The sequence below is a fragment of the Streptomyces exfoliatus genome, assembly GCF_000725545.1.
Classification (GTDB): Bacteria; Actinomycetota; Actinomycetes; order Streptomycetales; family Streptomycetaceae; genus Streptomyces; species Streptomyces exfoliatus.
This window is the reverse complement of record NZ_JNZP01000006.1, coordinates 56,283-171,195: the sequence shown is the minus strand read 5'-3', so window position 1 is coordinate 171,195 and position 114,913 is coordinate 56,283. Positions and strand designations below refer to the sequence as shown.

Below are 114,913 nucleotides of genomic sequence, written 5' to 3'. Positions count from 1 at the left end.
CGACGGTGACCGGCCGGTCACCGAAAAGGGTCAGGGTGCCGCCGTCGGCGCCCTTCGTCAACCCTCGGCCGATGACCCCGTCAGGTCGGGCCAACACCACTGACAGCGAGTCAAATCCGGTCTCTGGCCTAATAGTTGCGGCAAGAAAAGAAAGTGGACCGGTCGCATCCAGAGCCCTCTATAGTGATCGCCGATCAACGGCAGGGACGCCCGCCGGGGGACTGACCACCCCCTCCATCGACCGAGGACCCATGACATCCACACCACGTACCACCCCCTGATGGCCGGACACGGCTTCCGCCCCGTCTACCACCCCGCGGGCCACGACCACGCCCTGCGCAACGCCGTCCAGGACTTACGCACCGGCCGCTGGGTGGCCATGGAACGGCTGCTCGGTGAGACGGCGGACTGGGACAACTGGACCCGGCGCACCCAGGTCCTCGCCACCGTCGCCGCCGGCACCGACGTCGTCCACACCTGGCGCGCCGAGCAGCCCGGGAGCCCCGCCGCCGCCGTCATGCACAGCCGCGTCGCCGTCGAACGGGCCGTACGCGCCCACCGGTCCGGCCACGCCCGGACCCGCGAACTCTGGCAGGAGTCCTGGACCGCCTGCCGGGAGGCCGCCGACCTGGCCCCCGACGACCCCGTGCCCTGGGTGGGCCTGATCGCCCTCGCCGCCCTCGACGGACGTCAGCGCATGGCCGAGCACCGGCTCTCCCCGCCCGCCCCCATGCTGCCGCCCGGCCCCTGGGGCCTGCTCGCCGAGGCGGAGAAGCGCGACCCGCACAACCGCGAGGCGCACCACCGCATGCTGCAGTTCGTCTACGCCCGGCGCCCCGGCCCGCTCTCCGAGGCCGTCAACTACTCCCACTGGGCGGCGTCCACGGCCCCCGTCGGATCCGCCCTGCACGTCCTCCCGCTCTACGTCCGCGTGGAGCGCTACCGGCGCGAGCGCGGCCACGAGCGCGCCCTCGACCTGCACTGGGTCGCCGAGGACGCGGTACGAGAGGCCCGGCGGGCCCTCGACACCTGGTTCCTCTACTGCGCCACCGACGAGGCCTCCCTGCTCGACCTCAACCACCTGGCGCACGCCCTCTTCGGCGCCCTCCGCTTCACCGACGCGGCCCGGGTCTTCGAGGCGCTCGGCCCGTACTACACGACGCTTCCGTGGGCGTACCGGACCCCCCATCCGGACGACCGGACCCACGCCGAGGACGTCTTCCTGCGCGCCCGCGCCCGCTGTCTCGGCGACTGACCGGGGGCCCTCACACCGACCGCCCCCGCACCGGCCGCACCGCCGCATCGCCCACGCCCTTGTGCCGCACCGCATCCGCTCACCCCCGTCCCCGGAGGAACCCATGTCCCGTACCGCCGCTCCCGACGACGCGATACGCAAGCCACCCCCCGCCCAGGACGAGGAGGCGCGGCTGAGAGAGCTCGGCTACCAGCCCGTCCTCGCCCGCCGCATGGGCGGCTTCGGCAACTTCGCGATCAGCTTCTCGGTCATCTCCGTCCTCTCCGGATGCATGACCCTCTACGGCTTCGGCATGGGCACCGGCGGTCCCGCCGTCATGCTGTGGGGCTGGGCCGGCGTCGGCCTGTTCGTGCTGTGCGTGGGCCTCGCCCTCGCCGAGGTCACCAGCGCCTATCCGACCTCCGGCGCCCTCTACTACATGGCGGACCGGCTCGGCGGGCGCCGCTGGGGCTGGTACACCGGCTGGCTGAACCTGCTCGGTCTGCTCGGCGCCATCGCCGGCATCGACTACGGCGCCGCCCTCTTCACCGGCGCCTTCCTCAACCTCCAGTGGGGCTTCGAACCCACCGCGGGCTCCACTTTCCTGATCTTCCTCGCGATCCTGCTGTTCCACGCCGTCCTGAACCTCTTCGGCGTCCGCCTGGTCAGTGTGCTCAACTCGATCAGCGTCTGGTGGCACCTGACGGGCGTGGCGGTCATCGTCGGCGCCCTCGCCCTCGTCCCCGACCGGCACCAGTCCGCCGGGTTCGTGTTCACCGAGTTCGTGAACGACACCGGCTGGGCCAACCCCTTCTACGTCGCCGCGATCGGCCTGCTCCTCGCGCAGTACACCTTCTCCGGCTACGACGCCTCGGCCCACCTCTCCGAGGAGACCTCCAACGCCTCCGTCTCAGCCGCCAAGGGCATCGTGCGGGCCATCTGGGTCTCCTGGATCGCCGGATTCGCCCTGCTCGCCGGGCTGAGCTTCGCCATCCAGGACTACGCCGCCACGCAGAACAGCGCCACCGGCGTCCCGCCCGCCCAGATCTTCCTGGACGCGCTCGGCACCGGCGGCGCCACCGCCCTGCTGCTCGTGGTGATCGTCGCCCAGCTCTTCTGCGGCAACGCCGAGGTGGCCGCCGCCAGCCGCATGGTCTTCGCGTTCAGCCGCGACAACGCCCTGCCCGGCTCCGCGATCTGGCGCAAGGTCAGCGGCCGGACCCAGACCCCGGTCCCGGCCGTCTGGCTCGCCGTGGCGGTGGCCGCGCTGCTCGCCGTCCCCTCGCTGTACTCCGCCACCGCCTACGGCGCCGTCACCGCGATCAACGTCATCGGCATCACGCCCGCCTACGCCATCCCGATCTACCTGCGGCTGCGGGCCGGGGACCGGTTCGCCCCCGGTCCGTGGAGCCTGGGCCGCTGGAGCAAGCCGATCGGCTGGACCGCCGTCGTGTGGGTGGCGGTCGTCACCGTGCTGTTCTGCCTGCCGCAGAAGTCCCCGGTCACGGTCGACACCATGAACTACGCCGTGATCGCGCTCGCCGTCGTCCTCGTGCTCGCCAGCGTGTGGTGGTACGTCGCCCGCCGCTCGTACGGGACGCCGACGGCGTACGGCACCGCCCGGGAGGAGGCGGAGATCGCGGAGGGAATCGTCTGACGAAGGGGCCGGCTCCCGTGCCGACTCCTGAACCGGCCCCCGGCATCACTCTCAGGCGCTGAACTCGTAGGTCCAGGCCGCCGACCGGGCCGAGAAGTCGATGTCCGTGATCTCCAGGGCGTGGCCGTGCTGGTCGCTCACCACCCGGTGGACGACCAGCCGGGCGGCGTCGCCGGCCGCCGTCGTGGCGGGCCCCGGCGGTACGCCGACCGACTCCCGGTGGGTGATCCTCAGTCCCGCCTGGTGCATCCAGTGGTAGAGCAGCCGCAGGTCCGGCTGCTGACGGCAGTCCCGGCCCCGCCGGTAGCGGGCCAGCTGGGGGATCTCGACGAGCGCGGCCCGGGAGAACCAGGACACCGCCCGCTGGAGCGCCGCGCCGTGCGGCCCGAGCACGACGTGCCGGTGGACGAGCGTCGGCTCGCCCGGGGCGACCATGAGACGCGGTGCCAGCGGGGTGGGCGGCGGGTCCCAGGTGAGCGAGGCCCGCACCAGGGCCCCCGCCGCGCGCGGTCCGCCGGGGAACGTCGGCCGACAGGCGGATAGGGCGGGGACGGCGGGCTCGCCCTCGCCTCCGGATCCGGCGGCGGCGAAGGTGCCGCGCCGGTCGGTGACCACGAGCCGCTCCTCCCGCAGGAGCTGCAGCGCGCTGCGGACGGTCTGGCGGTTCACGTGGTACCGCTGGGACAGGGATCGTTCCGAGGGGAGCCGGCTACCGGGGGAGATGCGCCGGTGGGCGAGATCCTCGCGCAGCGCGGCGGCGACCCGGAGATAGAGCGGCGCGTCCGCCGCCGCCTCGTAATCGGGCTCGGCCATGATCAGACCCTCTCTTCGCTCAGCGTGACCGCACGGGTCGTGTGCGTGATCAATTCCTATCATTGGTCTAAACCATTTTGCTAGAGCGCTCCCGCAGAGTGGCCGAAACGAGCGTCGCCCCTTGTAATGAGGTACCAGGTGACGGGGACGAGACCGCGGCGGCGGGAGAGACGGGTGAGGCCGGATGACAACACCGTCGGAACGCGCCGCACGGGGCAAGCAGGCCCGCAAGCGCGTCCCCCGCTCCTCCCACGGCCGCTGGATACCCAGCTCACAGCGCCCCCACCCGATCGACGTCCTCGAACGGCAGTCCCGGGACCGGCTTCCCGACCTCGTACCCCTGCGGTACGGCCGGATGTCCGCCTCCCCCTTCGCCTTCTTCCGCGGCGCCGCGGCCGTCATGGCCGCCGACCTCGCCGCCCAGCACCACACCGACCTCACCGTCCAGCTCTGCGGTGACGCGCACCTGCTCAACTTCGGGGTGCACGCCTCACCCGAACGGACGCTCCTCTTCGACGTGAACGATTTCGACGAGACGCTCCCCGGCCCCTTCGAATGGGACGTCAAGCGGCTCGCCGCCAGCGTCGCAATCGCCGCCCTCCAGAACGGCAGCGCCAAGCCCAAGGCCCACCGGGCGGCCCTCGTCGCCACCGAGTCGTACCGCACGAACATGCGCCGCCTCGCGGGCCTCGGAGAACTCACCGTCTGGTACGAACGCATCGCCGCCGACGACCTCGTCCCCCTCGTCCGCCGCGACGACCGCGCCCGCTTCACGAACAGGCTCGCCGCCGCCCGCCGCCGCACCAGCCTCCAGGCCCTGAGCAAGCTCACCGAGGCCGACGAGACCGGAGCCCGGCACATCGTCGACGACCCGCCGCTCCTCCAGAGGACCGCGGACATCGACCGCGTCACCCTCGGCAAGATCTTCAACGACTACCGCAGCTCGCTCGCCGAGGAACGCCGGATCCTCCTCGACCGCTACCGCTTCCTCGACGCGGCCCGCACGGCCGGGGGCGTGGGCAGCATCGGCACGCGCTGCTTCCTCCTGCTCCTCGAAGGCCGGGACGAGGGCGACCCGCTCATCCTCCAGATCAAGGAGGCCGGCCGCTCCGTCCTCGAGCCGTACCTGCCGCCGAGCGCGTACGCCCACCAGGGCCGCCGCGTCGTCTGCGGCCAGCGCCTCATCCAGGCCGCGAGCGACATCTTCCTCGGCTGGATGACCGGACCCGAGGAACGCCACTTCTACTGGCGCCAGCTGCGCGACATGAAGGGCTCGGCCGAGGTGGAGACCATGTCCCCGGCCACGCTGCGGGACTACGCGCGGCTCTGCGGCCGGGCCCTGGCCCGCGCCCACGCCCGCTCGGGCGACCGCGTCGCCATCGCGGCCTACCTCGGCGGTTCGGACGTCTTCGACCGCGCGATCGCCGACTTCGCCCTCGCCTACGCGGGCCAGAACGCCGACGACTACGCGGCCCTGGGCGCCGCGGTGGCCGCCGGCGTGGTGGCGGCGGCGCCGGGCGCCTGAGCGCGCGCCTCCGTGCTTCGAGGCCCCCGGCCGTCGCCCGAGGGCCCCTGCGCCTACGCGTCCCGGAGCAGCGGCGGCTCCGCCGGTGTCTCCGCGACCGGTCCGAAGAGCACCGCCCGCGCCACCGAGGGGGCGAAGAGCCCCGTCAGTGGGGCCGTCAGCGTGAGCGCCGCCCGGAACGGCGCCCCCACGACCGGATCGCCCGCGGCCCGCGCCTGCACCCGGCTCAGATACCAGCCGACCGCCTTGTCCATCGGACCCGGCCGCGCCGCGTCACCCGTGGCGCCGGGCATCTTCTTGTCCGCGCCCGCCGAGATGTCCCAGGCCTGCCGGGAGGCGTCGAACAGCGCGCGCTGCACCTGCCGCGTGGTCGGGGTGCGCCTCGGATCGGCGAGCGCCCGGCGCAACGCGACCGCGCTGATCGCGGCCACCGCCATGCCCTGCCCGTAGATGGGGTTGAACGCGCACAGGGCGTCGCCGGTGGCGAGGAACCCTGCCGGGCGGCGGCCCGGACGGTCGTACCTCCGCCGGACGTTGGCGGTCTTGCGGAAGCCGTACACCGGGGACTCCGGCTCCGCGCGCGCCAGCCACTCGGTGAGCACCGGGTGCGGCAGCCGCTTCGCGTACTCCTCGAACGCGCCCTCTTCCGTGGGCGGTTCGTCGCCGCGCAGCCCCGAGAGGGTCACCAGGTGGCGCCCGTCCCCGAGAGGCAGGACGACACCGCCGTACACCTGCCCGGGGTTGGGCACGATGTAGTAGCCGGTCGCGTCGGTCCCCGGGTTCCCGGCCGGGGCGCGGTACACCCGGGTGCCGTACGCGAGACCCGTGTCGAGGGTCTCCTCGTGCGGGGCCTCCGCGCCGATGTCCGCCAGCCAGTCGGCGGCCTTCGTGGACCGCCCGGAGGCGTCCACGACCAGATCGGCCGCGAGCGTACGCGGCTCCTTGTCGGCCCCCGCGCCCCGCTCGCGCAGCCGTACGCCCCGGACGCGCGACGAGTCGCCGGTCAGGCCCACCGTCTCGGTGCCCTCGATCAGCTCCACGCGGGGGTCGGCGAGCACCCGCTGCCGCACCAGCCACTCCAGCTGGGGGCGGGGCCCGGAGTAGAAGTGAGCGGTCGCGGGCGTACGGCGGAACCACTGGCCGTTCTGCCACTGGATCATGTCCTCGGGAACGCCCACCTTCGGCGCGCCGAGGCCGCTCAGCTCGTCCATGAACCCCGGAAGCAGCTCGTCGAGGGCCCGCTGCCCGCCCGCGACCAGCACGTGCAGGTGCCGGCCCTGCGGGACGCCCGGCCGGGCGTCCGGCCCCTCGGGCAGCCGGTCGCGCTCGACGACCGTCACCTTCTCCGCGTGCTCGGCCAGCACCCGAGCGGTCAGCAGCCCCGCGAGACTTCCCCCGATGACCACCGCGTGACGTGTCGCGCGGCGCCCCAAGTCGTCGGCCATACCCGCCCTTTCGTGTAGTCGAACTCCGACGCTCAGTATCCACACCGGCACGGGCCGCGTCGCGCCGCGTCACCCCCGCACCCCTCGCCGCCGTACGGTTTCGGCCGTCGAGGCCGGAAGGTGAATGGATCCGGAGGATCCGGGCAGGCGCTGGGACCGAGACTGTCCTGAAGCGGAGGAGAGGGGAGAAAGGAGAGAACGTGATGGCAGTCTCCCGGCATCATGACCTCAAGGGTCCGGGGGCCGCCGCCCGAGCACGCCAGGAGGTGCGCCGCCTCGCCGGTGACGCCCTGCTCGCCGGACGTCCCCTGCGCCCGACCACCGAGAACGACGCGCTGCTCGTCGTGAGCGAGCTGGTCACCAACGCCATCCGGTACGCCGACGGCGAGTGCACCCTCGACCTCGCCCTGGAGGGGGACGGCATCGGCATCGACGTCCACGACCACAACCCCGACCCGCCACGCCCGAAGCAACCCGACCCGGGACGGGAAGGCGGCTTCGGCTGGGGCATCGTCACGCGCCTGGTCGGCAACGTCACCATACGGAGCGAGCCGGACGGCAAGACGGTCCACGCGCACGTGGACACCTAGGGCCTGTTGTTCGGATCGTGCCGGCCTCACCTGCCGGATCGGCCAGGGCCCGACTCCCGGATCAGGCCGGGCAGGCCCCGCGCCCGGATCACTCCGTGCCCAGCTCCGCCAGCGCGTTCGTCAGCCACTCGACCCAGAAGCGCTCCATGTCGATCCCGCCCCGCAGGACGAGATGCCGCAGCCGGTCCGGCTCCGTGTGGCGGCGCTCCGGCGGGAAGTCCCGCGCCTCGATCTCCAGGTACTCCGCCAGCTGTTTCCGGTGCAGGTCGAGGTGGCGGGACAGCTCGGCGCGCAGTCCCGTCGCGCCGACCACCGCCGCCGCCCGCATCCGCAGCAGCAGGGCGGCCCGGAGCGGTTTCGGGTCCTCCTGCCTGGCCACCCACATGCCGAGCTCGGCACGGCCCGCCGGCAGCACCTCGTACTCCTTGCGCTGCCCCCGCGCCGGAACCGGGGCGGGCAGGGCACGGATGTGCCCCGCCTGCTCCAGTCTTCCCAGCTCGCGATAGATCTGCTGGTGCGTGGCCGACCAGAAGTAGCCGATCGACTTGTCGAAGCGGCGCGTCAGTTCGAGGCCGGAGGACGGCTTCTCGAGCAGCGCGGTCAGGATCGCGTGCGGGAGTGACATGCACGCATCCTAGAAGTGGCCGGCCGCGGTGATCACAGCGTGGCCGCGAGCCGGGTGCCCTGGTCGATGGCCCGCTTGGCGTCCAGCTCGGCGGCGACGTCCGCACCGCCGATCAGGTGCGTGACGCGGCCGGCGGCCACCAGCTCCTCGTAGAGGTCCCGGCGCGGGTCCTGGCCCGCGCAGAGCACGACCGTGTCGACGGGAAGCACCTGCGACTCGCCGTCGATCGTGACGTGCAGGCCCTCGTCGTCGATCAGGTCGTACGACACGCCCGCCACCATGGCCACGCCCCGGTGCTTGAGCTCGGTGCGGTGGATCCAGCCCGTCGTCTTGCCGAGACCGGCGCCGACCTTGGTGGTCTTGCGCTGGAGCAGGTGCACCTGGCGCGGCGGCGCGTTCCGTTCGGGAGCGCGCAGGCCGCCCCGGTTCTCGTACGTGGTGTCCACGCCCCACTGGCGGAAGTACGTCTCGGGGTCCTGGCTCGCGCCCTCGCCGCCGTCCGTGAGGAACTCGGCGACGTCGAAGCCGATGCCGCCGGCGCCGATGATGGCGACCCGCTCGCCGACGGGGGCGCCGTCGCGCAGCACGTCCAGGTAGCTGAGGACGCTCGGGTGGTCGACGCCCGGGATGGCGGGGGTGCGGGGGGAGACGCCGGTGGCGACGACGACCTCGTCGTAGCCTTCGAGGTCGTCCGCCGCGACCCGGGTGTTCAGGCGCACCTCGACACCGTGCTCGGCGAGCTGGACGCGGAAGTAGCGCAGCGTCTCGTCGAACTCGTCCTTGCCCGGCACCCGCTTGGCGATGTTCAGCTGGCCGCCGATCTCGGCGGCGGCGTCGAAGAGCGTGACCGAGTGACCGCGCTCGGCCGCGGAGACCGCGCAGGACAGACCGGCCGGGCCGGCGCCGACCACGGCGATCCGCTTGGCGAGGCGGGTGGGGGAGAGGACCAGTTCGGTCTCGTGGCAGGCGCGCGGGTTGACCAGGCAGGAGGTGATCTTGAGGTTGAAGGTGTGGTCCAGGCAGGCCTGGTTGCAGCCGATGCAGGTGTTGATGGTGTCGGCGCGGCCCGCGGTGGCCTTGGCGACGAACGCCGGGTCGGCGAGGAAGGGGCGGGCGAGCGACACCAGGTCGGCGCGGCCGTCGGCGAGGATCTCCTCGGCGACCTCGGGCGTGTTGATGCGGTTGCTGGTGACGAGCGGCACGGAGACCGACCCCATCAGCTTCTTCGTGACCCAGGTGTAGGCGCCGCGCGGCACGGAGGTGGCGATGGTGGGGATACGCGCCTCGTGCCAGCCGATGCCGGTGTTGATGATGGTGGCGCCCGCGGCCTCGATCTCCTTGGCCAGCTGGACGACCTCCTCCAGGGTGGAGCCGCCGGGGACGAGGTCCAGCATGGAGAGGCGGTAGACGAGGATGAAGTCCTCGCCCACGCGCTCGCGGATCCGGCGGACGATCTCCAGCGGGAAGCGGACGCGGTTCTCGTAGGAGCCGCCCCAGCGGTCGGTGCGCTGGTTGGTGGCGGCGGCGATGAACTCGTTGATGAGGTAGCCTTCGGAGCCCATCACCTCGACGCCGTCGTACCCGGCCTCCTTGGCGAGCTCGGCGCAGCGGGCGTAGTCCTCGACGGTCTGCTCGACCTCGGCGTCGGTCAGCTCGTTCGGTACGAAGGGGCTGATCGGGGCTTTGATGGCGCTGGGCGCGACGAGGGCCGGGTGGTACGCGTACCGGCCGAAGTGCAGGATCTGCATCGCGATCCGGCCGCCCTCGGCGTGCACGGCGTCGGTGATGAGCCGGTGCTCGGCGACCTCGTCGGCGGTGGTGAGCTTGGCCCCGCCGTCCCAGGGGCGGCCGGCGTCGTTGGGTGCGATGCCCCCGGTGACGATGAGGCCGACGCCACCGCGGGCCCGCTCGGCGTAGAACGCGGCCATGCGCTCGAAGCCGTGCTCGGTCTCTTCGAGGCCGACGTGCATCGACCCCATGATCACCCGGTTGGGAAGGGTGGTGAACCCCAGGTCGAGCGGGCTCAGCAGATGCGGGTACGGGGTCATGGGGGCGCCTCCTCGCGCAGGAACGTCGACCTCAGTTGTAGGGGACCTCCTTCCTCTTCTGCAACTAGTTGCAGAAGAACGGGGACGTGATTTCTACTACTCGGTAACCACCGGGGCCGCCGCGGCCCCCAGCCATGCGTCGAGATCCTCCGGCGTCCGCGGCTCAGGCACCCCCGCGCCCAGCAGGCCCCGCGCCCGCAGCAGCCGCGCCACGGCCGTGCCCCAGGGCCGCCGCAGCCGGGCCGCGTCGAGCAGCGCGTCGTCCGCGAGCAGCTCGGCGACAGGACCGGTGCGCAGCCCCGCGGGGGAGAGGACCGCCGCCTCGTCCGCCCACCGCAGCGCCAGATCCACGTCGTGCGTCGCCATCAGCACCGTCGTACCGGCCTCCCGAAGCCGCCGTAGTGCGTCGAGCAGCCGTTCCTGCCCGTGCGGATCGAGACCGGCCGTCGGCTCGTCCATCATCAGGACCCGCGGCCGCATCGCCACGGCTCCGGCGATGGCGGCCCGCTTGCGCTGCCCGTACGACAGCAGATGCGTCGGCCGGTCCGCGAGCGCCGTGATGTCGAGCGCCTCCAGGGCCTCCGCCACCCGGAGCCGTACCTCCTCCTCCGGCAGCCCCAGGTTCGTCGGACCGAACGACACGTCCTGGCCGACCGAAGCCGCGAACAGCTGGTCGTCCGGGTCCTGCACCACCAGCTGCACGGTGGTCCGCAACCGGGCCAGTCCCTTCCGGTCGTACGCCACCTCCGCCCCGTCCAGGAGCAGCGACCCGCTCCCGCACCGCAGACCGCCGCTGAGCAGCCGGAGCAGCGTCGTCTTGCCGCCGCCGTTGCGGCCGAGCAGCGCCACGGCGCGGCCCTCCGCCACCGCGAAGTCCACGCCCGACAGGACCGCGGGCCCGTCCTCGTAGGCGAAGCCCGCGCCCACCAGTTGCACGACGGGCACCGGAGGGGAGGGGACCTTCGTGGGCATCACGGGAGCAGCCTTTCCAGTACGAGGGTGAGGGCGACGAGCCCCGCGAGCAGGACGCCCGTCGCGGCGAGGAACCGCCGGGAGAGCGCGCACGCGGGCACGAGCACCCGCAGCGTGCCGTCGTACCCGCGCCCGGCGAGCCCCGACTGCAGGCGCTGCGCCCGGTCGAAGGCCCGTACGAACGTGGTCGCGCCGAGGCCGGCGAGGGAGCGCCAGGTCGCGGCCCGGGTGGTGTGCCCGAGCCGGGCCGCCTGCGCCTGCCGGATCTTCGCCAGCGAGTCGAGCAGCAGGAAGATGATCCGGTACATCACGAGCGCCACGTCCACCACCGGAGCCGGCACCCCGGCGCGGACGAGGCGGGGCAGGACGTCGGAGACCGGCGTGGTGAACGCGAACAGCAGCACCCCGAGCGAGGCCGAGGAGGTCCGCAGGAGCAGCTCGACCGCCTGCGCCGGACCTTCCGGCGCCGGCGCGACGAACCCGCGGTCGCCGCCGACCGCGAAGAGCAGCGGAATCGCGCCCGTGACGCAGAATCCGAGCGGGATGCGGAACGCCCGCCACAGGGCCCGGCCCGGCACACCGGCCGGGCCGAGCAGGATGGCGAGCGTGGTCGCCGCGACGAGCGGGGCGCCCGGCCACGGCGGCAGGGAGACCGCGCACAGGGTCAGACCGAAGCCGAGCAGCGCCTTCTCGGCGGGATGGCGGCGGCGCCAGCGGCTGCTGTGCGCCGCCGCGTCGATCGGCAGCATCGGCGCCTACGCGCCCGGCTCGTCGACGCTCGCGGAGCGCGTAGCGCCCGAGCCGGTACCGCCCCCGTCCGCCGAGGCCTTCGCCTCGACAGCCTCGGCGGTCTTCGCCCCGACCACCTTCGCCTGGGTCTCCTTCGCCAGGGCCGCTCCCTGCCTGCGGCCCCGCCGCAGCCCGAAGTAGTACGCCAGGAATCCGGCGCCCAACGCGGCCTGCAGGGAGAACAGCCCCGACTCGATCTCCCCGGACGGCGGCTCGTACAGGGGGCTGAACCACGGCTCGTAGTCCGGGTGGAGCTCCGTGATCGCCGTCTCCGCCTCCCCGTCCGCCCCGGTGAACGGCTCCTCCTTGTGGTCCCCGAGCCCGAGCGCGAGCGGCAGGACCGCGAGCGCCGCGACGACGAGCAGCAGGAGGGCGTTGATCTTCGTGTTCCGGCTCATCACGCCGTCGCCTCCTCGCGTCGCTCCGCCGTGCGTCCGCCGAGGACACCGAGCCGGATCAGATCGCCCTTGCTGGACTGGGTGAGCAGCCGCATCACGAGCACGGTGAGCAGGCCCTCGCTCACGGCGAGCGGGAGCTGCGTCACGGCGAAGATCCCGCCGAACTTGGCGAGCGCCCCGAGCACACCGCCGGCCGGGTCCGGGAAGGCGAGAGCCAGCTGCACGCTGGTCACGCAGTACGTGGACAGGTCGGCGACGAACGCGCCGAAGAAGACGGCGACCATCAGCGGCGCACCGGTCCTGCGCAGCAGCAGATACGTCCCGTACCCCGCCCACGGGCCGACGATCGCCATCGAGAAGGCGTTCGCGCCGAGGGTGGTCAGCCCGCCGTGGGCCAGCAGGAGGGCCTGGAACAGCAGGGTGATCGTCCCGAGGACCGCCATGATCGGCGGCCGGAACAGGATCGCGCCCAGACCCGTTCCGGTCGGGTGCGAGCAACTACCCGTCACCGATGGCAGCTTGAGCGCCGACAGGACGAAGGTGAAGGCGCCGGAAGCGCCGAGCAGAAGGGTGGACTCGGGATTGGACCGTACCTCGCGGGTCAGCGCGCGGACCCCGTGGACGATGAACGGCGCGGACGCGACGCCCCAGGCGGCCGCGTGCACAGGGGGCAGATACCCCTCGGCTATATGCATGGTTGGGAGACCCTCTCCAGCACCTCGTGGATGGACAACGCACCTTGGCCGGTCTCCTGGCTGACGGTCATACGTCCGACTCCGCCTTCCCACACCCCGACGGTCTCCCGTCGCGGTCCAGTGGCTTCCCCGAGGGTGCTTCCCGCGGGGGTGGAGCCGGACATCCCGATCACAGTGGCGAGGGCCGCACCGGTACTGCACCGGTTTCCCGTACACCAAGGCCCTGCGACCCTAGTGCGTTGACCAGGTACATCACAACACGGTCGCCACGCGGTGCGGCCTCTCGCTCACTCCACGCAGTCAGTCCTTGCGGTAGGCGTACGCCTCCGAGGCCGCCGCCGCCACGGCGTCGAGGTCCCCGCCCGCGCTCGCCGTGACCAGCGCGGCGACCGCGCCCTCGACGAACGGCGCGTCCACCAGACGGGAGTTCCGGGGCAGCTCGTCACCCTCGGCGAGCAGCGCCTTCACGGTGAGCACCGCGCTCCCCAGATCGACCAGGATCGCCACACCGGCGCCCCGGTCCGCGGCCTCGGCCGCCGAGCGGATCAGCTCGGAACTCGTCCCGAGGCCGCCGTCCGGGGTCCCGCCGGCAGGGAGGACCGGCGCCAGGTCACCGCCGCCGGCGAGCCCACGGGCGAGGTCGCCCACGGCGGCCGCGACGGCGGCACTGTGGGAGACGAGCACGATGCCGACGCGGGTCCCGGGACTCACGACGCCCCCTCGGTACGGGCGACCTCGTCGAGCGCGGCGAACAGCAGCGCCGAGGAGGTCGCCCCCGGGTCCTGGTGCCCCACCGACCGCTCGCCCAGATAGCTGGCCCTGCCCTTGCGCGCCCGCAGGGGTACGGTCGCGAGCGCGCCCTGCTCGGCGGCGGCGCGGGCCGCCCCGAACGACGCCCGCAGCCCCTCCACGGCCGGAAGGAGCGCGTCCAGCATCGTCTTGTCGCCCACCTGGGCACCTCCCAGCTGCGACACGGCGACGACACCGGAACCGAGCGCCTCCGCCAACTGCTCCCGGCTGACCCGGCCCCCGTCGCCGAGCGTCTTTCCGGTACGGCGCAGCAGCGTCCCGTACAACGGTCCCGACGCGCCGCCCACGGTGGAGATCAGCTGCCTTCCGGCGGCGGTGAGCACCGCGCCGGGCGTCGCGGGCGATTCCTCGGCCAGGACCTCGGTGACGGCGGCGAACCCCCGCTTCAGGTTGGCGCCGTGGTCGGCGTCCCCGATGGCCGAGTCCAGCTCGGTGAGCCGGTCCGCCTCACGGTCGACGACCTCGGCGACCGCGGCCAGCCACCGCACCAGGAAGTCCACCCCGAAGGTCTCCGTCATACCGGTCCCCTCTCCCATGCCCCGTCTCACCGGCCCCAGCGCAGCGCGGGCGTCTCCACGGGTGCGTCCCACAGGCGAAGGAGCTCCTCGTCCACCTCGCACAGGGTCACCGAGCAGCCCGCCATGTCGAGCGAGGTCACGTAGTTCCCGACGAGCGTACGGGCCACCGGCACCCGCCGTTCGCCGAGTACGCGCTGCACCTCGGCGTTGAAGCCGTACAGCTCCAGGAGCGGCGTCGCGCCCATCCCGTTCACCAGCGCGATCACCGGCCCGGACGGGCGGAGGTCCTCGACGACGGCGTCGACGGCGAAGTCCGCGATCTCCCCCGACGTCATCATCGGCCGCCGCTCCCGCCCGGGTTCGCCATGGATGCCGATGCCCAACTCCAGCTCGCCCGCGGGGAGATCGAACGTGGGGCTGCCCTTCGCGGGGGTGGTGCAGGCGCTCAGGGCCACGCCGAAGGATCGGCAGCGCTCGTTGACCCGGCGGGCGATCGCCTCCACCCGCTCGAGCGGCGCGCCCTCCTCGGCGGCGGCGCCCGCGATCTTCTCCACGAAGAGCGTGCCGCCGGTCCCGCGCCGGCCGGCCGTGTACAGACTGTCCGTGACGGCGACGTCGTCGTCGACGAGGACCTTGGCGACCTGGATGCCCTCGTCCTCTGCGAGCTCCGCGGCCATCTCGAAGTTCAGCACGTCACCGGTGTAGTTCTTGACGACGAACAACACCCCGGCGCCACTGTCGACGGCGGCGGCGGCCCGCACCATCTGATCGGGCACGGGCGACGTGAACACCTCGCCGGGACACGCGGCCGCCAGCATCCCGGGCCCCACGAACCCCCCGTGCAAGGGCTCGTGCCCGGACCCACCGCCGGAGACCAGCGCCACCTTCCCCGCCACGGGAGCGTCCCGCCGCACCACGACCCGCCGCTCCACGTCCACGGTGAGCCCGGGATGAGCGGCGGCCATCCCCCGCAGGGCGTCGGCGACGACGGTCTCGGGAACGTTGATGAGCATCCTCATGGGTACCTCCTGGTGAGACTGGCAGGCAAGCCGCTGGGCAGGGTCTTTGCAGGTCAGAGCATGTGAGGAGAGATGATGATCTGGTCGGTTCATGGCGGCGTGGGGCGGTTCTGCGCGGTACTGACGCTGACTCGATGCCCAAACATCCTTGCCAGGACAGAACGCTCCCTAACCCGCGACCACTGCTCCGCCCGCCACCTGGCCACAGCCTGCTCGTCGCGCTCGACGGCCCGGTGCGCGGGAACCTGCGGTGACCTGCCCAAGGTCAGGGCCGGCCTGCCGCCGTCCCGCCAGGCGGCGTGCCAGGCGTACGCCGACTTCCGTGACACCCGTAACTGCGCGCCACCTCCGGCGGCCGCAGCCCCTGCTCGAACATCTCCGCGGCCTCGAAGCGCAGTGCCTCACGCTTCGCCCGCCCCGCAGCGGTCGGACCGCCGCCATCCGTACTTCATGACGATGACGTAGCACCGCCAACATCCGCTGTCACCCCACCCTTTCAACCTCAGCGACAAGGGGTGTGAACCGGGCAGGCGCGGTCCCCGGTCGTGGTGATCGGCGAACTCGACACTCCGTGATCGCTGGAGGCTGTGCCTGCGCGTGCGTCTACCGAACCATCACGAATGCGGCACCGGGCCCATGCCACTACGTCGGGCCAAGCGCGAGAACGACGGAGCCCCGCACCGCTGACTGCGTGCGGCGTCGCCCTGAGCACGTACGCGGCCTCGTACCGCCGCATCCCTTGTTCGAACAGGTCCGCGGCTGCTGCGGCTCAACTCGTCCCAGATTTACGCGAGTTCGGGATTCCGCAGTCCAGGGCCCATCAAAGCGACGCCAAAGATCAGCAGTCATCCCGTATGCCCCTGATCGCATGACAGGTCGGCTTTATGGATCTTGAATTGGTCACCCCGGAGTGTAGGGTGGATCCACATGGATTTCAGCAGGCCCGGGGGGCTCGTGCGGCCTGTATCGCAACTCATGCGAGTGTTGACGCTCGCCGTGCGGCTATCGCTCAGATGCGCACGATCCCCCTCGGCTTGGGTGAAATCAAAGGAAGCCGTCTGCCTGTCTTTGAGGTTGACCCAATGTGGGCGGCACCTATTCACATGACTAGGAGGGGGACTGAGTAGTGCGCAGCCTGGCACGACAGAACTCGCCAGCGTGTGGCAGTTGTTGGGTCAGGGGTCGCTGCCCGGCTCGGTATCTCAACCGTCGAGACTCAGCCGGCGGTCTTCATCGGCGACGAGGCGTTCACCGTGATCGGTGTGATCGGTGATGTGGAACGCAAGGCACATCTTCTCCTGTCTGTTGTCGTCCCGCGCTCAACGGCACAGCACATATGGGGTACTCCCAAGACGGTGCCAAGATGCTGGTGTCGACCCGTCTGGGAGCAGCGACCCAGGTGGCCCAGGAATCCCCGATGGCGCTCGACCCCGCTCATCCCCAGTACTTCGAGGCCGTCCCCCCGCCGGATCCGAGGAGCCTGCGGGGCAAGGTCACGGGGGACCTCGACCAGCTCTTTCTCCTCCTTGCGGCGATCTGCCTTTTCATTGGAACCGTCGGTATCGCCAACACCACACTCGTGGCAGTGCTGGAACGCACGAGTGAGATCGGGCTGCGGCGTGCGCCGGGAGCACGCGGTCGGCAGATCACCACTCAGTTCCTCACGGAATCCGCGACCTTGGGGGCCCTGGGGGGCCTCGTTGGTACCTCCCTTGGCACGCTGACTGTCGTTGGAGTCGCGATCGCCCGGGACTGGACGCCCGTCATCCATTCCATGACGGTGACAACCGCGCCCGCCATCGGCCTGACGACTGGTCTGCCGGCCGGCCTGTAGCCGGCTTGGAGGGCTTCCCGCATCACGCCGGTGGAGGCGCTGCCCCGCTGAGCGTAAGGAGCGCGGCCGGCATGCGCCACGCACGTGGACCCCCTCACGTCACGTAGAGAAGGAAAACCCATGCACGTCCTCAGGCGAACGACCGTCGCCGCCACTGTCATGCTCGCGGCAATCACGCTCGGTGCCTGCTCCTCGTCCGGATCGGCCTCCGACGCGGCGAAGGGCAAGGCCCCGATCGACCAGGCCAACTGGCCTGCGGAGGTGCCCACTTCCGAACTGGTCAAGGGCCTGGAGCTGCCGCTTGAGGCCTACCTGCCTTCCTACGCGGATCAGGTCGCCGTCGACACCGCGCTGCGCACCCTGCAGACGCGGTGCATGTCTGAGTACGGGCTGACCGTCGATCTGCCGCGTCCCGGCGCGAACCCGCCGCCCCACAGCAACGCCGTCTCGATCGAGCGGCGTTACGGCCTCAGCGACCGCGCACAGGCACAGAGGTACGGGTACGGGCTGCCGAAGGAGCTGACCCGGAGCCTCGAATCCGTCGAGCAGGGGCTGTCGGACATAGAGGTGGAGGTCCTGACCGGGCGGAAGAAGCCCGAGTTCGCCCCGCCCGAGGGCGCCAAGGGCAGCCAGGGCCATTTCGGCGGGATCCCGCAGCCCGCGCGCGCCGAGCACAACGGAAAGAAGCTGCACGAGGGCGGCTGCGCCGGCTGGTCGAAGCGACGGCTCAAGGTGAACGAGGAGGATGCGGGCTTCGTCTCCAGGCTCGCCTCGACAAGCCTCTCCGAGTCCCGGCCGCTGAAGCCGGTCCAGAAGACTCTCAAGAGCTGGTCGGCCTGCATGAAGGACAAGGGCCGCGAGGCCGCCGATCCGTACCGGGCGATGGAGCAGGGCTACGCCGACGGCGACGGCACCACCAAGAACGCGATCGAGCTCGCGCTGGACGACATCGACTGCAAGGAGCAGACCCGTCTGATCGAGGTCTGGTTCCAGGAGGAGTCGGCCGTCCAGAGGCGGCTGATCGAGGAGAACAAGGGCCGGCTTGCCGCTGTCAAGAAGCGCATGGGCGAGGTCCTTGCGGCCGCGAAGGCCGTCAAGTAACCAGAGAAGGAACACAGTTGAGACAGATACGTATCCGTCTGCGCGTGCCGGTCACCCTTGTGGTGGCCACCGCGCTGGCGGTACCCCTGAGCCTGCCCGCGCAGGCCGAGGCACCAAAGCCGCCCAAGGGCGCGGCGCAAGGGTGGAGCGACACCACCCAGCAGCAGAAGAAGCTCTCCCTCAAGCCCTCCGCGATCCCCGCGAAGGACCGCGCCGGCCTGCTCGGCAAGGGCTACGAGAAGTCCGCGGACACCGCGGTCACCGCGACCGGTGACGGCACCGGCTTCCACCTCCTTGCGGGCAAGGAGAAGGACGGCTACCAACTCCGTACGGTGGCCAGCCTGTTCGAGGACGGTTTCGCCTCGGACACCTGGATCGGCAACCACTGCGTCACCGAGTCCGGCACGTACGCGGCCGTCTCGTACGCGCCGCGGATGTTCACCAACAAGCCCGAGCTGATGGTGCGCGGTGCCTTCACCGCGGTGGTCGACCTGACCTCGGGCGAGGTCACCAAACTGCCGTTCCAGTCGTCGCTCGCCTACTTCTCGCCCGGCTGCGGCCAGGGCGATCAGGCGGTGTTCACCCAGCTCACCCACGACGGTGACGACAAGCAGCAGACCCGTCTGATCACCGTCGACGCGGCCACCGGCAAGGAGTCGAAGCCGGTCACGCTCGCCGGCCAGATCACCTCGGCGATCCCCACCAACGCGGGCATCGTCGCCGCCCACGGCAACAAGCTGGTACGGATCAACGGCACGGCAGAGAAGACCCTGGCGTCCACCACCACGGTGCCGTTCCAGATCACCGCCGACGCCGACGGCGGTATCACCTTCATCGACCGCGAGTTGGACAAGAAAGCGTCCGTCAAGCCGGCCGCCTGGGCCAAGCACCTGGACCGTACGAAGGTGAGGCAGGGCAAGAAGACCGACCCCGTCACCGTCGCCTCCGGCGGGCTGCACGCCTGGGACCTGACCCGCTCGGCACGCGGCGAGGTGTTCGTCACCGGTGACGCCACGTCCAAGGCCCTGCCCAAGCGGGTGCACAACCCCGGCAAGCTCCCCCAGGGCGCGGCGATCTCCAGCCACGCCCAGGCGGCCCTGACCACCACCTGGTCCGATGGGAGGACCACCCTGGTCAACCCGGAGGACGCCGCCAAGCCGCGCCCCGCCCGTACGGCCCTGCGCATGCTGGACTCGGGCAAGTCCGTAACCCTCGACCTGCGCCCCGGCGCGCACCGCGTGGGCGACGAGGCACAGGGGCACGCCCTGTCCCCCGCTCTCACCACCGGAGGCTCGGTCGACTCCGGCCCGGACACGGGCAAGGAGAGCACGGACGGCCTGTCCACGCAGACCGTCCGGACCCAGGCCCTCACCGCGCAGGCCGACAACCCGAGCGAGAGCACCGGGGAACGCTACTGCGCGGTGGCCCGCAACGACGTGAAGAAGCAGGCGTTCCAGCCCACACCGCGCCAGGTCGAATGGGCCGTGGACCAGGCCGTCGTCGGTGAGCTGAACTTCTACCGCGACAGCAACTGGAAGAACACCGGAATCGCCGGCGGTTACCAGCCCCAGGGCCTGTTCCCGCCGACCGTTCTCGCGGGTGACCCCAACGGCAAGCTCGACAACGAGGACCCCGACGTCACCGACAAGTGGCACATTCCCGCACAGGTGATGCTGGGCATCACCGCGCAGGAATCCAACATGTGGCAGGCCACCCGCTTCGCCGTGCCCGGTGTCACCGCCAACTCGCTGATCGGAAACTACTACGGCGTCGACTACGCCGCCTCCGGGGAGCAGCTCGACCCGTGGCGCATCAACTGGGCCGACGCCGACTGCGGTTACGGCATCACCCAGGCCACCGACGGCATGCGCCTGGCGGGCAAGACCAAGCCGGGCGAGACCGCCCTGTCCACGGTCGCCCAGGAAGCGGTCGCGCTGGACTACACCGCGAACGTGGCGGCCGGCGTGCGGATCCTGTCGGAGAAGTGGAACCAGACGTACAACGCCGGGATGAAGATCAACGGCGGCCACCCCAAGTGGATCGAGAACTGGTTCTTCGCCCTGTGGGCGTACAACTCCGGCTTCTACAACACCGCGGACTCCCAGGGACACTGGGGCGTCGGCTGGACCAACAACCCGGCCAACCCCCTGTGGAAGGCCAACCGCGTGCCGTTCCTCCAGCACGCCACCGACTCCTCCAAGGACGACTACAGCCACGCCGCGCACCCGCAGGACTGGCCGTACCAGGAGAAGGTGATCGGCTGGGCGGCGCGCCCGATCTCAGCAATGTTCGCTCCCGGCAACTTCCAGGCGGGCTATAAGGGCGCATGGTGGACCACCAACGCGGACCGCGCGAGCGCCAAGCCTCCGGTCGACCTGTTCTGCAACGCGTCGAACAACTGCAACCCGGCCAAGATCGGCGACAACGACTCCAACGACCAGGGCCGGGGTGCCTGCACCCTGGACGCGGGCGACAGCAAGACCAACCCGCACTGGCTGCACTGCTGGTGGAACCAGCCGGTCACCGAAGCGCAGTGGAAGAACTGCACCACGGGGGCCAAGTGCGGCAACGGTGTGCACCGCTTCCCGACGTCCTACGGCGAGCAGCCGGATGCCGGCTCCTACCCGCCGAACTGCGCCACCACGGCTCTGCCCGCCGGCGCCCTGGTGGTCGACGATCTGGCGGACGGGACCATACCCGCCGGCGTGGACGCCAAGCGGGGATGCGGGGCGGTGAAATCCAGCGGCACATTTAACTTCACGTATGTCCCGTGGGACACCCAGATGGATCTCACCAACGACGGTACGGACAACCCGACCACCGTCACCACGTATCCGGGGAAGATCGACACGCATCAGATCGGTGCGGGCTACGGAAACCACTTCTGGTTCACGCACACCCGCTCCCCAGAGTCGAACCCGGCCAACGCCGAGCGTCTGAAGGTGACCGGCACGTGGAAGCTGAACGCTCCGCTGACCAACACCACGCGCCAGGCGAAGATCTTCGCGCACATCCCCGACCACGGGGCGCAGACCTCCAACGCCGTGTACCGGATCCAGACGCCCGAAGGGGAAGAGGAGGCGACGATCTCGCAGACGGCGAACCAGGCCAACAAGTGGGTGGACCTGGGCGCCTATGAATTCGGTGACCAGATCCCCGAGGTGCGGCTGGACAACTTCAACGGCGGCAACGGTTCTGCCGACATCGCCTTCGACGCGCTGGCGTTCGTACCGGGTACGTACGAAGGTCAGGCGCTGACCGGCAGTATGACAGCCGACCCGACCGCTCCGGATCCTGCGCCGGTCGAGCCGGAGGAGGACATCACCAACGGCACCTTCTCCGCGGCCCGCAGCTCCTCGGCGAAGACCGCCACGGTGGCGCCGAGGGCGATGGCCGCCACGAGCACCGCGACATGCTCGACGACCAACCACTCCCTCACCCGCAAGCGCACCACCGCCTGTATCCACAGCGACTACGGGATGACGGAGTACGCGAACACCGTTCCGGTCGGAAGCGCGGCTTTCGACCTCTACATGACGTACTACCTCGACCCGAAGAGTGGCGAGTTCTCACAGGTCGCCGATATCCGGCTGAAGTCGATGGACGGTTCGGTGAACACCGCCACGTTCGACTTCGAGGCCAAGTGCCGCGGTTACTGCGACGTCACCAGCGTCGACTGGAACGGGTCGAAGACCTTCGCCAGGGGCGACACGCTCCTGCGGACCGTCACCACGCGGTTCAAGTGGTCGCCCAGCGGCGCCACCAAGAACTCGATCATGCCGTACCTGTCTCTCGGCGGTAAAGTCAACAGCACTTATGTCGTGAATCCGTCCGAATTCGAGAGCGCAAAGCTGAACATCCGCTGCGACACCGAGGTGTCCAGCGCGGGTACCGGCTGCGTGTTCTCCGGCTACAAGCCGACGTACGTCATGAACTCCAAGAAGTTCCCCGGGGCCGCGGCACACATCGACATGATGTGGCGCAAGACCAACATCAAGTGGGGTCAGCGCAGCAGCGGCAAGTCGCTCACCTACCTGGGCAACAAGATGTCCGTCGACGGCTCCGGCAAGATCCAGTCGGATCGCAACCGTCAGCTCATCTGCGGCAGGAAGTGGAAGGCCTACAGCGGCACCGGTCTGTTCAGTGACAAGTGGTCCCTTGACGCAGGGGAGCCGCGCACCGACTCGAAGAGCTGTGACGAGTTCGTGTTCGCCAACGCCGCCCAGAGCGCCGGAAACTCGGCGGGCCCCAACCCCGTCGGTTACAGCGGCGCGGAGTGCATCCAGACCTATGTCGCGCGCAACCCCGACGACACCATGACGCTCCGCCTGCGCCCGAGTGCCACGCCACCGACGTGGAACGAGCCGTGTGGCCGGTCTTCGATGTCGAACTGGCAGAACACCCAGTCGATGCGGCCGTTCGGCGACTTCATCAAGGAACAGCGCTTGATGGAGGACGACGGCTACTGGGTCGACCTCGACGGATTCACCGCACCCACTCCGTAACCGGACCATGAGAAGTGCCCCCCGGCCGATCTTCGGTTCCGGGGGGCACTTGTGTTTCACGGGGTCGCGGCCTCACAACCAGACAAGTCGCCCATCTGCGACGGAACAGGCCGGATAGTCCCCCGCGCCGATCCTCGTCAGCATCTCCGCCACGGAGTCGAAGTAGTGGGCCAATGACACGTACTCGCCGGTGAGCGTGGGCTCACCCACGAACCACCTGCCGATACGTCCGTCCTTCGCATCGATGAACCGCCCCGTCCAGCCGTCCTGATCCGACAGGAACGGGATCCACTCCTCGCGCCATTCGCCCCCACCGGCCAAGGGGTGGTTCGCGTAGAGCTTCTCCATCGCCCGGATGCCCAGAAAGAAGCTCCCCTCGTCCGGGAACCCGTCGTAACCGCAGCAGGCGACGTCGTCGTCCACCTCGTCCTCGGGAAGATCCAGGTTGTTCTGCAGCAGCCACGCCCGCAGGTCCTGAGGCAACGAGACACCCATGCGCCCCTCGGCGGCCGCGAGTACCGGCTCCGAGGCCGGGCCGGGCAGGTCCGCGTGATCGGCCGGAGCATGCTCCCGGAGGAGATCCATTACGCGGGACCAGCTCTCCACCACACTCATTCCCCGCTGCCCCTCTCTGCACGGATTCGCTATGCCACTCAACGGGCTCACCTACTGTAGCCGGATGGCACGGCGGGCCGGTCGAAGCGCCCTCGGGCTGCTGGAGCCTAGGCTCTCCGCGGTTTGCGCCGCTTGCTCCAGCCGCGGCTGCGCATCGGCTGTCCCGTGGCGATCGGCTGCGACCACACTCGTACGATGGCTATTTCGTTGCTCACACGCAAGGTTGGCGCGGCCCTTGCCGTGGCGGTCGCGCTCACGGTCACGGCTGCCGGGTCCGTTCACGGTGCGCCGACCGAGACGGCCGACTCGGTGATGCAGGACGGACTCGATGCGGCGGTCGCTGCCGGGCGCCACGGCGCTGCTCCGCAAGGACGGGGCGAGCCGGTACCTGACAGCGGGTGTCGACGACCGGGCCACCCGGACACCCATGGATCCGAAGGCGCAGGTGCGCATCGGGGGCAACACCAAGCCGTTCATCGGCGCCTTCACCATGATGTTGGCCGATCAGGGCTCGCTGTCGCTCGACGACACCGTGGACCGGTGGCTGCCGGGCGTGGTGACCGGGAACGGCAACGACGGCAAGAAGATCAAGATCCGCCAGCTGCTGAACCACACCTCAGGCGTCCCCGAATGCCTCGACAGGGTCACCGTCGACGCGTACAACAACCCGACAAAGCTCGGTGACGGGCAACGAGCCGGCTGTCGAGGTGCAGACCCGCCTCATCGACCGGCTGGGCCTCACCGGCACGAGTTACCCCACGTCGGATCCGAAGCTGTACGGCAACCACGTCCGGGGATACGCCGTTCCCCTCTACTACTGGGGCGAGCGCCCCTACGTCGACGTCACCACCCTGAACGTCCAGTTCTCCGGTGCGGCGGGCGCGATGGTGTCCACCCTCGACGACCTGGCGGCTCTCCACGAAGCGCTGCTCGACGGCACCCTGCTCTCCCCGGCGATGACGGATCAGCTCAAGACCCTCGTCCCCTACCCCGACCAGGCCAACTTGTCCTTCGGGCTCGCCCACGAAGTGGTGAACGGCCCGGGCGCCTGCGGCAAGGTCTGGACGAAGGGCGGCGCCGTCTACGGTTACTACACCGCCGTCCTCACCCGTGAGGACGGCGCCCAGGCCGCCGTCGCGACCAACCAGTACAACATGGCCTGCCCTGCGGGGGCCGGAGTGGCGAACCTGACCAACGCTGCCATCGACGCCCTCTGCGCCCTCTGACGGTCTCCCCGTACGCCTGACCCCACATGGGCCCCGACCTTGCGAGGACCCCCGGTCCCCGCCGCTCAGCATGCCGACCGGGCGTCCTTGTGGACGGGCGGACCGTCGACGTCGAAGGTGAGGGTGCCGCCGTCCGGGTCGTACGAGACGCGCGGGCCGAAGCCGCGGCCGAGCCGGCTCAGGGTCTCCTGAAGCCACCGGCAGTCTTCCACCGACGCCCTGTGAAGCCGCATGCGCCGGCTCTGGAGGGGCGCGATGCGCAGTGCGCGGAGCCTGCCGGTGTCGGGCTCGAGCGAGGGGAGGTAGAGCAGTCGCAGGTCGTCCCGGTACTTGTCGTATCCGGTGATGCCCTCGTAGTCGTTGACCAGGTCGCCGCAGCCGTAGGCGATGAGCCTGCCCCGGTACAGCTCCAGCGGCCGGGGATGGTGCGAGGAATGCCCGTGGACCACGTCCGCGCCGCCGTCGACGAGCGCGTGCGCGAAGCGGACCTGGTCGTGGGGGACGGTGTAGCCCCAGTTGGAACCCCAGTGGACCGAGACGACGACGATGTCGCCCGGTCGTCGCGTCTGCCGGATCCGGGCGACCACCGCGGCTGCCGCGGTCTCCGAGGCCTCGGACACGTAGTCGATCCCGCTTCGGTCGGCCGTGGCGGCCCAGCTCGGCGGGATTCCGCTGGACGGCATGCCGAAGGAGTGGACCAGGATCCGGCGACGGCCGCCCTCGACGGGGATGCTCGCCGGCCGCCGGGCGCCGTCCGCGTCGCGTCCTGCCCCCGCTGAGGCGAATCCGGCGCCCTCCAGTGCGTCGAGGGTCTCCGCGAGCCCGCGGCGGCCGAAGTCGAGGACGTGGTTGTTCGCCAGGACGCACACGTCGGGACGGGCGGCGGCCAGGCAGGGCAGGTTGGCGGGATGCATGCGGTAGTGGACCGCCTTGTCCGGTGCGAAGTCGTCGCTCCGCGTGATGCTGGTCTCCAGGTTGAGCACCACGGCGTCGGGCGCGGCCTGGTCGAGGATCCTCAGTGTGTCGCCCCAGGGCCAGGAGAAGTCGACCGGGCGGGGAATCGGGCCGTTCGCGGCCTCCGCCAGCTCGACGTAGGAGCGGGCGTCACGAAGGTACGTCTCCGCCAGCGCGGGGTCACCGGGGTGGGGAAGTATCTGGTCGACCCCCCGTCCGAGCATCACGTCGCCGGCGAGGCACAGCGTGATCAGATCACCCTGCATCCGTCCAGGCTAGAACTCTGCCACCGGGATGTCACGGGAACGTGATCGGGAGTGGTGCCGAACGCTTCGAAGGCCCCCGCTGCCCACTGAATCATGCCAAGGACGCATCGCGAGCACTGCGGCGCCGACGCAGCCGGCGTGATCGCCGAGCGAAGCTGTGACGAGAGCGGGTCGACGTCGGAGGGCTCGCCGCCCTGATCCTCACCGTCAACCCCGACCTCGTCGTGATCGGAGGCGGCCTGTCGCGGGCCGACGACGCCGTGGCCTCCCCGGTCCGCGACCACCGCGCTGCGAAACGCGTGGCACGCGGCGATCGAGGCCGTTCTCCGCCCCCCCCGGTCGGCGCCGTTCACCGCACGGTGGGACTGCGTCACACACGACGGCTGCGAGGGCCACCCGTACGACGGCCTCGACATGACCCCCGGTCGAACGCCGGATCGGAATCCCTCCGCGCGACCGCGCGGAGTACGCCCGTCTGGCTGTCGCTCTGTGCCGCCCGGCCATCGCCGCCGTCCCGTCACGCTTCACACGTGACTCGGATGCCGCGCGTTCGTCGGCGTTTCGTATGTCCCTATTCTGGCAGGCTGCTGCTTCATATGTCCTATATGGCGCTATAACGTCCCCAGGGGGTACGCGTGAACGCGGTGAAGCGGAGCCGGACGACGAGGGCCGCGGCGGGAGTCTCGGCCATGGTGCTCCTGCTGCTCACGGGGTGTGATGTGCCGGGGGTCTACCGGCCTGCCCGCCCCGCGAGCGGTGGTCCGTTCACCTTCTATGTGAGTCCGGACGGCGACGACGAGAACGACGGCATGTCGCCGGAGAAGCCCTGGCGGACCCTGGACCACGCGAACACGGCGAAGTTCCGGCCCGGTGACAGGCTCCGGCTCAAGGGTGGCGAGCGGTTCCGGGGCACTGTCACCCTGGAGGAGGGCGAGGCCGGCAGCGCGGCGCGGCCGGTGGTGATCGAGTCGTACGGCCCGGGCCGGGCCACGATTGCGCCCCGAGGTACCTCCGGCATCACCGTGCACGACACCGCCGGTGTGGAGATCAGGAACATCGCACTGGTCGGCGACCGCATGGCACTGCGCGAAGGGGTCGGGATTGCCTTCCGTGCCACCCGCCCCGGGAAGCGGAGGCTCGCCCACGTCAGGATCGCGAACGTGGAGGCGCGGGGCTTCCAGAACGGGATCAGCGTCGGTGCGGACGGCGACGCGGTCACGGGCTACAGTGACGTGCGCATCAGTGACGTCTCCGTGCACCACAACCTGGAGGCCGGACTCGCCTTCTACGGACCGGAGTTCGAGGCGGACAACCCGGTCTACGCGCATTCCGGGCTGCGGATCGAGCGGGTCACGGCGGCCTCCAACACCGGCGACCCGGCCAGCCACAAGCGCAACACCGGAAGCGGCATCACCCTCGGCAGCGTCCGGGACGCGAAGGTGCTGCGCTCGGTGGCTCACGACAACGGCGCACGCTCCTCGCCCGACGCCGATGAGGGTCCCGAGGGCATCTGGGTGTACGACTCCACCGCCGTGGTGCTGGAGAACAACCGCTCCTATCGGAACCGGACCGGATCCCGGGTGGACGGCGGCGGCTTCGGCCTCGACAACAACGTGTCCCACTCGGTCATGCAGTACAACCTCGCCTACGGCAACGACGGGCCGGGGTTCCTCGTCTACTCCGGACAGGCAACCGGCGCCCACCGGGACAACGTCGTCCGTTTCAACATGAGCTGGGACGACGCGCGGAAGCTCCCCGAGTACGGCGGCATCGTCGCCTACGGCTCCCGGATGAAGAACCTGGACATCTACAACAACACGGTCGTGATGCGGACGCGGGATCTTTCCTCCGCGCAGACGGCGGGAGACCGGCCCCCGGCGCTGCGGCTGCGGGACGGCATGAGCGGCGTGAGCGTCCACGACAACATCCTCGCCACCGACGGAGGACCCCTGATCGAGGCCGAGTCGTCGTACCTTCCCGGCACGCACCAGCTGCGGGGCAACGTCTACCACAGCATGGGCCCCTGGTCCCTGACCTGGGGGAGCAGGCGCTTCGGCGACCTCGCCGACTGGCGTACCGCCTCCGGCCAGGAGCTCCTCGACGGTGAACCGACCGGCACCGGCGTCGACCCGTGCCTGCGCGCCATGACCGTACCCGTCACGGACCCGGCCGGGGCCGAGAACCTGGTGCCGCGCTGCGAGGACGACGCGTCCGTGAGCATGGGCCCGCAGGCCTCGGGTGCCGACGCGGGCCCCGTCGACTACTTCGGCAACCGGCTCCCGAACGCCCTGCGGCCCGGCGCCGCGCAGTAGCCCCCGCGCTCTGAGCCGGACATCGAAGTTCCGGAGCCGGCGCGCGCCGGCTCCCGTCGATCTCTTCGGCGCATTGCCGCGCGACGTCCTGTTCTAGGCGACCGGACGTGTCATGGCGCCGCTCCGCCCGCCCGGTCGAGAACCGGGCGGGCGGAGCGGCGCCGGCGTGCTGGGGGCGGCCTCAAGGGTGGCTGCTCCGCCGCCGGGAGCCGCGCATGCCCGGGGCGACGCGCCGTCGCCCGCACGCTGCCCGACGGGATCGACCAGATCAACGGGCGTATCCGTCGCGGCGAGCCGCTCTGCCGTCTCGACCGGGCCGCCTGCCGGCGCCGCAATGTGATCGGCTACGCGACCGGAACCGGGCCCTGGCACCCGCTACGACAAACGAGCCGTCCATTCCTGCCAAGCCACGGTCACACTCGCCTGCCTCCGGGTACGCTCCCATGACTTTCCGGACACAGCCTAGGCCCTGCCGGTCGGCAGCGCCGGGGACGGGAGGTCGGTGTGGCCCGTCTCGACGGCCGGCGAGGCGATCGTGGCCCGCAGCGGCTTCCCCGCCCGCGCGGCCGGAGGCCGGTCCGTCGGCGCCGGACGGCCGAGCGCCTTCACGGTCCAGCCGGCGGCCCGCCACTCGTCGTGCGCCAGCGCGTTGCGCGCGTCGACGAGAACCGACTTGCGGACCACCCGCGCCAGCTTCACGGGGTCCAGCTCGCGGTACTGCCCCCACTCGGTGAGATGCAGAACGAGCTCCGCTCCCTGGCAGGCCGTCAGGAGATCGGTCTCGCAACGCAGTTCCGGGTGGCTGCGGCGCGCGTTCGTGGTCCCCTCCGGGTCGTGCACTCGGATGTCGGCGCCCTGTCGGTGCAGTTCCGCCGCCACCGCCAGCGCCGGCGAGTCACGCACGTCGTCGCTGTTCGGCTTGAAGGTGGCGCCCAGAACGGTCACCCGGCGGTTGGTCAGGTCGCCCCCGGCCAGCTGACGCGCGAGGGCGACGGTCCGCGTCCGCTGCCGTTCGTTGATCTCGTCGACCTGGTCCAGGAAGGCCACCGCGGGGCCGACGCCGAGCTCCTGGGCGCGGGCGGTGAACGCCCGGATGTCCTTGGGCAGGCAGCCGCCGCCGAAGCCGAGGCCGGCGTTGAGGAACCGCCGGCCGATCCGGGTGTCGTGGCCGAGGGCGTCGGCGAGGGTGACCACGTCCGCGCCCGCGGCGTCGCAGACCTCGGCCATCGCGTTGATGAAGGAGATCTTCGTGGCGAGGAAGGAGTTGGCCGCGACCTTCACCAACTCGGCCGTGCTCGGATCGGTGCCGATGTACGGGACGCCCGCGTCCAGCATCGGGGCGTACAACCGGCGCAGCGTCTCGTCCGACTCCCGGCCGACCGTGCCGACGACGATCCGGTCCGGCCGCAAGGTGTCCTCGACCGCGTAGCCCTCCCGAAGGAACTCCGGGTTCCACGCCACGTCGGCCCGTACGCCCGCCGGGACGATCCCCGCGATCCGGGCGGTCAGGCGCGCGGTGGTGCCCACCGGCACGGTGGACTTGCCGACCACCAGACACGAGGCCGGCAGGTGTGGCACGAGCCCGTCGACGACGGCGTCGACGTACCGCAGGTCGGCCGCGTGGGACCCGGCCTGCTGCGGAGTGCCCACGCAGATGAAGTGGACCTCGCCGTGCACCGCCGCTTCCCGCAGGCTGGTGCCGAAGCGCAGTCGTCCGGAGTCGAGGGCCCGGGTGAGGACTTCGTCGAAGCCGGGTTCGTAGAAGGGGGGACGGCCCTCGGCGAGGGCCGCGATCTTCTCGGCGTCGACGTCCACGCCGAGGACGTCGTGCCCGATGTCGGCCATGCACGCGGCGTGCACAGCTCCCAGGTAGCCCGTTCCGATGACGGTCAACCGCATGCGGTGTTCTCCTGTCTGAACGCGGGTGGGGTGTACGACGCGACGGGTCAGGGCGCGTAGCCGTACGGGTTCTGCTGCTGGAAGGTCCACGCGTCACGGCACATGGCGGCCAGGTCGCGCCGCGCCGTCCAGTTCCAGGCCGCGGCGACCTTCGTGGGGTCGGCGACGAGTTCGGCGACGTCGCCGGGGCGGCGCTCGGTCACACGGTGCGGGATCGGCCGCCCCGACGCCTCCTCGAAGGTGCGCACGAGCTGCAGGACGGACGCGCCGCGCCCGGTGCCGAGGTTGAAGACCCGCATGCCCGGCTCGTCGTCGATGTGGTCCAGGGCTGCGCGGTGCCCCTCGGCGACGTCCACGACGTGGACGTAGTCGCGGATCCCGGTGCCGTCGGGGGTGGGGAAGTCGTCGCCGAAGACGCTGAGTTCTTCGCGGCGGCCCACGGCGATCTGGGTGAGGAACGGCATGATGTTGTTCGGCACGCCGCTCGGGTCCTCACCGAGGAGCCCGGTGGGGTGGGCGCCGGCCGGGTTGAAGTACCGCAGCGCGAGTACCCGGAGCTCGGGCACGTGACGACAGACGTCCGCGAGGAACTGCTCGCAGGTCCACTTGGTGGTGGCGTACGGGTTGGTCGGCGCCGCCGGCGACTCCTCGGTCAGCGGGACCGTGGTGACGTCGCCGTAGATCGAGCAGGAGGACGAGAACACCAGCCGGTGCACGCCGTGGTCGTGCATGGCCGAGACCAGGGCTGTCGTGCCGCCGACATTGATGTCGTAGTACACGAGTGGGATCCGCACCGACTCGCCGACGGCCTTCTTCGCGGCGAAGTGGATCACCGCGTCGATCGGGTGGCTCGAGAAGACGGTGTCGAGGGCCGACCGGTCGCGTACGTCCGCGACGTGGGCCGCCGCGATGGGGCGGCCCGCGATCTTCGCGACCCGATCGAGGACCTCGGGCGAGCTGTTGGAGTGGTCATCGAGCACGACGACCTCGTGGCCGGCGCGGAGGAGCTCGACACAGGTGTGGCTGCCGATGAAACCGGCGCCTCCGGTGACCAGGACGGTCTGGGGCACGGGGGACCTCTTTTCTCGATCGGCCCGGGGGCCGTCACCAGGCGTAGAAGCCGGCGATGTAGGTGGGGAAGACGCCGACGGCGAGCGCCAGCGGAATCAGGGCCAGGAACCCCGCGGTGAGCGGGACGGCAGCGGTGCGCAGGGCCCGGCGCCGCCGGACGCCGGCGGCGCGCGCCGTCTCCCCGATGTGCAGGGAGCAGACCGCGAGGGTCACCGCCGCGTACGAGAGGGCGCCGAGGATGCAGAGGAACACGTAGCCGAAGGCGGGGCCGGTGAACTGGCCGACGACGGCGGCACCGGACAGGAACAGCGTGATCAGCAGGTAGGGCGCCACGGCGCGCAGCGGCAGCGGTTCGAGGCCGTTGCGTTCCTTCGGCGTGACCTTGAAGGTGATCGGACGGGGCCGCAGCTTCTGCATCAGGGCCGCCCCCACGCCCCAGGCCACGTACGGCCAGCGGGCCAGGCCGAACAGCCAGATCTCCCAGCTGATCACGGGCGAGTCCTTGGGGCGCAGCAGACCGAGCCGGCGGCACAGCAGCGTGAGCAGCATCAGCCAGACGGACATCGTCCAGAAGCGGGCCAGGAACTCGAAGTAGTTGACGTTGATCCACGGAACGCCGGTGAGCGCCGCGATCGGCGGCAGCATGACGCCGATCACCGTGGTCAGGGCCAGCAGCGGGTAGTACAGCAGCGCGCAGGAGAAGCGGAGCCGCAGCTTTCCGGGCATCCGGCTCAGGTGACGCGGCAGCATCCCGAAGAACATCACCGCCAGGCTGCGCGACCACTGGAACTCCTGGGTGATCATCGCGCCGAAGGTGATCGGACCGTCCCCGTGGGCCTCGGCGTCGATCGCGAACGCGCCCTGCCAGCCGGCCGAGTTGAGCAGGAACGACGTCGAGAAGTCCTCCGCGAGTTCCGGGCCGAGGCCGCCGATGTCCCGCAGCGCCTCGGTGCGGACGGCGTAGTGGGAGCCGATGCACAGCGGAGCGAGTCCGGCGGAGTAGCCGAGCTGTACGGGGCCGTGGAAGAGCGCCTCTCGCTGCAGGCGGCCGCGGGCCGCCCACGACTGGTCCGCGTTGGCGTCGCAGATGCTCGGGGCGGCGACGTAGCCGATGGCCGGGTCGGCGAAGGGCCGGACGACCTCGGCGAGGTAGCGCGGGTGCGGCACGTGGTCGCAGTCGAGCTGGGCGACGACGTCGTAGCGTTCGTAGCCCCAGTGGTCGTAGAAGTAGGCGAGGTTGCCCTCCTTGCACCGGGTGCGCCGCGGCCAGTCGGCCCTGTGGTAGTCGGCGCGGCCCCGTCGGCAGGAGACGCCGACGCCATGGGCCCGGCACCAGTCGACGATCTCCTCGCTGGGGTCCTCGTCGCACAGCCAGACGTCGTAGGCGTACGGGTAGTCCTGGTCGAGCATCGCCTCCAAGGTGGTGCGTGCGATGTCCCAGTGCTCGGACGGGGCGCGGGTGACGACGAACGCGGTGCGCACCTCCGGCACCTCGACGGCCGGGTCGAAGCGCCGCATCCGGATCAGCGCGACGAGGAAGTGCACCGGCAGATAGGCCAGGTAGAGCAGCAGGGCGCTGTTGATCGCCATCCCGGTCCAGCCGATGCGGTGGGACGGCTCGAGCCACCACACCCAGAACCACACGAGACAGGCCGCCCAGCCGAGGGACAGCACCGCGACCAGGAAGCGGTTGGCGGGCGAGAACGCCCGGACGAAGCTGGACGGGCGGGTGGTGAGTCCGCGTGCCGGGCGCGCGAGGACGGGGCCGTCCGGGCCGATGGAGGCCACCGCGCCGTTCGACAGGGCGTGGATCTCCGCGCCCAGCGCCTCCCACTCCGCCGGCGAGCCGGGAGCCGGTGAGAGGAGCGGGGGTTCCTGGACGGTGCCGGTCCCGTGGGCGGGACCTTGCTCCAACGACGTCATGGCAGCAGGTTCTCCAGGCGGTGCGACAGGGTGAGGGGGCCGGGTGAGGAGCCCCGACGGACTCGGGGCCGCGGCGGGACCGGCGGGAGGCCTGCCGCGGCGCGTGGATCAGCCACCCGCGACGGTGGCCCCGGGCGCCGAGGACGCCACGCCGAGGGCGGCGCCGGCCGGGCCGGGGATCGTCTGGGGCGCGAGGGGCTCCGGCATCGCCGCGGCCAGCGGGATCGCATCCTCCTGGCCGCCGCGGATCGCCGAGGCCGAGACGGCCAGGCGATCCGCGTGGGCGCCGAAGTACGCGACGGTGCGACGCAGGCCCTCGGTGATGTCGATCTCCGGCTCCCAGCCCAGTACCTCGCGCGCGCGGGTGATGACCGGGCGGCGACGGACCGGGTCGTCGACCGGCAGCGGGTGGTGCTTCACCTCGGAGGAGGAGCCGGTCATCTCCAGCACGATGCCCGCGAGTTCGGACACCGTGCGCTCGACCGGGTTTCCGAGGTTGAAGGGTCCCGGTTCGGAGGAGTCGATGAGTGCGACCAGGCCGCGGACCAGGTCGTCGACGTAGCAGAAGCTGCGGGTCTGCCCGCCGTCGCCGTAGATGGTGAGCGGTTCGCCGGTCAGGGCCTGGGTGATGAAGCTGGACACCACACGGCCGTCGTGCGGGCGCATGCGGGGGCCGTAGGTGTTGAAGATCCGGGCAATGCCGACGTCGACTCCGTGCGTGCGGCGGTACGCGGCGGAGACCGCCTCGGCGTATCGTTTCGCCTCGTCGTAGACGCTGCGCGGGCCGATGGAGTTGACGTTGCCCCAGTACGTCTCCTCCTGCGGGTGGACCAGCGGATCGCCGTAGATCTCGCTCGTCGACGCGAGGATGAAGCGCGCGCTGTCACGCAGGGCCAGGCGAAGGGCGTTCTCGGTGCCGCGGCTTCCGACCGCGAGTGTCTCCAGCGGGTGGCGCAGATAGTCGGGCGGGGAGGCCGGGGATGCCAGGTGCGCGACGGCGTCGACGCGGCCGGCGACCTCCACGGACACGCTCACGTCGGCGTGCTGGAACTCGAAGGCCGGGTGGGTGAGGAGAGGGGCGATGTTTTCGGGGTCGCCCGTCGAGAAATTGTCGAGGCACACCACGGAGTCGCCGCGCCGTAGAAGCGACTCGCACAGGTGTGACCCAAGGAAACCACCGCCACCGGTCACCACAACGCGCATGTGTTCTCCAGGAATGAGAAGCGGAATAGCCTCGAGATCCGCTCGCACGGACAGTCGAATGGCGGAATGACCTGACGATCCGAAAAGCAGAGTCATCCCGTAAGACGCAGAACGAGAGTATGGGCATACGTAGTCGTTTTCGTGGAGGCAATTCGGAGGCTGGGCTGATCGGCGGGTGCCTTGAGGGGGGCATGCAGGTCCACCGCCCAGTTCGGCGTTATGCCGCATGTCGAACGGCGTAATCAGACGGTGTCACCCGCACGTGTCGACGCCGGTGTGCGAGGCCGACCCCGGACACGGCCCTCGTGATGCTCGCCGCGTTGCCGGGGGCCGACCCGGGCAGCGGCGGCCCTCCGCCATGGGGGTGTCGAAAAGGGCCCGCATGGGTGTACGCCTGGGGCGGTTTCGCCTCTTCGTGATCGAGGGAGAAACGAAGCCGAGTCGAAGTTCCGCCCGTCGGCGCGCCCGAATCGTACCGGCGCCCGGGGCAAGCCGAGTTGGTGGTTCCGTGGGCCGGCGTCGACCCCGGCGAGGGGAGCTCCACGTCTCCGCGAATCGACCGGGGACGCCCAGCCGTCACTCGCCGCGGAACATCTCAGCGGTCTGGGAAGAGGATTGGTCAGCGCGTTCTGCTGGATGCCGCTGAGGTTCAGGTCCTGTGGCTTGCCAGTCGATGGCCTCCGCGACCTCGTGCGGCTCATCGGGCCGCCCGGCGGGCAGGACCCGGGTCACCTCCTCGTACGCCGCTTCCAGACCGTCCCCGTCCAGGCCCGCCTCCTCGACGAACCGGTTCGTCCGGCGGTCGGCCATGTCGGTGCGCACCCAGCTCGGGCACATGGTGTTGGCGCGCAGCCCCGCGCCGCCGTAGTCGACCGCGAGCGAGCGGCACAGCTGGAGCAGCGCCGTCTTGGAGGTGGCGTAGGCGGCGTTCCCGACGCGTTGCGCAGGGCGTACACCGAGGCCACCGCGACCACCGCGCCGCCCGCCCGATGTCGGCGTTGAGTACCAGACCGTCGAGCCTCGCGTACGTGCTGACCGCCGTCTCGACGAGCGAGGCCACGGCGGCGGGGTCCCCGAGGTCCCACGGTACGGGCAAGGGCGCCGGTCTCCTCGGCGACCAGCCGCAGCGGCTCGGGCCGGCGCCTGGACACCCGCCACGCCTCTCCCGTGCCTCGTCCGCCGTCCCCGTCCCGGTGATCTCAGGCACCCGCCGCCCTGGGGCCGGGCCGGTCGGCGGACCATCGCCGAGCGGCTCGGCCCCTGGTGCCGTCCTGGGTCGCTGTGGCCGCCTCGTCGGTGCACCCGAGATGGCGACGTGGAGGATTCGGACCGCGACGGGCCGATTCGGACCCAGATGGGCAGGGAGACAGACCTGGAGCAGGTGATCACTTGCGTACATGTCGTCGGAGGTGGACTGGCTGATCGCGATCGACTCCACGATCGCGGGCCCGTCAACAAGCGGCCGACAGCAAGGGAACGAGGAATCGGATCTTCGAGGAACTGCAGGCCGAAGCTGACGTACGAGGTCGCGGTGCTCGCCCGCGACTTCCTCGCGGTGGTGGACGTGCGGGAGCGCGAAGGCGGCGGCGCGGCGATCAGTTCGTGCCGGCGCGGTCGTACGGGACCGCGGCGGGGCCCGTCTCGCCGGCCCGACGCCCCGGTTCGTACGCCGAGGGCTGCCTCGCGGTGCGGCCGGGTCGGACGGGCCACCACAGGGAGCGGCCGAGCAGCGCGGCGAGCGCCGGGACCAGCGCGACGGACAGAACGAACGCCGACAGCAGGATGCCGAGGGCGGTCGCGAAGCCGATCTGCTGGGTGGACGGAGCGGGGTTCACCGCCAGGCTGCCGAAGGAACCGGCCAGCACCAGTCCGGCGGTGGCCACGGCCGGCGCCGTGTGCCGTACGGCGCGTGCCACCGCCGCGCGGGCCGGGCCGGGGCGCTCCATCTCCTCCCTGATGCGGTCGCTCATCAGGATGTTGTAGTCCGTTCCCAGGGCGACGACGAACAGGAAGAGCACCAGCGGCAGGGTGAAGTTGACTCCTGCTTCGCCGCGCACGTGCTGGAACAGCAGAGCGGAGGCACCGAGCGTGGCGGCGAAGCCGAGCCCGACGGAGACCATGAGCACCACCGGTGCCAGGGCGCTGCGCAGCAGGACGAGCAGGATCAGCGAGATGAGGGCGGCTGCCACGGGAAAGACCAGCTGCAGGTCCTCTGAGACGGCGGCGGAGATGTCCGCGAAGATCGCTGCCGTGCCGCCTACGTGTGCCTCGGCGCCCGCGGGCACGTGCGCCGCGACGGTCGCCCGCACGGGACCGGACACCAGGTCGCGTGCCTGCTGGCTCTGTGGGTCGGCGGTCAGGTAGAGGCCGATCCGGGCGGCATCGCCCGCCTTGTCGTATGCGACGGGAGTCACCTGCCCCACGCCTTGCGTGCGGCCGAGCGCCTTGACCAGGACATCGACGCCGTGCCGGTCGAGGGCGCGGCCGTCGCCGCTGGTGACGTAGACCTCGGTGGGGTCGGACACCCCCGCGGGCAGGGTGCGGGAGATCTCCGCCGCGGTGGCCGCGGCCGATGTGTTCGAGCCGCCGCTGCCGGTGCCGTAGTCCATCTTCATGCCGGCCATCCCGGCGGCCAGCGCACCGAGCAGGACGATCGCGCCGGCCATGACGGCGAGCGGTCGCCGGGCGACGATGTCGCCGAAGCGGCCGGCCGAACCCTCACGCGGAGCGCGTTTCAGGGTGCCGGAGGGCCAGAACATCCTGCGGCCGGTGACCGCGAGCAGGGCGGGCATGAAGGTCAGGCTGGCCAGCAGCATCACCATGACGGAGATCGCGACAGCCGGGCCGAGCACCCGGAACTGCCCGAAGCCGGCCAGACCGAGGGTGGCGAAGGCGGCGACGATGGTGAGTGCCGCCGAGGTGATGGCGGAGCCCACCCGCCCCGTCACCTCACCCACGATCTCGCGGGCCTCGCGCTCGGACTGCGCGCGCAACCGCTCACGGAAGCGGAACAGGAGGAAAAGGAAGTAGTCGACCCCGATGCCCAGCAACACCACGCTGATCAGCTGCGGTGTGCTCGGGTCCAGTGTGATCCCGGTGAGCAGTGCCGTGCCGACCACCGCACCCGCGGCGGCCCCGCCGACGAGGCTGACCGCCAGCAGCGGGAGGAGCGCCGCCAGCGCACTGCGGAACACCAGCACGTTCAGCAGCACGATCAGGCCGATGGTCAGTGCCCCGGCCACTGTGCTCGTGGTCTTCTCCGCATCGCGACTGTCGACGACGTCGGCCAGACCGCCGGTGAAGCCTGGGCGAAGTCCGCCCTGCTCGTACATACCGGAAGCGGTACTTCGGAATTCCTTGAACACATTCTGCAGGCCAGGGTCGTTCGCATTGCCGGAGAAGCTGATCGAAAAGAGCATGAAACTGCGGCGGGGTGCGAAAGCGCCGGGCGCCACCTCTCCGGCAGGTGCGAGGACCACCGTGCCTATCTTCGGCGTCTGGGAATGGTCCTTCGTCAGGAGGTCTGGGGCGTCGTCGGACTTCGGCATGGTCACGCGAAGCTTGCCGAGAGCCGCCGCGGCCGCCTCCGCACGTTGCTCGTCGGCCGCGCCGAGCGGCCTTCCATCGGCCCGTTTCACCAGCATGGTCACCGTATTGGCGTCCGGCTTGATCCCGAACTTGTCCTCGGCGACCTTCAGCGCCGCCGCCGAGTCGTACTTCTCCGGCAGGAAGTCACCGAGCTGACTCTCGGTGACCCGGTACACCAGTGCCTGACCCACCAGGCCCAGTCCGATTCCCAGCAGCACCCAGAAGGTGATGACTTTCCATGGATTTCTCGTCGAGAATCCGGTCAGGGCGCGAATCACGAGGACTTCCGTTCGTAGGCGATCTCGGACAGTGCCCTTCCAGCACATCACCGGAATGCGCGCGGACCGTCGGAGTGCGGGACGAGATGCCGTACGGGTCCCTGGACCTGTCCCTCCACCGGACCAGGACCCTGCTCCTGGTCCGATCTCCTTCCCGGGGCGGAGCCGGCGCCGTCGGCAGGCGGGGACAATGGCGGGAGCCGGCTGCCGATGCCGGGCGGGACGTGCGGCAGCACAGCGGAGAACAACGGGGGAGGGGACCGACATGGCGACGCGTCACAGCGCTCCGCCATCGCGCCGGGAACTGCGCGGGCACCCCGACCCGCCGGACGCCGACGCGTTGCCGTGGACCCGCAACGACGCCCTGCTGGCCGTCGGCGCAGCCGTCGTGGACCTCATCGGATATACCGCGTTCGCGCAGGTCAAGGGTGATCCCGTATCAGCTCCCGGCATCCTGCTGGTGACCGTCTCCGCGCTGCCGCTGCTCATGAGGCGCCGTTTCCCGCTCGCCGTGATGTCCGTCAGCCTGGTGCTCGTCGCGCTGCTGAATCTGACGGAATCCATCAGCCATCACTTCGGCGCCACCCTCGCGGTCGCCCTCTACTCGGCCGCCCGGACCGGCCGTTCGTGGGCGACGGCCGCCCTGGCGACCGGGGCGATCGGCGTCACCCTGCTCACCCCGGATCTCGCCGCCCCGCGCGGGTACATGAACGTGATCAGCGCCTGCCTCGCCGCCTGCCTCATCGCCGCCACCGGCCTCGCGGTCAACCGGTGGCAGCGGGAGACGGAGGCCAACCGCCGACTCCTTGCCGACCGGGCGGTGGCCGAGGAACGCCGCCGCATCGCCAGGGAGCTGCACGACATCGTCGCCCACCGCATCACCACCATGCAGCTGATGGCGGGCGGCGCCCGCGCCAACCTCGACCACGACCCCGTTGTCGTCCGCGAGGCACTGGTCACCTTGGAGGAGTCGGGGCGGCTGGCCCTGCGCGAGATGCGGCAGCTCCTCGACGTCTTGCGGACCGACGAGGACACGGCGACCGGCCGGCACGGCACGCCGGAGGCGCCGCAGCCCGGCCTGGCCGACCTCGACCGCCTGATCGAGGAGTCCCGGCAGGCCGGACAGCCCACCGAGCTGACCGTGGAGGGCGAGCATGGACGACTGTCCCCGGTGGTCGGACTCACCCTCTACCGGATCGTCCAGGAGGCACTGACCAATGCCCGTAAGCACGCAGGGCCCGACGTTCCGGTGAAGGTCCGCCTCACCTGTCTACCCGAGTGCGTCCGTGTGTCCGTCACCGACCAGGGCGCGAGGGACGCGGCAGAGTCCGCGCCCGCCCCCGCCCCCGGCATCAGGCATGGCGATGGATACGGTCTGATCGGCATGCGTGAACGGGTCGCCCTGCACGGCGGAGCGCTGGAGGCCGGTCCCCTGCCCGAGGCCGGCTTCCGGGTCGTGGCGAGCCTGCCGCTGGAAGCTCCGACGGGCCAGGACAAGGAGGACTGACCGGTGATCCGGACAGACACCGAGAACGATGCCGTGGGCGAGCGGATGATCCGGGTACTGATCGCGGACGATCAGCCGCTTGTGCGGCGGGGACTGGCCCTGATCCTCGGCCCCTCGCCGTCCATCTCCGTGGTCGCCGAGGCCGAGAACGGCGAGCAGGCCCTTGTGCTCGCCCGAGAGCACCGTCCCGACGTCGTCGTGATGGACATCCGGATGCCCGTCCTCGACGGCGTGGCCGCCACCGAGCGACTGGCTCGTGACCTTCCCGAGTGCCGGGTGCTCGCCCTGAGCACTTTCGACATGGACGAGTACGTGGTCGCCGCCCTGCGCGCCGGCGCCTACGGCTTCCTGCCCAAGGACAGCTCGCCCGAGGATCTCGTGGCCGCGATCCGCACGGTCCGTGCGGGCGAGGCCGCCGTCGCGCCCCGTCTGCTGACCCGACTGATCTCCACCTATGTCAGGAACGAACAGGTGGCGCCCCCGAACCACCGACGGCCCGCCGCACAAAGGACCTCCGGTCTCACCCCGCGCGAGGTGGAGGTCTGGCGCCTCGTGGCCACCGGCCTGGACAACAAGCAGATCGCAAGCACCATGGAGATCAGTGTCTCCACCGTGAAGAACTACATCAGCAGCATCTTCGACAAACTCGGCGCCCGTGACCGAGCGCAAGCTGTGATCGCGGCCTACGAGTCGGGCCTGGTGGCAGCTCGACGGGCCACTGACCCGGACTGAACGGAGCGCGCCGGATTGTCGCCCCGTCTCGGACCGGTTCTCCAGTCGGGCCAAGAGAGGGTGGTCCAGGCCCGCAGTCCCCACTCGGCCGGCCCGTACGGGTGGCGGCCGAGCCACCAGCGGCTTGCCAGTGCCTGGGCGGCGAACAGCGTCAGGGCGATCGAGGCGACGCCCGTGGGCGGGACACGGCCGACGAGACCCGCTCCGTAGCCGGTGAACAGCAGGGCGCATGCCAGCGACTGGGTCAGGTAGTCGGTCAGTGTCATCCGACCGGCCGGAGCCAGCGCGGCGATCACGGTCCTGCCGTGTCGGCCGTTCGCGAGGCGCAGGACGGTGGCCGCGTACGCGGCGGCCAGGAGCGGCGCCGTGATCACGTCGACCCCCAGCGCGAGGATCTGATAGGCGGTCGACGGATGGGCGAGGCTCGCGTGGGCGTAGACCGCGCCTCCGCCGAGCCCCACGGTGAAGCCCCAGGCCTGAAGACGCCTCAGCAGGCGGCCGTAGCCCGTGATGTCACTGAGGACCTGGTGCCTGCCGGCGGCGAGGCCGAGGAAGAAGGCGGCCAGCGCCGCCGGGGCCTGGAAGAACGCCAGCATGAACACGACGTCCGCCAGCTGGTCCAGATGCGCCGAGACGACCGAGGCGGCGTCGCCCCGCAGGGCTTCCGTGGCCCGGGCGGCGTCGGCCGCGGCCGCCACCTCGTCCAGACCGGCGTGGGCCGACCACAGCGTGACCGCGACGGCGAGGAGCGCGTACGCGGCGGCGGTGCCACCGAACAGCACGACGGCGGTGCGCACGGCGGTGCGGGGCCGGATGCGGTGGAAGACCAGCAGGATCAGCCCGAGGACGGCGTAGGTGGTGAGGATGTCGCCGGGGAACAGCACGACGGCGTGGACCACCCCCAGGAGGAACAGTCCGGTCAGACGCCGAAGGAACCGCGGGACGAACCGCGCTCGGGCGCGGTCGGCGGAGGCGAGCTGCAGGGTGAAGGCGTAGCCGAAGAGGAAGGAGAACAGCAGGAAGAACTTCGCCTCGAAGAACGTCGCCACGATCGCGCGCACGGCATCGTCGAGCGGGCCGCCGACGCCGGGGTCCTCCACGCCGGTGCCGTGGTAAGCGGAGGCCAGGTAGGTGCTGTTCACGATCAGGATGCCGAACAGGGCGAATCCGCGCAGCGCGTCGACGGCCCCGAGACGCCCGACGTGCCTGTCCTTCACGGCAGTCGTCTCGGTCGCGCCGGTCATGCCGGCCCCTCTCCGGAACCCAGTCGCCGGAGCAGCCGTGCTTGATCGGCCAGGAACCCACCGACGTACAGCTTCCTGGGGGCGAGGACGGCGGTCAGTGTCAGGCGCCACCGCGAGCTCTCCACCGCGTGGTCGACCAGGGAATGCGCGGCGTCGGGGTAGCGCGCCACCGTCAGGGACGCCGCCGGAAGGATGCCGCGGTAGACGGCTTCGGTGTCGGCGACGTCGACGTTGACGTCGTGGCCGGCCAGCACCAACAGGACCGGCGTGCCGCGCATGGCGCGCAGGTCCGCGGTCGCGTCCGCCCGGTGGTTCCTGGCGATGAACGACCATCGGGCGGCGGTCATGTCGCCCACGTCGCCGACCGCGGCGCGGTACTCGGCGAAGGACGCGCCGCGCCCCAGCAGGCCCAGAGTGGTCTCCCGCCTGCGCAGCGCCGCGTCGCGCTCCTCGGCGCCGGCGCCGTCCCGGCGCAGTTCGGAGAGGAGGTTGTAGCGCCCCTGCCGCAGCCAGTTGACGGCCGGGGAGACGGCGACGACGAACTGGAGCCGCCGGTCCGCCGCGGCGACCTTGGGCAGGACCCAGCCCGCCTGGCTCGCTCCCCACAGGCCGATGCGGCGGCCGTCTATCTCCGGACGCCCGCGGGCCCAGGCCACCGCGGCCAGGGTCTCCTCCGCCCGGTCCGCCATGCTCTGCTCCAGCCAGTTCCCCTCCGAGCCGCCGACACCGGGCTTGCTGAACGACAGCGAGGCGTATCCGGCCCGGGCGAAGGTCTCCCACAGCGGTCGGTAGAACGTCTCGTGCGTCGCGTCGACCGGACCGTCGCCGTGCACGAAGACGACCAGGCCGAAGGGCCCGTCACCCGTCTCGGGCATGGCCAGCACCCCGTCGAGCAGCTTCCCGTCGTGCCGTAACGACACCTTCTCCTCGCGGAGCGCGTACGTGTTCTGCCACACCGCCACCCCGGCGCTCACCAGCAGGACTCCCACCAGCGGCCACACCGCCCACCGCCCTCTGCGCCGCCCCGGCGCCCGACGAATCGCGAACATGCTCCACCCAATCGCTCGCATCAAAAACGCTCGTATTCAGAGTGAGCGTATTACACTCGATCGAGAAGGGTGAGTCGGTTCTACGGAAGGGGTGGCATGGAGACGACAGAGGGAACGGCCCACCCGGCGGAAGGTGGCCGACCGGTCCTGCGCCGGGGGATACCCGCAGGCAGCGAGGAGCAGGTGGCGGCGCTCTACTGGGAGGCGTTCGGCCGCAAGCTCGGTCCGGCGCTCAACCCACCCGAGGTGGGGCGGGCGTTCATCGCGGCCCATCTGCACCACGACCGGGGCGTCACCGCGCTCGCAGGCGGCCGGGTGGTCGGCGTGGCGGGCTACAGGATCGGCGGCCGGGGGCTCACCGGCGGCGGCGTGAAGGACGTGCTGTCGACCTACGGCCCGCTCCGCGGCCTGCCTCGGCTGGCGATCCTCGCCCTCTTCGAGCGGGAACCCGCCCAGGGTGAACTCGTGATGGACGGGATCGCCGTGGAGGCGGCGCACCGCGGCTCCGGCATCGGTAGCCTGCTGTTGCGGGACATGGCGACGCTCGCCGCCGAGCACGACTGCCGACGGATCCGGTTGGACGTCATCGACGTCAACCCCCGAGCCAAGGCACTGTACGAGCGGCACGGCTTCACCGCCGTCCGCACCGAGCGGACCCCTTGCCTGCGCGGTCTGCTGGGCTTCAGCGCCGTCACGACCATGCACCGCCAGGTCACCAGGGCGGACGCGCCAGGCGCGGGAGAGGCACGATGAACACCAGCACCACGGACCACGCCACCGACCCTGGCGCGGGCGGGCCCGACCCTGCCCCGGGCGGGTCCGACGCGCCGGACATCCCCACCCGGCTGCTCGTCCACGCCCTCGTGCGCGAGGACGGCACCGTGGACGCGGGCGAGCTCTACACCGTCGCCCATCTGCTCCACATGACCGACCAACAGGTGCGGCTGTGCGTCAAACGCCTCGTCGACGAGGGTCGTTTCACCCAGGAAGGCCGCGGGCGCAAAGCCACTCTCCGCGCCGTCGCCGACGTCACCGGATCCCTGGCTCCGGACGCCGCCTACGTCCGCCACGCCTACCGGCAGGACGCCGGGCTCGCCCCGTGGGACGGCACATGGCACCTGTTCGGCTTCGCCATCCCCGAATCCCGTCGCGCCGCCCGCGACACCCTGCGCGAAGGCCTCCTCCACCTCGGCGCCGCACCCCTCCAGAGCGGCCTGTACGTCACCGCCAACCCCGTCACGGACCTCGTCGAATCGCAGGCCGACCACCTCGGCGTCCTCGACAGCCTCACCTGCCTGACCACCACGGACCTGCGAATGGGAAGGACCACCGACCCCCGGGGCCTGGCCGCCGCGCTGTGGCCCCTGGAGGAGATCGCCGCCCGGCACCGGCAGCTCGCGTCCTTCGCCGAGTCCCGCCTCACCCGACTCACTCAGGGGCCCGCTCCGTCGGACGCCGCGCGGCTCACGACGGCCATCGAACTCGCCGCCCTCTTCACGGCGGCCATGACCCCCGACCCCCTCCTGCCACCCGAACTCCTGCCCACTCCCTGGCCGGGCGGCCAGGCCCGCCGCCTGGCCGCCGACTGCTGGAGACACCTCCGCGAGGCGCGGGCGACCGGCAGCGCCCCCGACGCCCCCGAGCTGCGCCTGTTCACTCTGTACGCCGACGCGCTCGACACGTGAGCAGCCAGAGCTACCCCAGGAAGCTCAGCCGTACCTGGCGTTCGGGGTTGTCCTTGTTCGTGTCCACCAGGCACACCGACTGCCAGGTGCCGAGCGCCAGTTCGCCGCCGATCACGGGCAGGGTCGCGTGGGGCGGGACGATCGCCGGCATCACGTGATCGCGGCCGTGCCCCCGGCTTCCGTGGCGGTGCTGCCACCGTTCGTCGGCGGGGAGCAGATGGCGCAGAGCGGTCAGCAGGTCGTCATCGCTGCCCGCGCCGGTCTCGATCAGCGCCACACCCATCGTCGCGTGCGGCACGAAGACGTTCAGGAGTCCGTCCCGGCCCTGCGCGACCTCCGCCAGGAAGGAGGCACACTCCCGGGTCAGGTCGTAGACCGTCTCTGATGTGCCAGTGCTGACGTCCAGGGTGCGGGTCTCGAATCCGTGGCTCATGAGCCCATGGTGGCCGACCGGGCGGTCCGCTCAAAGTCCACACGCCCTGAGGACGGGGCGAACGGACACCGGGCCTCTCGTGGAGCTCACGCCGGCGGTGCCGTATGCGGCGGCAGGATGACGTCCACCACTCACCGACGTTCACCACTCACCGAAGCCGCTCACGGCCGACAACAGCGCCACCGCCGAGGACCGTTTCCATGACCGACATCGACCGCCTCATCAGCCTCTGCCCGCCCCCACCCACCGCACCGACCACAAAGTGGCCGACCGTCGAACGATCGCTCGGCACGCCGCTCCCGGCGGACTACAAGCAGATCGCGGCCACTTACGGACCAGGCGCGTTCTGCGGGTTCCTCCACCTCTACCACCCGCACGCCCACACGCCGTGGACCAGCCTCACCGGCCCGATGCCGTCCACGATTCGCGCCCAACTCCGGACGGAGCACGAGCGGGGTCCCTCGCCGCTCCCGGCCGACCCCCAGGACCTGCTCCCGGCACGTCTCCACGTCTCCACCACGGCGGCGAGCCGCCACACCGCCGCACTGCGCGCGGCGGGTCTCGTCGTGACGGAACGGCGGGGCGCCTCCGTGCGGCACAGCCGCACGCCCCTGGGAGCCGCGCTGGTGCACGAGGTCCACCCCTCGGCCTGACACGGGGACCGGCCGACGGGCAGGTCTCAGTGCCCGGTGTCACGCTGAGGTGACACCTGATCTGCGAAAGGGAATCGCTGTGATCACCACTGACTTCGTCCCCGGCTCCCCCTGTTGGCTGGACCTCGGCGCCCCGGACGTCCCGGCCGCGGCGGCGTTCTACGGCGCGGTGCTGGGGTGGGAGTACGAGTCCATGGGGGAGGAGCCGGGGGAGGGGCAAGGGGAGGGGGAGGAGATGGAAGGCGGGATGTTCCGGAAGGACGGCAAGGTCGTCGCCGGGCTCGGCAAGCTCACCGAGGCGGGCGCGCGCTCGGCCTGGATGATCTACTACTGCGTCACCGACGCGGATGCCACGACCCGGGCCGTGCAGAACGGGGGCGGCAGGGTGCGGGTGCCGCCGAGGGACCTCGACGAGTGGGGCCGGATGGCGCAGTTCAGCGACCCGATGGGGGGCGAGTTCGCCGTCTGGCAGCCCGGTACGAACAAGGGCGTCGACCTCGTGGACCAGCCGGGCTCGCTGTCCTGGACCGAGCTGTACACGAGCGACGCCTCGGCCGCGAAGGAGTTCTACGGCACCATCCTCGGCTGGCGGTTCACCGACATGCCGGCGCCCGGAGGCGGAGGCACGTACTCCCTCATCACGCCCGCCGGGCTTCCCGACGAGCGTATGCACGGGGGCCTCATGGAGCTCCGCAAGGAGGACCTCGCGCTGACGAACGGGCGGCCGTACTGGCATCCGGTCTTCGCCGTCGCCGACTGCGACGCCGCGGTCGCCAAGGTGACCGAGAACGGGGGCAGCGTGCAGATGGGGCCGGAGGACGCGGAAGGCGTCGGCCGCCTGGCCGTCTGCCTCGACCCGTCGAACGCGGACTTCGTGGTGCTCACCCCGTCGGAGAGCTGAAGCCGGGAATCCAGGTCCCCTCCCGCGGAACTTCCGCGGGAGGGGACCCTCTTCGGCGCGGAGGGCGCGGAGGGCGCGGAGGGCGCGGAGGGCGCGGAGGGCGCGGAGGGCGCGGAGGGCGCGGAGGGCGCGGAGGGCGCGGAGGGCGCGGGAGCGTATCGGCTGATGGCCCGCCCCGCTCACGCGGGCCGTGGCGGCAGCCCGGTGTGGCGCCCCTTTTCGCCCGATCGGCTCAGCGGGGACCATCTCGGATGGCGCAGTGTCACAAAGTGCGCACTATTAGTAATCACGTGTGCGTGTGATGGCGCAACACGAGACAGACACGGTGGACGCCTACCGGATGTTCCACGAACGGAGCCCGCGACATGACCCCCGACCACTTCAATACCAATCCGGCGGAAGACGAGAACGAGCGGACAGCCGGGTCCGCCAAGGCGCCGGACTCCAGGTTCGCCGCCGTATCCCCGCACGCGGCTCCCAGTACGCCGTATACCCCAACTCCGCCCACCACGCCTCCCGCCGAGGCCGTCCGGACGCTGTCCGAGAGGCCCGAGCCCGAGGTGGAGCCGAAGGCCGCCCCGGAGGAGCCGGACGCCCCGACCGAGTCCGGCGACGAGGCGATACGTACTCTCCTGTCGACCGCGGCCACCGAGCGTCCGGTGGAGGAGGTCGCCGCTCTTGTCGCCCGGCTCAAGGAGACAGGCCAGCTGTCCAGCCCCGCCGACGTGGCGCTGCGCGCGGCCGCCGTCTCCCGGCCCCTGGAAGAGGTGCGGCACCTGCTCGCGCTGCTCAACGCGTCGGGGTACGACCTCCAGCAGGCCGAGACCACGCTGCGCGCCGCGGCCGTGGGCCGGCCGATCGAGGACGTGGTGCAGCTGGTGAGCATCCTCGGCGCCGACAGCGGCGACTGGCGCTCCACCGTCGGCGGGGACGACGCCCGGAAGCGGCGAGCCGGCACCGGTGAGGTCGGCCGTGTGAAGGCCGGCAAGGACGGCGTCCCGGTCGTCACCGCCTCCCCGAAACGAGCGCGGGGGTCTGCGAGAAGGCCCAGGTCGGCCCTGGACGGCGCCCTGGCCGTGGGCCCGGGCAGCCACACCGTCTCCCCTGCCCTCCGGTCGGCGCTCCGCTGGCCGGCGGCCGTCGCGCTCATCGTCTGCGGCTTCATCCAACTGCCCACGGACCTCGCCGGAATGCGGTCCGGCGGCCAGGCGGAGACCCTGTCCGTGGTCGTCACCGTGCTCTGCCTGGTCTGCGGCGCATGGCTCGCGATACGGGACACCATGATCGTCTGGGCCGCCGCCGCGGGCCTCGCCGTCGGCCTCATCGCGCTCCACGCGCTCGCGAGTGCCCGTGGCGTCGATCTGCTGAACAGCAGCCTCGGCTCCACGTTCTCCGCGGCGAAGGCGATCACCCTGCTGTGTGTCGCGGCCGTCCTTGCCATGGCCGGCTCGGCCTTGGTCCGCCACACCAGGCCGACCGGCGCGGAGGGCAGCGCCTGACGCGCCGGCCCGTCGCACAGCTGACGCGATGGCCGGTTCACGGGCGTGCCGCCGTGAACCGGCCTCTCGCGTGGTGTGACTTCACGCACCGGCGGCCGGTCGCTGTGTCGGTTCGGCCTCGGACACCATGGGGAACAGCCGTGACTCCGTGACCGCGACGTCGATGCGCAGGGTCTCGTCCCGTGCCTCCCGGGCCCGCCCGAATCCTCGCCCGTGGGCGCGCCGCCGCACGGGGGTCGGGGTGCGTCAACTCGCCCCGGGAGTCGCGTCCGTCATGCCGAGGCGGAGGTGCTCCACGTGGTAAAGGGCCTGGTCGAGGAGGCCGGCGACATGGTCGTCGTGGAGTGCGTAGACGACGGAGCGGCCCTCGCGGGTGCCGGTGACCAGGCCCAGGTTGCGCAGCAGGCGGAGCTGGTGGGAGCAGGCGGACTGTTCCATGCCGACGGCGGCCGCCAGTTCGGTCGCCGCGCAGGGCCCCTCGCGGAGGCGGGCGAGGATCAGGAGCCGTGACGGTGTGGACAGCGCCTGCAGGGTGGTCGCGACCTGCTGTGCGTTCTCGCTGGTCAGGCGGGTGCGCGGGGTCGTGCTGCTGTCCGGTGCGTTCACTCCGTGGCCCATGGATGACATCCTACGGAAACCGATACATGAATGGATGTTCAAGTGTTCCTGTACGGTGGGGGTGTACGACTCCTCCCCGTGAAGGACTCCCTCTGTCATGGCCTCCACACTGACCAAGCCCGCCCCGGCCTCCGCCGGCACGGCGCCCGCGCGGCGCCGCACCCGCGTGCTGGCGCTCCCCGAGGCCCGCTGGGCCCTGGCCGCCCTGGTGCTGTTCCTGATCGGCCTCCCCCTGGACCTCCTCGGTGCCCCGGCGTGGGCATGGGGCCCGCTGTTCGCCGCCACCTACCTCACCGGCGGATGGGAACCGGCGTGGGAGGGCCTGAAGGCCCTCAAGGACAAGACCCTGGACGTCGATCTGCTGATGGTCGTCGCCGCCCTCGGTGCCGCGTCCATCGGGCAGGTCCTCGACGGGGCACTCCTCATCGTCATCTTCGCGACCTCCGGCGCCCTGGAGGCGCTCGCCACCGCCCGTACCGCCGACTCCGTCCGCGGACTGCTCGACCTCGCCCCGACCACGGCCACCCGGCTCCTCGGCGACGGCACCGAGGAGATCGTGCCGACCGGGGACCTCGTCGTCGGGGACGTCATCGTCATCCGCCCCGGCGAGCGGGTCGGTGCCGACGGCCGTGTCACGGAGGGGGCGAGCGAGGTCGACCAGGCCACCATCACCGGCGAACCCCTGCCCGTCGTCAAGGAGGCCGGCGACGAGGTCTTCGCCGGCACCCTCAACGGCACCGGCGCGCTGCGCGTCGTGGTCGAGCGGGACGCCTCCGACTCGGTGATCGCCCGGATCGTACGGATGGTGGAGGAGGCCTCCGAGACCAAGGCCCCCACCCAGCTGTTCATCGAGAAGGTCGAACAGCGGTACTCGCTCGGCATGGTCGCGGCCACCCTGGCCGTCTTCCTCGTCCCCCTGGCGTTCGGCGCGGAGCTGACCTCCGCCCTGCTGCGCGCGATGACCTTCATGATCGTCGCCTCGCCGTGCGCCGTGGTCCTGGCCACCATGCCGCCGCTGCTCTCCGCCCTCGCGAACGCCGGCCGACACGGCGTACTCGTGAAGTCCGCCGTGGTGATGGAGCGGCTCGGACAGGTCGACGTCGTGGCCATGGACAAGACCGGCACGCTGACCGAGGGCACCCCGCGCGTCACGGCCGTCCGCGTCCTGGGCGCACCGAGTTCCCCTCAGCGCGAGCGCGAGCGCGAGCACGAGCGCGAGCCCTACGAGAGCGGTGCCGCCCAGGACCGGCTGCTCGCCCTCGCGGCCGCCGCCGAGCATCCCAGCGAGCACCCGCTCGCCCGCGCGATCGTCCAGGCCGCCCACGCCCGCGGTCAACAGCTCGTGCCCGCACAGGACTTCGGCTCCACACCCGGCCTCGGCGTCACCGCCACCGTCGGCGGCGACCTGGTCGAGGTCGGCGCGCCCGCCCGGCTCCTGCAGGGGGCCGAAGACGCGTCCTCCGCCCGCGCCGCCGCCGTGGCGGGCGACCTCGAGGCCGACGGGCACACGGCCGTACTGGTCAGGGTGAACGGCGTACCGGCCGGTGTCCTCGGCATCGCCGACCGGCTGCGCCCGGACGCCGCCGCGACCGTCGCCGCCCTCACCGGACTGACCGGCACCCCGCCGATGCTCCTCACCGGCGACAACCCGCGCGCAGCCGCCCGCCTGGCCGCCGGCGTCGGCATCACCGACGTCCGCGCCGGACTCCTGCCCCAGGACAAGGTCGCCGCCGTCCAGGACCAGGAGAAGGCCGGACGCAGGGTCCTGGTGATCGGCGACGGCGTCAACGACGCGCCCGCCCTGGCCGCCGCCCACACCGGCATCGCCATGGGACGCGCCGGCTCCGACCTGGCCCTGGAGACCGCGGACGCGGTGATCGTCCGCGACGAACTCGCCACCGTCCCCACGGTCGTCGCGCTCTCCCGCCGCGCCCGCGGGCTCGTCGTGCAGAACCTCGTCATCGCGGGCGTGTTCATCACCGCCCTGGTGCTCTGGGACCTCCTGGGCACCCTGCCGCTACCCCTCGGCGTCCTCGGCCACGAGGGCTCCACGGTCCTCGTCGGACTCAACGGCCTGCGCCTGCTCCGCGAGGGCGCCTGGCGGCGCGCCGCCGCCGACGCGGATCACCAGGCGCGGCCCGCCTCGACCAGCGCGTCGCGGACGCGCGCGACATCGGAACCGGTCGCCCGTCCCGGGCGCTGAACGAGGTAGGCGGTGTTGATGGGCGGATCGTCCGGACGGTGGAGGGCGACAAGGGCGCCGGAGGACAGTTCGGCCTCGCAGAGGTAGCGCGGCAGGACGGTGAAGCCGGCTCCCGCGACCACCGCCGCCAGGACGCCGCGCAGGTCGGGCACGGTCACGGCGGCGGAGCGGGACAGCCGGGCACCGAAGACGTGCCGCCAGTAGCGGCGGGCGATCGGCAGATCCTCCGCGTACGTGACCAGCGGGACGCCGTGCAGCGCGGCCGGCCACTCCTCGGCAGGCCGCGCCCCGAGGAGCTCGGCCCACGCGGGTGCGGCGACCAGCGCGAACTCCTCGTCCATCAGCGGTACGGCCGTCAGGGCCCGCCCGCGCGGCCGGTAGGTCGCGATCACCAGGTCATGGCGCCCCGCGCGCAGTTCGTCGAGGAGCGGCTCGGTCAGGCCCGGAGTGACGCGGAGCCGTACTCCTTCCGCCGCCAGCGGGGCCAGAGCCGGGAGGACGCGGGTACAGAGCAGTTCGGCGGGGCCCGCCAGGTGGACGGGGGCGGCCCGCTCGTGCGCCGCGCCGTCATCACCGGCCGCGGCGGCGAGCGCGTCGAGCGGTGCGGCGACGCGGGCCGCGAGGTCGTGGGCGACCGGGGTCGGGGCGACGCCGCGCGGTAGGCGCTCGAACAGCTCCCGACCCGTCTGCCGCTCCAGGGCCCGGATCTGGGTGGTCACGGTGGGCTGCGAGAGCCCCAGGAGTCCGGCGGCGGCCGTGAACGAGCCGGAGCGGTACACCGCGAGGAAGGTACGCAGCAGATTCAGGTCCGCCACGGGCGCCGTCGCCGGCTGTGGTCGCGTACCGCCGCCGACCGGCCCATCGGAATCCGTATGCCTCACCTCGCAAGACTACGGCTTTCCTGATGGCGTGGACGTGGACCTGGACGTGGACCTGGACCTGGACCTGGACCTGGACGGTGACCGGTCGGCGAGGCGGCCCGGCTGTCCGGTTGCCCGTACGGCAGTCGTACGGGCAACCGCGAGAGCCTCAGCGCAGGGTCTTGAGGACCTCGGCGGCGAGCGGGGCGGACGAGGCGGGGTTCTGGCCGGTGATGAGGTTGCGGTCGACGACGACGTTCGGCGCCCACGGCTCGCCCACCTGGACGTCGACGCCGGCCTCGACGAGACGGCTCTCCAGGAGCCACTTCGCCTTGTCGGCGAAACCGGACTGGGTCTCCTCGTCGTTGGTGAAGGCGGCGACGCGGTAGCCGGCGAAGGCGTTCACGCCGTCGGCGTCCGTGGCGGCGAGAAGAGCGGCCGGGCCGTGGCAGACGACCGCCAGCGGCCTGCCGGAGCGCAGCGCCTCGGTCAGCAGCCTGCCCGAGGTCGCGTCGACGGCGAGGTCCTCCATGGGGCCGTGGCCGCCCGGGTAGAAGACGGCCGCGTAGTCGGTGAGGTCCACGTCGTCGAGACGGACCGGCCGCTGGAGCGCGATGAACGAGCCGAGCGCGGTGGCGACCTTGTCGGCGCCCTCCTGACCGCCGTTGACCTCCGGGGCGAGGCTGCTCTTGTCGACGGTGGGCACGACACCACCGGGGGTGGCGACGACGACCTCGTACCCGGCGGCGGTGAACGCCTCGTACGGGGCGACGGCCTCCTCGGCCCAGAAGCCGGTCGGGTGCTTCGTACCGTCGGCCAGGGTCCAGTGGTCGGCGCCGGTCATCACGAAAAGGATCTTGGGCATGTGGGTTCTCCCAGGAGGTACGGGCCAGGGCCTGGCCCGAAGCGAGGTCGTCGCGCACCCGGCGTCCCGGTCCGAGACCGTCGGTGTGGCGATGTCCTCGAACGTAGCCCCGATCCGGAGGCCTTTCCAATGAGGAATCCAATGGCTGCCATGGGAAGTCCGATGGGTTCCGGGGAATATCCGGGGACCGGGCGCACGCCTCCCGCCTGCGGAAAGACTCAGTCGTCGGTCGCCAAGGCCGCCGCCCCCGCCCTGCCGCGGAAGGTACGCCGATAGGCGAGCGGAGTGACCCCGATGGAGGCATGGAGGTGCTGGCGCAGCGAGGTCCCGGTGGCGAAGCCGACCTCTCCCGCGATGTCGTCCACCGGGAGGTCGGTGGATTCGAGCAGCTGCCGGGCGCGGGCCACCCGCTGCTGGATCAGCCACCGCCCCGGGCTCATGCCGACCTCCTCGTTGAACCGGCGGGCGAACGTCCGCAGGCTCATCCGGGCGTGATCGGCCAGCTCGCTCAGGGCGAGCGGTTCCCGCAGGTTCTCCAGCGCCCACTGGCGGGTCGCCGAGGTCCCGCTCGCCGTCGTCTCGGGCACGGGCCGCTCGATGTACTGGGCCTGGCCGCCGTCCCGCCACGGCGGTACGACGCACATCCGCGCCACCTGGTTCGCGACGGCGGCGCCGTGGTCCTTCCGTACGAGATGCAGGCAGACGTCCACCCCCGAACCGGCGCCCGCGGACGTCAGGACGTCGCCGTCGTCGACGAAGAGCACGTCCGGGTCGAGCGCCACCTTCGGGAACCACGAGCGGAAGACCTCCGCGAGCGCCCAGTGGGTCGTGGCGGGCCGCCCGTCCAGCAGCCCCGCGGAGGCGAGGAGGAACGCCCCGGTGCAGATGGACACGAGCCGCGCCCCCGCCGGCACGGAGGCCAGCGCCTCGGCGAACCCCGGCGGCAGTTCGCGGGAGATGAGCGAGGTGTCGAACGGCGGCAGCAGCACCGTGTCGGCCGTACGCAGCACGTCCGGCCCGTGCGCGACCGTCACCGAGAAGTCGGCGTTGGTCCGGACGGGCAGGCCGTCCACCGAACACGTGAGGACCTCGTAGCGCCCGCCCGCCGACCCGAAGACCCGGCTCGGGATGCCGAGTTCGAAGGGATACACCCCGTCCAGGGCGAGGACGACGACACGATGGGCATCTCCCATGGCACTGACCCTTTCCGTGACGGCCGACGATCTCGCGGGCGGCGCGAAGCCGATCCACCCGCTGGCACGATCTCGTCGAAAGATGGCAATCATGCCATGGTCCGTGCCCGCCTGGAAGGCGAGGCTGAACGCATGACCAACCACGCCACCATGCGCGCCATCAGCCAGAACACCCACGGCACCCCCGAGGTGCTGACGGAGGTCACGCTGCCCCGGCCCGTGCCGGGTCCGAGCCAGATCCTCGTCGCCGTCCACGCGGCCGGCGTCAACCCGACCGACTGGAAGCACCGCTCCGCCGGCCTGTTCCTCGACCGTCTGCCGCTCGTCCTCGGCTGGGACGTCTCCGGCGTCGTCGAGGCCGTCGGCTTCGGGGTGACCGTGTTCAAGCCGGGCGACGAGGTCTTCGGGATGCTGCCCTACCCGAACGGCGTCGGCTCCCACGCCGAGTACGTGACCGGGCCCGCCCGCGCCTTCGCGCACAAGCCCGCCGACATCGACCACGTCCAGGCCGGCGCCCTGCCGCTCGCCGCCCTCACCGCGTACCAGGCGATCGTCGACATCGCCGCGGTCGGTCCCGGTCAGCGCGTCCTCGTCCACGCCGCCGCCGGCGGAGTCGGCCACGTCGCCGTCCAGATCGCCAAGGCCCGCGGCGCGTACGTCATCGGCACCGCGAGCGCCCCCAAGCACGACTTCGTCCGTTCCCTCGGCGCGGACGAAGTCGTCGACTACCGCTCGGTCGACTTCGCCGAGGTGGTCCACGACGTCGACATGGTCCTGGACACGCTCTCCGGCGACACCCGCGTCCGGTCGCTCGACGTCCTGCGCCCCGGCGGAACCCTCGTCTCCCTGCTGCCGGGCACCGACCCGGACGAGGCGGCGAAGGCCGCCGCCCGGGGCGTGCGCGTGGAGACCCACCTCGTGGAGGCCGACCACGCGGGCATGAACGCCGTCGCGGACCTCGTGCGGTCGGGCGCGCTGCGCGCCCACGTCGAGGCGGTCTTCCCGCTGGCCGACGCGGCCAAGGCACACGCCCACGGTGAGACCGGGCGCACCACGGGCAAGATCGTCCTCGTCGTGAACGGCGACTCGGCGTGACCCGTCGGGACTCGGTCCGACCGTCGGGAAGACCCGGGTGACCGAGCGCGCCGGGGACGCCCACGGGCGGGCCCCGGCGGACGGGCTCGGCCCGGGGACGCCCACGAGGCGCCGGCGGACCGGATCGGCGGCACGAAGCCCGACTCCCCGTGCGTCCACGCCCCGGCCGGTGGATCCTGGAGATATCGGAGAAGGGGCCGCGCCCCGGTCCGCGTGGCCCTGTGTGCGAGGAGGCGGACCATGACGCGCACCCTGGAATGGACGGTCGGCGTCGAACTGGTCGAGGAGAGCGGCAGGACCAGTGCCGAAGCGCGGCTCAGCACCGGCACCTCGACCCTCACGGGCCACGGATCCGCCCGGTGCAACCCGGCGGACGTGGACGTGCCGGCGATCGGTGACGAGCTCGCCGCGAGCCGGGCGATGAAGGACCTGGCCGGAAAGCTCATGCGCGAGGCCAACCGGGAGATGGAGGCGGTGGGCGCGGGGACCGTACCCCAGCACACCGGGCCCGGATACGGCTGGCCGGAGGCGGTCTCCTGACGGGACCGCCACGCGCGGCGGGCGGGGGCGTCGCTTCCCCGCCCGGTGGCCCGGGCTCGTACGTCAGCCGGTCCTCGACCTCCACCACCCCGTCCACCGTCTCGCACAGCCGGACCAGGATCGGTCCGAGCCCCACGCGGTCGAGGGTGCCGCTGAGCGTGACCCGGCCCTCGTCGACGTCGATGTGCACGGCGGCGGGGGAGAGGCGCAGGATGCGGACGACCACGTCCTCGCGGATCTCCTCCTGGATCGAGCGGTCCCTGCGCAGGAACAGCTGAAGCAGATCGCTCCGGCTGAGCACTCCGATCAGCCGCCCGTCCGCGTCCACCACCGGCAGCCGCTTCACCCGGTGCCGTTCCATCAGCCGGGCCGCCTCGACGGCCGTCCACGAGGGCCGGGCCGTCACGACGGGGCTCGACATCATGGCCTCCGCGGTGCTCGGCCCGTCCTTCTCCGTGTGGCGCCGCAGCAGGTCCGCCTCGGAGACCACTCCCACCGGCCGGTTCTCCTCGTCGACCACGGGGACGGCGGTGATGCCGTACTCGTCGAGGAGCCGCGCGATCTCCTTGAACGACGTCCCGGGCTGCACCGCCACCGCGGTGGGCGTCATCAGGTCGGCGACACTGCGGTGCCTCATCGTCGGTTCCGTCCCTTCGGGGTTCCGGATCCCATGATCTCCCACGGGGTGGCCGAGCGGGACGAGGGCGAGAAGAGCGAGGCGTGAGAAGGGCTTGCAAGAATTGACATGTACATGGTTACTTCGGGTAAGCCGCCACTCCGCGCCGCCCCTGCCAGCCGGAAGAAGGACCCCGCATGCCCCCTTCCCGTACGTCCAGCACCCGCCGGCTTCGTACCCGGCACCTCGCCACCGCCGTCGCGGTCGCCCTCGCCTTCGTCGCCACCGCCGGTGGTACCGGCTCCGCCGCCCCCGAGGGGCCGGCGTCGGCGGAGCTGCGCGAGGCGATGTTCGTCGGCAACAACTGGGACGGAACGGCCGACGTCATCGCCTCCCGGGGCGACTTCCACCGCATCGGCCGCCTGAACGTGATCCCCGACAAGGAGGAACGCCTCCGGGAGATCTATCTGAACCCCGTCAAACTCGCCTTCTTCCTCGGCGTCCGCAGCGGGCCGGGGGAGGGGCACGACCAGTTCGTCGACGACATGTACGCGACCCCCGACGGCTCCGCCATGGTCGTCTCCCGCCCCAGCTTCGCCGACGTCGTCTCCCTCGACCTGCGTACGGGACGCGTCAACTGGCGCTTCCCCGTGGCTGGTTACCGCGCCGACCACATGGCCGTCTCGCCCGACGGCACCCGGGTCGCGGTCTCCGCCTCCACGGCGAACACGGTCCACGTCCTCGACATCGCCACCGGCCGCCAGCTCGGCTCCTTCAAGACGGGCGACAAGCCGCACGAGAACGTCTTCACCTCCGACGGACTCCTGTGGAACATGTCCATCGGCGAGGTCACCACCGCCCTCGACGCCCCCTGGCTCGACTGGACCAAGGGCGACCGCCGCATCACCGTCGTCGACGCCCGCACCTTCGAGACCGTCCGTGTCATCGACATGCGGGAACGCCTCGACGCCTTCGGGCGCGGCGACCTCTCCGACGCCGTGCGGCCGCTGGTCTTCAGCCCGGACGAGAAGAAGCTCTACTTCCAGGTCTCCTTCCACAACGGCCTCCTGGAGTACGACGTCGCCACCGACCGGATCACCCGGGCCAAGGCCCTCCCCGGCAACCCGGCGACCGACCCCGACCGCACCACCTGGGTCAACGACTCGCGCCATCACGGCCTCTCGATCAGCCCCGACGGCACCAAGCTCTGCGTCGCGGGAACGATGGACGACTACGTCACGGTCGTCGACCGCGCCACGCTCCAGGAGGGCCCACTGGTCGAGGCCTCCAAGCCGTACTGGGCGACCGTGAGCGGCGACGGACGGTCCTGCGTGGTCTCCGAGAGCGGCACCGACCGGGTGACCGCGATCGACTTCGCCACCGGCCGGCGCGTGGCCTCCGTGGACGTCGGCGACCATCCCCAGCGCGTACGGCTCGCCCGGATCCCCGCCGACTGGACGGGAGTGGAGGGGGGCTGAGCCGAGGGAGCGGGGCCGGACGGATCGCCCGTCGATCCGTCCGGCCCCGCACCCGTTCAGCTTCCGGAGGCCTCGGGCCCCTCAGGCCCTGTGGACCGCGAGCTCGTGGAGCGAGTAGCCCCACTGGGTCGCCCGCCGCTCGCCGTGCATCCGGACGTACCGGGCCGACGTCGACGCGAACTCCGCCGTGTCGTACCCGCCGTCCCCGGCGTCCGTGGACCACACCGTCCGCCAGTCCGTGCCGTTCTCCGACACCTCGATCCGGTACTGGCGCGCGTACGCGCGCTCCCAGTCGAGGGTGACCCGGCCGACCCGGCGTACGGCCCCGAGATCCACGCCCAGCCACTGGCCGTCCGACCAGTCACTGGCCCAGCGGGTGCCCACGTCGCCGTCGACAGCCCGTCCTGGGGCGTAGCTCGTGAAGGGGTGCCACTCCGAGGAACTGGCCGAAGCGGGCGCGCCGTCAGCAAGGTTGACACCCGGCTCGTGCTTCTCGGTCGCCCCCCACGTGGTCAGGTACGACTCCGCGCCGCCGGCCAGCTCGTCCACGACGCCCTGGCCGCCGCTGAGCCTGATCTGCTCGATCCAGTCCGGCACCATGCCGTTGTGCGCGGCGCCGTCGGTGTTGAGGTCCCAGGTGCGCTCGCCCGTCACCTGGCGGTCGATCACCGCACCGCCGTCGAAGCTGCGGAAGGGGTACTTCACCGCGTTCGGCGCGTCGGCGCCGACCGGCCCCGGCCAGCCGCCGACCCCGTTCATGTCGGTGCCGTAGCCGAGGCCGACCCCGTACTTGTGGCGAAGATCCGCCTTCTGCGCGGCCTCCCCGATGAAGCCCTCCGCGCCGTGCATGTACTGGGCGACGAAGCCGCCCAGGCGGTAGAGCCGCTCGGTCCAGTCCAGGTCCATCCAGCTGTGGGTGGAGAGGACGCCCGGGTACTCCTCGGACTCCAGGATGTCGAGCGCCCGCCCGGCCGCCTTGACGCTCATGTGGTCGAGCTCCAGCATCATGCCGCGGTCGATCATGCCCCGCAGCGCGTGCTCGCCCAGCCGGCTCAGGCCGCGGGTGTTGCACTGCGCGTCTGCGGCGTACGAGGGGACGCTCACCCCGGCCGGCAGCTTGGCGGCCATCACCGGGGCGGCCGCGAGCCCGATCGGGTTGTCGCGCTGCGGGCCCGCGCACTTCTCCGTGGCCCAGAAGGTGCCCGTCGACAGGAACTGGCCGATGTTGACCGCCGTCCCGATGGCCCCCGAGTCGAAGCGGACCCCGCACAGCGCGTTGTCGAACTTGTGGCACAGGAACATGCTGCGCACCCCGAGCCCGTACAGCTCGTCGAGGCCGCGGTCGATGTCCTCCTTGCCGCACTGGGCGACGTCGAGGATCTGTTTGCAGCCGAACGGCTCCGAGGTCTCCACGCCCAGGACGACCGCGAGCTTGCCCTGCTCGACCACCGAGCGCGCCTGCGCGGCGGAGGTGACGATGCGGAACCAGCCCTTGCCCGGGCCGCCGTACATCCCGTCGACGTAGTCCTGGAGCTCGTACGTCTTACGGGCCTGGAGGCGGATGGACGTCATCTCGTCGCAGCTCCGGTCCCGGGGCAGGATCGAGCAGATCAGGCCGTTCGTCACCAGGTCGTTGACGAGCACCCGCTGCCCGCCGCGCCAGGCCCGCTCCACCCACGCGTAGTAGTTCTGCTGGTGGGTCAGGGAGTTGTGGGCCGGCCAGTCCTTGAACGTCGGCCAACCCACCGGGTCGTGATGGCCGTCGGCGCCGCCGGTGATGTTCTCGAACAGCGCGCCCGAACCGTCCGGGTAGTGCTCGGGACAGTCCTTGAGCGCCTCGGGGGCCCCGCCCGCGGAGAACGTCCGGCCGCAGATGAGCCGGCCGCCGAACCCCTCGTTGGACATCAGATGGTTGTGCGCGTCGACGAAGCCGCGCACCTTGCCCTGCGCGTCCGTTCCGGTGAACGGCGCGCCCGTGACGTTGATCCGCGAGTCGGGCGCGGGCCGTGACGTGGGCTCCCACCAGCCGCCGTCGGCGCCGGCCGCGGGGACGGGACCGGAGCCGAAGAGGACGGCGGCGAGGGCGAGGAACAGCGCCAGGAGGGCGGATCTGCCGCCGGTCCCGCGCGAATGGGGTCGAGTCATGGTCAGCGATGCCTCCGGTCGGTGGGGGTGTACCGGGCGCCCCGAGGATCGCGGTGTCGGTGCAGTGAGTCAAGAGTCCGGGACAGATGACCTGTTGACGGACGCGAGGCGCCGACCGCCCCGCCCCCTTCGTCAGGGGTACGGGTCGGCCGGGGAGTCGCGGCCTTCGCTCACCCGTCGATCAGCAGCACCAGCTGATCAGCCGTCAGATCGAGCTGCCCGGCCGCCGCCTCCGCGTCGCCGAGGACCAGGAACTGGAGCGTGAGACCGTCGATCGCCGCCGCCAGGTACCGCGCGATCGTCTCCACCGGCACCTTCGGCTCGAATCCCCGCATCACCCGGACCTGCTCGACCAGGGCGCCCGCCGACACCACGTACTGCTCGTACTGGGCGCGCGCCAGATGTTCGAACCCGGGCTCCCGCAGGGCGTACTGGGTGAGGTCGTAGGTCAGCATGTGCTCGCCGGGGTGGGCCGTGACGTGGTCCCAGTACGTCTGGAGCGCCCCCCGCACGGTCTCCCGCAGCGTGGCACCCGGCTCGACCGCCGACATCACCCGTGCCACGTAGTTGTCGGTGATCGTCTCGATCGCGGCCTCCAGGAGGGCCTGCTTGGAGTCGAAGCAGTAATGGAACACGCTCAGCGAGACACCCGCCTCGGCGCAGATCGACCGCGTGGTGGTTCGGGCGACACCGTCCCTGGTCATCGCCCTGATCGCCGCCTCGACCAGCTGCCTGCGTCGTTGGGCCGACGGCATCCGTCCCATGGTTCCTCCTCGCGTCCGGCGCAAGGGTAGGCGAATCCGCGCGCGGGCACGGATGCCGGGACGACGTCAGGGGGTGTACGGGGCGTCGCTGTGCCGCAGTTCGGTCATGGCGGGCTCCATGACCCGGTAGACGGCGGTGCGCCGGATCGTCACGACGGCGGCCGGCTCGGCGTCCCCGCGGGTCAGATGGACGACGGTCACCTGCCGCGCGGCGGGCGAGGAGGCGTCGATCGACACCACGGGTGTGCGGTCGCCGAGCGACGCGGCGGCCGCCGGCACGGGGGCCCCGGCCTCGTTGCGCCAGGTGACGAGGCCGTAGAAGCGGCCCGTACCGCCCGTGGTGACCTTGATGGCGGCCACGGCATCGGCCGCCGGGTCACCCGTCACGTCCCCGATGCCGCACTGCGGCTGGAGCTCGATCACCACACCGTCCCCCTCCCACCGGCCGTCGGTGAAGGCGATGGCCCCCTCGGGGGCGTCGGGCAGCCGCAGGGACGGGCCCTGCAACGGGGCGTTCCGCAGCTGGTCACAGGTGAGGGCGTCCGCCGGGGAGTCCTTTCCGGGCTTCTCCGGCTTCTTCGACTCGCTGGGCGACGGCTTGACCGGCTTCTTCGACGGGGCCGACGACGGCGGCTTCTTCGAGGAGGCCCCCGGCTTCCCGGGCGCCGAGCCCTCTCCTCCGCCTCCCGTGTCCTGGCATCCCACGGCCACCGACGCCAGGGCGAGGGCGGCGACCAGCAGCTTGGCGCGTGCGGTCCGTCTTCCGGGCTTGTTCTCCACCGCGGGTCCCCCTTGTGCGTTCCGCCGCCCGCTCACCGGCCGGCAGGGTCGAAGACGCGCCATTCCGGCGGGCGGTTCCGGACACCTCGCGGTCACTCCGACGGCGTGGGCCAGGCGCCGCGGCCCGCGAGTCGCAGGACCAGGGCCGCGATGTTCCAGGCGTCGTCCTCCCCGCGGTGGTGCCGGCCCTCCAGCGGCAGCCCTGCGAACTCCAGGGCCCGCGCCATTCCCGGACGCTTGGGAAGCCCGTAAGCCTCGGTGAAGACCGCCTTGGCGTTGGTGTGGTGCCGGCCGAAGGGGTACGGCGTGCCGGTGGCCCGGCACTGGCGGGTGAACTGGTTCCGGTCGTAGTCGCCCCAGCTCGCCCACGGGCGCCTTCCGGCCCCGTACGTGGTGGCGAGCAGCCGGCAGGCGTCGGCGAAGTCCAGACCGGTGTCGACCTCCGCCTGGGTGAGCCCGGTCAGTTCGGTGCAGAAGGGGCTGACCCGCGAGCGGGCGGGCCTGACCAGGATCCCGTGCCGCGAGACCCGCTCGCCCGCGTCCAGGTCCACGACCGTCAACCCGATCTCGATGATCTCGCTGACGGCGCCGGGCGGAGGCCGGCCCTCCCAGCAGGTCGCCTCGACGTCCACGATGTTGAAAAGTCCCCCGTGATGCATGGGGAGGAGCCTAGGACCGTGTCCGCGCCGTCCGCATCCGATTTCGGCGGCTCAGCCCAGGTCCAGGACCCGGCGCAGCGCCGCCACCGCGTGGGCGCGGTGCTCGTCGAGCCACCGGATCGCGGCCTCCTCGTCACCGTGGCGGAGCGCGGAGATGACGGCGCGGTGCTCGCGCACCGCCTGCTTCCGGTGCGGGTCCTCGGTGTAGTAGAGCGAGCGGTACGCGTCGGTGGAGTCCCACAGGGTCCCGATGAGGCGGACCAGGCGCGGCATGCCCGACGCCTCGATCAGGGTGAAGTGGAAGAGCCGGTTCGCCGCCGCCATCCCCGGTACGTCGCCCTCGTCCGCGGCCCGCTCCACCTCGCGCTGGATGCGCTCCAGGGTGGCCACCGTGCCGTCCGGCATCCGCGCGACGGCCATGCGCACGGCCTCCGTCTCCAGGAGTTCCCGGATCCGGTAGATCTCCTCCAGGTCGTCGAGCGAGAGCTCCGCCACGAAGTAGCCCCGGTGGATGTGATGGACGACCAGCCCCTCGGCCTCCAGGGACTTCAGGGCCTCGCGCAGCGGCACCCGGCTCACCTCGAACCGGGCGGCGAGGGCGTCCTGACGGATCTGACCGCCGGGCCTGAGCTCCCCGCTGGTGATGGCGCGCCGCAGCTCCTCCAGGACGAACTGCTGGGCGGTCTGCGGCCGCCTCTTCTGCACCGCGCTGCTCATCGCCTGTGACCTTCCGTTCCCTCACCTGGCTCACCCGCGCATCGCCGCGCGGGTGCCGACCATCTTCCTATGCGCGGTCGTTCGCCGCCGAGCGCCCGTGGACGGCCGGTCCCAGTTCCGCGAGCAGGTCCTCCGTGTGCTCGCCGAGCCGCGGGGGAGCGGTGCGATAGGCGGGCGGGGTGGCGTCGAGCCGGATCGGGTGGGCCACCTGCCCGGGGCCGGCCGCGGACTCCGGGACCCGGGGGGCGAGCCCGAGCCGGTCGGCCAGGTCGAAGGCCGCGGCCAGGTCGTTGATGGGCCCGCACGGCACACCGACCGCGGTGAGCTCCTCGAACCAGCTGTCGGCGGTCCGGGCGGCGAGCGGTCCCGCGAGCGCCGCGACCAGCTCGTCGCGGTGGGCGACCCGGGCCGTGTTGGTGACGAAGCGCGGGTCGTCGGCGAGGCCCGGCCGGCCGAGCCGCTCGCACAGGGCCCGGAACTGCCGGTCGTTGCCCACGGCGAGGACCAGCGGCCTGTCCTGGGCCTCGAACACCTCGTACGGGGCGATGCTCGGGTGCCGGTTGCCCATCGCGCGCGGGACGACCCCGGCGCCGAGGTGGGCGGAGGCCTGGTTGGTGAGCGCCGAGAGGAGGGAGCCGAGCAAGGAGACCTCGACCCGCTGCCCCTCGCCGGTGCGCTCGCGGTGCCGGAGGGCGGCGAGGATGCCGAGTCCCGCGTGCAGGCCCGTGATCACGTCGACCAGGGCGACCCCGGCCTTCGTCCCCTGACCGCCCGGCTCGCCCGTCACGCTCATCAGGCCGCCCATGGCCTGGACGAGGAGGTCGTAACCGGGCAGACGGGCGCCCTCCGCGGTGCCGAAGCCGGTCACCGAGCAGTAGACGAGCCCCGGGTTGGCCGCCCGGACGTCCTCGTACGCGAGGCCGAGCTTCTCCATCGTGCCGGGGCGGAAGTTCTCCACCAGGACGTCGGCGCGGTGCACGATCGCGCGCGCCGCCGCCAGGTCCCCTGGGTCGGTGAGGTCGAGGGCGACGGAGCGCTTGTTCCGGTTCACCCCGAGGAAGTAGGTGGCCTCGCCGGCGGCGAACGGCGGGCCCCACGCGCGCGTGTCGTCGCCCGAGCCGGGCCGCTCGATCTTGATCACGTCGGCGCCCAGGTCGGCGAGGAGCATCGTCATGTACGGCCCGGCGAGCACCCGGCCGAAGTCGGCGACGACGATTCCGGACAGGGCGCCTCCGGACAGAGGGCCTCCGGACAGGGCGCCGCCCTCCGGGGTCGCCGGAGCCTCAGGGGTGCCCGGCTGGTCTGCGCGCATTCCGCTCTCCCTCACTGGCGATCGGATCCAGTCGTCGGACCGTACGGTTCGGACATCGGATTTTCAATACTGGATCCAATATCCGATCTACGGCTACGCTGCGGTCGCCGAGTTGCCACAGCCGCCAGGAGGCCGTCCGTGAAGTCGTCGCCGTCCACCCCCCTCCACCCCTTCGAGCTTCTCGCCATCGACGGGCTGCTCACCGACGAGGAACGCCAGATCCGCGACACCGTGCGCGCCGTCGCCGACCGCGAGCTGCGCCCGCACGTCGCCGGCTGGTTCGAGAAGGGCGAGATCCCCGCCCGCGAACTCGCCCGCACCCTCGGCGGCGTCGGCGTCCTGGGCATGCACCTGGAGGGCTATGGCTGCGCGGGGACCAACTCCGTCGCGTACGGCCTCGCCTGTCTGGAGCTGGAGGCCGTCGACTCGGGCCTGCGCTCGCTCGTCTCCGTACAGGGCTCCCTCGCCATGTACGCGATCTGGAAGTACGGCTCCGAGGAGCAGAAGCAGCGCTGGCTGCCGAAGATGGCGGCGGGCGAGTACATCGGCTGCTTCGGTCTCACCGAGCCCGACGCCGGCTCGGACCCGGGCGCGATGCGCACCAACGCCAAGCGCGACGGCTCCGACTGGATCCTCAACGGCACCAAGATGTGGATCACCAACGGCTCCGTGGCCGACGTGGCCGTCGTCTGGGCCCGTACCGAGGACGGCGTGCGCGGGTTCCTCGTCCCGGCCGGCACCCCCGGCTTCAGCGCACCCGAGATCAAGATGAAGCTGTCCCTGCGGGCGAGCGTCACCAGCGAACTCGTCCTGGAGGACGTGCGCCTCCCGGCCGACGCGGTGCTGCCGGACGCCCGCGGCCTCTCGGGCCCGCTCGGCTGCCTCAACGAGGCCCGCTTCGGCATCGTCTTCGGCGCGCTCGGCGCCGCCCGCGACTGCCTGGAGACGGCGATCTCGTACGCCCGCGACCGGATCGTCTTCGCCCGGTCCCTCGCCTCGTACCAGCTGACGCAGCAGAAGCTCGCCGACATGTCCGTGGAGCTCGGCAAGGGCATGCTGCTCGCCCTGCACCTGGGGCGGCTCAAGGACGCGGGCGCGCTCACCGCCGAGCAGGTCAGCGTGGGCAAGCTGAACAACGTGCGCGAGGCCATCGCCATCGCCCGCGAGTGCCGCACCATCCTCGGCGCCAACGGCATCACGCTGGAGTACCCGGTGCTGCGCCACGCCAACAACCTGGAGTCGGTGCTCACCTACGAGGGGACGAGCGAGGTCCACTCCCTGGTCATCGGCAAGGCGCTCACCGGCGAACAGGCCTTCCGCTGAGCGGAGGCCGCACGCGCGCGGGCCGTGGCCGCGCGGTTCCTCAGCCGGCCGTCACCCGGTCGACGAAGGCGTCCAGGTTGCCCGTCAGGCGGGCGACCTGCTCGTCGAGCGTGAGGGACTCCTCATGGCGCCGGGAGCGCAGCTTCGGCTGCCGCCGGTCCCGGACGTACAGGGAGCAGGCCAGGTCGGCGCAGAGGTAGATCCCGACCGTGTTCCCCTCGCGGCCCCGGGTCCCGGCGAGGGGTGCGACGAGGAGCGTGACGCCCGAGGAGGCGTGTCCGGTCAGACAGACCTGGCACATGCTCGACTTCACGGCGCTGGTCCGCCCGGAGGCCGGCACGCGCAGGCTCACGCCGACCGGACCGTCCGCCCGGGGGACGACCAGGTGCGCGCGGAGCGGCGCGCCCGGGTCGACCCAGCCGAGGAAGTCCAGGTCCTCCCAGGGGAGTTCCGAGAAGTCGAGCGGCAGCTTGAGGCGTGCCGCCTCGCCCTTGGTGCAGTTCACGAAGGACGAGCGGATCTGTTTGTCGGTCAGTGGTTCCACTCGGTGGACCGTACACGTACCTCGGTCGCCAGGCATCCCGTTTAACGCCGCACACGGTGGCCGTCTCAGGCCACCCAGTCCGGCAGTGCCGGGTCCGTGAAGCGGCCCGGCGCGCCGTCGAGAGCCGCCGCGAGGCGCTCCGCCGCCGGTTCGTAGACGTCCTCGGGCAGGGTGTACGGGAGGCGCAGCCGGTGTTCGTGGGTGCCCGGGTCCACGCCGAACCGCGCGCCACCTTCCACCCGCACCCCGTGCCGCAGGGCGCGGGCCGCGAGGGCGGAGGCGCCCGGGCGGCCCAGGTCGATCCAGAGGCACATCCCTCCGGGCGGCATCGTCCAGCGCCACTCGGGCAGGTGTCGGGCCAGGGCCGAGGCCAGCGCGTCCCGGCGCAGCCGCAGTTCCTCGATCCGCCGCGGCAGGACGACGTCGAGGCGGTCCATCAGGGCGACGGCCACCAGCTGGTCCAGTACGGAACCGGACAGGTCGGCGGTGATCCGGACCCGGGCGAGCTCGGTCACGACCCGGGAGGCGGCCCGTACCCAGCCGACCCGCAGCCCGCCCCAGCAGCTCTTGCTCAGCGAGCCGACGGAGACGATCTGCTCGCTGTCGCCGCCGGCGGCCGCCGCCGCGAACGGGAGGGGCGCGGGCACGTCCAGGGCGATGTCCGTCAGCGTCTCGTCCACCACGAGCCAGGTGCCGGTGGCCCGCGCCGCCCGTGCGATGTCACGGCGCTGCTCCTGCGGCATGAGGCGGCCGGTGGGGTTGTGGAAGTCCGGGATCAGATAGGCCAGGCGCGGCGCGGTCTGGCGGAGCGCCGCGTCGACGAGCCCGGTGTCCCAGCCGGCCTCGGTGACGGGGACCGGGGTGACGCGCAGCATGCGGTTCCGCATCGCGTCGAGGGCGTTGGTGTACGAGGGGTTCTCGGCGAGCACCCGGTCCCCGGGCCTGCCGAGCAGGGTGAGCACCAGCGAAACCGCCTGCTGCGCGCCCGTGGTGACGAGGATCTGCTCCGGGAGCGTCGGCACGCCGCGGGCGGTGTAGCGCGCGGCGACGGCGGCGCGCAGCGCGGGCAGCCCGTAGGGGTGGTAGCCCTGCGAGCCCGCGTAGCGGGGGAGTTCCGCGGCGGCCGACGCGAGCGCGGCGGCGAGCTCCTCCGCCGGTGCCTGCGGCGCGGCGAGGGCGAGGTCGATGGTCGCCCCGTCGTCGTCGTGGAAGGCGCCGAGGGCGGTCGGAGCCTGGCCTTCCGGGAGCGCCGTCCAGGTGCCCGAGCCACGCCGGCTGTGCGCGTAACCGCTCTCCCGCAGCAGGTCGTACGCCCCGGTGACCGTCGTCCGGCTGACGGCGAGCACCGTGGCGAGCTCCCGTTCGGCCGGCAGCCGCATCCGCAGCGCCACCCGGCCGTCGAGCAGGGCCTCCCGTACGGCCCGGGCCAGCTCGCGGTAGCCGAACCGGCCTTCGGGCGGCGGGGTGAGGAGCGTCGCCAGCTGGCGGCCCGTCAGGGTCCGGTCCGCTGTGTGGACCACACGTGCCACTGCCATGCCAATGACTCCTTATTGGCTCTGCTGTCCAGGCCAATAAGGTTACAGACTCCTCTTCAGTGGCCTGGTTGGCAGCCTTCCAGGGGAGAGGAGACGCATGATGTCCGGACACTTCACCGACCGTGACGAGCGGAGGTGGCAGCGGCGGGCGGAGGAGCCGGTGGCCCGGCCCCTGCCGATCGGCACCTGGCTGCGACGCCTGCGCACGGCGACGACGGCGACCGATCCGGCGAGCGATCCGTTCCGTACCCCCGCTCCCGCCCACCCCCGTCCCGCCGAACAGACGTGACCGGCGCGCGGGCCGGCTCGTCGGCCGGGACGGTCGACCGGCTGGTCGTCGGGACCGGATCCCCGGCCTCTCGGAACGCCCGTACCCCCGCACCTGGCCGAAGGGGATCGACCGGGTCGGGGGTACGGGCGGACGAGGTCAGGCCTTGGCCGGGTCGACCTTGAAGATGCGGGCCATGTCGTCGAGGATCATGTGCGCGCCCTGGAGGGAGACGGCGGTCATCCAGACCTCGTCCTTGACCTCGTGGACGTTGCCGTTCTCGACGGCCTTGAGGCGCTTCCAGAGCGGGTTGGCCAGGAACTTGGTCCTGCGCTCCTCACCGCCCGAGAACGTGGTGTAGAAGATCACGTCGGCGTCGGCCTGGGCGATCTGCTCCTCGCTGATCTCGATGTTGAACTCCTCTCCGACCATCTCGTCGCGATGCGCGACGGACGGGTGGTCGCCGCGGGGCCGCCCGGCGAGATCGTCACGCCCGCACTCGTCCAGGAGGTCTTCGACCTGCCGGCCACCGTCATCACCTGCCCGGTGGCCGGTACGCCCCTCGTCATCCCCGAAGGGGGCCGCAGGCCGCGCGTCCCACGTCCTCAGACCACGGACTGACGGTCGGGCGTGGCGGACCGTGCCCACGGCGCGCCTCCGGGACCGGGGGCCGGGACGGAGGAGGAGCCCGAGGCCGTCCCGGAATCCGCCGGGGGTGACAGCGAGGAGACGGTCGCGGGCGAGCTGACCGACGCCGAGCCGTCCGTGCCGTCCGTGCTGTCCGTCACCGGCGCGGACTCCGGAGCCGACGACTCGGTCGCCGGCGAGGAGCCGGGCGGGGACGTGTCGGTCGACGGGGACGTGTCCGGAGGGGACGTGGGCGGCGAGGACGTCGGCGACGACGTCGACGCCGAGGGGGAGAGGGTCACGGGACACGGCGACGGCGTGATCCCGTTGATCGGCGCCGGGGTCTCCGTGCCCGTCACCGTCACGCACGGCACCGGCGACGAGGGGGAGACGGAAGGGGACGTCGAGGTGGAAGGCGACGTCGAGGGCGACCGGGTCGGCGGCGGGGGAGGCGGCGGGGTCGGCTTGTCGTGCCGCCCGGTGTCGCCGTGCTTCCGCGCGAACCAGCTGTCGTCCCGGGGGTCGTACACCACGAAGACGTTCACGACCGTCACCGCGGGCGCCACCACGACCACCTGGGAGGTGTTGTAGCCCTGCCAGGGCGTCCCCATGGTCCGCGGCTCCTTCTGCGGCACAGGATCGGTCAGGGGATTGCCGCAGGCGCAGCGCACCCGGGGCACTCCCCGGCCGTCGACCATGACCGCCGTACCGGCCTGGAGCACCGCCTGGTAGGTGGTGGCGGAGCCGTCCCGGAAGCCGTGGTTCGTCACCCGGGTGTCGGCCCGGAGCTGGAGCGGGGTCAGGGAGCGGAGGTAGCGCGGCACATCACCGGCGGAGATGCCCATGACCGAGGCGAACGCCGCGTTCTTCGAGGGCTCCGCGGAGAGGTAGCGCACCTGCTGCTCCACATCGCAGCTGGCCGCGTTCTGCGTCCCGCCGTAGAGACCGGGCGTCGACCCCGAGACCTCGGTGGCGGCCGACGCGGTACGGGGTGGCAGCGAGGCCGGCGGGGCGGACGCGGCGCCGGCGCGGGCCGTCGACCGGGTGAACGGGTCGGGCCCCGACGCGGCGGCGTTCTGAAGGAAGACCTCGCCACCACCGGAGCCGGTCGAGCCGCCCCCGCCGGGGCTGTTCGTGAGGACGACGGCCAGGGCCGCGGCCGCCACCGCGACCGCGGTGACCGAGGCGACCTTCGGGACGGAACGCCACCAGGGGCCCTTGCCGGCACCGCCGTTCCCGGGAGCGCCCGAACCGCCGCCCGCGGGGCCGCCGCCTCCGGGACCACCGCCTCCGCCGGACGAGCCGCCACCGCCCGAGCCGCCCCCCGAACCACCGGTGGGCGGTCCGGGCGGAGGTGGGGGTCCGGCGGTACCGGGGCGTGTGCTCGGGCCCGAGAGGGGGCCGGAGGGGGGACCTGCGGGAGGAACCGACGGGGGGCCGGACGGCGGGTGGGAAGTCACTTTTTTCCCTTTCTTCCGTTCCGGGCCCATTGTGTGCGCCGGACGGTGCCCTCACGCAAGCGGAGGCCACCGTCCGCGCACGGACAGCCGTCAGGCGTACTGCGGCAGACCGCCCCCCGTACTAGCGTGGGCAGCGTGAGCAGTCGGCTCCCCACCTCGACGCGGCCCGCCGCGACCTCCACCGGGCTCCTCGCCCGCATCGGCCTCCAGGCCCTGGCGGCCGTGGTCGCCGGGTACCTCGCGATGGGCCTCATGGCCGGCCTCGGCCTCTGGGCCGCGGGCGCGGCCGACCTCCCCGGCGGTTTCGCCGCCGTCCTCGCGGCGGTCGTCGTCATGGCCGCGGGCGGCAAGGTCGAGCTCTCCGGCGACGCCGGAGCCCTCGCCGGAACCCAGGCGGAACTGACCGCCATGCCCCTCACCGTCACCCTGGTGGGCGCACTGGTCACCGGCTTCTGTTTCCTGTTCCCGCTGCGCCACCACGCCGTGACCGGCACCCGCGAACTCCTGCTGCGCGCCGCGAGCACCGTCGTGCTCTGGCTGGCGGCCCTCGCGGGCCTCTCCGCCCTGGCCCGGCACGACTTCCCGATCACCCTGGGCGGCGGCGAACGGGAGGGATCGTCCCTCGAAGACCTCTTCGGCGAGCTGCTCGACGCCGTGAACCCCACCGTCGGATTCCGCACCGATCTCGGACCCACCCTGTTCTACGGCCTCCTGTGGATCCTCGGCGTCCTTCTCATCGCGCTGCTGGTCTCCCGCAGGACCCCGCTGCCGCCCCGCCTGGTCCGCTACCAGGAACCCGTCCGCCCGGCGGCCCACGCGATGCTCCTCCTGGTGCTCGCGTACGTGGCCGTGGGCCTGGTCATCGGCCTGGTCGTGGCGGCGACCAAGGGGCACGCCGCCGAGACGCTCGCCGTCGTGCTGCTGGGTCTGCCCAACGTCGCCTGGCTCGCCCTCGGCGTGGGCATCGGCGGCTCCTGGGAGGGCCGCGTCGAGGGGCCGTTCGGGCTGCCCATGCCGCAGGTCCTCGACGCCGTCCTGCGGCAGGGCGGCGGCACGGGCGACACCCCCGACCTCTCGACGATCGACCTGGGTTCCCTCGCCGCGCAGGACGCAAGGGCCTGGTGGCTGCTGCCCGTCGCCGCCGTCCTGGTCCTCGCCGTCGCCTTCGTCGCGGCGGTCCGGTCGCCGGCCAGGATCCGGCTCTGGCAGCACGCCGTGCACCTGGGGGTGGCGTTCGCGCTGACGATGCTGGTCGTCGCCCCCGTCACCCTGGTCGAGGCCCGCTTCGGCCTCTCGATCCTGGGCATCGGCGACCTCGACTCGCTCGGCGGCGAGGTCGTCCTGCGCCCGCACATCTGGAAGACGGCCGGCTTCGCCCTCCTCTGGGGCCTGTTCTTCGGCTTCCTCGGCGGACTCCTCGCCTCCCGCGTGCGCCGGAGGGGTGAGGTCGACGCGGTCGACGCACCACCGCGACCGCCTTCGCCGCCGCCCGGCGCGTAGACCCGGGTCCGGTCGTCGGAGGGTCCGGTCCGAGCAGGACGCCCGGCGCCGCCTGTCACAGCGCGCCCGTCACAGCGCGCGGAACACCGGCCGCGCCCACGCGGGCGGATCAGGCGGCGGGCCGAGCGGCTCGGGCGCCTTCGCCACCACGGGCCCGGTGCCGGCGTCGCCCGTGGCCAGGGCGGTACGCAGTGCGGCGACGAACTCCAGGCAGGTGTCGTACCGCTCGTCGGGCGTCTTCGCCAGCGCCTTCGCGAACACCGTGTCCGCCGCCTCCGGCAGCCCCGGCCGCGCCTCGGACAGCGGGGGCGGCGGATCGTACTGCTGCGCCCACAGCACCGCCCAGTCGGTGTCACGACGGAACGGCGGCGCCCCCACCAGGGTCTCGAACACCACGCACGCCAGGCTGTACACGTCGCAGCGGCCGTCCACCGGCTTCCCGGAGATCTGCTCCGGCGCCACGTAGTCGAGGGTGCCGACGAACTCGCCCACCGTGGTGAAGCCGGTGAGCGACAGCGACTTCTTCGTAAGACCGAAGTCCGTGAGGTACACGTGCTCCGGGTGGTCGCGGTCGGTGCCCTCGGCGACCAGGATGTTGCCGGGCTTCACGTCCCGGTGCACCAGGTCGTGCGCGTGCGCGGCGTCCAGGGCCGACGCGATCTGTACGGCGATCCGCCCCGCCTTCACGGGCGGCAGCGGCCCCTCGCGGTCGAGCAGGGCCACCAGGTCCTGCCCCGCCACGTACCGCATGGCGATGTACAGCACGCCCTCCGTCTCGCCCGCCTCGAACACCGGCACGATGTGGGGGTGGTCGATCGAGGCGGCGACCCGCGACTCGTGCGCGAAACGCTTGCGGAAGGTGTCGTTGCGGGCCAGTTCGGGGGCGAGCAGCTTGAGCGCCACCGTCCTGTCGAGCCGCAGGTCCCGCGCCCGGTACACGACCGCCATGCCGCCGCGGCCGATCTCGCCCTCCACTCGGTAGCCCGCGATCTCCTTGCCGAGGAGGCCCGAGGGACGCCCCGCGGGGAGGTCGGCGTCGGCGCCGTCGAGCGGCCCGCCGGCCATCAGTCCTCACCGGCCTCGTCGGGGGGCCGCTCCACGATCTGCGTGGGCGGCGGCCCGGTGGTGGGCGGGTCGCCGATCAGCACCACCTGGGTCGGCTCGTGCACGGGGGCGGGTGGTCCGACGGGTTCCCCGGACGGCGCGGCCACGACGGTGGGCGAGGGTGCCGGCGAAGGAGAGGGCGTCGGGGAGGGGGACGGGGAGGGCCCCGGGCCCGTGGCCCCGGCGCGCGAGGGCACGGCGGAAGCGGCGTACGTACTCAGTCCCACGCCGTCGCAGTACACCCAGCGCTCGTGCTCCGCGTCGTACAGCCACACCGACTCGCCGTCGACGACCATGCCCACCCGCAGGCCACGGGTCCGCAGCCGGAAGCCCTCGCCGTCGAGGCGGCCCGCCCCCAGCTCCTCGGCGGCGCGCCGGTAACGGCCGAGGGCGTCCTCGGCGCGGGAGATCAGCGGGCGGGGATCGGCCGTCCTGGTGAGCGGCCCGCCCGCCGCCGGCGGGTCGTCAGGGACGGCGACCAGGAGCCGGGCGTCGACCCACGCCCCCCAGCCGTTGGAGCACAGGATCCGTCCCCAGTCGCCGGCCCGCTCCTCGAGGCGTACCGGAAGGAACGCGTCGAGCGGCACGGTCGGCAGCGCCGGGTCCGGCGCCTCCCAGGCGGCGAGACCGGCACGCGGTACGACGTGGGTGGGCCGGAAGTCCGGCACGTACTGGGGTACGGGGACGCTCACGGGCCTACCTCCGCATGACGACCGGCTCGTGGCGGCGCAGCAGCCGGGCCACGAGCAGACCGAGGACGAGACAGAGCAGCACCATCATGCCCATGTCGAAAAGCCAGGCCTCCGCCGTGTGCCGCATCAGCGGATCCGTCGTCTTGTCGCTCGGCGCGACCTTCCCGATGTCGATCGTCGCGCCCATCGCCGCGAACGCCCAGCGGGACGGCACCAGCCAGGCCAGCTGTTCCAGGACCGGGGTGCCGCGCACGGTCAGGAGCGCCCCGCAGAACACCACCTGCACGATGGCGAGGAGGACGAGCAGCGGCATCGTCACCTCCTCCTTGCGGACGAGCGCGGAGACGAGGAGACCGAGCATCATCGCGGTGAAGGAGAGCAGCGCCACGGCGAGCGTGATCTCCACCAGCGGTGGAAGCAGCACGCCCTTGCCGCCGGGCACGTTCAGCGGCACGCCGATCAGGGCCACCAGGGTCAGGACGACCGCCTGCACCACCGTGATGACGCCGAGGACGACGACCTTGGAGGCGAGGTACGCGGAGCGGGACAGGCCCACGGCTCTCTCGCGCCGGTAGATCGTGCGTTCCTTGACCAGCTCGCGCACCGCGTTCGCCGCGCCCGTGAGGACTCCGCCCACACAGAGGATGAGCAGGACGTTCAGGGTCGACTCGGGGTTGAGGCTGCCCTCGGACAGGGCCCGGGCCATCGCCCCCATCACGAAAGGCAACGCGATCATGATGGCGAGGAAGGTGCGGTCGGCGGAGAGCGCCGCCGCGTACCGCCGGACGAGGGTGCGCAGCTGGGAACCCCAGCTCTGCGCCTTCGGGGGCGGGGCCGGCTCCGGCGGCGGGGCGGCCCCGAGGACGGGCACGTTCGGGCGGGCCGTCGCGTCCGTGATGTACCGGCGGTGGAAGCGGGAGGTTCCGAACTGGCCGGCCCAGTCGCGGTCCCGGTCGTTCTCGAAGGCCTCGAATGCCTCGGGCCACTGCGCGAAACCGAAGAAGCCGAGGGCGTCCGCGGGCGGCCCGTAGTAGGCGACCCGGCCGCCCGGCGCGAGTACGAGCAGCCGGTCGCACACGTCCAGGCTGAGGACGCTGTGCGTGACCACGACGACGGTCCGCCCGTCGTCCGCGAGCCCGCGCAGCATGTGCATCACCGAGCGGTCCATGCCCGGGTCGAGACCGGATGTCGGCTCGTCGAGGAAGAGGAGCGACGGCTTGGTGAGGAGTTCGAGGGCGACGCTCACCCGCTTGCGCTGGCCGCCGGAGAGACTGTGGATCGGCTGCTGCGCGCGCTCCACGAGCCCCAGCTCGCGGATCACCTCGTCCACCCGGGCCCGCCGCTCGGCCGGCACGGTGTCCTCGGGGAAGCGCAGCTCCGCGGCGTAGCCGAGGGCTCTGCGCACGGTGAGCTGGAGGTGCAGGATGTCGTCCTGCGGGACGAGCCCGATGCGCTGGCGCAGCTCGGCGTAGTCGCGGTACAGGTCCCGGCCGTCGTAGAGCACGGTGCCCCGGTCGGCGGGGCGCTGGCCGGTCAGCGCGCCGAGGAGCGTCGACTTCCCGGCGCCGGACGGCCCGACGACCGCGAGCAGGCACTTCTCGCCCACCGGGAAGGACACCTCGTCGAGGAGCGTGCGGCGTCCCTTGTCGACGGTGACGGCGAGCTGCTGGACGTCGAGGGAGACCTCGCCGGTGTCGGTGAACTCGACGAGCTGCCCGCCGATCAGGCAGAACGCGCAGCGGCCGATCCCGACGATGTCGTCCGGCGTCACGCGGGCGTCGACGACGGGGGCGCCGTTGAGGAAGGTGCCGTTGTGACTGCCGAGGTCATGGATCCAGTACGTACCGTCGGGATGGGCCCGCAGCTCGGCGTGGCGCCGGGAGACGACGAGGTCGGAGACGACGACGTCGTTCTCGGGAGCACGGCCGATCTTGATGCTGTGCGCGGGCAGCGGCCGCACGGAGGTCGGCTGCCGGAAGGTACCGGTGGCGGCGGGGTGCGAGACGGAGGGCGGCCGGGGCGGCGGGGACCCACTCGGGGGCGGCGGCGACGGCTCCGGTACGTCCAGGGGTTCCGGTACGTGCACGGGTTCCGGTACGTCCGGGGGTTCCGGTAGGTGCACGGGCTCCGGTACGTGCGGGGGTTCCGGCACGACAACGGGCCCGGGTCCGTCCACGGGGGCGGACACGCCCGCTGAGAGCGGCGCCTGAGGCGCGGCCGGAGCCTCCGGCACGTCCGGCGCGATCAATGGGTCCGCCCGGTCCGCCTGGTCAGCCCGGTCGGCTCGGTCCGCTCGGTCGGCTCGCTCCGTCCGGCTCACCGACGAGAACACCGCGCGCGGCCCGTCCTCGGGATGCCCGAACCGCACGACCGTCCCCGGGCCCACCTCGCGCCGGCCCGCCACGCGCACGCCGTCCGCGAAGGTGCCGTTCGTGCTGCCCTCGTCCGCCAGCGTCCAGCGGCCCCCGGCGGCGGTGAGCACCGCGTGGTGCCAGGACGCCCGCGCGTCCGCGAGCACGAAGTCCCCGGTCGGGTCCCGCCCGACGCGGTAGACGCGGGTCGGATCCATGAGCGTCACGTCCCCGTCGATCTCGAGGACCAGTTCAGGCGCCGCGGGCGCGACGGGTCGCTCTCCCATGTCGTGAATTTTATCCGCCGGTGCTCATCCCTGCCCGGCATGGAGGCGCCGGTAGGGTGGGCGTCCGCCGCAGGACGCGGCACCCGGCGAGAGGCGAGGAGGAGGCAGCCGTGCCCAAAGGTGTCACCAGGCGGCGGCCCCGTACCCGTGCGGCGCTCCTGAAGGCCGCCCTGGAGACCTTCGCCGAGCACGGCTTCCACGCGACGACGATCGAGCAGATCTGCGAGCGCGCCGGTTACACCCGGGGCGCGTACTACTCGAACTTCGCCAGCAAGGAGGAGCTCTTCCTCGCGCTCTTCGACGAGCACAGCGACCGGACCGTGCGGCGGCTCGCCGAGGCGATCGACGCGCTGACGCCGGAGGAGTACACCCTGACCCGGCTCGCGGAACTCGCCGCCCGCGTCGACCCGGACGAGCGGGACTGGTACCTGGTCACCACCGAGTTCACCCTGCACGCCATCCGCGACCCGCAGGCCGCCTGGGTCCTCGCGCGCCACGACGAGCGGCTGCGGGCCGAGATCGCCCGCGGCCTCGCCCTCGTCCTGCGGCGGGCGGGGCGTGAACTGACCGTGGACGCCGACCGGTTCGCACGGCTCCTCATCGCCCTGCGCGAGGGCGGTCTCGCCCAGAGCTACGTCGAACCGGAGGCCCTGCCGCCCGGCAGCCTGGAGCGGCAGTTCCTCGTCCCGCTCCTGGAGGCGTCGACCCGGGAGATCCCCGGCGCCTGAAGGCCGTTGCCGTACGGGTGCCTCACGTGGCGGCTAACGGCCGCGGTGGTAGCGGCAGGACGAATCGTCGCAGGAGGCGGGTACCTCCCACCGGCTGCTGACGCGGTGCAGAAGGCCCTGATCCGCGGGCCGGACCGGGAGGTTGCACAATATCTCGGTGGGGGAGTAGATCGGGCGCGCGTCGTCCTCGATGTGCTCGGGGTCGGTGTAGTGGAATTCCTCCCGGCGTTCCCAGGGCAGGGTGATGTGCGGCCGGTGGTCGAGGGGGTTGTCGTCGGCGAAGGAGGGGTGGAACCGCCACTGGGTGCCGAAGGCCCGGTTGTGGACCTCGCCGAGGTACCAGGCCGCGACCGCGACCAGGGGCGTGTCCATCACCTTGCGGGCCTCGTCGGGGCTGTCGAACGCGTCCCGGACGAGCGCTTCCAGCCGGGGCAGGGAATCCACGGTGAAGTCCCACGGCCCGCGGCCGGCGTGTTCCTTCGCCCAGTCGGGGAATCCGGTGCGCTGCTCTTCCAGCCACTTCTCCAGCACCCGGTTGTGGGCGCTGACGTGGTCTCGGGTCTTCTCTTCGCGCAGGTACTCGGCGTACTCGTCGTCGTCCATGTCGCGCGGGTCGGTCCACTCCATGCCCCGAGACTAGGTCAGCCATGTGTGCGCGATGTAAAGATCCCGCATGGGCGCGTGAGTTGTCGGTGCACCGTTAGTAACTCTGATGCGAGCAGGGTCAGTTGTCGTCCTAGGGTGGGCTGCTCCCGCAGCGGCGCCGAACTGACCACGGGGGCCCGTGGCGCCGCGCGGGGACATCTGACTGACCTGGGGCCCCCAGGGGGATTTCGTGACCCGACACATACGTTCTCGACGCCGTTGGTGGGCGCGGGCAGCGATCGCGCTGGCCTGCGCCGGCGCCGTCTCGCTGACCGGCCTGCCCGGCTGGGACCAGGCCGAGGCGAAGGCGAAACCTCCGCTGAAGAAGGGAAAGCGCTGCGACGAGGAGTACAAGGACTTCTACGACTTCTCCGACGTCGTGGAAGGCGGCCTCCCGGCCGACGGGTACATCCGGCCGGACGCGGACCTCGACGAGTACGACTACGTCAACGGGCAGAAGCAATGGGACGGGCTGCGCGCGCCGACCCCTGACGAGCTCAAGGGGATCAGCGACAACCCGGACGACTACAAGAAGGGTGACAAGCAGCGGGTCTGGGCCTACTACAAGAAGGCGCAGAAGACGACCCAGTGGAAGGGGGTGCCGTTCGAGACGTACCGGGATGACTACTACATCCCCAGGGGCGGCAACGACCCCCGCGGCAAGGCGTACATGGCCAAGCTCGTCCACGACCTCGGCCTGGTCGGCCCGGACTGGATCTGCGAGAAGGAGTTCGAGGTCATCGACCCGGACACCAAGGAACGCTACGTACGGCGGGCGGACGCCTACAACCAGCGCACCGGCGAGATCGTCGAGGGCAAGTCGAACGACAAGCCCGACCCCACGCAGCGCCCGAAGGACAAGGCGCTGCTGAAGGATCCGAACCACAAGGACAAGAAGATCTCCTACGCCTACGGGCGGGAGACGAAGGGCGGCGCGAAGAACCACGACGCCGACCTTCGCAGGATCGCCCCCGACCGGGTCAAGAAGATCAGCTACAGGGCCTCCGCGGTCGAGAAGGCCCCGAGCGGGACGTCGAACAGCCCGACGCGCCGAGTCGACCCCTACATGAACGCCAAGCCCGGCACCAGCACCGGTTCCCGGGGCGGCGGCAACGACATGATCCAGAAGTCGCCGGAGAACCCCCGGCAACTCGCCGACCGGCTCCAGCGCATGGGCCGGATCCCCGGCGTCTCCCAGATGCCCACCCCGGGCGGCATCGACTTCTCCACCCTGGAACTCCAGTACGTCGGCACGCCCGTCAAGGGCAAGGGCCTGGACTACTCCTTCGGCGCGAAGGAAGACCCCGACAACGACACGGTCGGCTGGGGCGGCAAGGCGAAGGCGCAGATGGCCTCGGACGCGTTCTTCACCTGGCTCGCGCTGACGCCGGACAAGTTCTGGGTGAACCTCAACCCTGACACCCCCGGCACGATCATGGACGACAAGTTCGCCTCCACGGACGCCGGCCGGGTTCTCCTCGAGGCCGACCTCCGGCTCAAGCACGACTTCTACAAGGCCATGGACCCCAAGACGGACCTCGGCAAGAACACCTGGGACAGCCTGTCCAAGGTCAACGGCTGGCCGTGCCTGACGTCGATGCGGAACTGGATCGAGCCGAAGCCGGCTCAGGTCCGCGAGCAGGACGGCGGGATCTACATCCTCGACGCGCCGCTCAAGCTCCAGTCCGAGTACGCCGACGTCAACACCCCCGGCCCCGGCGGCGGCAGGCCCTGCCAGGACTCGCTGACCAAGGCCGAGATCGAGCACAACGAGCGGGTGTTCCGCCGCACGATCGTGCCCGAGGTCGAGAAGTGGATCAACGAGTACCCGCAGTACGCCGACCTGCGCCGCGTCTACAAGTCCCGGGTGGCGGCCGAGTTCGTCCGCCAGCAGGACGCCCAGCGGCCGACGGACTACCGCACCCTCATCAACAGCAACGACGTGACGCGGTGGCCGCTCCGCGCCCCGCACCAGGACTGGAAGAAGACCGACGTCTTCGACAAGTACGTCAAGGTCTTCAAGGAAGGCGAGTTCAAGTACGAGCTCACCAGGGGTGAAGAGGTCTGGGTCATCAGCATCGGCGGCGTGGACCTGTCCAAGCAGCCCAAGCGCAACGTCACCCAGGCCGAGTTCCGCCTCCAGAACCGACACCTGCCCCGCCAGACCAAGACCTCGGTCAAGGCCCTGACCGAGGACACCGAGCGGGAGCGGCTGCTCCTCCTCGGCGGGAACTCCAACGGCCCGAAGGACGACGGCGGCAACGCCCCGTCGCCGGACCCGACCGATCCGCCGAGTCCGACCGACCCGCCGACCCCGACCGTTCCGCCGTCGACCCCGGCCCCGGACCCCACCACCCCGGGCCCCGGTGACGGTACGACGGCCCCGCCGGCGAACGAGCCGGACCCGGACGGCGACCTCGCCGACACCGGCTCCGACGCCCCCATCGGCCTGATCGCCGGCATCGCCGCGGCGATCGTCGCCCTCGGCGGTGGTCTGATGTGGTGGACGCGCCGGCGCAGGACCCTCGGCGACTAGCCTGAACAGGCACCTACACGCCTGACGGAAGGGCCCCGACCCGCACGCCTCGGCAGGGTCGGGGCCCTTCTGCGCGATCGACTGCGGGCCTGTCCCGCCTTCGCGCTACCGGGGTCAGTCGAAGAGGTCCGGGTCGGACGCGGTGATCTGATCCCACAACGGTCGCGCCTGGAACCAGCCGGCGAGGTGGCCGCCGACCTGGCCGCGGGTGAGCAGGGCCGTCTCGCGGTCGATGAGCTGCGGGGTGCCCGCCGCCATCGCGAGGAGCTGTGCCTGGCAGGACCGCTCCATGGTGACGAACCACCACACGGCTTCGGCGACGGAGTGGCCGACCGTGAGCAGGCCGTGGTTCTTGAGGATGACCGCCTTGTGGTCGCCGAGGGCCTTGGCGACGCGCTCGCCCTCCTCGGTCTCGTTCACGACGCCCCGGTAGTCGTCGTAGATCCCGTGGTCCTCGAAGAACGCGCAGGCGTCCTGGGTGATCGGGTCGAGGGGGATGCCGAGGCTGGAGAACGCCTTGCCGTACAGGGAGTGCGAGTGCGCGGCGGCGACCGCGTCGGGCCGGGCGGCGTGGACCCGGGAGTGGATGACGAACGCGGCCCGGTTCACGGGCCGGCGCCCTTCGATCACGGTCCCGTCGTGGTCGACCAGGATCAGGTCGGAAGCCTTGATCTGACCGAAGCTCATCCCGAACGGGTTGACCCAGAAGGCGTTCGGATCACCGGGGTCGCGGACGGTGATGTGCCCCGCGACGCCCTCCGAGAAGCCGAGCCTCCCGAAGATCCGGAACCCGGCGGCGAGCTGCTCCTTGCGGTACCGGCGCTCCTCCTCGACGGAGCCGAAGGTGGGCGGCAGCGGCAGGACGACCCCCTCGGGCAGGGGCCCGACGGCGGCGGCGAGCGCGGGCGGCACGGTGTTCATGGCTGCTCCTCGGTGAGCGGGCGGGTCCCTGGCGCGCCAAAAGATACTGAGATGTATCCGATACGACAATGGATCGGCACGCCGTGGGCGTCCGTGACGGGCGGGCCGCGCTTCCGGTTCGGGGTTGCGGCCGTGGGTGGGCGGTGGCTACGGTCGGGCGCGGGTGGGGGTAGAAAGCGCTTTCCGCCTCCCGTGCGGTTCCGGTCGCCGTACGGTCCGACCTGACCCCGCCGCCCCCGACCAGACCGGCACCCACCCACCCCGCCCGGCACCCACCCGCCCAGCCCTCACCTGGAGTCACCGCGTGCCCACCGCCCACGTCCTGATCTACACCCGCACCACGGGCTACCGCCACGACTCGATCCCCGACGGCGCCGCCGCGCTCACGGAGCTGGCCGAGGAGCTGGGGTGGGCCGCAGAGGTCACCGAGGACCCGGGCGCCTTCACCCCCGAGCGGCTTGCCCGGTGCGCCGTCGTCGTACTGATCTCCACGACCGGCACCGTCCTGACACCCGAGGGACGCGACGCCTTCGAGGCGTACCTGAGGAGGGGCGGCGCCCTCCTCGCCGTCCACGCGGCGGCGAACGCCGAGCCGGACTGGCCCTTCTACGGAGAGCTGCTCGGCACCCGCTTCGACGGCCACCCCGAGATCCAGCCGGGCCTGGTCCTCGTCGACGACCACGACCACCCGGCGACCGCCCCCCTCGCGGCCCGCTGGGCCTGGACCGACGAGTGGTACAACTTCACGTCCGACCCGCGGGCGAGCGGCGTACGGGTCCTCGCCCGCGCCGACGAGACCACCTACCGCGGCGGCACCCACGGAGCCGACCACCCGCTCGTCTGGTGCCGCGAGGTCGACCGGGGCCGCTTCTTCTTCACCGCCCTCGGGCACGCTCCGGAGACGTACCGCGACCCGGCGTTCCGCGCGCACCTCTCCGGCGCCCTGACCTGGCTGACCGCCTGACGCGCGTGTGTCCCCTCCCGGCCCCGGTCACCCCACCGCCCCGCCCCTCTTGCGTTCCGCCGTGCTTGGCGCGGAAGGTTGCAGACGGGGGCCGAAGGCAGGAGGAGGCAGGTCATGGGCATCGCGACCGTGAACCCCGCGACCGGCGAGACGCTGCGCACCTACGAGGCCCACGGGCCCGAGGAGGTCGAGCGGCGGATCGCCGCCGCGCACGAGGCGTACCGCCAGTACCGCACGACCTCCTTCGCCGAGCGCGCCCGCCTCATGCGTGCCGCCGCCACGCTCCTCGACGAGGACACCGAGGACATCGCCCGCACCATGACCGTCGAGATGGGCAAGCCGATCGCGGCCGCCCGCGCGGAGGCCGGCAAGTGCGCCAAGGCCATGCGCTGGTACGCGGGGAACGCGGAGGAACTCCTCGCCGACGAACACCCGGCGGAGAGCGACGTCCAGGACTCCGGCGCGGACGTGGCCCGCGTCCACTACCGGCCCCTGGGACCGATCCTCGCCGTCATGCCCTGGAACTTCCCGCTCTGGCAGGTGATCCGCTTCGCCGCGCCCGCGCTCATGGCGGGCAACACGGGCCTCCTCAAGCACGCCTCCAACGTGCCGCGGACCGCGCTCTACCTCGGTGACCTCTTCCGCCGCGCCGGCTACCCCGAGGGCTGCTTCCAGGCGCTCCTCATCGGCTCCGGCGACGTCGAGGGCGTGCTGCGCGACCCCCGGGTCGTCGCCGCCACCCTCACCGGCAGCGAACCGGCGGGCCGGGCCGTCGCCGCCGTCGCGGGCGACGAGGTGAAGAAGACCGTCCTGGAGCTCGGCGGCAGCGACCCGTACATCGTCATGCCCTCCGCCGACGTCGTCGGCGCCGTGAAGACCGCCGTCACCGCGCGCGTGCAGAACAACGGGCAGTCCTGCATCGCCGCGAAGCGGTTCATCGTCCACCAGGACGTGTACGACGACTTCTCCGAGCGCTTCACGGCGGCCATGAACGCCCTGACCGTCGGTGACCCCCTCGACCAGTCCACCGACGTCGGCCCCCTCGCCACCGAACGGGGCAGGGCCGATCTGGAGGAACTCGTCGACGACGCGGTACGGCGGGGCGCCACGGTCCTGTGCGGCGGCCACCGTCCCGAGTCGCCGGAGCTGCGGAACGGCTGGTACTACCGGCCCACCGTCCTCACCGGCATCACGCCGCAGATGCGGATCCATCACGAGGAGGCCTTCGGACCGGTCGCCACGGTCTATCCGGTCACCGACATCGAGGAGGCCGTGGCCGTCGCCAACGACTCCCCGTTCGGGCTCAGCTCCAACGTCTGGACCCGCTCCTCGGAAGAACTCGACTTCTTCGTACGGGACCTGGAGGCCGGCGGCGTCTTCGTGAACGGCATGACCGCCTCCCACCCGGCGCTGCCCTTCGGTGGGGTCAAGCGCTCGGGATACGGCCGCGAGCTCTCCGGCCACGGCATCCGCGAGTTCTGCAACGCGACGACGGTCTGGCAGCGCGCCTGACCGATCACCCCAGGCCGTGCGCACCCGACCCGGACCCGTCAGGCCAGTTGCCCGCCTGACCCGGTCCCCTCAGGCCGTACACACCTGACCCGGTCCCTTCAGGCCGGCTGCCCGCCTGCCCCCGTTCCTCTGGCCGGCTGCCCGCCTGCCCCCGTTCCTCTGGCCGGCTGCCCGCCTGACCTCGTTCCTCAGGCCTGTGCCCACTCCAGCAGCCGTTCCGCGGGCCAGGTGTTGATCACCCGGTCCTCCGGAACCCCGCACTCCTCGGCCCGCGCGCAGCCCAGGATCTGCCACTCCAGCTGCCCGGGCGCGTGCGCGTCCGTGTCCACCGCGAAGTACGTGCCCGCCGCAACCGCGAGCCGCAGCAGCCGCCGAGGCGGATCGAGCCGCTCGGGGCGGCTGTTGATCTCGACGGCCGTACCCGCCTCCGCGCACGCGGCGAACACCCGCTCCGCGTCGAACTCGGACTCCGGACGCAGACGTCCGCCCGCCACGAGCCGGCCCGTGCAGTGCCCGAGCACGTCCATCAGCGGGTCGCGCACCGCCCGTTCGAGCCGCCGGGTCATGGACCGCGCGTCCATCCGCAGCTTCGAATGGACCGAACCGACCACCAGGTCCAGGCGTTGAAGCAGTTCGGGCTCCTGGTCGAGCGAGCCGTCCTCCAGGATGTCGCACTCGATCCCGGTCAGCAGACGGAACGGCGCCCACTCCTCGTTCAGCCGGGCCACCACGTCGAGCTGTTCCCGCAGCCGGTCCGGCGAGAGCCCCCGCGCCACCGTGAGCCGGGGCGAGTGGTCGGTGAGCACCGCCCACTCGTGGCCGAGCTCCGCCGCCGCACGCCCCATGTCCTCGATCGTGGCGCCGCCGTCGGACCAGTCCGAGTGGAGGTGGCAGTCTCCGCGCAGTGCCGCCCGCAGCGCCTCACCGCCGCTCCCCGGCCCGCCGGAGCGCAGGGACTCCTGCAGCTCCGCCTCCAGCCGGGCCAGGTACTCCGGCACCTGACCCGCCAGCGCCTCGCGCACCACAGCCGCCGTCTTGGGCCCGAGCCCCTTCACGGCCTCCAGGGTGCCGGCGCCGGCCCGCCGGGCCGCCTCGCCCTCCGGCAGGCCGGCGACCGCGGTGGCGGCCGTACGGAACGCCTTCGCCCGGTAGCCGGGCGCCTGCGCCCGTTCGAGGAGGAACGCGATCCGGTTCAGGGCGGCCACAGGGTCCATGACGTCCCTCCTCAGGAACCGTTCGCCGAGGCGTCGGCCGGCACCGGTGCCGGGCCGATCTCGCACCACACCGCCTTGCCCTCGCCGCGCGGTTCGACCCCCCACCGGGCGGCCAGCGCGTCGAGCAGCAGCAGCCCCCGCCCCGAAGTGGCGGCCTCGCCGGGGGTACGCCGCCGGGGCCAGGCGCTCGACCGGTCCTGCACCGAGAGCCGTACCCGCCGCACCGGCTCGGGCAGCACCTCGAGGGTCAGCACCGCGCCGCCCTCGGTGTGCAGGAGCACGTTGACGAGCAGCTCGCCCGTCAACAGTTCGGAGTCGTCGGCCAGTTCCGGCATGCCCCAGTCCCGCAGCGCCTGCCCGACGGCCGCGCGCGCGTCCGAGAGGCCCTGCGGATCGGCCTGATGGATGTACTGGTGGATGCGCGGCGCCTTCGGCGTGCCCGGGTCGGGACTGCGCCGCAGCACGAGCAGCGCCACGTCGTCGCCCGAGCCCCAGCGCTCCCACAGCCGCTCGGAGAGGTGGTCGGCGAGCGCCTCCGCCTGCGGCGGGCCGCTCTTGATCGCCTCCGACAGCGCGGCGAGACCGGCCTCGATGTCCGAGCCCGGCTGCTCGACGAGCCCGTCCGTGCACAGGACGAGGGTCTCGCCGGGCACGAGGTCGAGCCGGGTCTCCGGGAACTCCTCGTCGCCGAACACCGTCGCGAGCCCCAGCGGCAGCCCGCCCCGCAGCTTGGGCTGCCCCACCCGGCCGTCGGTGTGCCGGATCAGCGGCCCCAGATGCCCGGCACGCACCGCGCGCAGCGTGCCGCTGCCCAGGTCCACCTGGGCGTACGTACAGGTGGCGAAGCGGTTGGTGTCCAGCTCGGCGAGGAACCGGGAGGCCCGTGCGAGGACCGTCGACGGGGCGTGCCCCTCACCGGCGTACGCGCGCAGGGCGATCCGCAGCTGTCCCATGATGGCGGCGGCGTGGGTGTCGTGGCCCTGGACGTCGCCGACGACGATCCCGACCCGGCCCCTGGGCAGCGGGATCACGTCGTACCAGTCGCCGCCCACCTGCCGGCCGCTCCAGGCCGCGTGGTAGCGCACGGCGATCTCGCCGCCGGTGATCGCCGGGATCCGGCGCGGCAGCATCGTCGCCTGGAGCCCCGTCGCGAGCTCCCGCTCCTCGTCGAAGAGGATCGCCCGCTGGAGCGACTGGGCGACGATGGCCGCGAGGCCGAGCGCGAGGTTGCGCTCGTCGGCGTTGAACGAGGTGCGGCCCCGGTAGAACAGGGCCATGCCGCCGAGGGAGCGCGCCTGCGCCACCAGCGGCAGGTAGCAGGCGGCCCGGAACTCGAGCCGCTCCAGGTACGGGGCGAGTTCGGGGAAGTCGCGCCCGAGCGACGGGAAGGACGAGACGAAGCGGGGCCGCCCGCTCAGGACGGCCTCCGCCAGGGGGAGTCCCCGGTCGAGGCGGCGGATCCGGAAGTCGTTGAGCACGTCGAGGGACTCGCCGCTGAGCGCGATGATGTTGAGCGAGCCGTTCTCGACGAGTCCGAGGGCGAGCCCGTCGGCGCCGAGCCTGGCGAGCCCGCCGGGACCGGTCAGCGCGGCCGTCACGTCGTCCACGGTCACCGCGCGCGAGAGCGCCGTCGTCGTCCGCTCGACGATGTTCGTCTGGACCTCGCGGCGCTTCTCCAGCTCCTGGACGAAGGCGAAGCGCGTGACCTCGGCCGTCGTGTCCCGCACGACGCCGACGATCCGCCGCGCCCGTCCGTCGGGCGAGCGCAGGATGCGGGCCTGGACGTGCGTCCAATGGGGTTGCCCGTCGTCCTGCGGGATGGGGAAGTGCGCGGTGTACGAGACCTCTCCGCCGGTGACGGCCTGCCGTACGACACCGTCGAGCGCGGCCCGCTCGTCGGGGTCCAGGCGTTCGACCAGCGTCAGCGGACGGCCGTCGAAGGCGTCCGGGGGCACCCCGAAGACCAGCAGCCCGGACCGGTCGACATCGATGGTGCCCGTGTCGAGATCCCAGTCGAAGCTGCCGGTCCGGTTCATGGCGAGCCACTCGGCGGGCCCGATCTCGCCGTTGCGCGTAGGCCGGTCTTCTGCGGTCATCCCCACCATTGTCGAACCCGCACCCCGCCGACGCCATGGCGATGACACGGCGTGGCGCGAGTTCGCCGCGGCGGCGCGGGTGCCGCAGGGGTCGCCGGGGCGGGTGGTGCGGATGATGCGGCGGTGCGGAGACGAACGCACGGACCGGGGACCGCAACCCGCCATCAACGCAGGTGAGGGCGGCGGCCTCGCAGGGCCCTCGGTCGTGCCGGGCGGGTGGTGCCTCGGTGGTGCCTCGGCGGGGCAGGATGACCGGGGGAGGGCGCCGGCGCCCTCCCCACGAACCGCCGCGGCACTCGCCCCGCCGCCTGGGAAAGGCCCCGCATGCCTGATCACCACCCGTACCGGATCGCGACCCGACGAGGCGACCTCCACCTGATCTGGCGGGCCGGAGCCGGGGATGAGCCCGACACCGTGGCCGTCGACGGGCGGAGGCGGCTCCTCGCGTTCCACGACACCGAGACGCTCGCGGGCCACTGCGACCGGCACGGCTGGGCCCTCGTCGCGGACGAACCGGCCACACTCGACCTCGAAGGCGTACGGGAGTGGGCCGAGGACCCGCGTCGCGGTACGGCGCGCCCGGGGCCGCTCCTGGACGCCTGGAACTTCTTCGAGGACCTCGCGCGGAGTGTCGCCGTACCGCTTCCGCCCCAGGGCGCGGCCCACGACGCCGCCTACGAGAAGTTCTTCGACGCTGATGACGGCGCGCAGCCCTGGACGGCCCAGGAGGCGGCTGCCGTACGCGACCTCCTGAAGGCGGGCCTCGCCCTCTGGGAGGAGTCGGTGCGGGGCGCCGCCGGACCCGCGAGCGCGCCCACGACCGCCCCGCCGCTCGCCCCGGATGCGGTCCGGGTGCCCGGACACGAGAATGGCCAGTGCCGGAAGAACACGTAGGAGGCGGCATGAACGCTGAGCCCGACAAGACGTCCCTGGGGGACTTCCCGACGCCCGACCGGCTGCTGCACGCCGGTTCGGAGGGCGAGTTCACGGCGGAGGACCTGGTCCTCGCCTCGGGCCGTGACGTGAATCCGAAGAGCCTCGCCTGGGCGGAACGCCGCATGGCGGAGAAGGGTCGCGCCTCCATGGACGAGCTCCTGCCATAGGGCCGTCCTCAGAACCCACTCAAGGGGATCCCCCCGCGGAATCCCTGCTAGCTACCTGTCGGCCCCGGATCGGAACCTCCGACCCGGGGCCGCGGGCTGTCCGGAGCCGCCCCGGCCGTCCGGGGAGTCCCGCGCCTCCCCGAGGCTTCCGCATTTATGGAACACGTTCTACCGTGGCCGCCGCCGGGCGTCGCACCGCACCGAGGACGCCGCAGGACCCGCGCCACGGGAGGCCGCCATGCACCTCGAGTACACGCCCGCCCAGAACAGCCTGCGCGCCGAGCTGCGCGCGTACTTCGCCACGCTGATCCCGGACGACGTCCACACCCGCTACGCGGACCCGGCGGCGCAGAAGCGCTTCTACCGGGAGACCGTGCGGAGGCTGGGCTCCGACGGCTGGCTGGGGGTCGGCTGGCCGGTGGAGTACGGGGGGCGCGGGCTGACCCCGATGGAGCAGTTCATCTTCTTCGACGAGGCCGCGCAGGCGGGCGTACCCCTGCCCCTCATGGCCCTGAACACGGTCGGACCGACGATCATGCGGTACGGCACCGACGAGCAGAAGGCGTACTTCCTGCCCCGGATCCTCTCCGGCGAGATCGACTTCGCCATCGGCTACAGCGAGCCCGACGCGGGCACCGACCTCGCGGCGCTGAAGACCAGGGCGGTACGGGAGGGGGACGAGACCACCGGCACGTACACGGTGAACGGGCAGAAGATCTGGACGACGAACGGCGACACCGCCGACTGGGTGTGGCTCGCCGTCCGCACCGACCCGGACGCCCCGCCCCACAAGGGCATCACGATGCTCCTCGTCCCGACGAGCGACCCCGGCTACAGCTGCACGATCATCAACACCCTCGCCTCGCACGACACGACGGCCAGCTACTACGACGACGTCCGGGTCCCGGCCTCCCGCCGGGTAGGAGAGGAGAACAAGGGCTGGCGCCTCATCACCAACCAGCTCAACCACGAGCGCGTCACCCTCGCCGCCCACGGCACGATGGCGATCCGCGCCCTCCATGACGTACAGCGCTGGGCCGCCGAGACCGTGCTCGGCGACGGCCGCCGCGTGATCGACCTGCCCTGGGTCCGCCGCTCCCTGGCTCGCACCCACACCCGGCTCGACGCGATGAAGCTCCTCAACTGGCAGATGGTGAACGCCGTCCAGCACGGCACCCTCACCCCCCAGGACGCCTCCGCCGTCAAGGTCTACGGCTCCGAGGCCCGCCGCGACGCCTACGCCGCCCTGATGGAGGTCGTCGCCGCGGCGGGCGCCCTCAAGGAGGGCTCGGCGGGCACGGTCCTCCACGGCGAACTGGAACGCGGCTACCGCTCGGCCGTCATCTTCACCTTCGGCGGCGGCAACAACGAGATCCAGCGCGAGATCATCTCCTGGATAGGCCTGGGCATGCCCCGCGTCCGCCGCTGAGCCGCCTGTGACGAGGTCTCCGAGTCGGCTTCGCCGGAGGGGTGGACAACCCGCCCGCCACGCACCTACTCTCCGACGCACCTAGTCAACTAATTGAGTGCAGGTGATGTCGTGCATCCGTTCCGCAAGGCGGTCGAGAACCGTGACGAGGCCGCCATCGAGGCGCTCCTCGCCGAGAACGTCGTGTTCACCAGCCCTGTCGCCTTCAAGCCGTACCGGGGCAGGGCGATCACCGCAGCCATCCTGCGTGCGGTGATGCGGGTCTTCGAGGACTTCACCTACGTCCGCGAGATCGCGAACCCCGACGGCCGCGACCATGCCCTCGTCTTCACCGCCACTGTCGACGGGCGGCAGATCCAGGGCTGCGACTTCCTCCACTTCGACGAGGAGGGGAAGATCGATGACTTCACCGTCATGGTCCGGCCGCTCTCCGCCGCCAAGGCGCTCGCCGAGGCGATGGGGGCTCAGTTCGACCGGATCGCCGCCGAAGCCGCCGAGGCCGCGGAAGCTACGGAGGCGGAGGCCGCGGAGGCCGGCGCGTGAAGGACTCCAGGCGCTGCTGAAGCGGTCAAGGGTCAGACAGGCGGCATCAGATCGCTTTCGCTGATGGTGTACGTCAGCGGTGGGTAGACGAAGTCCGTTTCGCTGTTTTCGCGGCGCCGCAGTCGGTAGAACTCGCGCCTCTGTTCGTCGTCGGCCGGCGTGAGGCGTGCCCCCTGCGGGAGATACGCATGCCCGTCGCGAAAACGGACGAAGGTCTTCGATGTCCGGAAGGTCACGCCCAGCCATGGGTTGTCCGCCGCCGGGACGGGCTTCTCCAGGACGATCTTGTGCCTGAGTCGACGATTCGAGCCGACGGAGAACGCGACGACACTGTCGTGGGTGAGAGGGATCTCGAACTTCTCGCCCTCGGATTCCTTGGGTTCGAACATCAGCTTCCTCGGCGGGCCCGCTTCGGGATGTTCGTAGCAGGAGAAGACGGCGACGAACGAATCGTCGGCCAGGTCGAGGGCTTGGTCCGAATGACTGCCCATGGTGGTGTAAGCGCTCGTGTAGCTCTCGATGAGAGCGTTGTTGAATCCGACCGAAAGTGCCGCACGTTCTTGAACTTCGTGCGCGAGTCGTTCGTGTATCGCCCGGAAACGCAGAGCCGGGCTGCCGTAGCGAGTGGTGGTACGTACGAGAGGCACGCCGTCCGCCTCGTCGATTCTGGTGAGTACGGCGCCTCGCCGGCCTTTTCCCAGATCTTCCCACTGAGTGGCCGCGGACAGCTCCGCGAAGAGGTTCTCCCTGGTCGGCAAGGTGAAGGTGAGGATCCCGTCCGGGAATCTAGACGCGGGGGGCAACATAGTCTCCCGTGTTCATGCTGAATAGGAACTTGCCGCCGTAGTCGATGAAGGACGAGGTCCTGTTCTCCTCGGCGTACAGTCCGCGCAGCTCGTCCATGCCGACCGCTGTGGGCGGTGCCAGCTTCACCGACTCTCCGGCCACTTTGAGGAAGGTCTGGCCGTCCCTGTGAACGGCTTCGGTGTTCGAGCAACGCACCACGTATCCCAAGCGGGTCGGGAGCAGCTCGGCGGCCAGCGCCGAGGGCCGGATCTCGTGCGTGTACAGGCGATTGACGGACAGCGGCATGAAGAAGACCGAGCCGGGATAGAGGGTCAGGGTGAACTGCGAGGGGAGCGCGACCTCGTCGCGTTCTTCGGCCGGATCCTTGAGGCGGAAGTGGAGTCTGGTCAGCCCGCTGGCACCCTTCACGCCGTGGTCGAAGGCGTCTTCGGCCATGGGTTGCAGTCCGTCGAGCCGGTCGTAGAAGGTGCAGAAGGCCATGATGCCGTTGACAGGCATGTCCTTGGTCTTGTCGGCATGGGCCGAGATCCTGGCCTTGGACTGCTTGCGCTCCGCCGTGGCAAGGGTGTTGCGGTAGATCTGAGCGAGGACGTGATTCAGCGGCGCCTGGTTCCGGAAGATGGCGGCGGCCTCGCGGTTCAGCGCATCGACGATGTCCGTGTCGGTCGGGCGGAAGTTCTCGGTCGGCCCCGAAAGGTTCGTGGAGCACCGGAGCAGGCGGAAGTGCAGTTCGTCACCGTTCTGCGTGACCGGCGTCAGGTAGATACCGCTGCGGTGGGCTGTCCCAGGCTTGGTGGACTCCGTCAGGGACTGGAACACGTGCTCCGAACTGATCCGTCCGAAGTGATCGGAGCCGAGTTCGAAGAAGCGGCGGTAGTACACGCCGACGCCGTGCACGCGGAGGGGAACTCGGCCCAGGTCGATGAGCGTCCAGGGTTCGTCGACGTCCTCGCGGTGACCGGGTGACAGTTCCCGGACCACGAATACCCGTGCGGCTTCACCCAGTCGTCGGCCACTGACGCCGGACGAATCGCCACACAGGTAGACGGTCTTCTGTGCGAGATCGGGCGAACCGGAAGCGAGGTCCTCCGGCGTGATCACGGACCCGAAGAAGTTCCTGATCAGGTCATTGTCCCGCAACGATGAAGGCGCGACCAGGATGTTGCCCGTGTCCTCGATACAGGCTTCTGCCAGCTCTGTTGTGTGCATCAAGCGGTACCTGTCGTTCGCGGATCTTGATGGATTGCTCTCACCGTGGACATGGCAATGGTCCGCACTCTGTCATTCGCGTCGCGAAGCGTGAATGAAAGGAGACGGACCGTGGAATCCTGATGATCTCACGGGGGCTCGACAGCGAGCAACGGGGTGGTCTCAACTCCGCAGATGCGAGGCGCCGTTGAGGTCGAGGATCGTGCCCGACGACCACTCGGCGGCGGGGGAGGCGAGCCACAGCACCGCCGCCGCGACCTCCTCGGCCGAGCCCACCCGCCCGAACGGGCTCTGCGCCCGGATCGCCTCACCCTCCGGCCCCGCCACACGCGGTGCGACCCGCTCCGTCGCGAAGAACCCGGGGGCGACCGAGGCGACGGCGATCCCGTACGGAGCGAGCGACACCGCGAGCGACTGGCCCAGCGCGTGCACGGCGGCCTTCGTCGCCCCGTACGCCGGATGGTCCGGCTCGCCCCGGAAGGCGCCACGAGAACCGATGTTCACGATCCGGCCGCCCCGGCCCTGGTCGATCATCCGCCGTGCCGCGAGATGGCTCAGATTGGCCGTGGCGAGCAGGTTCACGGCCACGTGGCGCTGCCACACCGCCACCCACTCCTCGTACGGGGTCTCGGCGAGCGGGTGGCGGATGTTCACCGCCGCGTTGTTCACCAGCACGTCGATCCCGCCGAGCGCCTCCGTCGCCGCGTCCATCACGGCCACCGCCCCCGCCGGCTCCGCGAGATCGCCGCCGACGAGGGTGTGTCCGCTGCCCTCCAAGGAGGCGAGAGTCGTACGGGCCTCCTCCTCGCGCGAGCCGAAGTGGACGGCCACGCGGTCGCCGTTGGACGCGAACGCCCTGGCCACAGCGCGACCGAGGCCCCGCGCCGCGCCGCTGACGAGCACGCGCCGACCGGATGCGGTGACGTTCATGGAGGGTGCCTCTCGCTGATCGGAGTGATCGGAGTGATCGGTGGTGAACGGGCGTTGCGCCTCGCCGTGACGATACGGGCCACCCATCTTCGGCGTAGAGAGCTATAGTGCTAGCCAACTAGATAAATGGAGGAACCGGTGATTGAGTTCCACCTGAACGGCCGGTCCGGGCTCTCCCCGTACCAGCAGCTCGTGCAGCAGGTGCGGCATGCCCTGCGCCTCGGCCTGTTGGAGGAGGGGGACCGGCTGCCGACGGTCAAGGAGGTGGCGCGGCAGATGGCGGTCAACCCGAACACTGTGCTCAAGGCGTACCGGGAGCTGGAGCACGACGGCCTGGTGGCCGCCCGCCCCGGCGTCGGAACGTTCGTGACCCGGACGCTGGCCGACGCCTCGCTCGCCGCGCACGGACCGCTCCAGAAGGACCTGCGGCGCTGGCTGACCAAGGCCCGCCTGGCCGGTCTCGACGAGGAGAGCATCGAGGCGCTGTTCCTGAACACGTTCCGCAACGCCGTCGGAGAGGACGTAGCGTGAGTGTCGTCTTGCGAGCCCAGGGCCTGGGCAAGAGGTACAAGCAGCGCTGGGCGCTGCGCAACTGTGAACTGGACGTCCCCGCCGGCCGGGTGGTCGGCCTGGTCGGGCCCAACGGCGCCGGCAAGTCGACCCTGCTGAAGCTGGCCTCCGGCATGCTGACCCCGACGGCGGGCACCGTTGAGGTCTGTGGTGGCCGTCCCGCCGAGGGCGTGGAACAGCTGGCCAAGGTCGGCTTCGTCGCCCAGGACACCCCGACCTATTCCGCACTGAGCATCGCCGACCACCTCGTACTCGGCCGACGCCTCAACCCGAACTGGGACGACGCCCTGGCACGCGACCGGATCCGTCGACTCGGTCTGGACCCCAAGCAGCGGGCCGGCAAGCTCTCCGGCGGCCAGCGCGCGCAGCTCGCTCTCACCCTGGGCATCGCCAAGCGTCCGGAACTCCTCATCCTGGACGAGCCGGTCGCGGCCCTGGACCCGCTCGCCCGCAGGGAGTTCATGCAGGACCTGATGGAGGCCGTCGCCGAGCACGAGCTGAGCGTCGTGCTCTCCTCCCACCTGGTCTCCGACGTGGAGCGGACCTGCGACTACGTCATCGTCCTGGTCGACTCCCAGGTGCAGGTGGCCGACGACATCGACGACCTCCTCGCCTCACACCACCGGCTCACCGGGCCGCGCCGGGACCCGGACAAGCTCCCGGCCGGTGTGCACGTCATCACCGCCAGCCACACCGACCGGCAGACCACCCTCCTGGTGCGCACCGACACCGCGGTCCACGATCCGTCCTGGACCGTCAGCCCGCTCGGTCTCGAAGACGTCGTCCTGGCCTACATGACCCGGCCCGCCGATGCGGCACGTGACACCCGACCCGCACTGGAGGTACTCCGATGATCTGGCTGACCTGGCGCCAGTTCCGCACACAGGCCGCCGTGATGCTCGCCATGGTGGCCGCCCTCGCCACCGCCCTCGCGGTCACCGGCCCACAGCTGGCCGACCTCCACCGAGCTGTCGGCAGCAGCCTGGTGGACCAGGTCCCCGGTGCGGACCAGTCCCTCTACTACACCGGACTGCTGGTCGTGCTCACAGTGCCGGCGGTCATCGGGATGTTCTGGGGCGCGCCGCTGATCGCCCGTGAACTGGAGACCGGCACCCACTACCTCGCATGGAACCAGGGCGTCACCCGTACGCGCTGGCTGGCGACCAAGCTGGGCCTCGGTGCGGCGGCCTCCATGACCGCCGCCGGACTGACCAGCCTCGCGGTGAGCTGGTGGAGCAGCCCCATCGACCGGGCCGTCAACGGCGGCGGCGCGACGGACACGTACTTCCCGCGGCTCGACCCCGTGGCCTTCGCCGCACGGGGTGTCGTCCCCATGGCCCACGCTGCCTTCGCCTTCGTCCTGGGCGTCGCCCTGGGCCTGGTCATCCGCCGTACTCTGCCGGCGATGGCCACCACGTTCGCCCTCTACGCCGCCATCCAGATCAGCGTGCCGATGTGGATCCGGTCCCACCTGGCAGCCGCGGACCGGACCATCCTGCCGATCGAGCCCGGTGGCGCTCCCATCAGCATCCAGGACGGAGCCAGGCAGATCGTCGCGCACCTCGAAGAAGTGCCCGGGGCCTGGGTCACCTCCCAACAGACGCTGAACGCCGCCGGTCAGCCGGCCCCCGTGCCGTCGTCCTTCGCCGACTGCCTGCGCACCGAGTCGGGCCCGCCCACCCTGCAGCAGGTCGACCGCTGCGTCGCCGACCTCGGCGCCCTGGGCTACAAGCAGCAGGTGACGTACCAGCCCGCCGGCAACTTCTGGTCCCTTCAATGGGCCGAGACCGGGCTCTACCTCGGCCTCGCCCTGGCCCTGACCGGGTTCTGCGCCTGGTGGATCCGCCGCCGAGTCACCTGACAGGGATACCGGCCACGGTCGTCGACCGTCGTCAGGGGTTCAGGGCGCGGCTTCCGGCGTAGCCTGGGCGGCATGAGGCAGGACGCCGATCCCGGGCTCTTCGGGCCCCGTTCCGTCACCTGGCAGGTGCACAGCGACCCCGTGATGTGGCTCGCGGGCATCCGGGCCCTCTGGCTGCAGGCGCTGCACCCCGTCGCCGTCCGCGGTGTCATGATCAACAGCGGTTTCCGGCAGGACCCCTGGGGCCGGCTCATGCGGACCGCGGACTTCGTCGGGACATTGAGTTACGGGACCGCCGCCGCCGCCGAGGCGGCCGGCGCCCGGGTGCGCCGGATCCACCGCTTGCTCGGGGTGGACGACCCCGAACTGCTCCTCTGGGTGCACTGCGCCGAGACCGACTCGTACCTCGCGGTCGCCCGCCGCTCCGGCATCCCGCTCACCGACGCCCAGGCAGACCGGTACGTCGACGAACACCGCACCTCGGCGCGGCTCGTCGGACTCGACCCGGCCGCCGTTCCGGGTACCACCGCCGCACTCGCCGCCTACTTCGACGCCGTACGGCCCCGGCTCGCCGCCGGGCCCGACGCCCGCACCGTCGAGGAGTTCCTCCGCCGGCCGCCCGTGAAACCCGTCCTCGTACCGGCGCGCGAGGTGATCTGGCGGCGCGTCGCGGCGCTCGCGTACGACACGCTGCCTCCCTACGCCCACGCGCTCTACGGCCGCCCCGCCCCGCCGCCCGAGGACGTCACCCACCGGCTCCGTGCGACGGCCGACCTGCTGCGCCGCGTCCCCGCCCGCCTGCGGTGGCGGCTGCCGCCCCGGCACATCCTCCGCGCCATGGACCGGCTCGGGCCGGAGACGCGACCCGACCCTTACGCGTACCCCGCCCCGTACCCACTGTCCGAACCGGCGTCCATACTGGAGGAGCCGGGGAAGGCGCAGGAGAACGACGGGGGCGGCAGCACACGATGGGGGACTCCAGACTGATCCACGGCCGGTACCGGCTGCACGAGGTCATCGGCCGCGGCGGCATGGGCGAGGTGTGGCGCGCCACCGACGAGGCGCTCGGCCGCGGGGTCGCCGTGAAGTGCCTCAAACCGCTCGGCCCTCAGCAGGACCCACAGATCCTCTCCGTGGTGCGCGAGCGGTTCCGGCGCGAGGCCCGGGTGGCCGCCGCGCTCCAGCACCGGGGCATCACCGTCGTGCACGACTTCGGCGAGTACGACGGCGTGCTCTTCCTCGTCATGGAGCTCCTGGAGGGGCACAACCTCAGCCAGCTCCTCGCCGACAACGCCCAGCACCCGCTGCCCGTCCAGGACGTCGTCGAGATCGCCGACCAGGTCGCCGACGCCCTCGCCTACACCCACCGCCAGGGCATCGTGCACCGCGACCTCAAGCCCGCGAACATCATGAGGCTGCGCGACGGGACGGTGAAGATCTGCGACTTCGGAATAGCGCGCCTGGGCGCCGACATGGGATTCACGTCCCGCCTCACCGGCACCGGCATCGCCATGGGCACGCCCCACTACATGTCGCCCGAGCAGATCGGCGGCGGCGAGGTCGACCACCGCAGCGACCTCTACTCGCTGGGGTGCGTGCTGTACGAACTCGCCACCGGCGCCCCGCCCTTCGACATGGGCGACTCCTGGGCGATCCTCATCGGCCACCGGGACACCGTGCCGCGCCCGCCGCGCACGCACCGCGCCGAGCTGCCCGACTACTTCGACCGGATCGTGGTCGACCTGCTCGCCAAGGTGCCCGAGGAACGGCCGGCGGACGCGGGAGACCTGCGCCGCCGGATCTTCTCCGGGCGCGTCCCGACGTCGCAGGTCGGGGGCGTTCCGGCTCCCCTCCCCCCGCCCCCGGCCGTCGCGGCGCCCGTGCCCGCCTGGATCCGGGGCATCACCGGCGGGCACCGGCCCGCCGATGCCGGCCACGGTCCGCGCGCCGTGGCCCACGACCCCGCCGCGGCCGTGCTCACCACCGAGTGGACCACCTCGGGCCCGGCACCGGCAGGCCCCGAACCGACCGCCCCCGCGCCGGCCGCCCCCTCCGCCGGAGGCCCCGCACCGACCGCCCCCGCCCCTCCCTCCGCGGAGCTGATCGCCGTGCTCGCCGGCCGGTATCGGGCCGGTATGGGCCTCGGCCGCCTCGGCCGTTGGGAGGAGGCCGAGTCCGTGCACCGCTCCGTCGCCGAGCACCGCGCGGCAGCCCTCGGCGAGGACCACCCCGACACCCTGGCCAGCCACTACGAACTCGGCTTCGCCCTCGCCCGGCTCCACCGCCCGGCCGACGCCCTGGCCGTCTTCGACCGGGTCGCCGCCGCCCGCGCCCGCGTCCTCGGCGAAGACCACCCCGACACGCTGGCGGCCCGGCACGAGCGGGCGTACGCACTCGGGCGCCTCGGACGGCACCCCGAGGCGTACGAGGTGTACGTCACCGTGCTCGCCGCGCGCGAGCGCACCGTGGGCCCCGACCACCCCGACACCCTGCTCTGCCGGCACAACCTGGCCTTCACGCTCGCCCGCCTCGGCCGCCTGGAGGAGTCGTACCGTACGGCGCACGAGGTCGCGCGGGCCCGGGCCCGGCTGCTCGGCGAGGACCATCCCGACACCCTCGTGACCCGGCACGAGGTGGCGTACACCCTGGGGCGCCTGGGTCGGGCGGAGGAGTCGCTCGCCGAGTACCGCGCGGTCGCCGACGCGCGCGCCGCCGCCCTCGGGCCCGAGCATCCGGACACCCTCGCCGCCCGCTACGAGACCGGAGTCTGCCTCGGCCGGCTCGGCCAGGCGGCCGACGCCCTGGCCGTCTGCCGTGACCTCGTCGCCGCCCGCACCCGCGCCCAGGGCGCCGACGGGCCCGAGACGCTGCGCGCCCGCCACGCCCTCGCCGTCAACCTCGGCCGGCTCGGCCGCTGGCCGGAGGCGCTCGACGAGTCCGAGCGCGTCCATGCCGACCGGGAGCGGGTCCTGGGGCCGGACCATCCGGAGACCCTGCTGAGCCGGCGTGAGACCGCGGTCGCCCTGGGGCGGCTCGGCCGCTGGGGTGAGGCGCTGGAGGCCCAGCGTGCCGTCGCGGCCACCCGTACCCGCCTCCTCGGCCCCGCCCACCCGGACACCCTCGCCGCCCTCGACGACGAGGCCCACTGTCTGGAGCGTCTCGGCCGCCACGCCGAAGCGGCCGCCCTCCTCCTGAGGGCGGCCACCCCGCCCGGTGCCTGACCGGCCCCGCCCGCCCGGGGGCACGCCCGCCGCGGTGTCTACGCGCGACGCAGTGCGGAGCGGCCCGCGTAGCGTGCCGATTCGCCCAACTCCTCCTCGATCCGGATCAGTTGGTTGTACTTCGCCGTGCGGTCGGAGCGCGAGAGCGAACCGGTCTTGATCTGACCGCAGCCGGTCGCGACGGCCAGATCCGCGATGGTGGTGTCCTCCGTCTCGCCCGAGCGGTGGGACATGACGGCCGTCCAGCCCGCCTGGTGGGCGGTGGACACCGCGTTCAGCGCCTCCGTCAGGGTCCCGATCTGATTGACCTTGATCAGGACCGAGTTGCCGACGCCGGTGCGGATGCCCTCGCGCAGCAGCGTCTCGTTGGTGCAGAACACGTCGTCGCCGGTGAGCTGACAGCGGTCGCCGACGCGGGCGGTGAGCTCGCGCCAGCCGTCCAGGTCGTTCTCCGCCATCGGGTCCTCGATGGAGACGACCGGGTAGGCGTCGATGAGCTTGGCCAGGTAGTCGGCGTGCTCGGAGGGAGTGCGGCGCACCCCTTCGCCCGCGTAGTCGTACACCCCGTCGCGGAAGAACTCCGACGTCGCCGGGTCCATGACCAGGCCGATGTCCGTGCCGGGGCGGTAGCCGGTGCGCTCGATGGCGGCCATCACGAAGTCGAGCGCCTCCTCGGCGGTCCGCAGCGCGGGTGCGAAGCCGCCCTCGTCGCCGACGCCCGTGGAGTGCCCGGCGGTCAGCAGGTCGCGGCGCAGGGTGTGGAAGACCTCGCTGCCCATGCGGACGGCCTCGGCGAAGGTGTCCGCGCCCACGGGCGCGATCATGAACTCCTGGAAGTCGAGCGGATTGTCGGCGTGGGCGCCGCCGTTGACGATGTTCATCATCGGCAGCGGCAGGAGGTGGGCGTCGGCTCCGCCGAGGTAGCGGTAGAGCGGCAGGCGGTGGGCCGCGGCGGCGGCCTTGGCGGCGGCGAGGGAGACGCCGAGGATCGCGTTGGCGCCGAGCCGGGACTTCGTGGCGGTGCCGTCGAGGGCGACGAGCGCGGCGTCGAGGCCCGCCTGGTCCGCCGCGTCACGGCCGCGCACGGACGCCGCGATCTCCCCGTCGACGTGGGCCACCGCGCGGTCGACTCCCTTGCCGTGCCAGCGCGCGGAGTCCCCGTCGCGCAGTTCCACGGCTTCCCGGGCGCCGGTGGAGGCGCCGGAGGGGACGGCCGCGCGGCCCAGGGACCCGTCCGCCAGGACGACGTCGACCTCGACCGTGGGGTTGCCCCGGCTGTCGATGATCCGGCGTGCGGTGACGCTCTCGATGGTGGTGTCGACCGTTCCGGTCGCGTACTCGGACATGGGAGGTCCTTCCCGTTGTCGTGTGCCGTGGCCCCGGCTGCGACAACGCTGGCGCTGAGCCCGACAACCTGAAACCCTACAGCAATGCTGTGCAGTATTGCTGTTCAGTATGGCTGTTCAGTATTGCTGCGCAGTGTGGCTGCACAGCGTTCCCGCCCAGGTCAGCTGCACCGCTCTGCCGGCCGACGGGCTAAAGTGCCCTATGCCCACCCCGGAAGCCGCCGCCATCGCCGCCGAACTGCGCACGGCGATGGGCAAGCTCACCCGACGCGTCAAGCACGAGGACCGCATCCCGCTGGGCCAGGTCGCCGTACTGGGAGCACTCGACCGCCACGGCGCCATGACGACCAGCGACCTCGCCGCCGATCAGCAGGTACGCCCCCAGTCGATGGCCCGGGCGGTGGGACTGCTCATGGAGCAGGACCTGATCACTCGCAGGGCGCACCCCACGGACGGCCGCAAGTCGCTGGTCGAGCTGTCCGACGCGGGCCGGGCCGCGCTCGAAGCGGAGCGCGGTCGCAGGGTCGGCTGGCTCGCGCGGGCCATCGAGGCCGAACTCACCGACGAGGAGCGGGCCTTGCTGGCGCAGAGCGCCGCCCTCCTCGAGCGGCTCGCCTCCCGCTAGGGCCGCCGGGCGATCCGCTCCCTTCCTCGCCGGCCGCCCCCGTGTGAGCATGAGCCATGACGCTTCCCGCACCGCTCCACGGTGCCCCTGCCCCCGCCCGCTCCTACGACGCCGTCGTCGTCGGAGGCGGTCACAACGGACTCGTCGCCGCCGCCTACCTGGCCCGCGCGGGCCGCTCCGTGCTCGTCCTGGAGCGGCTCGGGTCCACCGGCGGGGCGGCCGTCTCCACCCGGCCCTTCGCCGGGGTCGACGCGCGGCTCTCCCGGTACTCGTACCTCGTCTCGCTCCTTCCCGAGAAGATCGTGCGCGAGCTGGGACTGCGGTTCGCCGTGCGGAAGCGGTCCGTCTCGTCGTACACCCCGAAGGGGGACGGGGGCCTCCTCGTCGGCGGCGGCACAGACCGCACCCGGGCCTCCTTCGCGGCGCTCACCGGCTCCGACCGCGAGTACGAGGCCTGGCAGGGGTTCTACGCCCGCACCGGCCGGGCTGCCCGCCGTATCTTCCCCACCCTCACCGAGCCCCTGCCGACCCGCGCCGCACTCCGCGCCCGCGTCGACGACGCCGACACCTGGCGGATGCTCTTCGAGGAACCTCTCGGCGTCACCGTCGAGCGGACCTTCGCCGACGACCTCGTCCGCGGTGTCGTGCTCACCGACGCCCTCATCGGCACCTTCGCCGACGCCCACGACCCCACGCTCCTCCAGAACCGCTGCTTCCTCTACCACGTCATCGGCGGCGGCACCGGGGACTGGGACGTGCCCGTGGGCGGCATGGGCGCCCTCACCGACGCCCTCGCGGAAGCAGCCCGCGCCGCGGGCGCCGACCTGCGTACCGGCCACGAGGTCACCCGGATCGAGACCGACGGGCGCCGTGCCGCGCTCACCTACCGCACGGACCGCGGCGAAGGAACGGTCGAGGCGGGCCACGTCCTCGTCAACGCCTCGCCCAGCGACCTCGCCGCCCTCCTCGGCGACACGCCCCCGCCCGCCCCGGAAGGCGCCCAGCTCAAGGTCAACATGCTGCTCACCCGGCTGCCGAAGCTCCGCGACCGCTCCGTCGACCCGCACGAGGCCTTCGCCGGCACCTTCCACATCGCCGAGGGGTACGGGCAGCTGGCCGCCGCCCACGCCGAGGCCGCCGCCGGGCGGCTGCCCTCCGCCCCGCCCTCCGAGATCTACTGTCACTCCCTCACCGACCCGACGATCCTGGGCCGGGACCTGGCCGCCACCGGTCATCAGACCCTCACCCTGTTCGGGCTCCACACCCCCGCCCGGCTGTTCGCCGACGACAACGAGGGCGCCAGGGCCGCTCTCCTCGCGGCGACCCTCGACCAGCTCGACGCCCACCTGGACGAGCCGATCGCCGACTGCCTCGCCCTCGACGCCGACGGCCGGCCCTGTGTCGAGGCCAAGACCCCGCTCGACCTCGAACGCGAACTGCGCCTGCCCGGCGGCCACATCTTCCACCGCGACCTCTCCTTCCCGTACGCGGACGACGACCTCGGCACGCAGGACGGCGGGGGGCGCTGGGGCGTCGAGACCCGGCACGCCAACGTGCTGCTGTGCGGAGCCGGCGCCGTCCGGGGCGGGGGAGTGAGCGGCATCCCCGGCCACAACGCGGCGATGGCGGCCCTCGGCCGGTGACCACGGGCGCCTTCGCGGACGGCCTCTCCGTTCGGCCGTGTCGACCGCGCTCCGGCCCCGCCCGTGGTGTGAAGCTGATCTGCGAGCGCGCTTAAGAAATCCTCGATGGACCGCGAGCGCTCCGTACGGAAGATTCTCTTCCAGGGATCTTGGGCACACAGTCGTGCCCGCGCCCCCACATCACAGGACACGCACGTCGGGAGCCGTTGCATTGAAGGCGCTGGTCAAGCTGAAGGCGGAGCCGGGACTCTGGCTCACGGACGTGCCCGAGCCGGAGACCGGCCCCGGAGACGTACTGATCAAGGTCAAGCGGACCGGTATCTGCGGGACCGACCTGCACATCCGTTCCTGGGACGGCTGGGCGCAGAAGACCATCGCGACGCCGCTGACCATCGGCCACGAGTTCGTCGGCGAGGTCGTCTCCGTCGGTCGTGACGTCTCCGACATCGCCGTCGGCGACCTGGTCAGCGGCGAGGGCCACCTCGTCTGCGGCAAGTGCCGCAACTGTCTGGCCGGCCGCCGCCACCTCTGCCGCGCCACCGTCGGCCTCGGCGTCGGCCGCGACGGCGCCTTCGCCGAGTACGTGGCGCTGCCCGCCTCCAACGTGTGGGTGCACCGCGTCGCCGTCGACCTCGACGTCGCCGCGATCTTCGACCCGTTCGGCAACGCCGTCCACACGGCGCTCTCCTTCCCGCTCGTCGGCGAGGACGTCCTCGTCACCGGCGCGGGCCCGATCGGCATCATGGCCGCCGCCGTCGCCAAGCACGCCGGCGCCCGCAGCGTCATGATCACCGACGTCAGCGAGGAGCGCCTCGCCCTGGCGCGCAAGACGGGCGTCACGCTCGCCCTCAACGTCGCCGAGCAGACCATCGCCGACGGCCAGCGCACCCTCGGGCTCAAGGAGGGCTTCGACGTCGGTCTGGAGATGTCCGGCAACCCGCACGCGATGCGGGACATGGTCGCCAACATGACCAACGGCGGCAAGATCGCCATGCTGGGCCTGCCCAGCGAGGACTTCGCCGTCGACTGGGCGAAGATCGTCACCTCCATGATCACCGTCAAGGGCATCTACGGCCGCGAGATGTTCGAGACCTGGTACGCGATGTCGGTGCTCCTGGAGGGCGGCCTCGACCTCGCCCCCGTCATCACCGGGCGCTACGCCTACACCGACTTCGAGGCCGCCTTCGACGACGCGGCCTCCGGCAAGAGCGGCAAGATCATCCTCGACTGGACTGCGGGAGCCTGACCCATGTTCGATTCCGTACGCGACGACATCCGTGCCACCCTCGAAGAGATCCGCCAGGCCGGGCTGCACAAGCCCGAGCGCGTGATCGGCACCCCCCAGTCGGCCACCGTCGCCGTCACCGCGGGAGGCCGCCCCGGCGAGGTGCTCAACTTCTGCGCCAACAACTACCTGGGCCTCGCCGACCACCCCGACGTGATCGCCGCCGCCCACGAGGCGCTCGACCGCTGGGGCTACGGCATGGCCTCCGTCCGCTTCATCTGCGGCACGCAGGAGGTGCACAAGGAGCTGGAGGCCCGCCTCTCCTCCTTCCTCGGCCAGGAGGACACGATCCTCTACTCCTCCTGCTTCGACGCCAACGGCGGCGTCTTCGAGACGATCCTCGGCCCCGAGGACGCCGTCATCTCCGACGCCCTCAACCACGCGAGCATCATCGACGGCATCCGCCTCTCCAAGGCCCGCCGCCTCCGCTACGCCAACCGTGACATGGCCGACCTGGAGCAGCAGCTCAAGGAGGCCACCGAGGGCGGCGCCCGGCGCAAGCTCATCGTCACCGACGGCGTCTTCTCCATGGACGGCTACGTCGCCCCCCTCGACGAGATCTGCGACCTGGCCGAGCGCTACGACGCCATGGTGATGGTCGACGACTCGCACGCGGTCGGCTTCGTCGGCCCCGGCGGCCGCGGCACCCCCGAGCTGCACGGCGTCATGGACCGCGTCGACATCATCACCGGCACCCTCGGCAAGGCCCTCGGCGGCGCCTCCGGCGGCTACGTCGCGGCCCGCGCCGAGATCGTCGCCCTGCTGCGCCAGCGCTCCCGCCCGTACCTCTTCTCGAACACCCTCGCCCCGGTGATCGCCGCGGCCTCCCTCAAGGTCCTCGACCTCCTGGAGTCCGCCGGCGACCTGCGCGACCGGCTGCGCGCCAACACGGAGCTGTTCAGGACCCGTATGACGGCGGAGGGCTTCGACATCCTCCCCGGCGACCACGCCATCGCCCCCGTCATGATCGGCGACGCGTCCGAGGCGGGCCGCATGGCCGAGCTGCTCCTGGAGCGCGGCGTGTACGTGATCGGCTTCTCGTACCCGGTCGTGCCGCAGGGCCAGGCGCGGATCCGCGTCCAGCTCTCCGCCGCCCACTCCACGGACGACGTGAACCGTGCCGTGGACGCGTTCGTCGACGCCCGCGCCGCCCTGCGTGGGTAGTCCGGGAAGCCTGCGAGACTAGGGGCATGATCGAAGCGCGGCGGTTGCACATCCTCCGTGCGGTGGCCGACCACCGCACGGTCACGGCGGCGGCCGCCGCGCTCTATCTCACCCCCTCCGCCGTCTCCCAGCAGCTCGCCGCCCTGGAGCAGGAGACAGGTCACCGCCTGGTCGACCGCAGTGCGCGCGGCGCCCGCCTCACCCCGGCCGGCGAGATCCTGCTCAGCCACGCCAACGCGGTTCTCGCCCAGTTGGAGCGGGCCGAGTCCGAACTCGCCGCGTACAGCTCCGGCGCGGCCGGTACGGTCACGGTCGCCGCCTTCGCGACCGGCATCGGGCTCGTCGTCGCCCCCGCCCTCGTGGCCCTGGCCCGCACCGTGCCCGGCATCCGGGTCCGCGTGCGGGACGCCGAGGGCGACGAGAGCCTGCTCATGGTCCTCGACCGGCAGGTCGACGTGGCCGTCGCGGTCGAGTACCGGGGTGCTCCGGGCGAGGACGACGCCCGCCTCACCCGGGTACCGCTCTACGCGGAGCCCTTCGACGCGGTCCTGCCGCCCGACCACCCGCTCGCGCACCAGGAGCGGGTGGCGCTCGCCGACCTCGGCAAGGACACCTGGATCGGGCAGTCCACCGGAAACCCCTGTCATGACGTGACCGTCCTGGCCTGCGAATACGCCGGATTCGCCCCCCGCTTCGCGCATGTGTCGGACGACTTCCGGGCCGTCGTCGCGCTGGCCTCCGCGTCCGCCGGTGTGGCCCTGGTGCCACGCTCGGCGCTGCGCGGCATGGACCTCACCGACGTCGCGATCCGCCCCGTGGACGGCGTCGCCCCCACCCGCCGGGTCTTCGCGGCGGTACGGCGAGGGGCCGAGGACCATCCGCTGATCAGCCCGCTGCTCGCGGAACTGCGCGCGGCGGCGGAACCGGAACGGGTGGAAGCGGGCTCCTGACGGAAGCCCGCCCCCCCCGAAGGACAGCGGGCGGTCACTCCACCGAGGCCCTACCGAACGGCCGCGGCAGGTCAGTCCGCCGAGGGGCTCCACCCCACCGTCTCGATCCGGGCCCCGTCCGCCGGCCGCGCCTCGTCGAAGAGCGGCCGCCCGACCGCGTCCAGGAGCCGCATCCCGTCCACGTACACCCCGCGTCCGACGTACCGCCGGTCGGTCGTGTACCGCCAGCGCAGCCGCACGGGGCCGGTGCCCCGCTCCGGCACCTCGGCCGTCAGCCGGTGCCAGACCCGGCCCGACCAGCCGCTCACCGCCCCCGACGGGTGCGGCAGCGGCTCCCGCCCCGCGCGTACGGTGTCGAACGGCACCGCTTCCCAGGTCGCCCCGCCGTCCGCGGAGGCCTCCAGACGGGCGGCGTCGGCGGACGGTTCGGTGTCCCACCACAGGGCGCACTCGAACCGTGCCGCGCCGGGCACCGGGGGCAGCGTGAGCGTGGCCGTGGTGCCGCTCTCCATGCCGGAGAACCAGGCGGTGCGGCCTCGGGCCGGCCGTACGGGCACGGCTCTCGCCAGCTGGTTCGCGGTGGCGACGCGCGGTGCGGAGCCGGAGCGCCAGGAACGCACCGGGTGCACGGAGTTGCCGAGGACGATCAGGAACGCGTCGGTCGTCGGGTCCAGGACGAGGCTGGTGCCGGTGAAGCCCGTGTGCCCGGCCGTCCGGGGAGTGGCCATGGCGCCCATGTACCAGTGTTGGTGGAGCTCGAAGCCGAGCCCGTGCTCGTCGCCGGGGAAGGCGGTGTTGAAGTCGGTGAACATCAGGTCCACCGAGGCGGGGGAGAGGATGCGGGCCCGGCCGTACGCCCCGCCGTTGAGGAGCGTCCGGGCGAGGACCGCGAGGTCCCAGGCGCGGGAGAAGATCCCGGCGTGGCCGGCGATCCCGCCCAGGCTGTGGGCGTTCTCGTCGTGGACCTCGCCCCACACCATGCCCCGGTCGAGTCCGGACCACGGTGGCCGGGCGTCCTCGGTGGCGGCGATCCCCGGCCGCCAGGAGAGCGGCGGGTTGAAACGCGTGCGGTGCATCCCGAGCGGAGCGGTGATCTCGTCGTGGAGCAGGACGTCCAGACCGAGACCGGTGATCTCCTCCAGGACGAGCTGGAGCGTGATCAGGTTCAGGTCGGAGTAGAGATACGCGGAGCCCGGCGGGTTCGCCAGGGTCTCGTTCCAGAGCAGCCGCAGCTTCCCCTCCCGCGTCGGCTCCCGGTACAGCGGGATCCACGACCGGAACCCGGAGGTGTGGGTGAGCAGCTGCCGGACGGTGACGTCCCCCTTCCCACCGCCGCCGAACTCCGGCAGGTAGGCGGTGACCCTCGCCTCCAGCTCGAGGCTCCCGCGCTCGATCTGCTGCACCGCCAGGATCGAGGTGAACAGCTTCGAGACCGACGCCAGGTCGAAGACGGTGTCCTCGGTCATGGGAATCTGACACTCAGGCGGCAACTCGATCCCGGTGTCCGTCTTCTCGTCGTACGCCGCGTAGCGCACGGCCGAGCCGATCGCCCGGTGCAGGGCGACGGTCCCGCCCCGCCCCGCGAGCAGGACGGCTCCCGCGTACCAGGGGTGGGCGGGGGACGGCGCGAGGAAACCCTCCGCCTCCGTGACCAGCCGGTCCAGGGGTGCGGAGAGCAGTCCGGCGCGCTCGGGCGAACCGCGCCGCAGCGTGGTCCGTCGCGCCATGGCTGCGGGACCGCCGCCGCCCCCGGCCCCCTCGCCGGGGAGCCCCGCCCTCGCCCCCGCCCCCGGCTCCGGGGAGGCGGCGGCGCCTGGCACCGCTCCGATCACCAGCGCACCTCCCAGGGCCAGTACCCCGCCGCCGAACGCACGGCGGCTCAGACTTCCGTCTCGTGTCGCGTCCTCCGTCATGCCCACCCTCTCCCACCGGGGACCGCGGTGAAACGTCGACGTGCCGCCCGCAAGGAATCTGACGAGCCATCAGAAAACCTCTTCCCTCCGAGGCGCCGCTGAGGCATCCTGCCGCCCATGAAGACGGAGCTGAGTCGCACCCTGGGGATCGAGCACGCCATCTTCGGCTTCACGCCCTTCCCCGCGGTGGCCGCCGCACTCACCAGAGCCGGCGGGTTCGGCGTCCTCGGCGCGGTCCGCTACACCGCCCCCGAGGACCTCGCCCGCGACCTCGACTGGATGCAGGAGCACACCGACGGTCTGCCCTACGGCCTCGACGTCGTGATGCCCGCGAAGAAGGTCGAGGGGGTCACGGAGGCCGAGGTCGAGGCCATGATCCCGGAGGGACACCGGGCGTTCGTCCGCGCCACCCTCGCCAAGCACGGCGTGCCCGAACTCGCCGAGGGCGAGGCCTCCGGCTGGCGCATCACCGGCTGGATGGAGCAGGTCGCCCGCAACCAGCTCGACGTGGCCTTCGACTACCCGATCAAACTCCTCGCCAACGCCCTCGGTTCACCGCCCCCGGACGTCGTCGCCCGCGCCCACGACCACGGCGTCCTCGTCGCCGCCCTCGCCGGCAGCGCCCGCCACGCCCGCCACCACGCCGAGGCCGGCATCGACATCGTCGTCGCCCAGGGCTACGAGGCCGGCGGCCACACCGGCGAGATCGCCTCCATGGTCCTCACCCCCGAGGTCGTCGACGCCGTGTCCCCGCTGCCCGTGCTCGCCGCCGGCGGCATCGGCAGCGGCGAGCAGATCGCCGCCGGGCTCGCCCTCGGCGCCCAGGGCGTCTGGCTCGGCTCGATCTGGCTCACCACCACCGAGGCCGACCTGCACTCCCGCGCCCTCACCGCCAAGCTCCTCGCCGCGGGATCCGGCGACACCGTCCGCTCCCGCGCCCTGACCGGCAAGCCCGCCCGGCAGCTCCGTACCGAGTGGACCGACGCCTGGGACGACCCGGCGGGACCCGGCACGCTCCCCATGCCGCTCCAGGGGCTCCTGGTCGCCGAGGCCGTCTCCCGTATCCAGAAGTACGAGATCGATCCGCTCCTCGGCACCCCCGTCGGGCAGATCGTCGGCCGGATGAACGAGGAGCGCGGCGTCCAGCAGGTCGTGGACGAGCTCACCCGCGGCTTCGAGAAGGCCGTCGACCGCATCAACCGCATCGCCGGACGGAGCGACGCATGAGTAGTCAGGGAGCGCCCACGGGATTCTGGGCCCAGGCAGCCGCCGACCCGGGCCGCACCGTACTGGTCGCACCCGACGGCGAGGAGTGGACCGCCGGACGGCTGCACACCGAGGCGAACCGCCTCGTCCACGGGCTGCGCGCGGCGGGACTCGAACGCGGCGACGCGTTCGCCGTCGTCCTGCCCAACGGCCCCGAGTTCTTCGCGGCCCATCTCGCCGCCACCCAGGCCGGGTTCTACCTCGTCCCCGTCAACCACCACTTCGTCGGCCCCGAGATCGCCTGGATCGTCGCCGACTCGGGCGCCAAGGTCCTCCTCGCCCACGAGCGGTTCGCCGAGGCGGTCACCCTCGCCGCCGACGAGGCAGGACTCCCGCCCACCCGCCGGTACGCGGTGGGCACGATCCCCGGCTTCCGCCCGTACGCCGAACTCCTCGGAGACCACGGCGGGGAGGCGCCCGCCGGCCGCACCCTCGGCTGGGTCATGAACTACACCTCGGGCACCACCGGACGGCCCCGGGGGATCCGCCGCCCGCTCCCCGGAAAGCTTCCCGAGGAGACCCATCTCGGCGGCTTCCTCGGCATCTTCGGCATCCGGCCGGGCGACGGCAACGTCCACCTCGTCTGCTCGCCGCTCTACCACACGGCCGTGCTCCAGTTCGCCGCCGCCGCCCTGCACATCGGGCACCCCCTCGTCCTGATGGACCGGTGGACGCCCGAGGAGATGCTCCGCCTGATCGACCGGTACGCGTGCACCCACACCCACATGGTCCCCACCCAGTTCCACCGGCTCCTTTCCCTCCCGGAGGAGGTACGGGAGCGGTACGACGTCTCCTCGATGCGCCACGCCATCCACGGCGCCGCGCCCTGCCCCGAGCACGTGAAACGGGCGATGATCGACTGGTGGGGCCGCTGTGTGGAGGAGTACTACGCGGCGAGCGAGGGCGGCGGCGCCTTCGCCACGGCCGAGGAGTGGCTGAAGAAGCCCGGCACGGTCGGCCGGGCCTGGCCGATCAGCGAACTCGCCGTCTTCGACGACGACGGCGTACGGCTGCCGCCCGGCGAACTCGGCACCGTCTACCTGAAGATGAACACCGGCGGCTTCCAGTACCACAAGGACGAGGCGAAGACGGCCAGGAACCGCATCGGCGACTTCTTCACCGTCGGGGACCTCGGCGTCCTCGACGAGGACGGCTACCTCTTCCTCCGCGACCGCAAGATCGACATGATCATCTCCGGCGGCGTCAACATCTATCCGGCCGAGATCGAGGCGGCGCTGCTCGCCCACCCCGCCGTCGCGGACGCCGCCGCCTTCGGCATCCCGCACGCCGACTGGGGCGAGGAGGTCAAGGCGGTCGTCGAGGCGGCCGAGGGGCACGCGCCGGGGCCCGCGCTCGCCACCGAGATCCTGGCCCACTGCGCCGACCGCCTCGCCGGCTTCAAGCGCCCGAAGTCGGTCGACTTCGTCCCGGCCATGCCCCGCGACCCGAACGGCAAGCTGTACAAGCGCCGCCTCCGCGACCCGTACTGGGAGGGCAGGGAACGCCCGGTCTAGGGCCGGTCGTCCGGATCGGGCCCCGACCATGACGACCGAACGAAAAGGACGCAAAGGAGCGTAAGAGCCCCTTTGTGGCAGGATGCGGATCATGAGTTCGAGTACGGCGTCGACGGCACGGCAGTGGACCACCTGGGGGCCGGTGGTGGCCGCGCTTGCGCTGGGGGCGGCCTGGGGGCGCGACCTCCCGGGCTTCGCCGTCGGACTCATCGCGCTCTGTCTCATGGCCGCCGTCCTCGCCGCGGTCCACCACGCCGAGGTCATCGCCCACCGCGTCGGCGAACCCTTCGGCTCGCTCGTCCTCGCCGTGGCGGTCACCGTCATCGAGGTCGGACTCATCGTCACCCTGATGGCGGGCGGCGGCGAGAAGACCTCGACCTACGCCCGCGACACCGTCTTCGCCGCCGTCATGATCACCTGCAACGGCATCGTCGGCCTGTCCCTCCTCGTCGGCGCGCTCCGCAACCGCGTCGCGGTCTTCAACGCCGAGGGCTCCGGCGGCGCACTCGCCACCGTCTGCACCCTGGCCACGATGACCCTGGTCCTGCCCACCTTCACCACGAGCCACCAGGGTCCCGAGTTCTCCTCGGCGCAGCTCGCCTTCGCCGCCGTCGCCTCCCTCTGTCTGTACGGAGTGTTTGTCGGGGTCCAGACCGTGCGCCACCGGGACTACTTCCTCCCGGTGCCCCGGCCGGGACACGAATCGGAGGACGAGCACGCCGAGCCGCCGACCCGGCGGGAGACGCTGATCAGCCTCGGACTCCTCCTCCTGGCCCTCGTCGCCGTCGTCGGCAACGCCAAGCTGATCTCGCCGACGATCGAGGACGGCGTCGAGTCGGCCGGCCTCCCCAAGGCGGTCGTCGGTGTCGTCATCGCCCTGATGGTGCTGCTGCCGGAGACCCTCGCCGCCGTACGCGCGGCCCGCAGGGACCGGATGCAGACCAGTCTCAACCTCGCGTACGGCTCCGCGATCGCCAGTATCGGACTGACGATTCCGGCGATCGCGCTCGCTTCGATCTGGCTGTCCGGGCCCCTCGTGCTCGGTCTCGGTCCGCTCCACATGGTGCTCCTCGTCCTCACCGCTGTGGTGAGCGCACTGACCGTGGTGCCCGGACGGGCCACCCTCCTGCAGGGCGGCGTCCATCTCGCGATCTTCGCCGCGTTCGTCTTCCTGTCGTTCAGCCCCTGACGACCACCACCCGTAGGGCCGGCGAGCGCAGGATGTCCCGCTCGCAGAAGCGTGACGTCACCCAGCGCTCGCCCGCGTACAGCCGGGTCTGGTCGCTGTGGTGCGGTGACGCCGGGTTCGACGACTGCGAATACGAGAGCAGGGTGCGCGCCACCGGGCACCGGCTGCCGTCCCAGCCCACCGCCTGCACATGGCTGGTGCCGTGCGCGACCTCCACATAGCCGCCGCCCGCCGCGTTCCACACGGGTTCGGTCTTGTTCCAGATGCCGAGCGACTCGGTGCCGCCGCTCACCGGGATCCGCTCCCCGTTCCGTACGACGAACTGGTGGTTCCCGAGCGGTGCGTCCAGCGGGATCCCGGCGGCGCGCAGCTCCGCCGCCGCGTCGGTCAGCGCCTTCGCGAACCCGGGCGCCGCCGTGTTCAGGGTGTGCGGGGTGCGGACCGGGTCGGCCGCCGAGAACGGCACCTTCCACTGGTCCGCCGGCTTCACCGCGCCGGTGAACTTCCGCCAGAAGCGGTCGAAGAGCAGGGCGCCCCGGCTGTCGGTGTTCACCGTCCGGTCCCACGCCCCGATCACCCGGCAGACCTCCGGGTCCCCGGGCAGCGCGGACGCGCAGGCCTTCGCCGCGTCGGCCGCCGCCATGTCACCGGCAGGCGCCCGGTTGGCGAACTGCTGGCGCTGAAGGTCGGCCACCGTCAGGCGCCCGCGCTCCGCCATCGCCGCCATGTCCTCAACACCTCCCCTGGTACGGAGGGAACGCGGGGTCGCGATCGTGCCGAAGATCCGCTCGTACCCGGTGAGCGGCCGGTCGGCGTTGGTCAGCCAGGCACTGTCGTTGGAGTTCCCCACGTACGGGGTGTCCCGCATCACCGGCATCCGCGCGGGGCCGAAAACCCCCGGCTGCACCGCGTCCGGGTCGGAGCCGAGTGCGCAGTCGGACCGTGAGCCGTCGAGCACCGCGACGCCGGAGGAGGGGTAGGTGGCCCGGCCGAGCGGGGTGGAGCAACGCTCGGCGAGGTCGTCGGTGATCCGGGGGAGCACCTGGGACTGACTGAAGAACGAGTGCCCCGCCGAGTCGGCCGCGATCGTGTTCACCCAGGGCAGCCCCTGGGTGCGGCGCAGGGTCTCGGCGACGTCCCGCGTCGAGCGCGCCTTCGCGAACCCGAGCGCGGTGTCCGAGCCGCGCAGGTTGACCGCGTTGGGGTCGTTGAGCGCGTACGCGGTGGTCGCGGTCCACGGCAGCGGGAGCTGCGCGCCGAGTCCGGAGACGACCGGGCCGTACCGGGTCCACCACTGGGTACGGGTGACCGGGGCGCCGTCCTTGACCGGCACGGTTACGGTGCGCGGGGTCATCCGCTCCGGCTTCCCGTCCACCAGGTACGAGGTCGGGTCGCCGGCGGCGAGCGTCAGCTGGTGCAGGTTGAGCGGCACTCCGGTGGCGACGGTGTGGCTCCAGGCGACCTTGTCGTTGAAGCCGATGTTCACGATGGTCGTGCCGAGGAGCGAGGCGCCGGAGACGTTCAGCTCGCCGGGAATGGTCTGCTGCGACTGCCAGAAGCGGCGCCCGCCCTGCCAGGGGTAGTGCGGGTTTCCGAGGAGCAGCCCGCGGCCGTTCGCCGTGGTCGCCCCGGAGAACGCGACGGCGTTCGAGCCCATGGTGGCGTTCTCGGCGGCGAAGAGTTCCCTGGCCGCCGCCGCGGTGGCGGCCGGATCGGGGGCACCCCCGGACGGAGCGGCCGACGGGAGGGCGGCTGACTCGAGGGCGGCCGGCGGCCGGGCGCCCGTGATGCCGTCGACGGCCCGGCCCTGTCCGCCGAGCACCGAGACGGCGTGGCCGCGCCGGGCCACGTCGAGCGCGGTCACCGGACGCACCCAGTCGGCGCCCGCGCAGGCCGGATCCGATATGCGGTTCTTCCGCAGCCAGGCGTTGTAACCGGCCGCCCAGCCGCGCATGAGCTCCTTGAGGTCGCGGCTCGGGCCGGCCGGTGCCGGAGTCGCGAGGAGCTCCTCGACCGACCCGGCGTCCTTCACGCCACGGAAGTACAGATCGCTGGAGAGGTTCGTGCCGGCGGAGGACAGCGAGCCGTCCGTGGCGGCGTCCGGGCCGAAGTGGCGGGAGCGCTCGCCGTTCACGGTCACGAAGCCGTCCGCGAGCGTGCAGACCTGGTCGGCTGCCTGGGCCCAGCCCGTACCGAAGCCGAGGTTCGCGTAGTCCTTGGCCACGATGTGCGGAATGCCGTACTCGGTGTACCGGATGACGGCCGACAGGCCACGGTCGGACGGGTGATGACCCCGTCCCCCGGAGTCGGCCACCGCCGCGCCGGGCAGCGAGGCCGTGACGACGGCGAGGGCCGTGCCGGACAGGGCCAGGAGTTTCAGGCGGGTGCGGAGGTGCAACGTGTCTCCCAACGGGCGGATGGGAATTGCGGGTCGGACCATGCACCCAGGTGCGCGTCCCCTTGTCAACATCCCGTTCGGTATCCGAGGTCCGGGCATCCACGGCGCGCCGCACGGTACTTGACCGCTCACCCGGCGCCCACCGAGGATCACCGCATGGATCGACTCCTCAGCCGTGCCGTCGACGGTGTCCTGCGCATGAGCGCCCAGCGCGTCCCCGACCGGATCGCCGTCCGCTACGCCGACCGGACCTGGACGTACGCCGAGCTCGACGAGGCCGTCACCACCGCGGCCGCCGTCCTGCGGGAGCCGCACCACGGCCTCGGGCTGCCCGACCGTGCCCGCGTCGCCACCTACGGCCACAACTCGGACGCCTACCTCATCGCGTTCCTCGCCTGTTCCCGGGCCGACCTGATCCACGTGCCGGTCAACCACCACCTGACCGGGGACGACCTCACGTACATCCTGGAGCAGTCCGACACCGCGCTCGTCCTCGCCGACCCCGCCCTCGCGGACCGCGTCCCGGACGGTTTCGCGGTCAAGGCGTTGCGGGAAGCGCCCGGTTCACTGCTCGACGCGCTCGCCGAACCGGAGACGTACGACACCGACCGCGACGCCCGCGAGTACGTCCAGCTGCTCTACACCTCGGGCACCACCGCCCTCCCCAAGGGCGCCATGATGACCCACCACGCACTCGTCCACGAGTACGCCAGCGCCGTCGAGGCCCTCGACCTGAGCGAGGACGACCGGCCCGTGCACGCGTTGCCGCTCTACCACTCGGCGCAGATGCACGTCTTCCTGCTGCCCTACCTCGCCGTCGGCGCCGAGAACACCATCATCGACGGACCCGATCCCGCCGTCCTGTTCGACCTGATCGAGGCCGGCCGCGCCGACAGCCTCTTCGCCCCGCCGACCGTCTGGATCGGCCTCGCCAACCACCCGGACTTCGACGGCCGCGACCTGTCGGCCCTGCGCAAGGCCTACTACGGGGCCTCGATCATGCCCGTGCCCGTCCTGGAGCGGCTGCGCGCCCGCCTGCCGGACCTCGCCTTCTACAACTGCTTCGGCCAGTCGGAGATCGGCCCGCTCGCCACCGTCCTCGGGCCCGACGAGCACGAGGGCAGGATGGACTCCTGCGGCCGTCCGGTCCGCCACGTCGAGGCCCGCGTCGTCGACGAGAACGGCGACGACGTCCCCGACGGCACCCCCGGCGAGATCGTCTACCGCTCGCCCCAACTGTGCGACGGCTACTGGCGCAAGCCCGACGAGACCAAGGCGGCCTTCCGGGGCGGCTGGTTCCACTCCGGCGACCTCGCCGTCCGCGACGCCGAGGGCTACTACACGATCGTCGACCGGGTGAAGGACGTCATCAACTCCGGGGGAGTGCTCGTCGCCTCCCGTCAGGTCGAGGACGTGCTCCACACGCACGCCGGCGTCGCCGAGGTGGCCGTGATCGGCCTCCCCGACGACCGCTGGATCGAGGCGGTCACGGCCGTCGTCGTCCCCCGCGGCGAGGTCACCGAAGCCGAACTGCTCGCCCACGCCAGGGAGAACCTCCCCCACTTCAAGGCCCCCAAGCGCGTCCACTTCACCCCCGAACTGCCCCGCAACGCGAGCGGCAAGATCCTCAAGCGCGAACTCCGCGACCGCTTCGCCGCCGGGTCCTCTACTTCCCCCGCAGGTCCACGATCCGCTTGATCTTGCCCACCGAACGATCCAGCGTCTCGGGGTCGACCACCTCGACCCCGACCGAGACCCCGATCCCGTCCTTGACCGCCGTGGCGATCGTCCGCGCGGCCTCCGACCGCTCCTCGGCGGTCGCTCCCGCGCGGGCCTCCGCCCGTACCGTCAGCGCGTCGAGACGGCCCTCCCTGGTGAGCCGGAGCTGGAAGTGCGGGGCCACCGCCGGCGTGCGCAGGACGATCTCCTCGATCTGGGTCGGGAAGAGGTTCACCCCGCGCAGGATGATCATGTCGTCGCTGCGGCCCGTGACCTTCTCCATCCGCCGGAACACCCGCGCGGTCCCCGGCAGCAGCCGGGTCAGATCCCGCGTCCGGTAGCGGATCACCGGCATGGCCTCCTTGGTGAGCGAGGTGAAGACGAGCTCCCCCTCCTCCCCGTCCGGCAGCACCTCGCCCGTGAACGGGTCCACGACCTCCGGGTAGAAGTGGTCCTCCCA

At 71.9% G+C, this 114,913-nt stretch carries 95 protein-coding genes, 4 pseudogenes and 1 riboswitch (1 of these 100 running past the window's edge); of the genes and pseudogenes, 46 read left to right on the top strand and 53 right to left on the bottom strand.

Annotated features, from left to right (window positions below):
• Positions 1-280 precede the first annotated feature (280 nt).
• Positions 281-1,255: a hypothetical protein gene (locus IO20_RS0109675; RefSeq protein WP_030550818.1), complete on the top strand. Its 975-nt coding sequence runs from the start codon at positions 281-283 to the stop codon at positions 1,253-1,255.
• Between the two features lie 103 nt (positions 1,256-1,358).
• Positions 1,359-2,891, top strand: a complete 1,533-nt coding sequence (locus IO20_RS0109670) for an amino acid permease (protein ID WP_030550816.1) — start codon at positions 1,359-1,361, stop codon at positions 2,889-2,891.
• Between the two features lie 51 nt (positions 2,892-2,942).
• Here the strand turns inward: IO20_RS0109670 and IO20_RS0109665 are convergent, their stop codons facing one another.
• The gene (locus IO20_RS0109665) at positions 2,943-3,704 is read right to left on the bottom strand and encodes a GntR family transcriptional regulator (RefSeq protein WP_030550814.1); all 762 of its coding nucleotides are present in this window, start codon (positions 3,702-3,704) and stop codon (positions 2,943-2,945) included.
• 184 nt (positions 3,705-3,888) lie between these two features.
• Between IO20_RS0109665 and IO20_RS0109660 the strand changes: the two genes are divergently transcribed.
• The gene (locus tag IO20_RS0109660) at positions 3,889-5,229 is read left to right on the top strand and encodes a DUF2252 domain-containing protein (protein ID WP_030550812.1); all 1,341 of its coding nucleotides are present in this window, start codon (positions 3,889-3,891) and stop codon (positions 5,227-5,229) included.
• Positions 5,230-5,282: 53 nt separating this feature from the next.
• Here IO20_RS0109660 and IO20_RS0109655 read toward each other — a convergent pair whose 3' ends face one another.
• Positions 5,283-6,674, bottom strand: coding sequence for an NAD(P)/FAD-dependent oxidoreductase (locus tag IO20_RS0109655; protein WP_030550810.1), 1,392 nt, complete (start codon positions 6,672-6,674; stop codon positions 5,283-5,285).
• Between the two features lie 203 nt (positions 6,675-6,877).
• Here IO20_RS0109655 and IO20_RS0109650 point away from each other — a divergent pair, with 203 nt between their 5' ends.
• Positions 6,878-7,264 (top strand): ATP-binding protein, encoded by a 387-nt coding sequence (locus IO20_RS0109650; protein WP_037635039.1) that lies wholly within the window; start codon positions 6,878-6,880, stop codon positions 7,262-7,264.
• A gap of 88 nt (positions 7,265-7,352) precedes the next feature.
• Here IO20_RS0109650 and IO20_RS0109645 read toward each other — a convergent pair whose 3' ends face one another.
• The 11 genes and pseudogenes from IO20_RS0109645 to IO20_RS42300 all read right to left on the bottom strand — a co-directional run.
• Entirely contained in the window at positions 7,353-7,889 is a 537-nt protein-coding gene (locus IO20_RS0109645; RefSeq protein WP_030550806.1) for a PadR family transcriptional regulator, read from the bottom strand.
• A 32-nt stretch (positions 7,890-7,921) separates the two neighbouring features.
• A complete protein-coding gene (locus IO20_RS0109640; protein ID WP_030550804.1) occupies positions 7,922-9,937 on the bottom strand; it encodes an NADPH-dependent 2,4-dienoyl-CoA reductase in 2,016 nt (671 codons plus the stop codon).
• A 96-nt stretch (positions 9,938-10,033) separates the two neighbouring features.
• Complete coding sequence (locus tag IO20_RS0109635; RefSeq protein WP_030550803.1) at positions 10,034-10,909, bottom strand: ATP-binding cassette domain-containing protein; 876 nt, start codon at positions 10,907-10,909, stop codon at positions 10,034-10,036.
• Complete coding sequence (gene cbiQ, locus IO20_RS0109630; RefSeq protein WP_030550801.1) at positions 10,909-11,658, bottom strand: cobalt ECF transporter T component CbiQ; 750 nt, start codon at positions 11,656-11,658, stop codon at positions 10,909-10,911. Before cbiQ ends, IO20_RS0109635 begins: the two co-directional genes overlap by 1 nt.
• A 6-nt stretch (positions 11,659-11,664) precedes the next feature.
• Positions 11,665-12,096, bottom strand: coding sequence for an energy-coupling factor ABC transporter substrate-binding protein (locus IO20_RS0109625; protein WP_030550799.1), 432 nt, complete (start codon positions 12,094-12,096; stop codon positions 11,665-11,667).
• On the bottom strand, positions 12,096-12,791 hold the full coding sequence (locus IO20_RS0109620) for an energy-coupling factor ABC transporter permease (protein ID WP_030550797.1): 696 nt from the start codon (positions 12,789-12,791) through the stop codon (positions 12,096-12,098). Before IO20_RS0109620 ends, IO20_RS0109625 begins: the two co-directional genes overlap by 1 nt.
• Positions 12,792-12,820: 29 nt before the next feature.
• Positions 12,821-13,040, bottom strand: a riboswitch (cobalamin riboswitch).
• Between the two features lie 51 nt (positions 13,041-13,091).
• On the bottom strand, positions 13,092-13,502 hold the full coding sequence (locus tag IO20_RS0109615; RefSeq protein WP_030550796.1) for a PTS-dependent dihydroxyacetone kinase phosphotransferase subunit DhaM: 411 nt from the start codon (positions 13,500-13,502) through the stop codon (positions 13,092-13,094).
• Entirely contained in the window at positions 13,499-14,119 is a 621-nt protein-coding gene (gene dhaL / locus IO20_RS0109610; RefSeq protein WP_030550795.1) for a dihydroxyacetone kinase subunit DhaL, read from the bottom strand. Before dhaL ends, IO20_RS0109615 begins: the two co-directional genes overlap by 4 nt.
• Before the next feature lie 26 nt (positions 14,120-14,145).
• Positions 14,146-15,138, bottom strand: coding sequence for a dihydroxyacetone kinase subunit DhaK (gene dhaK, locus IO20_RS0109605; RefSeq protein WP_030550794.1), 993 nt, complete (start codon positions 15,136-15,138; stop codon positions 14,146-14,148).
• A gap of 89 nt (positions 15,139-15,227) precedes the next feature.
• Complete coding sequence (locus IO20_RS42305; RefSeq protein WP_425423709.1) at positions 15,228-15,401, bottom strand: winged helix-turn-helix domain-containing protein; 174 nt, start codon at positions 15,399-15,401, stop codon at positions 15,228-15,230.
• Positions 15,402-15,403: 2 nt separating this feature from the next.
• Positions 15,404-15,535 (bottom strand): annotated as a pseudogene (locus IO20_RS42300) (helix-turn-helix domain-containing protein); the annotation flags it as partial.
• Between the two features lie 751 nt (positions 15,536-16,286).
• Here IO20_RS42300 and IO20_RS36360 point away from each other — a divergent pair.
• The 3 genes and pseudogenes from IO20_RS36360 to IO20_RS0109590 all read left to right on the top strand — a co-directional run.
• Positions 16,287-16,972, top strand: a pseudogene (locus tag IO20_RS36360) (FtsX-like permease family protein); the annotation flags it as partial.
• Positions 16,973-17,092: 120 nt separating this feature from the next.
• Positions 17,093-18,073: a hypothetical protein gene (locus tag IO20_RS0109595; RefSeq protein ID WP_030550793.1), complete on the top strand. Its 981-nt coding sequence runs from the start codon at positions 17,093-17,095 to the stop codon at positions 18,071-18,073.
• A gap of 59 nt (positions 18,074-18,132) precedes the next feature.
• Entirely contained in the window at positions 18,133-22,578 is a 4,446-nt protein-coding gene (locus IO20_RS0109590; RefSeq protein WP_051874507.1) for a hypothetical protein, read from the top strand.
• A gap of 72 nt (positions 22,579-22,650) precedes the next feature.
• On the opposite strand, the gene IO20_RS0109585 is transcribed toward IO20_RS0109590, so the two are convergent.
• Positions 22,651-23,193, bottom strand: a complete 543-nt coding sequence (locus tag IO20_RS0109585) for an SMI1/KNR4 family protein (RefSeq protein WP_030550791.1) — start codon at positions 23,191-23,193, stop codon at positions 22,651-22,653.
• A gap of 328 nt (positions 23,194-23,521) precedes the next feature.
• Here IO20_RS0109585 and IO20_RS42295 point away from each other — a divergent pair.
• Positions 23,522-23,839 (top strand): annotated as a pseudogene (locus IO20_RS42295) (serine hydrolase domain-containing protein); the annotation flags it as partial.
• Between the two features lie 34 nt (positions 23,840-23,873).
• Positions 23,874-24,419: a serine hydrolase gene (locus tag IO20_RS41970; protein ID WP_030550790.1), complete on the top strand. Its 546-nt coding sequence runs from the start codon at positions 23,874-23,876 to the stop codon at positions 24,417-24,419.
• 65 nt (positions 24,420-24,484) lie between these two features.
• Here IO20_RS41970 and IO20_RS0109570 read toward each other — a convergent pair whose 3' ends face one another.
• Positions 24,485-25,639 carry a CapA family protein gene (locus tag IO20_RS0109570; RefSeq protein ID WP_051874502.1) on the bottom strand — a complete coding sequence of 385 codons (1,155 nt, stop codon included), beginning with the start codon at positions 25,637-25,639 and terminating at the stop codon, positions 24,485-24,487.
• Between the two features lie 635 nt (positions 25,640-26,274).
• On the opposite strand from IO20_RS0109570, the gene IO20_RS0109560 reads away from it, so the two are divergent.
• Positions 26,275-27,951 carry a right-handed parallel beta-helix repeat-containing protein gene (locus IO20_RS0109560; RefSeq protein ID WP_245684909.1) on the top strand — a complete coding sequence of 559 codons (1,677 nt, stop codon included), beginning with the start codon at positions 26,275-26,277 and terminating at the stop codon, positions 27,949-27,951.
• 462 nt (positions 27,952-28,413) lie between these two features.
• On the opposite strand, the gene IO20_RS0109555 is transcribed toward IO20_RS0109560, so the two are convergent.
• The 6 genes and pseudogenes from IO20_RS0109555 to IO20_RS0109530 all read right to left on the bottom strand — a co-directional run bounded on the left by IO20_RS0109555 (position 28,414) and on the right by IO20_RS0109530 (position 37,913).
• On the bottom strand, positions 28,414-29,850 hold the full coding sequence (locus tag IO20_RS0109555; protein WP_030550786.1) for a UDP-glucose dehydrogenase family protein: 1,437 nt from the start codon (positions 29,848-29,850) through the stop codon (positions 28,414-28,416).
• A 47-nt stretch (positions 29,851-29,897) separates the two neighbouring features.
• On the bottom strand, positions 29,898-30,920 hold the full coding sequence (gene galE, locus IO20_RS0109550; RefSeq protein WP_030550785.1) for a UDP-glucose 4-epimerase GalE: 1,023 nt from the start codon (positions 30,918-30,920) through the stop codon (positions 29,898-29,900).
• 34 nt (positions 30,921-30,954) lie between these two features.
• Positions 30,955-32,844 (bottom strand): glycosyltransferase family 2 protein, encoded by a 1,890-nt coding sequence (locus IO20_RS0109545; protein WP_030550784.1) that lies wholly within the window; start codon positions 32,842-32,844, stop codon positions 30,955-30,957.
• A 108-nt stretch (positions 32,845-32,952) separates the two neighbouring features.
• Positions 32,953-34,047 (bottom strand): UDP-glucuronic acid decarboxylase family protein, encoded by a 1,095-nt coding sequence (locus IO20_RS0109540; protein ID WP_030550782.1) that lies wholly within the window; start codon positions 34,045-34,047, stop codon positions 32,953-32,955.
• 666 nt (positions 34,048-34,713) lie between these two features.
• A pseudogene (locus tag IO20_RS38380) lies at positions 34,714-35,222 on the bottom strand (SDR family NAD(P)-dependent oxidoreductase); the annotation flags it as partial.
• A gap of 420 nt (positions 35,223-35,642) precedes the next feature.
• Positions 35,643-37,913, bottom strand: coding sequence for an MMPL family transporter (locus tag IO20_RS0109530; protein WP_078946019.1), 2,271 nt, complete (start codon positions 37,911-37,913; stop codon positions 35,643-35,645).
• A gap of 265 nt (positions 37,914-38,178) precedes the next feature.
• Here IO20_RS0109530 and IO20_RS0109525 point away from each other — a divergent pair, with 265 nt between their 5' ends.
• Positions 38,179-39,420: a sensor histidine kinase gene (locus tag IO20_RS0109525; protein ID WP_030550777.1), complete on the top strand. Its 1,242-nt coding sequence runs from the start codon at positions 38,179-38,181 to the stop codon at positions 39,418-39,420.
• 45 nt (positions 39,421-39,465) lie between these two features.
• A complete protein-coding gene (locus IO20_RS0109520; protein WP_030550775.1) occupies positions 39,466-40,152 on the top strand; it encodes a response regulator in 687 nt (228 codons plus the stop codon).
• Here IO20_RS0109520 and IO20_RS0109515 read toward each other — a convergent pair.
• Entirely contained in the window at positions 40,104-41,396 is a 1,293-nt protein-coding gene (locus IO20_RS0109515) for a DUF418 domain-containing protein (RefSeq protein WP_051874500.1), read from the bottom strand. The two genes, IO20_RS0109520 and IO20_RS0109515, sit on opposite strands and share 49 nt — an antisense overlap.
• The gene (locus IO20_RS0109510) at positions 41,393-42,445 is read right to left on the bottom strand and encodes an alpha/beta hydrolase family protein (protein ID WP_030550770.1); all 1,053 of its coding nucleotides are present in this window, start codon (positions 42,443-42,445) and stop codon (positions 41,393-41,395) included. Before IO20_RS0109510 ends, IO20_RS0109515 begins: the two co-directional genes overlap by 4 nt.
• 96 nt (positions 42,446-42,541) lie before the next feature.
• On the opposite strand from IO20_RS0109510, the gene IO20_RS0109505 reads away from it, so the two are divergent.
• Complete coding sequence (locus tag IO20_RS0109505) at positions 42,542-43,198, top strand: GNAT family N-acetyltransferase (protein ID WP_030550768.1); 657 nt, start codon at positions 42,542-42,544, stop codon at positions 43,196-43,198.
• Positions 43,195-44,130, top strand: coding sequence for a PaaX family transcriptional regulator C-terminal domain-containing protein (locus IO20_RS0109500; RefSeq protein ID WP_078946018.1), 936 nt, complete (start codon positions 43,195-43,197; stop codon positions 44,128-44,130). The genes IO20_RS0109505 and IO20_RS0109500 overlap by 4 nt, the downstream gene beginning before the upstream one ends.
• A gap of 10 nt (positions 44,131-44,140) precedes the next feature.
• Here the strand turns inward: IO20_RS0109500 and IO20_RS0109495 are convergent, their stop codons facing one another.
• Positions 44,141-44,563 carry a YjbQ family protein gene (locus tag IO20_RS0109495; protein WP_030550764.1) on the bottom strand — a complete coding sequence of 141 codons (423 nt, stop codon included), beginning with the start codon at positions 44,561-44,563 and terminating at the stop codon, positions 44,141-44,143.
• Between the two features lie 200 nt (positions 44,564-44,763).
• Between IO20_RS0109495 and IO20_RS40940 the strand changes: the two genes are divergently transcribed.
• From IO20_RS40940 to IO20_RS0109480, 3 genes are all read left to right on the top strand, one after another.
• Positions 44,764-45,216, top strand: coding sequence for a helix-turn-helix domain-containing protein (locus IO20_RS40940; protein WP_051874499.1), 453 nt, complete (start codon positions 44,764-44,766; stop codon positions 45,214-45,216).
• A 79-nt stretch (positions 45,217-45,295) separates the two neighbouring features.
• Entirely contained in the window at positions 45,296-46,117 is an 822-nt protein-coding gene (locus IO20_RS0109485; protein WP_030550760.1) for a VOC family protein, read from the top strand.
• Positions 46,118-46,482: 365 nt separating this feature from the next.
• Complete coding sequence (locus IO20_RS0109480; RefSeq protein WP_245684908.1) at positions 46,483-47,616, top strand: hypothetical protein; 1,134 nt, start codon at positions 46,483-46,485, stop codon at positions 47,614-47,616.
• Between the two features lie 246 nt (positions 47,617-47,862).
• Here the strand turns inward: IO20_RS0109480 and IO20_RS0109475 are convergent, their stop codons facing one another.
• Positions 47,863-48,234, bottom strand: a complete 372-nt coding sequence (locus IO20_RS0109475) for an ArsR/SmtB family transcription factor (protein WP_030550757.1) — start codon at positions 48,232-48,234, stop codon at positions 47,863-47,865.
• 97 nt (positions 48,235-48,331) lie between these two features.
• Between IO20_RS0109475 and IO20_RS0109470 the strand changes: the two genes are divergently transcribed.
• Positions 48,332-50,437 carry a heavy metal translocating P-type ATPase gene (locus tag IO20_RS0109470; RefSeq protein WP_051874498.1) on the top strand — a complete coding sequence of 702 codons (2,106 nt, stop codon included), beginning with the start codon at positions 48,332-48,334 and terminating at the stop codon, positions 50,435-50,437.
• On the opposite strand, the gene IO20_RS0109465 is transcribed toward IO20_RS0109470, so the two are convergent.
• The 3 genes from IO20_RS0109465 to IO20_RS0109455 form a co-directional block, all read right to left on the bottom strand.
• On the bottom strand, positions 50,359-51,318 hold the full coding sequence (locus IO20_RS0109465) for a LysR family transcriptional regulator (protein WP_030550753.1): 960 nt from the start codon (positions 51,316-51,318) through the stop codon (positions 50,359-50,361). The genes IO20_RS0109470 and IO20_RS0109465 overlap by 79 nt on opposite strands.
• A gap of 148 nt (positions 51,319-51,466) precedes the next feature.
• Positions 51,467-52,162 carry a type 1 glutamine amidotransferase domain-containing protein gene (locus tag IO20_RS0109460; RefSeq protein ID WP_030550751.1) on the bottom strand — a complete coding sequence of 232 codons (696 nt, stop codon included), beginning with the start codon at positions 52,160-52,162 and terminating at the stop codon, positions 51,467-51,469.
• Positions 52,163-52,380: 218 nt separating this feature from the next.
• Positions 52,381-53,355 (bottom strand): GlxA family transcriptional regulator, encoded by a 975-nt coding sequence (locus tag IO20_RS0109455; protein WP_037635029.1) that lies wholly within the window; start codon positions 53,353-53,355, stop codon positions 52,381-52,383.
• A 132-nt stretch (positions 53,356-53,487) separates the two neighbouring features.
• On the opposite strand from IO20_RS0109455, the gene IO20_RS0109450 reads away from it, so the two are divergent.
• Complete coding sequence (locus tag IO20_RS0109450; RefSeq protein WP_245684907.1) at positions 53,488-54,450, top strand: NADP-dependent oxidoreductase; 963 nt, start codon at positions 53,488-53,490, stop codon at positions 54,448-54,450.
• A gap of 240 nt (positions 54,451-54,690) precedes the next feature.
• Positions 54,691-54,990 (top strand): DUF1876 domain-containing protein, encoded by a 300-nt coding sequence (locus IO20_RS38375; RefSeq protein WP_078946017.1) that lies wholly within the window; start codon positions 54,691-54,693, stop codon positions 54,988-54,990.
• On the opposite strand, the gene IO20_RS0109445 is transcribed toward IO20_RS38375, so the two are convergent.
• On the bottom strand, positions 54,893-55,627 hold the full coding sequence (locus IO20_RS0109445) for a CBS domain-containing protein (RefSeq protein ID WP_245684906.1): 735 nt from the start codon (positions 55,625-55,627) through the stop codon (positions 54,893-54,895). The two genes, IO20_RS38375 and IO20_RS0109445, sit on opposite strands and share 98 nt — an antisense overlap.
• Positions 55,628-55,803: 176 nt before the next feature.
• Between IO20_RS0109445 and IO20_RS0109440 the strand changes: the two genes are divergently transcribed.
• Entirely contained in the window at positions 55,804-57,084 is a 1,281-nt protein-coding gene (locus IO20_RS0109440) for a YncE family protein (protein WP_037635027.1), read from the top strand.
• Between the two features lie 81 nt (positions 57,085-57,165).
• Here the strand turns inward: IO20_RS0109440 and IO20_RS0109435 are convergent, their stop codons facing one another.
• From IO20_RS0109435 to IO20_RS0109410, 6 genes are all read right to left on the bottom strand, one after another.
• A complete protein-coding gene (locus IO20_RS0109435; RefSeq protein WP_030550741.1) occupies positions 57,166-59,229 on the bottom strand; it encodes a galactose-binding domain-containing protein in 2,064 nt (687 codons plus the stop codon).
• Between the two features lie 170 nt (positions 59,230-59,399).
• Positions 59,400-59,993, bottom strand: a complete 594-nt coding sequence (locus IO20_RS0109430; protein WP_030550739.1) for a TetR/AcrR family transcriptional regulator — start codon at positions 59,991-59,993, stop codon at positions 59,400-59,402.
• 66 nt (positions 59,994-60,059) lie between these two features.
• The gene (locus IO20_RS0109425; protein ID WP_030550737.1) at positions 60,060-60,773 is read right to left on the bottom strand and encodes a hypothetical protein; all 714 of its coding nucleotides are present in this window, start codon (positions 60,771-60,773) and stop codon (positions 60,060-60,062) included.
• A 92-nt stretch (positions 60,774-60,865) separates the two neighbouring features.
• Positions 60,866-61,432 (bottom strand): 3'-5' exonuclease, encoded by a 567-nt coding sequence (locus IO20_RS0109420; RefSeq protein WP_030550735.1) that lies wholly within the window; start codon positions 61,430-61,432, stop codon positions 60,866-60,868.
• Positions 61,433-61,483: 51 nt separating this feature from the next.
• Positions 61,484-62,149: a GntR family transcriptional regulator gene (locus IO20_RS0109415; protein WP_030550733.1), complete on the bottom strand. Its 666-nt coding sequence runs from the start codon at positions 62,147-62,149 to the stop codon at positions 61,484-61,486.
• 67 nt (positions 62,150-62,216) lie between these two features.
• Positions 62,217-63,461 (bottom strand): CaiB/BaiF CoA transferase family protein, encoded by a 1,245-nt coding sequence (locus IO20_RS0109410; protein WP_211270355.1) that lies wholly within the window; start codon positions 63,459-63,461, stop codon positions 62,217-62,219.
• Positions 63,462-63,599: 138 nt separating this feature from the next.
• Here IO20_RS0109410 and IO20_RS0109405 point away from each other — a divergent pair, with 138 nt between their 5' ends.
• A complete protein-coding gene (locus tag IO20_RS0109405) occupies positions 63,600-64,784 on the top strand; it encodes an acyl-CoA dehydrogenase family protein (protein WP_030550729.1) in 1,185 nt (394 codons plus the stop codon).
• A 40-nt stretch (positions 64,785-64,824) separates the two neighbouring features.
• On the opposite strand, the gene IO20_RS0109400 is transcribed toward IO20_RS0109405, so the two are convergent.
• Positions 64,825-65,328: an FBP domain-containing protein gene (locus tag IO20_RS0109400; RefSeq protein ID WP_030550727.1), complete on the bottom strand. Its 504-nt coding sequence runs from the start codon at positions 65,326-65,328 to the stop codon at positions 64,825-64,827.
• Positions 65,329-65,393: 65 nt separating this feature from the next.
• Positions 65,394-66,863: a MocR-like transcription factor YczR gene (yczR, locus tag IO20_RS0109395; RefSeq protein ID WP_030550725.1), complete on the bottom strand. Its 1,470-nt coding sequence runs from the start codon at positions 66,861-66,863 to the stop codon at positions 65,394-65,396.
• A 97-nt stretch (positions 66,864-66,960) separates the two neighbouring features.
• Between yczR and IO20_RS0109390 the strand changes: the two genes are divergently transcribed.
• Positions 66,961-67,152 (top strand): hypothetical protein, encoded by a 192-nt coding sequence (locus IO20_RS0109390; protein WP_157850756.1) that lies wholly within the window; start codon positions 66,961-66,963, stop codon positions 67,150-67,152.
• A gap of 138 nt (positions 67,153-67,290) precedes the next feature.
• Here the strand turns inward: IO20_RS0109390 and IO20_RS0109385 are convergent, their stop codons facing one another.
• Together IO20_RS0109385 and IO20_RS40230 are read right to left on the bottom strand one after the other, a co-directional pair.
• Positions 67,291-67,779: an ABC transporter substrate-binding protein gene (locus tag IO20_RS0109385; RefSeq protein WP_342668744.1), complete on the bottom strand. Its 489-nt coding sequence runs from the start codon at positions 67,777-67,779 to the stop codon at positions 67,291-67,293.
• Entirely contained in the window at positions 67,737-69,218 is a 1,482-nt protein-coding gene (locus tag IO20_RS40230) for a DUF6777 domain-containing protein (protein WP_425423706.1), read from the bottom strand. The genes IO20_RS0109385 and IO20_RS40230 overlap by 43 nt, the downstream gene beginning before the upstream one ends.
• Positions 69,219-69,344: 126 nt before the next feature.
• Here IO20_RS40230 and IO20_RS0109370 point away from each other — a divergent pair, with 126 nt between their 5' ends.
• Positions 69,345-70,718 (top strand): streptophobe family protein, encoded by a 1,374-nt coding sequence (locus tag IO20_RS0109370; protein WP_030550716.1) that lies wholly within the window; start codon positions 69,345-69,347, stop codon positions 70,716-70,718.
• A 69-nt stretch (positions 70,719-70,787) separates the two neighbouring features.
• Here the strand turns inward: IO20_RS0109370 and IO20_RS0109365 are convergent, their stop codons facing one another.
• From IO20_RS0109365 to IO20_RS0109355, 3 genes are read right to left on the bottom strand one after another with little or no spacing between them, the layout of a single operon-like run.
• Positions 70,788-71,783 carry a serine/threonine-protein kinase gene (locus IO20_RS0109365; protein ID WP_030550714.1) on the bottom strand — a complete coding sequence of 332 codons (996 nt, stop codon included), beginning with the start codon at positions 71,781-71,783 and terminating at the stop codon, positions 70,788-70,790.
• A complete protein-coding gene (locus tag IO20_RS0109360; RefSeq protein ID WP_030550712.1) occupies positions 71,783-72,514 on the bottom strand; it encodes a hypothetical protein in 732 nt (243 codons plus the stop codon). Before IO20_RS0109360 ends, IO20_RS0109365 begins: the two co-directional genes overlap by 1 nt.
• A gap of 4 nt (positions 72,515-72,518) precedes the next feature.
• Positions 72,519-75,152 carry an FHA domain-containing protein gene (locus IO20_RS0109355; RefSeq protein WP_030550710.1) on the bottom strand — a complete coding sequence of 878 codons (2,634 nt, stop codon included), beginning with the start codon at positions 75,150-75,152 and terminating at the stop codon, positions 72,519-72,521.
• A gap of 110 nt (positions 75,153-75,262) precedes the next feature.
• On the opposite strand from IO20_RS0109355, the gene IO20_RS0109350 reads away from it, so the two are divergent.
• Positions 75,263-75,880, top strand: a complete 618-nt coding sequence (locus IO20_RS0109350) for a TetR/AcrR family transcriptional regulator (protein ID WP_030550708.1) — start codon at positions 75,263-75,265, stop codon at positions 75,878-75,880.
• Positions 75,881-75,913: 33 nt separating this feature from the next.
• Here the strand turns inward: IO20_RS0109350 and IO20_RS0109345 are convergent, their stop codons facing one another.
• A complete protein-coding gene (locus IO20_RS0109345; protein ID WP_051874496.1) occupies positions 75,914-76,507 on the bottom strand; it encodes a hypothetical protein in 594 nt (197 codons plus the stop codon).
• A 208-nt stretch (positions 76,508-76,715) separates the two neighbouring features.
• Here IO20_RS0109345 and IO20_RS0109340 point away from each other — a divergent pair, with 208 nt between their 5' ends.
• Positions 76,716-79,061 (top strand): LAETG motif-containing sortase-dependent surface protein, encoded by a 2,346-nt coding sequence (locus tag IO20_RS0109340; protein ID WP_245684905.1) that lies wholly within the window; start codon positions 76,716-76,718, stop codon positions 79,059-79,061.
• Positions 79,062-79,175: 114 nt separating this feature from the next.
• Here IO20_RS0109340 and IO20_RS0109335 read toward each other — a convergent pair whose 3' ends face one another.
• Entirely contained in the window at positions 79,176-79,982 is an 807-nt protein-coding gene (locus IO20_RS0109335) for a class II aldolase/adducin family protein (RefSeq protein WP_030550702.1), read from the bottom strand.
• Positions 79,983-80,286: 304 nt separating this feature from the next.
• Between IO20_RS0109335 and IO20_RS0109330 the strand changes: the two genes are divergently transcribed.
• Positions 80,287-80,946, top strand: coding sequence for a ThuA domain-containing protein (locus tag IO20_RS0109330; protein ID WP_030550700.1), 660 nt, complete (start codon positions 80,287-80,289; stop codon positions 80,944-80,946).
• A gap of 114 nt (positions 80,947-81,060) precedes the next feature.
• Positions 81,061-82,458, top strand: coding sequence for an NADP-dependent succinic semialdehyde dehydrogenase (locus tag IO20_RS0109325; protein WP_030550698.1), 1,398 nt, complete (start codon positions 81,061-81,063; stop codon positions 82,456-82,458).
• A 188-nt stretch (positions 82,459-82,646) separates the two neighbouring features.
• On the opposite strand, the gene IO20_RS0109320 is transcribed toward IO20_RS0109325, so the two are convergent.
• Positions 82,647-83,672, bottom strand: a complete 1,026-nt coding sequence (locus IO20_RS0109320; RefSeq protein WP_030550697.1) for a PHP domain-containing protein — start codon at positions 83,670-83,672, stop codon at positions 82,647-82,649.
• Between the two features lie 11 nt (positions 83,673-83,683).
• A complete protein-coding gene (locus tag IO20_RS0109315; RefSeq protein WP_106978598.1) occupies positions 83,684-85,768 on the bottom strand; it encodes a SpoIIE family protein phosphatase in 2,085 nt (694 codons plus the stop codon).
• 324 nt (positions 85,769-86,092) lie between these two features.
• Between IO20_RS0109315 and IO20_RS37485 the strand changes: the two genes are divergently transcribed.
• The 4 genes from IO20_RS37485 (at position 86,093) to IO20_RS0109295 (ending at position 88,843) form a co-directional block, all read left to right on the top strand.
• Positions 86,093-86,662, top strand: coding sequence for a hypothetical protein (locus IO20_RS37485; RefSeq protein WP_063761405.1), 570 nt, complete (start codon positions 86,093-86,095; stop codon positions 86,660-86,662).
• An 8-nt stretch (positions 86,663-86,670) separates the two neighbouring features.
• Entirely contained in the window at positions 86,671-86,871 is a 201-nt protein-coding gene (locus IO20_RS0109305; RefSeq protein WP_030216321.1) for a hypothetical protein, read from the top strand.
• A gap of 238 nt (positions 86,872-87,109) precedes the next feature.
• Positions 87,110-88,300 carry an acyl-CoA dehydrogenase family protein gene (locus tag IO20_RS0109300; RefSeq protein WP_030550694.1) on the top strand — a complete coding sequence of 397 codons (1,191 nt, stop codon included), beginning with the start codon at positions 87,110-87,112 and terminating at the stop codon, positions 88,298-88,300.
• Positions 88,301-88,411: 111 nt separating this feature from the next.
• Positions 88,412-88,843: a nuclear transport factor 2 family protein gene (locus tag IO20_RS0109295; RefSeq protein WP_030550693.1), complete on the top strand. Its 432-nt coding sequence runs from the start codon at positions 88,412-88,414 to the stop codon at positions 88,841-88,843.
• A 32-nt stretch (positions 88,844-88,875) separates the two neighbouring features.
• Here the strand turns inward: IO20_RS0109295 and IO20_RS0109290 are convergent, their stop codons facing one another.
• The 3 genes from IO20_RS0109290 to IO20_RS0109280 all read right to left on the bottom strand — a co-directional run bounded on the left by IO20_RS0109290 (position 88,876) and on the right by IO20_RS0109280 (position 91,789).
• Positions 88,876-89,646 carry an alpha-ketoglutarate-dependent dioxygenase AlkB family protein gene (locus tag IO20_RS0109290; RefSeq protein ID WP_211270358.1) on the bottom strand — a complete coding sequence of 257 codons (771 nt, stop codon included), beginning with the start codon at positions 89,644-89,646 and terminating at the stop codon, positions 88,876-88,878.
• Positions 89,630-90,859: a hypothetical protein gene (locus tag IO20_RS0109285; protein WP_030550689.1), complete on the bottom strand. Its 1,230-nt coding sequence runs from the start codon at positions 90,857-90,859 to the stop codon at positions 89,630-89,632. Before IO20_RS0109285 ends, IO20_RS0109290 begins: the two co-directional genes overlap by 17 nt.
• Positions 90,860-91,021: 162 nt before the next feature.
• Positions 91,022-91,789: an SDR family NAD(P)-dependent oxidoreductase gene (locus IO20_RS0109280; protein ID WP_030550687.1), complete on the bottom strand. Its 768-nt coding sequence runs from the start codon at positions 91,787-91,789 to the stop codon at positions 91,022-91,024.
• Between the two features lie 126 nt (positions 91,790-91,915).
• Between IO20_RS0109280 and IO20_RS0109275 the strand changes: the two genes are divergently transcribed.
• The 5 genes from IO20_RS0109275 to IO20_RS0109255 all read left to right on the top strand — a co-directional run bounded on the left by IO20_RS0109275 (position 91,916) and on the right by IO20_RS0109255 (position 97,441).
• Positions 91,916-92,320, top strand: coding sequence for a GntR family transcriptional regulator (locus IO20_RS0109275; RefSeq protein WP_030550685.1), 405 nt, complete (start codon positions 91,916-91,918; stop codon positions 92,318-92,320).
• On the top strand, positions 92,317-93,213 hold the full coding sequence (locus IO20_RS0109270; protein WP_030550684.1) for an ABC transporter ATP-binding protein: 897 nt from the start codon (positions 92,317-92,319) through the stop codon (positions 93,211-93,213). The genes IO20_RS0109275 and IO20_RS0109270 overlap by 4 nt, the downstream gene beginning before the upstream one ends.
• Positions 93,210-94,220: a transporter gene (locus tag IO20_RS0109265; RefSeq protein ID WP_030550682.1), complete on the top strand. Its 1,011-nt coding sequence runs from the start codon at positions 93,210-93,212 to the stop codon at positions 94,218-94,220. The genes IO20_RS0109270 and IO20_RS0109265 overlap by 4 nt, the downstream gene beginning before the upstream one ends.
• Positions 94,221-94,292: 72 nt before the next feature.
• Positions 94,293-95,207, top strand: coding sequence for an oxygenase MpaB family protein (locus tag IO20_RS0109260; protein ID WP_030550680.1), 915 nt, complete (start codon positions 94,293-94,295; stop codon positions 95,205-95,207).
• Positions 95,189-97,441: a serine/threonine-protein kinase gene (locus IO20_RS0109255; protein WP_030550678.1), complete on the top strand. Its 2,253-nt coding sequence runs from the start codon at positions 95,189-95,191 to the stop codon at positions 97,439-97,441. Before IO20_RS0109260 ends, IO20_RS0109255 begins: the two co-directional genes overlap by 19 nt.
• Before the next feature lie 38 nt (positions 97,442-97,479).
• On the opposite strand, the gene eno is transcribed toward IO20_RS0109255, so the two are convergent.
• Positions 97,480-98,787 (bottom strand): phosphopyruvate hydratase, encoded by a 1,308-nt coding sequence (gene eno / locus IO20_RS0109250; RefSeq protein ID WP_030550676.1) that lies wholly within the window; start codon positions 98,785-98,787, stop codon positions 97,480-97,482.
• Between the two features lie 202 nt (positions 98,788-98,989).
• Here eno and IO20_RS0109245 point away from each other — a divergent pair, with 202 nt between their 5' ends.
• From IO20_RS0109245 to IO20_RS0109225, 5 genes are all read left to right on the top strand, one after another.
• Positions 98,990-99,412, top strand: a complete 423-nt coding sequence (locus tag IO20_RS0109245) for a MarR family winged helix-turn-helix transcriptional regulator (RefSeq protein WP_030550674.1) — start codon at positions 98,990-98,992, stop codon at positions 99,410-99,412.
• Between the two features lie 56 nt (positions 99,413-99,468).
• Positions 99,469-101,055 (top strand): phytoene desaturase family protein, encoded by a 1,587-nt coding sequence (locus IO20_RS0109240; RefSeq protein WP_030550672.1) that lies wholly within the window; start codon positions 99,469-99,471, stop codon positions 101,053-101,055.
• Between the two features lie 211 nt (positions 101,056-101,266).
• Complete coding sequence (gene tdh / locus IO20_RS0109235; protein WP_030550669.1) at positions 101,267-102,301, top strand: L-threonine 3-dehydrogenase; 1,035 nt, start codon at positions 101,267-101,269, stop codon at positions 102,299-102,301.
• 3 nt (positions 102,302-102,304) lie between these two features.
• Positions 102,305-103,504 (top strand): glycine C-acetyltransferase, encoded by a 1,200-nt coding sequence (locus tag IO20_RS0109230; RefSeq protein ID WP_030550667.1) that lies wholly within the window; start codon positions 102,305-102,307, stop codon positions 103,502-103,504.
• Between the two features lie 26 nt (positions 103,505-103,530).
• Positions 103,531-104,454: a LysR family transcriptional regulator gene (locus IO20_RS0109225; protein WP_030550665.1), complete on the top strand. Its 924-nt coding sequence runs from the start codon at positions 103,531-103,533 to the stop codon at positions 104,452-104,454.
• 71 nt (positions 104,455-104,525) lie between these two features.
• On the opposite strand, the gene IO20_RS0109220 is transcribed toward IO20_RS0109225, so the two are convergent.
• The gene (locus tag IO20_RS0109220) at positions 104,526-106,367 is read right to left on the bottom strand and encodes a serine hydrolase domain-containing protein (protein WP_030550663.1); all 1,842 of its coding nucleotides are present in this window, start codon (positions 106,365-106,367) and stop codon (positions 104,526-104,528) included.
• A gap of 117 nt (positions 106,368-106,484) precedes the next feature.
• Here IO20_RS0109220 and IO20_RS0109215 point away from each other — a divergent pair, with 117 nt between their 5' ends.
• The 3 genes from IO20_RS0109215 (at position 106,485) to IO20_RS0109205 (ending at position 110,336) form a co-directional block, all read left to right on the top strand.
• On the top strand, positions 106,485-107,594 hold the full coding sequence (locus IO20_RS0109215; protein WP_030550661.1) for an NAD(P)H-dependent flavin oxidoreductase: 1,110 nt from the start codon (positions 106,485-106,487) through the stop codon (positions 107,592-107,594).
• Positions 107,591-109,147, top strand: a complete 1,557-nt coding sequence (locus IO20_RS0109210) for an acyl-CoA synthetase (RefSeq protein ID WP_030550659.1) — start codon at positions 107,591-107,593, stop codon at positions 109,145-109,147. The genes IO20_RS0109215 and IO20_RS0109210 overlap by 4 nt, the downstream gene beginning before the upstream one ends.
• A 91-nt stretch (positions 109,148-109,238) precedes the next feature.
• Positions 109,239-110,336: a calcium:cation antiporter gene (locus tag IO20_RS0109205; protein WP_030550657.1), complete on the top strand. Its 1,098-nt coding sequence runs from the start codon at positions 109,239-109,241 to the stop codon at positions 110,334-110,336.
• Here IO20_RS0109205 and IO20_RS0109200 read toward each other — a convergent pair.
• Entirely contained in the window at positions 110,326-112,734 is a 2,409-nt protein-coding gene (locus IO20_RS0109200) for a penicillin acylase family protein (protein ID WP_030550655.1), read from the bottom strand. The two genes, IO20_RS0109205 and IO20_RS0109200, sit on opposite strands and share 11 nt — an antisense overlap.
• 156 nt (positions 112,735-112,890) lie before the next feature.
• Here IO20_RS0109200 and IO20_RS0109195 point away from each other — a divergent pair, with 156 nt between their 5' ends.
• Positions 112,891-114,432: a fatty acyl-CoA synthetase gene (locus tag IO20_RS0109195; protein WP_037635013.1), complete on the top strand. Its 1,542-nt coding sequence runs from the start codon at positions 112,891-112,893 to the stop codon at positions 114,430-114,432.
• On the opposite strand, the gene paaK is transcribed toward IO20_RS0109195, so the two are convergent.
• Positions 114,401-114,913, bottom strand: partial view of a phenylacetate--CoA ligase PaaK gene (paaK, locus tag IO20_RS0109190; RefSeq protein ID WP_030550653.1) — the final stretch only. 774 nt of this gene lie beyond the right edge of the window; 513 of the gene's 1,287 nt are visible here — the last part of the coding sequence; its start codon lies beyond the right edge, outside the window; the stop codon is at positions 114,401-114,403. The two genes, IO20_RS0109195 and paaK, sit on opposite strands and share 32 nt — an antisense overlap.

Coding starts and splice junctions, on each gene's coding strand:
- IO20_RS0109645 (WP_030550806.1), bottom strand. CDS start 7,889: ATGTCACTCCCGCACGCGATCCTGACCGCGCTGCTCGAGAAGCCGTCC.
- IO20_RS0109335 (WP_030550702.1), bottom strand. CDS start 79,982: ATGAACACCGTGCCGCCCGCGCTCGCCGCCGCCGTCGGGCCCCTGCCC.
- dhaL (WP_030550795.1), bottom strand. CDS start 14,119: ATGACGGAGACCTTCGGGGTGGACTTCCTGGTGCGGTGGCTGGCCGCG.
- IO20_RS0109415 (WP_030550733.1), bottom strand. CDS start 62,149: ATGAGCAGCGCGGTGCAGAAGAGGCGGCCGCAGACCGCCCAGCAGTTC.
- IO20_RS0109525 (WP_030550777.1), top strand. CDS start 38,179: ATGGCGACGCGTCACAGCGCTCCGCCATCGCGCCGGGAACTGCGCGGG.
- IO20_RS0109435 (WP_030550741.1), bottom strand. CDS start 59,229: ATGACTCGACCCCATTCGCGCGGGACCGGCGGCAGATCCGCCCTCCTG.
- IO20_RS0109655 (WP_030550810.1), bottom strand. CDS start 6,674: ATGGCCGACGACTTGGGGCGCCGCGCGACACGTCACGCGGTGGTCATC.
- IO20_RS0109640 (WP_030550804.1), bottom strand. CDS start 9,937: ATGACCCCGTACCCGCATCTGCTGAGCCCGCTCGACCTGGGGTTCACC.
- IO20_RS0109455 (WP_037635029.1), bottom strand. CDS start 53,355: ATGGGAGATGCCCATCGTGTCGTCGTCCTCGCCCTGGACGGGGTGTAT.
- IO20_RS0109255 (WP_030550678.1), top strand. CDS start 95,189: ATGGGGGACTCCAGACTGATCCACGGCCGGTACCGGCTGCACGAGGTC.
- IO20_RS0109650 (WP_037635039.1), top strand. CDS start 6,878: ATGGCAGTCTCCCGGCATCATGACCTCAAGGGTCCGGGGGCCGCCGCC.
- IO20_RS38375 (WP_078946017.1), top strand. CDS start 54,691: ATGACGCGCACCCTGGAATGGACGGTCGGCGTCGAACTGGTCGAGGAG.
- cbiQ (WP_030550801.1), bottom strand. CDS start 11,658: ATGCTGCCGATCGACGCGGCGGCGCACAGCAGCCGCTGGCGCCGCCGC.
- eno (WP_030550676.1), bottom strand. CDS start 98,787: ATGTCCGAGTACGCGACCGGAACGGTCGACACCACCATCGAGAGCGTC.
- IO20_RS0109355 (WP_030550710.1), bottom strand. CDS start 75,152: ATGGGAGAGCGACCCGTCGCGCCCGCGGCGCCTGAACTGGTCCTCGAG.
- IO20_RS0109470 (WP_051874498.1), top strand. CDS start 48,332: ATGGCCTCCACACTGACCAAGCCCGCCCCGGCCTCCGCCGGCACGGCG.
- IO20_RS0109390 (WP_157850756.1), top strand. CDS start 66,961: ATGATGTCCGGACACTTCACCGACCGTGACGAGCGGAGGTGGCAGCGG.
- IO20_RS0109230 (WP_030550667.1), top strand. CDS start 102,305: ATGTTCGATTCCGTACGCGACGACATCCGTGCCACCCTCGAAGAGATC.
- IO20_RS0109670 (WP_030550816.1), top strand. CDS start 1,359: ATGTCCCGTACCGCCGCTCCCGACGACGCGATACGCAAGCCACCCCCC.
- IO20_RS0109320 (WP_030550697.1), bottom strand. CDS start 83,672: ATGGACCCTGTGGCCGCCCTGAACCGGATCGCGTTCCTCCTCGAACGG.
- IO20_RS0109420 (WP_030550735.1), bottom strand. CDS start 61,432: ATGCATCACGGGGGACTTTTCAACATCGTGGACGTCGAGGCGACCTGC.
- IO20_RS0109260 (WP_030550680.1), top strand. CDS start 94,293: ATGAGGCAGGACGCCGATCCCGGGCTCTTCGGGCCCCGTTCCGTCACC.
- IO20_RS0109475 (WP_030550757.1), bottom strand. CDS start 48,234: ATGGGCCACGGAGTGAACGCACCGGACAGCAGCACGACCCCGCGCACC.
- IO20_RS0109665 (WP_030550814.1), bottom strand. CDS start 3,704: ATGGCCGAGCCCGATTACGAGGCGGCGGCGGACGCGCCGCTCTATCTC.
- IO20_RS0109480 (WP_245684908.1), top strand. CDS start 46,483: ATGACCCCCGACCACTTCAATACCAATCCGGCGGAAGACGAGAACGAG.
- IO20_RS0109505 (WP_030550768.1), top strand. CDS start 42,542: ATGGAGACGACAGAGGGAACGGCCCACCCGGCGGAAGGTGGCCGACCG.
- IO20_RS0109460 (WP_030550751.1), bottom strand. CDS start 52,162: ATGCCCAAGATCCTTTTCGTGATGACCGGCGCCGACCACTGGACCCTG.
- IO20_RS0109195 (WP_037635013.1), top strand. CDS start 112,891: ATGGATCGACTCCTCAGCCGTGCCGTCGACGGTGTCCTGCGCATGAGC.
- IO20_RS0109570 (WP_051874502.1), bottom strand. CDS start 25,639: ATGCAGGGTGATCTGATCACGCTGTGCCTCGCCGGCGACGTGATGCTC.
- IO20_RS0109345 (WP_051874496.1), bottom strand. CDS start 76,507: ATGGAGTGGACCGACCCGCGCGACATGGACGACGACGAGTACGCCGAG.
- IO20_RS0109430 (WP_030550739.1), bottom strand. CDS start 59,993: ATGGGACGGATGCCGTCGGCCCAACGACGCAGGCAGCTGGTCGAGGCG.
- IO20_RS0109510 (WP_030550770.1), bottom strand. CDS start 42,445: ATGTTCGCGATTCGTCGGGCGCCGGGGCGGCGCAGAGGGCGGTGGGCG.
- IO20_RS0109280 (WP_030550687.1), bottom strand. CDS start 91,789: ATGAACGTCACCGCATCCGGTCGGCGCGTGCTCGTCAGCGGCGCGGCG.
- IO20_RS0109300 (WP_030550694.1), top strand. CDS start 87,110: ATGCACCTCGAGTACACGCCCGCCCAGAACAGCCTGCGCGCCGAGCTG.
- IO20_RS0109220 (WP_030550663.1), bottom strand. CDS start 106,367: ATGACGGAGGACGCGACACGAGACGGAAGTCTGAGCCGCCGTGCGTTC.
- IO20_RS0109440 (WP_037635027.1), top strand. CDS start 55,804: ATGCCCCCTTCCCGTACGTCCAGCACCCGCCGGCTTCGTACCCGGCAC.
- IO20_RS0109215 (WP_030550661.1), top strand. CDS start 106,485: ATGAAGACGGAGCTGAGTCGCACCCTGGGGATCGAGCACGCCATCTTC.
- IO20_RS0109285 (WP_030550689.1), bottom strand. CDS start 90,859: ATGCACACAACAGAGCTGGCAGAAGCCTGTATCGAGGACACGGGCAAC.
- IO20_RS0109520 (WP_030550775.1), top strand. CDS start 39,466: ATGATCCGGGTACTGATCGCGGACGATCAGCCGCTTGTGCGGCGGGGA.
- IO20_RS37485 (WP_063761405.1), top strand. CDS start 86,093: ATGCCTGATCACCACCCGTACCGGATCGCGACCCGACGAGGCGACCTC.
- IO20_RS0109500 (WP_078946018.1), top strand. CDS start 43,195: ATGAACACCAGCACCACGGACCACGCCACCGACCCTGGCGCGGGCGGG.
- IO20_RS0109245 (WP_030550674.1), top strand. CDS start 98,990: ATGCCCACCCCGGAAGCCGCCGCCATCGCCGCCGAACTGCGCACGGCG.
- IO20_RS0109620 (WP_030550797.1), bottom strand. CDS start 12,791: ATGCATATAGCCGAGGGGTATCTGCCCCCTGTGCACGCGGCCGCCTGG.
- yczR (WP_030550725.1), bottom strand. CDS start 66,863: ATGGCAGTGGCACGTGTGGTCCACACAGCGGACCGGACCCTGACGGGC.
- IO20_RS0109325 (WP_030550698.1), top strand. CDS start 81,061: ATGGGCATCGCGACCGTGAACCCCGCGACCGGCGAGACGCTGCGCACC.
- IO20_RS0109635 (WP_030550803.1), bottom strand. CDS start 10,909: ATGCCCACGAAGGTCCCCTCCCCTCCGGTGCCCGTCGTGCAACTGGTG.
- IO20_RS0109410 (WP_211270355.1), bottom strand. CDS start 63,461: ATGCGCGCAGACCAGCCGGGCACCCCTGAGGCTCCGGCGACCCCGGAG.
- IO20_RS0109205 (WP_030550657.1), top strand. CDS start 109,239: ATGAGTTCGAGTACGGCGTCGACGGCACGGCAGTGGACCACCTGGGGG.
- IO20_RS0109445 (WP_245684906.1), bottom strand. CDS start 55,627: ATGAGGCACCGCAGTGTCGCCGACCTGATGACGCCCACCGCGGTGGCG.
- IO20_RS40940 (WP_051874499.1), top strand. CDS start 44,764: ATGACCGACATCGACCGCCTCATCAGCCTCTGCCCGCCCCCACCCACC.
- IO20_RS0109495 (WP_030550764.1), bottom strand. CDS start 44,563: ATGAGCCACGGATTCGAGACCCGCACCCTGGACGTCAGCACTGGCACA.
- IO20_RS0109450 (WP_245684907.1), top strand. CDS start 53,488: ATGACCAACCACGCCACCATGCGCGCCATCAGCCAGAACACCCACGGC.
- IO20_RS0109585 (WP_030550791.1), bottom strand. CDS start 23,193: ATGAGTGTGGTGGAGAGCTGGTCCCGCGTAATGGATCTCCTCCGGGAG.
- IO20_RS0109625 (WP_030550799.1), bottom strand. CDS start 12,096: ATGAGCCGGAACACGAAGATCAACGCCCTCCTGCTGCTCGTCGTCGCG.
- IO20_RS0109210 (WP_030550659.1), top strand. CDS start 107,591: ATGAGTAGTCAGGGAGCGCCCACGGGATTCTGGGCCCAGGCAGCCGCC.
- IO20_RS0109365 (WP_030550714.1), bottom strand. CDS start 71,783: ATGGCCGGCGGGCCGCTCGACGGCGCCGACGCCGACCTCCCCGCGGGG.
- IO20_RS0109675 (WP_030550818.1), top strand. CDS start 281: ATGGCCGGACACGGCTTCCGCCCCGTCTACCACCCCGCGGGCCACGAC.
- IO20_RS0109540 (WP_030550782.1), bottom strand. CDS start 34,047: ATGCGCGTTGTGGTGACCGGTGGCGGTGGTTTCCTTGGGTCACACCTG.
- IO20_RS0109555 (WP_030550786.1), bottom strand. CDS start 29,850: ATGCGGTTGACCGTCATCGGAACGGGCTACCTGGGAGCTGTGCACGCC.
- IO20_RS0109265 (WP_030550682.1), top strand. CDS start 93,210: ATGATCTGGCTGACCTGGCGCCAGTTCCGCACACAGGCCGCCGTGATG.
- IO20_RS0109225 (WP_030550665.1), top strand. CDS start 103,531: ATGATCGAAGCGCGGCGGTTGCACATCCTCCGTGCGGTGGCCGACCAC.
- IO20_RS0109315 (WP_106978598.1), bottom strand. CDS start 85,768: ATGACCGCAGAAGACCGGCCTACGCGCAACGGCGAGATCGGGCCCGCC.
- IO20_RS0109305 (WP_030216321.1), top strand. CDS start 86,671: ATGAACGCTGAGCCCGACAAGACGTCCCTGGGGGACTTCCCGACGCCC.
- IO20_RS0109515 (WP_051874500.1), bottom strand. CDS start 41,396: ATGACCGGCGCGACCGAGACGACTGCCGTGAAGGACAGGCACGTCGGG.
- IO20_RS0109660 (WP_030550812.1), top strand. CDS start 3,889: ATGACAACACCGTCGGAACGCGCCGCACGGGGCAAGCAGGCCCGCAAG.
- dhaK (WP_030550794.1), bottom strand. CDS start 15,138: ATGAGGATGCTCATCAACGTTCCCGAGACCGTCGTCGCCGACGCCCTG.
- IO20_RS0109275 (WP_030550685.1), top strand. CDS start 91,916: ATGGAGGAACCGGTGATTGAGTTCCACCTGAACGGCCGGTCCGGGCTC.
- IO20_RS0109240 (WP_030550672.1), top strand. CDS start 99,469: ATGACGCTTCCCGCACCGCTCCACGGTGCCCCTGCCCCCGCCCGCTCC.
- IO20_RS0109545 (WP_030550784.1), bottom strand. CDS start 32,844: ATGACGTCGTTGGAGCAAGGTCCCGCCCACGGGACCGGCACCGTCCAG.
- IO20_RS0109595 (WP_030550793.1), top strand. CDS start 17,093: ATGCACGTCCTCAGGCGAACGACCGTCGCCGCCACTGTCATGCTCGCG.